The following is a 96725-nucleotide window of genomic DNA, read 5'->3' as shown; positions in this document are numbered from 1 at the left end:
GAGGCCAAGTTACAACGCCACCGCTTTCGGTACCACCGTCGCTGGCCGAAACAAAGGAGGTATTGGCCGGTAGCGTCATAGCTAATACCAAATCTTGAACAGCGCTACCGCCTCGATTGCCGTAGCTCAATTCGTAGTCGAACACCTCTTCTGCGGCAACCACCTGCTTACTCGCTGAGGTGTTCAAGTCCAGGCCAGTGGTGGTTTCATAAAGGACGGTGGGTTTTACTCCCAGCGTGTAGTCACCACTGCCTTCGGTCAATAAAGCGTGGGTCACCATCGGTTCACCATCGATGGGGCTCTCATCGAATAGCGAGTAAGAGATCACTCGGGTTTCACCGGCGTCCAGCTGACCAATGGTATAAACACCCCACTCCGCTTCGCTGCCATTACAAATCGAGGCAGAACAACCGGTGGGCACTGGCAAGGAGGCAGACGCTCTGAACGCTGCCCGGTTCGGGGCCACTACCCGCAACACCACATCTGCCAAACTGCTGTTGCCGGTATTCGAAACCACATAGCGGAAGTAACTGAATTGGTCACCGTGCATGCTGTCACCGGTTACCGTGACATCCAGGTTGAGATCAACTCCCTCGCGAATTACTACGCTCTCGCCAGCTCGAACCAGCGATGGGCCAGCGGTATTGAGTTCAGCTTTGCTGACCAGTACTTCACCATCACCTAATCCAGTATTGGCTTGCACAGTGACAAAACGCTTGCCGGCTACGCCGGTGTTCAACGTGGCGAGGTCCCAACTTACCACTCCGCCACTCTCAGCACCGCCATCAGTCGCTGAGACAAATGTGGTATTGGCTGGCAAGGTCATGGCTAAGACTAAATCTTGAACTGCGCTACCGCCTCGATTGCCATAGCTGAGTTCATACTCATACACCTCTTCCGCTGCTACCACTTGCTTACTTGCCGCAGTACTCAATACCAAGCTAGTAGTGGTTTCATAAAGTACGGTTGGCTTAGTGCCCAGGATGTAATCATTACTGCCATCCACTAACACAGCGTGGGTCACCATTGGCTCACCATCAATCGGGCTGGAATCGTACAGAGGATAAACAAATACTTTAGTTTCACCGGCATCTAACTGCCCGATCTCATACACAGCCCACTCTCCTGCATCACACACGGAAGAGGAGCAGCCAGTGGGGACCGGCACAGAGTCGGTAGCCCCAAAGGCTGAGTGTTGCGGCACCATCACACGCAAGGCCACGCCGGTCAGACTGCTGCTTCCGGTATTGGAAACCACATACCGGAAGTAACTGAATTGATCACCGTGCATACTGTCGCCGGTAACGGTGACATCCAGATCGAGATCGATACCCGAATCCACAGCCAGAATTTCGCCACCAGTTGCCAATGTGGAACCACCACTGCTAAACGCAACATCGGTACTCAACATCATCCCATCGTTTGCGCTGCCGCTAACCATCGCGGTAAATAAGCGTTTGCCGCTGGTACCGGAATTAACGACACCTAAATCCCAGGTGATGGTGGAGCCGGAGAGCGTACCGCCGTCACTGGCGTTCAAGAAGGTGGTACCCGATGGTAATAGTGCGGTTAAAGTACCGGGGTTGATGGCACTGGCACCGATATTACCGAAGCTCACCTCGAAAGTGACTTCATCACCCGCTTCTACAAGTTGTTTGGCTGAAGAGACCACCACCTGCGCAGTCGGCGCAGCATTTACGGTGGAGGAGATCGAACTGGAGCCCGCCGTGGCATCGCTGGCATGGGCGAGGTCGAAAGTAATATCAATGCTCGATCCATCCACCGCAGTGGATTGCACAAACAGAGGAATAATAATGACCTTCGATTCACCATTGGCCATGCTGCCAAGTGACCAAACCGCAGTCTCACCAGTATTACACTGTGATGATGAACAGGTGCCCGTGGATGCAGGAAAAACCGCTGCCTCATTAAAATAGGTTGTGGCGGGAATTGTTGTCGAAACCGTTACCGAATCTCGAGTTACGCCATCCGTATTAGCAACAACTACCTTGTAATAGAGATAACTATTTGGCTCTGCCGGATCGTTGGTAATTGCAGCGTCTATATTCAGAGCAACTGCCGCTTCAGAGATAAAAAAAGAAAATAGTAGTAGCAGAATAGGAACAAGCACTCCCTGCTGACCGAATCGACGTGGCACACCCATGGCCGTCATCCCCTAATAGTTAGTAATTGTAAAGGCACTCCTATAAGGGCTCTATTATTGAAGAGTGAACGGAAAATTCATTGGGCAGTTAAATCGAGTAAGTGCCAGTTAATGGCAGTTAAAAACTGTTAACTGGGATTTCAAAAGTTGACACCTGTCGCACAAATAGTCATTATATTTTTCAGAGATGCTGTAGATGACGATTTTATGACGCCAACAAAAATGCAGAAAGTGGTGAGCAAAAGTAGAGAAACGCTGTTCACCCACAGAGAAAAGTCACGACATTTACGATATCGCGTAGTTAAAAACAACTACTTAGTAACAGGCAAAACAGCACAAGGATAGTGAGTAGCATCTGCCAAGGATTTCCTTCACACTCCCTTCGTCGAAACACAACCAGTGGCGTAAATTGACACCGGGTGATTAGCTATTTCAGTGAAAATAAACGTCACAAAGAGCACGCTGGATTCTTTACACGACAACCCAGCACTGACCAGCTGGCGCCAAATGTAAGAAAAACGTAAAGGCTGTCAGCTAAGTTACTAATTCTTTATTAATGCAAAGCAATCAATCTGTACAGAAAGTAGGAAAGAACACTGAGTATTGAATATATTTAACTAGCTGAAATTTAATTGCGATGACCATTAAGAGCACAAATGGAGTTGTTAGAAAAAGAGGCATACGCGCCTCTAAAGTGAAGCTATACAAGGCTTTATCTAACGCTAACATTAAAACTCAAGGTGCCCTGGCCGACCGCATCGCTGACCTGGAAAACAGCGACACCAGCCCCACCAGCTTAGTTAGCCGAATTTTTCGAGAACAGGCGGTAGACCCAAAATCTTTGGAGCGCGTTGCACGAGCACTTGGAGTCGAGGCCCATACACTCTACTTAACCGCTGCCGACATACAGAATCCACTTATACCAGCACACCAACAATCTGAACTCAAAACTCAAACAGCGTCATTATCCAGCGATACAATAGATGCAGACTCCAGCAACTCGCTTGCAGAAGAGCCCCCCTTTGAAAGAGCCCCTTCAAAAACACAGAAGCAGGTAGAAAACATAAACCCTGCCACAAAGCTGTTACCAAGCCAGAATGAGAATGCGACACAACAGAGAGCACACCACAGACAATTAATAGTAAAATCCTTGTGGGTTATTGGTTTTAGCATTGTTCTTATCGCCATCGTGGTTCTGGCTCCCACTAAAAATCCACAGCCAGAAAAAAGCAGTGAAAACAGCCTCATCAAACAAGCCTCGCACTCAAAAAATATTTCAATAGCACTGCTAAACAACGACGACTTTCCAAGCGACACCTTCGCAAGCGAAATTATCGGAACTTCGAACAACCAAATTGCATTCACAGAGGTAGACATCTCTCTTGATTTAATCGACAAACCACCTTGGCAGCTGGCAAAAAGTTTAGCCGCCGACTATTTATTGCAAGCAGAGCTCTTTAAGAAAGGGCGCCATCATGGGCTATTGGTAAACCTTGTCAACCAGGAAAGTACAACTGCTATCTCATCCTTGGTGTGGTCTGGCGATTTGATTCCTACATCACAACAGAGGTTCATTAAAAGTCTTTCCAAAGAAATCAACAAGCAGCTCACAACCGATGTAGATCCAACACGCCCTGAAAATGTTTTATCCAAGGAGGCCATTCTAGCTTACCTCACCGGTAAGGCACTGCTTGATAAACCATGGACGGAAGAGAACGTCGCCAGTGCACAAACCTACTTCATGAGGGCCCTTCAAAAAAATGAACAATTTATTGAAGCACGAGCAGGCTTATGTAGCACCTGGTCAAAACTGAGCCTTGTTAGATTTGACAAAAAATACTTGGATAGCGCTGAAATAGAGTGCAATAAAATAAACAATACCACACAGAAAAATATAGAAGCGCTATCGGCCTTTGGCGAGTTACAACGCAGAAGAAACCATTTAAATGAGGCTATTACCGCCTACACCACAGCCCTCTCAATTAACGCCAACCACATAGATTCAAAAATAGGGTTAGCAGAGAGCTATGCCGCACAGGCCAACCAAACGCATGACCCAAACCTATATCAAGAAGCGCTTTCGGTTCTGAACCACAACTTGACCAAGCAGACGGTGTTTTGGCGAATTCCCTATACCACCGGTAGAATTTATTACCTGATGGGAGAAACTGATAAAGCCATTGCATCGTTTGAAGAGAGCTTGGCAATTGACTTGAATTTCAGTAACGCCAACAACTTGGCTGTTATGCACTTCTGCTATGGGGATTTGAACAAAGCCTGGGATGTTTTTTCTCTGGCAAAAACCATCAGCGGCTCAGACCCCAGAATCGACTACCAAATTGGTTCGATCTACCTATTTAACAGAGATTTTGACCACGCCATCGACTCAATGAAGAGCTATTTACAAACCACTTACTACCATGGTGGTGACGGCCAGACCGATGCGCTTATGGGTATAGCAGAGTCGTACCGCAATAAGGGTGAGGCAGAAACTGCTGTTGAGTTTTATCGTAAGGTTATTGTTCAAACCGAAAACGATAAATTACAGGGAGACTCTTCCAAGACCAATGCCGCAAAAAGCCTTTACGCGAAAATAGCAACAGCCACACTGACAGGCTCAATGTCAGCAGAGAGCAGCCAGCACTATAAAGCCAGCACCAAAACGCTTTTGCAGGAGAGCACCGACCCCTCTACCCTGACCTGGTTAATGCTCTCTTATAATCTGCTGAATGAGGAGCAACCCGCATTAGAGCTTTACCGACAACTTGCCAATACCTGCAGCGGTTACGTGGCTTATCCTGGGTTAGAAAAATATGCACATATGGATTAGTCTTTAGCGGGCAACAGCAATATTTCTCCGCACCCGAATTAATCCATCCGAATGCCAGTAACCACCCCCATCCAACCTGAGACAAACCGGTAGAAAGTCCAAATTTGCAACACCACAGCCATAAAAAAAGGTGGCCAAAGCCACCTTTTTTCCAACTGCTATTGCGTATCTCGCAATTACCAGCCGGTTATCTCTTTCAGGGTTTTGCCGATATCGGCCAAGCTGCGCACGGTGGCAACACCGGCGCCTTGCAGGGCTGCGAATTTCTCATCAGCAGTACCTTTACCACCAGAGATGATGGCACCGGCGTGGCCCATACGCTTGCCAGGAGGTGCAGTCACACCGGCAATGTAGGAAACCACAGGCTTGGTAACATTCTCTTTGATAAACGCTGCCGCTTCTTCCTCAGCAGAACCACCAATTTCACCAATCATTACGATGGCTTCGGTTGCTGGATCCTCTTGGAAGAGAGTCAGGATATCAATGAAGTTGGAGCCCGGAATTGGGTCACCACCGATACCAACACAGGTAGACTGACCAAAACCGAAGTCGGTGGTTTGTTTAACCGCTTCGTAGGTCAGGGTACCAGAGCGGGAGACGATACCCACTTTACCAGGCAGGTGAATGTGGCCAGGCATAATACCGATTTTGCACTCTCCCGGAGTGATAACACCAGGACAGTTAGGGCCAATCAGACGTACGCCCAACTCGTCACACTTCACTTTACACTCCAGCATATCCATAACTGGGATGTGCTCAGTGATACAAACAATCAGCTTGATACCACCAAACGCCGCTTCCAGGATGGAGTCCTTACAGAAGGGAGCCGGAACGTAGATAACTGAGGCATCGGCGCCTGTGGCCGCAACCGCTTCTTTCACGGTGTTGAACACAGGCAGACCCAGGTGAGTGGTGCCGCCTTTACCGGGGGTAACACCGCCAACCATTTTGGTACCGTAAGCGATGGCTTGCTCAGAGTGGAAGGTACCTTGACCGCCAGTAAAACCCTGACAGATCACTTTAGTTTCTTTGTTAATCAGAATACTCATTGTGCTATCCCCTATTAACCTTGAGCCGCTTTAACAACTTGCTCTGCAGCGTCGGTCAGGCTAGTTGCAGCAATGATGTTGAGTCCGCTGTCAGCCAGAACTTTGGCACCCAGGTCTGCGTTGTTACCTTCAAGGCGAACAACCACAGGCACCTTAACACCTACCTCTTCTACCGCACCGATTACACCCTCAGCAATCAGGTCGCAACGCACGATACCACCGAAGATGTTGATCAAAACGGCTTTAACAGCGTCATCGGCCAGGATAATTTTGAAGGCTTCGATAACACGCTCTTTGGTTGCACCACCGCCCACGTCGAGGAAGTTGGCAGGCTTACCGCCATGCAGGTTAACAATATCCATGGTTCCCATGGCCAGACCAGCACCGTTAACCATGCAACCGATGTTACCTTCCAGAGCCACGTAGTTCAGATCCCACTGGGCAGCGTGTGCTTCACGGGCATCTTCCTGGGAAGGATCGTGCATCTCTTTCAGTTCTGGATGACGGTAGATGGCGTTGCCATCGATCACAACTTTGGCATCCAGGCAGTGCAGGTTGCCTTCAGTGGTGATAACCAGAGGGTTGATCTCCAGCAGAGCCAGGTCTTTTTCCTGGAACATTTTTGCCAGGCCCAGGAAGATGTTGGTGAACTGCTTGATTTGCGCACCTTCCAGACCAAGCTGGAAAGCCAGCTCACGACCCTGGAATGGCTGAGCGCCAACCAGCGGATCAACCGTGGCTTTCAGGATTTTTTCAGGAGTCTCTTCCGCCACTTTTTCGATCTCTACCCCACCTTCAGTAGAGGCCATAAATACAATGCGACGGCTGGAGCGGTCTACCACGGCACCCAGATACAGCTCGTTGGCGATATCGGTGCAGGATTCAACCAGAATACGGCTGACCGGCTGACCTTTTTCATCTGTTTGATAGGTAACCAAACGGTTGCCTAACCACTTTTTAGAAAATTCTTCGATTTCAGCTTTAGAGCTAACCAGCTTAACGCCGCCAGCTTTACCTCGACCACCGGCGTGAACCTGGGCTTTTACCACCCATTTATCACCACCAATTACATCTGCAGCAGCAGCCGCTTCTGCGACGGTCTCAGCCGCAATACCTTGGGATACAGGCAGACCGTATTCGCGAAACAGCTGCTTGCCCTGATACTCATGCAAGTTCATGACGTTATTCCGTTTTGTTGACTCTGTTTGGCCTTCGACTGTTGCCAGCTTCCCGCCTAAACAAGTTTGACATCCGCAGGAGTTCGCCTCCTGCGCCCGAGCGTCTCTGCAATAACTGGGCAAACACCCGCAACAACTCTGGTGATTAACAACACCCAAAACTGCCTCGGTGGCTTGCGCAGATATCCTTTTTTTGACCAGTGCCTAATTCTAACCGGCCGACCCAGAACTCTCGTGGCCTGAGCAATTATCCCTATTATGTTTGCGCCGGTGCATCCATTACCGGCTGTTTTCGGTTACGAGCCGCAAAGGTAGCGGTCCGGTGCCATTATGTACAGCGATTACTATCGCTTTTTGCGATTGGGCATGTGAATAGCGTGGCCGTTGACCGCCAAGGCCGCCTCTTTCACCGCTTCGGAGAAGGTGGGGTGACCAAATACGGTCATACCAATGTCCTCGGCGCTGGCACCGAACTCCATGGTCATCGCCACGGATTGAACCAGGTCAGAGGCCGCTGGGCCAACAATGTGGCAACCCAATACGCGGTCGGTCTCGGCGTGGGCCAAAATCTTAACCATACCGTCCGCCTCGTTGGCGGCCACTGCACGACCAATGGCCATGAAGGGGAAGGTACCCTTGTTGTAGGGTACGCCGTCGGCTTTCAATTGCTCTTCGGTTTTACCGACAGCGGCCACTTCTGGGTGGGTGTAGATGACGCTGGGGATAATGTCGTAGTTGATCAGGGTTTTCTCGCCGGCGATACGCTCAGCCACCATGACCCCCTCTTCCGAACCTTTGTGCGCCAGCATCGGGCCACGCACCACATCACCAACCGCCCAGACACCTGGAGCATTGGTGGAGCAGAGGTCGTTGACATAGATGAAGCCACGCTCATCCAGGTTGACGCCGCTATCGGCGGCCAGCAGGCCCTCGGTGTAGGGACGACGGCCAACACAGACAATCAGCTTATCGAAGGTTTGCTTCGCTTCATTGCCGTCTTTATCACTGTAGGTCACCTCAACTTCGCCATTATTGACGGCAGTACCGGTAACACGGCAGCTCAGGCGGATATCCAGCCCCTGGCTTTTGTAGATCTTCTGGGCCATGCCAGCGATCTCCTGGTCCATGGTGGCCAGAAAATTGTCCATCGCCTCAAGCAGGACCACTTCCGAACCCAAGCGGCTCCACACGCTGCCCAGCTCCAGGCCAATCACACCGGCACCAATCACACCCAAGCGCTTCGGCACTTCAGAAAACTCCAGGGCACCGGTGGAGTCGACGATCACATCGTTATCGACCGGTGCGACCGGGATGGCGACTGGCTGGGAGCCGGAAGCCAAAATGACGTTCTCGGCTTCCAGTGTGCTGGTGTTACCTTCGAAATCGGTGTATTCAACCTTGCGACCGGCCAACAGCTTGCCAGAACCATACAGAGCGGTAACACCATTGGCTTTAAAGAGGCCGGCAATACCACCATTCATCTGCTTAACCACCTGATCTTTGCGCTTGACCATGGTGGGCACATCGATGGCGACTTCACCGGTGGAGATGCCGTGTGCCTTAAAGGCGGCGTGGGCATCGTGGAATTTGTGAGAGCTGTCGAGCAACGCCTTAGAAGGAATACAGCCAACGTTCAAGCAGGTGCCACCGTTGACTCCTTTGCCTTTGCTATCTTTCCATTTCTCAATACAAGCAGTTTTTAACCCCAGTTGAGCAGCTCGAATGGCTGCAACATAGCCCGCAGGACCAGACCCGATGACGATAACGTCGTATTTTTCCGACATATTGAATTCCTAGCGTTGCAAATGACTTTATAGATTTAATTGTGGGGCGAGCGCATAACAGGCTTGTTACCAGCGCTCGCCCGGCGACCCAAACTTAAATTTGCAGCAGCATTCTAGCGGGGTCTTCGATGATCTCTTTGATTGCGACCAAAAACTGAACGGCATCTTTACCATCCAGCAGACGGTGGTCGTAGGAGAGAGCCAGGTACATCATCGGCAGGATCTCTACTTTACCGTTGACGGCCATCGGCCGGTCCTGAATCTTGTGCATACCAAGAATGGCGGACTGGGGCGGATTAAGAATGGGCGTCGATAGCAGCGAACCAAACACGCCACCATTGGTAATGGTGAAGGTGCCACCGGTCATCTCTTCAATAGAGAGCTTACCGTCGCGCGCACGCAGGCCGAAATCGCGCACGCTGTTTTCGATGGTAGCGATGCTCATGTCATCGACATCACGCAAAATGGGCACCACCAGACCATTGGGGGTAGAGACCGCCACCCCGATATCCTGGTAGCCGTGGTAGACGATATCGTCGCCATCAATGGAAGCGTTAACCTGCGGGAAACGTTTCAGGGCTTCGCAGGAGGCTTTGGTAAACATACCCATAAAGCCGAGGCGAGTGCCGTTGTGGGTCTTTTCAAACAGATCTTTGTACTGGCTGCGCAGATCCATCAATGGCTTCATGTTGACCTCGTTGAAGGTGGTCAACATGGCGGTGCTGGAGGTGGCATTGAGCAGACGCTCTGCTACACGCTTACGCAGACGGGTCATCGGTACCCGTTTTTCAACGCGCTCACCACCCGACAACGCCGGTGCCGCCGGGGCGACTTTCGGAGCTGCAGCCGGGGCAGGTGTCGGTGCTGGAGCCGGTTTGGCCGCCGGCGCACTGGCTGCGGATTTAACATCTTCTTTGGTGATACGGCCATCTTTACCGGTACCGGCCACCTGATCCAGGTTAACGCCGGTTTCGCTGGCCAGCTTACGTGCCGAGGGGCTGGCGAGTGTTTCGCCGTCGGAGCTGGCAGCAGCCGGTGCCGAGGCCGCCGCCGCAACCGTGGCGCCAGCGCCAGTGGTGATCTGACCGATTACCTGATTGCTGGTTACCGTGGCACCTTGCTCGGCTAAAACTGCCGAGAGCACACCGTCGGCCGGAGCAACCACTTCCAGTACAACCTTGTCGGTTTCAATATCAACCAACAGCTCATCGCGGGTGACGGCCTCACCGACCGCTTTATGCCAGGTGGAGACTGCCCCATCCTGTACAGATTCCGGGAAGGTTGGTGCCTTCAGGTCAACAGTTTCACCAGTGGCAGCGGCAGGTGCAGCGGTGCTTGCTGCGCTGGTGGCCGGGGCGGCGGATGAGCCATCGGCAGGAACAATCTTGCCAATAACCTCGTTGCTGAGAATTACCTCACCAGCACCTTTAAGAACTTCGCCCAGGATACCATCGGCGGGGGCTACCACTTCGAGCACCACCTTATCGGTTTCAATATCCACCAGAAGTTCATCTCGACTAACAGCGTCGCCGGGTTGTTTGTGCCAATTTGCAATTACACCGTCTTGTACCGATTCGGGAAAGGTAGGCGCCTTTATTTCTGTAGTCATTGTCGTTGATCTTCCTCAAGATACTACTTTGTCAGTTCATGGATGCCGGGTGTAAAACCCGCGTTTGCCTATGGATTAGGTGGGCGGACAAGCCGCCCGGTATTGGATTAGTCCAATGTCAACGCCTGTTGTACCAGGCGGTTCTGCTCCTCGACGTGGGTGGACATATAACCCGCAGCCGGAGCGGCGGATGATTCCCGACCTGCAAATTTAAGGGGCAGCTGTTTGGTAAGCTTTGCCAAAGCCCGATGAATGCGGTGTTGAATACCGTACCAGGCTCCCTGGTTCATCGGCTCTTCCTGACACCAGACAATGTCCTGCAGGTTTTCGTAACGGGACAACTCGGCCAGGGCCTCCTCTTCCGGGAAGGGGTAGAGCTGTTCGGCACGTACCAGGGCGACATTGTCTATATTTTGCTCCTCGCGCGCCTCTAGCAAATGGTAGTAGACCTTACCACTGCACATCACCACACGCTTGACGTTAGCGGGATCGAGTATCTCCTCACCAATCACATTGCGGAAGGTGCCTTGGGCCAGCTCCTCCAGGGTGGATGTCGCACGTGGATGACGCAAAATCCATTTGGGGCTCATCACCACCAGCGGCCGACGCATGGGGCGAATCGCCTGGCGACGCAGCATGTGGAACACCTGTGCGGGCGTCGTAGGGATACAGATCTGGATATTGTGCTCGGCACACAGTTGAACAAAGCGCTCCAAACGCGCCGAGGAGTGCTCAGGCCCCTGCCCTTCATAACCGTGCGGCAACAACATAGTCAGGCCACACAAACGACCCCACTTGTGCTCACCGCTGGTGATGAACTGGTCAATCACCACCTGTGCGCCGTTGGCGAAGTCACCAAACTGCGCTTCCCAAATGACCAGGCCATAGGGTTGCGTGGTGGCATAACCGTATTCGAACGCTAGTACCGCCTCTTCCGACAGGTACGAGTCGTAAAGTTCAAAGCGGGGCTGGCTTTCCGATAAATTGGCCAGTGGCGTATAGCTGGTGCCGTCCTTCTGGTTGTGTACCACCGCGTGACGGTGAGAGAAGGTACCACGGCCGCAGTCCTGTCCGGTCATACGCACCATGTAGCCTTGCTCAAGAATGGTGGCGTAGGCGAGCAGTTCCGCCATACCCCAGTTGAGCGCCTGACTACCGGCCGCCATGCGGACGCGATCTTCGTAGATTTTGGCTACCTGCCGCTGGATCTGGATACCGTCGGGAATGGCACACAGGCGGTTGGCAACATCACGCAGTTTCTGCAAATCGTAGCTGGTGTCACCGGCAATAGTCCAATCGTGGCCCAGGAACGGGCTCCAATCGACAAACATGGAGCTGTCTGGCTCGGAGACCAGGCCATCAGCCACCGACTCGCCGCGGTCCAGCTTGGCGCGATATTCGTTTGCAATACTGGTTGCCTGCTCATCGGAGAGCACCCCTTCGGCTACCAACGCTTCCGCATAAAGTGTGCGAGTGCTTTTGTGGTTACGGATCTGCTTGTACATCACCGGTTGAGTGGATGACGGTTCATCGGTTTCATTGTGACCGCGACGGCGATAACAGACGAGGTCGATAACCACATCCTTTTTAAACTCGTAACGGTAATCCATCGCCAGCTGGGCAACAAAAATCACCGCTTCCGGATCATCACCGTTGACGTGGAAGACCGGTGCCTCAACGAACTTGGCAACGTCGGTACAGTACTCGGTGGAACGGGCGTCCTCTTTCAGGCTGGTGGTAAAACCTACCTGGTTATTGATTACCAGGTGTACAGTTCCACCGGTTTTATAGGCGCGGGTTTGCGACATCTGGAAGGTTTCAAAAACCACACCCTGGCCGGCGAAGGCGGCATCGCCATGCACGGAGATAGGTACCACCAGGTTGCCGCTTGGGTCGTTGCGGCGATCCTGACGGGCACGTACGGAGCCCTCAACCACCGGCGAAACGATCTCGAGATGCGATGGGTTAAAAGCCATCGCCAGATGCACTTCACCACCCTGGGTCATCACGTTGGAGGAGAAGCCCTGGTGGTACTTCACATCGCCCGAGGTATCAACCAACTTCTTGCCTTCGAACTCATCGAACAGTGCCGCCGGGTTTTTACCGAGGATATTAACCAGTGTATTGAGGCGGCCACGGTGGGCCATGCCCAACACGATCTCCTTAGCACCAAAGGCACCGGCTCGCTTGATCAGCGCATCCAGCAATGGGATGAAGCTCTCTCCGCCCTCCAGACCGAAGCGTTTGGTACCTGGGTATTTACTGTCGAGGTGGCGCTCCAGTCCTTCCGCCGCCGTCAGGCGATCGAGCAGGCGCAATTTCACATCCCGGCTGTAACGCGGGTTGGCGCGCACGGTTTCCAGTCGTTGCAGTAACCACTGGCGCTCGGCGGCATCATTGATGTGCGTTATTTCCGAGCCAATCGAGCCACTGTAGGTCTCTTTGAGGGCGCTGATAATATCTTTAAGAGGCGCCTCCTGGACGCCGATCATCAACTCTCCGGTCTGAAATACGGTGTCGAGATCGGCATTGGTAAGGCCGTGATAGTGCAGGTCGAGGTCGGGTACCGACCGCTCTTGTTGTAAATTGAGGGGGTCAATCTGTGCTGCCCGGTGACCGCGCGAGCGGTAGGCATTGATCAGTTGAACCACCTTGATCTGCTTGCGCTCGTGCTCAAGATTGATGGAGCCACTGCCCAAGGGGGCATGGGTTCTAATCCGCTCTTTGGCTAGCTGGGCAAATTGTTCACGAATAATAGAGTGGGGCGTATCGGCGTCTAACACGCCCTCCACGCGGGGGAGCTGATCGAAGTACAAACGCCACTCTTCGGCTACAGCGTTTGGATCATGGAGATAGGTATCGTATAACTGTTCAACATAAGCGGCGTTACCGCCGGAGATATGGGAAGTACGCCAAAGCGCTTCCATAATGCTATCTTGCATTCTGCCCACCATGGTTACGGGCTCTCTACCTGCAAGAGGCGCTAAAATGTCACGGACCAACGCCGGAAGTCTTTGCGAACTTCGGCGGGCAGACCTTGGCAATTAATCTATAGGCGTTCTAAACGGCTTCTCAGCCGAATTTTGATCTGGCTCTAGAAGGGAGAGATCAAAATCACTTTTAATGGGAATGAGTTTTAGAGCGCGTTTCGCCTTACAGTTACAGATAGGCCGGATTCCGGCTCACCCAGGTATCGATAAAGTATTTGTGCCCTTCGTAAAACCTCCACGAAAAGCACTCCTGTCTCTCGTCTTGCCCAACTTGTGTAAATCTTCAGTTCACCCAGAACAGATAAACCTGTGCACTACTACCAGCCAGTTTCGTCACTCACTCCACCCTAAAGGGTGCAACGAGCTTTTAGAGCTCAGGAGTGGGAGCCCAGGTTCAAACCCCCGGGCTCCCAAATCCACCTACTACCTTAGACGGATTTTATCTAAAGGGCCACTCGACCTTGGTACGAGATGGGCCAATTAGGTTGCTGAACTAAGCAGCATATTGCGGATATGGCCAATTGCGCGGGTTGGGTTCAAACCTTTCGGACAAACCTGTACGCAGTTTTGGATACCGTGGCAACGGAATACGCTGAACGGGTCATCCAAATTGGCCAGACGTTTGGCGGTTTCAGTATCGCGGCTGTCTGCCAGGAAGCGGTAAGCCTGCAATAAACCGGCCGGGCCGATGAATTTATCGGGGTTCCACCAGAATGAGGGGCAGCTGGTAGAGCAGCAGGCGCAGAGAATACACTCGTACAGGCCGTCCAGCTTGGCGCGCTCTTCAGGGGATTGCAGACGCTCAATGGCCGGTGCCGGGGAGTTGTTCTGCAGATAGGGCTCAATCTTCTTGTACTGATCGTAGAATTGAGTCATATCGATCACCAGATCGCGGATGACCGGCAGACCAGGCAGTGGACGCAGAATCAGTTTGTTGTTTTTAACGCACTCAGAAAGCGCTTTAACACAGGCCAAACCGTTAACACCGTTAATGTTCACACCGTCAGAGCCACACACACCTTCCCGACAGGAGCGTCGGAAAGCCAGGCTTGGATCCTGAGCCTTGATCAACTCGAGCACGTCAAGGACCATCAGATCCTTGCCACCGGTATCGACTTCGTACGCCTTCATGTAAGGCACTTCGTCCGTATCGGGGTTGTAACGATAAACCTCAACTTTCAACATATCTATTACTCCCAAAATTAGTAAGTACGGACTTTCGGCTCAAACCGTTCAACGGTTTTAGGCGCAAAGTTAACGGCACGCTTACCAACGCGTTTCTCGCCGGGGAAGAACATAGAGTGGCACAGCCAGTTTTCATCGTCGCGCTCTTGGAAATCTTCACGCGCGTGGGCACCACGGGACTCTGTGCGCACCTCTGCCGCAATGGCAGTGGCTTCAGCGGTCTCAAGCAGGTTTTGCAACTCAAGAGCTTCCAGACGGGCAGTGTTGAACGCGTTGCTCTTGTCGGCCAGATAGACGTTTTCGATACGCTCACGCAGTGACGCCAGCTTGTTAATACCTTCCTGCATGTAGTCGCCACGACGGAATACACCGAAGTGGTTCTGCATGATGGTTTGCAGCTCTTTGCGCAAGACTGCGGCGTTTTCGCCTTCGCTGGAACCGTTCACCTTGTTCAGACGAGCCATAGCCGCATCGATATCGGTGTCGCTGGCGTCGCGCATTTCGATGCCTTCACGCAGCGCTTTCTCAATAAAGAGACCAGAAGCACGACCGAAGACCACCAGGTCAAGCAGGGAGTTACCACCCAGACGGTTGGCACCGTGTACCGATACACAGGCGATCTCACCACAGGCGTAGAGGCCAGGAATGACAACATCGTTGCCGTTGGCATCTTGAGTTAGTGCCTGGCCATGGATGTTGGTTGGGATACCACCCATCATGTAGTGACAAGTAGGCACGACAGGGATTGGCACCTTAACCGGGTCGGCGTGAGCAAAGGTACGAGACAGCTCACAAATACCAGGCAGACGGCTCTCCAGAACCTCTTCACCCAGGTGGTCGAGCTTCAGGAATACATGGTCACCTTCCGGACCGCAACCGCGGCCTTCGATGATCTCCAACACCATGGAGCGAGCCACTACGTCGCGGCCAGCCAGGTCTTTGGCGTTAGGTGCGTAACGCTCCATGAAGCGCTCGCCGTCCTTATTGATCAGGTAGCCACCTTCACCGCGGCAACCCTCAGTGACCAGTACACCAGCACCGGCGATACCAGTCGGGTGGAACTGCCACATTTCGATATCCTGCACCGGTACACCAGCACGCAGAGCCATACCGACACCGTCACCAGTATTGATGTGGGCGTTAGTGGTAGAGGCGAAAATTCGGCCGGCACCACCGGTGGCGAATACGGTCGCTTTGGATTTTACGTAGACGGTCTCACCGGTTTCGATGCAGATAGCAATCACACCAGTCACTACGCCATCCTGGTTTTTCACCAGATCAACAGCGAACCACTCGTTCAGGAATACGGTGTTGTTTTTGATGTTGGTTTGATAGAGCGTGTGCAGCAACGCGTGACCGGTACGGTCGGCGGCGGCACAGGTACGGGCAGCCTGGCCACCCTTACCGAAATCTTTAGATTGACCACCGAACGGACGCTGATAGATACGGCCTTCTTCGGTACGGGAGAATGGCAAACCCATGTGCTCCAGTTCGAATACCGCTTCTGGGCCTACAGAACACATGTACTCGATAGCGTCCTGGTCACCGATGTAGTCGGAGCCTTTAACGGTATCGTACATGTGCCAGCGCCAATCGTCGTTCGGGTCAGCACTGGCGATCGCACAGGTGATACCACCCTGAGCAGAGACCGTGTGCGAGCGAGTAGGAAATACTTTGGTAATTACTGCCGTTTTAAAACCGGACTGAGCCATTTGCAGGGCAGCACGCATGCCGGCACCACCGCCGCCAATCACAATGCCATCAAATGAGATAGTTCGCATGTTTGCCATGATTTAGAGTCCCCACAAAATCTCTACACCCCAAACGGTGTAGGTTACAGCTACAGCACCCAGGATCACCTGCAAAAGCACGCGCGCCACCACAGCCTTGGCACCCATGGTGCGCGCTGTGAGGTAGTCAGTCAGCACCGACCACAGACCAATCCAGGCATGAACAATTATTGAAACCAGAGTTACCAGGCTAAAAACTCGCATCCACAGCTGTTCGTAGAGCGATTTCCACTGGCCGTAATCCAGCTCTGGATGAAGAAGAACGTATAACACCAAAAAGATGGTGTAGGCCGCGAGAACAACGGCACTAACCCGTTGAATCAACCAATCGTACAGGCCGCTGCGACCAAAACTAGTGACTGCTGTTACCATACCCAGACCCCCAATAAAACAATCAATACTGCGGCGAAAATCGCTACTAATTTGGCGCCCATCAGGCCACCTTCTTTGCTCTCACCGATGCCGATATCCATGATCAGGTGACGAACACCGGCAACCAGGTGATAGGCTAAAGCCGACAAACTGGCCCAAACGATGAATTTAACCAGAGGGCTTCCCAGAACGTCCGCCAGCTCTACAAAGCTCTCTTCTGAACTCAAGCTTGCATTGAGTGTCCATAACAGCAACGCAACAACGCCAAACAAAATGACGCCGGAAACACGGTGCAAAATAGAAACATAAGCGGTAATGGGAAGGCGAATCGTGGATATGTCGAGATTTACAGGTCTGTTTTTGTTCACGGTTAATGCTACCTTTTTATTTCGCTACCTAGTTGGCAGCCGATTCGGGAAAGGCTGTTCTGCCACGCCGGTGGGACGAGTCGCATTGCAGGGTTGACCGAAGAATAACGCTCATTATTCCACCAATTCCACAATGAAAAACTCAGAGAGAGCCGAGTGCACCCCCTCTAAAGACCGCGCGAAATTATAGATATATGACTTCGAAATTACAATTGGATCTGGAAGCCATATAGCAAATATAACCAACGCCATCCAGGCTTTAATAAGTATTTAACCGGTTATCCACAGGCTCAACGATTGTCCCGGTTACCCAAATCCCAGCCATGCTTTTCTCTTGCTTCTTTATATATACCAACCAACAGCAGACCAGCCATCCCAGCACAAGCACCCAACAACAACACCCCCCTCCCCTGCCGGGCAACCATCAATGCTTCAGGCAAATGCCAAGCCTGGCAATCCCTACGTGATCGCCTGAAAATCCTCGCTCTAGTTCTATATTGAGGGACTCCCTGGCCGCTAAACCAGCAGAACAATTGTGTATATTGAATAGCCCCAAACAGCTGGGTAATTTTTGTACCCATAGCAGCCGGGAGGAATAGTCAGAAAGACAGCATGTTTCGTGCGCCAATTGACATTCGCGCCGAGGACCGTATAGTGCTTTTGCCCCAGCGGGGCCACCCACCCTTATCCCCTTGTTGGGTTTTACTCACACCTAGTCAAGGTTATACCGGACCTATCCAAGCATGGCTTTACTAAAAAGGCTGTGGTATAGAATAGGTTTGAATGTTGTGCAGCCTACAGGCTTTATCTAATTGCTGAAACAGGAGTCCGTTATGACTGATAAGAAAGCTTACCTTACGGTCGAGGGTTTGGACGAAAAAATGGAACTGCCAGTCTATGCAGGCTCCACCGGCCCTGATGTTATTGATGTGCGCGGGCTGACCGCCAAAGGTTTCTTCACTTATGATCCAGGGTTTGTTTCAACAGCCGCCTGTGAATCTAAAATTACTTATATTGATGGTGACAACGGAATTTTGCTCCACCGGGGTTATCCCATTGAGCAGCTAGCCGAAAAATCCGACTACCTCGAAACCTGCTACCTCCTCCTTAATGGCGAATTGCCAACCCCCGAAGAAAAAGACGAATTTGTAGACATCATCACTCACCACACCATGGTGAAAGAGTCCATGTCCCGCTTTTTCCGCGGATTTACCCATGACGCTCACCCGATGTCGATGATGTGTGGTGCCGTCGGCGCCCTGGCCTCCTTCTACCACGACTCCTTAGACATCACCAACCCCGAACACCGCGCCATCTCTGCTCACCGCCTGATCGCCAAAATGCCTACTCTGGCAGCCATGTGTTACAAACATCATCTCGGCCAACCTTTCATGTACCCCAACAACAAAATGGGCTACGCCGAAAACTTCCTGCACATGATGTTTGGCACCCCTTGTGAAGATCCTGAAGTGAGCCCGGTTCTGGCCAAAGCAATGGACAAAATCTTCCTGCTGCACGCCGACCACGAGCAAAACGCCTCCACTTCCACCGTCCGACTGGCCGGCTCCTCCGGCGCCAACCCGTTTGCCTGTATCGCCTCTGGCATCACCGCCCTTTGGGGGCCATCACACGGCGGCGCTAACGAAGCGGTTCTCGACATGCTGGAAGAGATTGGCAGCGTAGAAAATATCGACAAGTTTGTCGCCAAAGCCAAAGACAAAGACGATCCTTTCCGACTGATGGGCTTTGGTCACCGTGTCTACAAAAACTTCGACCCACGCGCCAAAGTAATGAAAGCCACCTGTGACGACGTTCTGGCTGAACTCGGCATCAACGATCCACTACTGGCGGTTGCCAAACGCCTGGAAGAGATCGCTCTGGAAGACCCCTACTTCGTTGAGAAGAAACTCTACCCGAACGTCGACTTCTACTCCGGCATCATCATGAAGGCCATTGGTATCCCTACCGAAATGTTCACCGTGATCTTCGCCACCGGTCGTACTGTTGGTTGGATTGCCCACTGGAACGAGATGATCAGCGGCGCCTACAAAATTGGCCGCCCACGTCAGCTCTACACCGGTTACCCCAAACGCGACTACCCAGGTTAAGCCTTACACGCTCAACCGCAGAAAAGCTGGCTTTATGCCAGCTTTTTTGTTTTCGCACCCATCAGCGAATTTTCCCCACCAAACTTTTTTAGTCCTACCAGTAAACCAAAGCATTCCGCCCTGTCGTCAAAGTCAAAAAAGGATATCCGGAAACCCCATTGGACAGATTCGAACAGAAACTGGTAAAGGCAGCACAAAAGGGTGACAGCAAAGCCTTTGAGCAGCTCTACCGACTGCATCACGGCCGTGTCTACGCCCTCTCCTTGCGATTGTGCGGAGATCGCCACTGGGCAGAGGATCTCTGTCAGGATGCTTTTGTGCGCGCCTGGAACAAACTCTCCAGCTTCAAGGGTGAAAGCCAGTTCGGAACCTGGCTCTACCGGGTAACGGCCAACTTAGTGCTCTCCAGCTTACGGCGCAGCAAAGCCAAATTTGAGGATGATATCGAAACAGTAGCCGAACTTGGCGAAAGTGACCGTCCCCTGGACCTGGACGGCGATCTGGAGAAGGCCATGCACAAGCTACCCGATGGCGCACGAACAGTATTGGTGCTTTATAGCCTTGAGGGCTACACCCATGAGGAGATCGCCGACATGCTCAACATCGCCGTTGGCACCAGTAAGGCACAACTGCATAGAGCACGATCAGCGTTAAAAACCTGGTTGGCCTAAAGCAGCGGAAGCAAAATCCAGGCAACGACTTGTACTCACAATCAACCTATAGCAAAGCCTATGAAAGAGAGTAACAAACAGACCATCGGCGACCAGCAGCTCGACCAGCTGCTCGCCAAACTGCCGAGCCAATTAGCACCGCAGAACGACTTGTGGCCAGAAATCCAGGCACGCATTCCCAGTCACTCGGGCCCGGGTTGGTGGCGCAACACCAGCCTGGCGGCTTCATTATTGGTGGGCGTGCTTGGCCTGGCCAGCGCCCTATTCAGTCAACTGCAAAATCAGGAGTTACGCCAGCAGCTAGCCGGCGCCGAGTATCAACCGGCGCACACCGACACCGCCCTGGCAACTCAAACCGTGAGCTACCAAATGGCACAAAGTTGTGCCCAGGCACAACAGCAGATCGTTATTCGAGAGAATCTCGCCATCATCGAGGCCGCCTTGGCGCAAATACAAAATGCCCTGAAGACCGCCCCCAATGATCCGGTGCTTAACCGGCAGTTTTTAGACCTCTCCAAACAACAGATCAATCTTCTTAACCGAGCCAACACCACAGCGCTTTGAGGATAACGCAATGAACAAACTAGCCTACCTAATTGCTTTGGCGATACCCGCTATGGTGTACGCGGCAAACGACACATTGCCCAACCTGGATGTAGATGAAGTAAAAGAGACCAGCAGCAGCCCCACGGTCCACATCGACAATGTGCGCGGCTCAATCACCATAAAAAGCTGGGACAAAAACCAAGTGGGTGTACAAGGCAGACTGGACGACCAAACCGAGAAGTTTGTTTTTGAAGTCAAGGGCAACTCGGTAAAAATTGTGGTCGACTCCCCCTCCCACCCAGCCGAATGGGACGACCGCTGGGGCCGAAGCCGTGGCAGCAACCTCACCATCTATATGCCCATCAAAGCCAACATCGACGCAGAGGGGTTTTCCACCGACTTTAAAATTAGCGCGGTTACCGGCGAAATTGAAATTGAAACAGTGAGCGGCGATATCGAAATAACAGGTAATCGCTCGCGCCTGGATCTGGAAACCGTCAATGGCGACGTTGTCATTGAGGATCACGAAGGTATTGTTTTCGCCGAGTCGGTCAGCGGCGACATCGACTATAACGGCTTCGCCACCCGCATCGAACTGGAATCAGTACAAGGTGATATACAGGTTAACAATATGGGAGAGTTAGCCGAGGGCGAATTTAATTCTGTCTCCGGTGATATCGATACCAAAACTCACACCGACAAACGCCCACATTTAAAATATAACGCTGTCAGCGGCGATATCGACGTCTCATTTTTGAGTGTCCTTAGCGCCAAAATCGAAATTGAAACCATGAGCGGTGACATTACCAACGATTTAACCGAAGACAAACCAGACCGACAACGCTGGATGGGCAACTCACTGGAATTTTCTGTAGGCGACGCCGATGGCGATATCAGCATCTCCACCGTTAGCGGCAACGTTAATATCAAATAACCCTTCCCATAAATAAAAAATCCCCGCTATTGCGGGGATTTTTTTGCCTCACCATTAGGCAAGGCTTTGCTCTACTTTAACTGGCTGGCAATTAAAGTGAACCATCCAAAATCCAACCTTGGAACCACAGGTCAGAACCATCCGGGTTAACTGCACCAATGAAAGTAGTAGCATCAAAGAATGCATCATTGGCAACACTGCTGTAGTCAGACGCAGTCACCGCAGAAACACCAGTGGCTTCGGCAGCCGTGGAGGCATAGTTGCTGTCCAGAGATGCTGCAACTGAAGAGATGGCAGTGGCTTGGCCGCTATCAACCAAAGCGGTAGTGGCTACACCATCAGCTTCTTCGAAGGTGGTACAATCCGCAATAATTTGGTTGTAGATGATAGAACCGTTAGAAGCGTTGGCAATTGCATCCGCACCTTGCATATCGATACAGGTATCGATAGTACCGCTGGCACCAGTCATGATAGAGCTGTGAATGTAAGCACCAGTACCCTCTTTCAAACGGTGCAGGTAGGTTTGCGAACCATTACCGATGAAGGTGGCGTTCATGATGGTTGGCTCAGACAGGAAGTCAGCACTACCAAAGGTATCTGCTTCGATAGTATTACCATTAGTGGCAGCAGACTGAATAGCCAGAACATATTGCAGGTTACCAACGTAGCCTTCATCCCAGTCCAGAGTGTCATCCTGGTTGCCGGTCAATACCAAGTGCTTGGCACTAACCGCGCCACCGAAGAACTCGATACCGTCATCAGAGTTATTGTGTACTTGTATGTAATCCATTTCAGTACCGGAACCAACGGCAACCAGTGAGATACCGTTGATTTCGTCACCAGGAGCGAACTCATAACCACCCTCAGCCAGAACAACGTATTTCAACACACCGCTGCTGTCGGTATTGTCGTGGCCACCAGAGAATCCAGATTCACCTTCGGCGTCAATGTTACATGCGGTTGGAGTAGCAGGATAAGCACACTCGTTGTGCAGGCCGTAACCATGAATGATGAGTCCGCCCCACTCACTGGAACCGTCGAAGTCGGTATCATCAGAGGAGAAGATAATCGGAGCGTCGGCAGTACCTTCTGCCATGATTTTTGAACCGCGAGTAATCAACAGGTTGGCGAAGGTGCTTTTGGCAGCCAGTACGCGAGTACCTGCTTCGATGGTCATGGTTACGTTCAGCACGGCAGAGCTATCAGCCAGAGTACCATCGGTGTCAGACATAGACTCATTACCATTACCCACAGTAACGCGATCGGCCATGTAATAGAGAACGTCTGCGTCCAGAGTTACGTCAACAACAATTGAAGAAGGCAGCTGCACAGCAGTTACCGCAACCTCATCACCAGTCGCTGGGTTGATAATGGAAACGGTCTTCTCGAACGAGTTGGGGATAGCCGCAATAGAAGCAGCAATAGCAGCTTCATCATCGTAAAAGCCAGCGTTGGCGGTATCGGTACCAGTGTTCGTGGTAGTCGTAGTGGTGGTGGTGCTGTTATCGGTGGTAACGCTGTTATCATCGATAGTAATGATCGCTTTTTCGTCTCCAGAGCAGCCGTATAACCCGCCCAGAGCGCCAAATACTGCTGTTGCCAGCACTAGTTTCTTAAGTTCCATAACATCTCCTAGCATGTCACGTATTTTAAAGTAAGTTTTAGGTCTTGCTTTTTCCAACTGCTCTGTCGTTAGAAATTCCAGTCGATGCCGGCTTCAAACTCGACACCTTTTTTGTAGGATTGATAAATTTTGCCGTCTTGGGTCAATTCAACATCCGAATTCAAAATGTTTTTCAGCTTCATACTGAAGTTGAAATCTTCCGCGAAGCCTTTTTTGTAATTGATATTCAGGTCCGCAATAGGCTCTTTAACAATATCGGCCCGGCCACTCACACCGCGGTCTATTACCGTCTTACCGTTCTGGTTAAAGAGGACGGTCAGCTCCTGGTCATTGGCCAGATCGTCCCAACCCAGAATCAGGTTGAAGGTATATTCCGGAGCGCCTTGGAAATCGGCAGTTTTGCCATCCAGCGTGGTCACCTCGGAATCAATTAAACTGACGTTGCCAGCGACGAAAAGCGATTGAGAAAGTGATTCGTTCAACGCAAAATCGATACGTCCATCCACCTCAACACCAGACAACTGACCATCAACCGCGTTTTCAAACGTTCGCGTGTTGCCGGCGGTACCGGAAGCCGTTTGAACAATACGCTCAATCGGGTCACTGAAGTCTTTGTAGAAGAAGGCCACACTGACGTTTTCGGTATCGTTCCAGTAGTATTCCCAACGTAAATCGGCGTTGAGCACTTCAGAAATTGCCAGCTGTGGATTACCGCGTACCCGGGCGTCCAGCTCTTTATCGTAAAAGGTCGCATTAGAGCGCTCTTTAAAATCCGGACGGCTTACAGTTTTTGAGAAAGCCAATCGGATTTGCTGTTGCTCTGAGTAGAGCCAGTTAAAGTTGATCGACGGCAACCAGACATCATCTTCCAACGGACTATCTTTACCGGTGGGCTCGCCCGTAGTCAGGTTGAAGGTATTGGTCTCCATTTCAAAATCTTCCCAACGCACACCCAACACAAATTGGAATTGGCTGTTCAGCAGAAGATCGTATGAGAGGAAGGCGTTGGTCATGGTCATATCGGACTTGTAGCTGTCACTTGCCAGAGTACGATCAATAAAGGCCAGACCAGTTGCCGGGTCACCGGTTATGTTGTCCTGATTAACCACATCCGAGACCAGACGATTTTCGGCCAGATCAAAATCGGGGTCGCTGCCGGTGTAGGTCAAACCGTAGGTGGAAGACTTAGAATCTCGCTCGCGGTAGATGTACTGCCAACCAAACTTAGCCGTCTGATCAAAATCACCACCACTGGAAATAGTCCAATCGTAGTTGTTGGAGACGTCGTAGTTGTATTCGTACATGTCGTCGAAACGACGCAGTAAATTGGACAAGGTCAGAGAGTAGGGCTGGCCAACAACCTCCTCGGTAAACAGAACTTCACGGCGGTCAGGAGCATAACGGCGGGTCTGGCTGACAGTCGCCTGCCACTCAGTAGTGAAATCACCTGCGTCGTCCAGGAAGTGCTCACCGGTAACTTGCTCAGACAGATACTGCCGCTCTTCCCAATCGATGCTGTAACCATATACCGTTTTACCGGAATCGCCGTCGTCACCATCTTTAACTCGAACACTGTTCTCTGTTACACGAGAAACAATGCTGTTGGAGGTGTAGGAGTTATTACCAACATTCAAGCCAACCGAGAGTAGTGCACTCACATCAACCTGTAGGGCTGACTCTTCAAAGGCGAAGTCATCACGCACATCCCGGCCACTGGCTGAGTAGGTGCGCGAGACACCATCAGTTTTTTGTGCCCAGCCACTCTTATAGTTAACCGCACCGAAGTAACCCAGCTCGCTTTCACCGATGTAGAACAGATCGCCGAAGTTGCCGCCCAGCGAAACCTTGGGTGTAGCAGTGGTGGTGTCTAGATCCAAACCATCGGTCAAGCGCAAAGCAGCAACCTGGCGCAGCTGTGTTTTCACCTGATCGGACAACACATCAAAATCATTACCCAGCGCATGACCATCGTCGGTGGTTGGATCCAGACCCAGTTGCAATACGGGGTCGAGGACAATGGAGATAGCTTCAACATCGAGCGGCTCACGACGGGAACCATCGTCAACCCCTAGATAATCAAAATCACCAGAGCTAGGGTCAGAGTAGACAGTATCCCCAGTCAAGCCATCGGTGTAACCCAATTTAAATGAGAGCTTACCGGCGCCCTCATCGGGGAAGGTACGGGTGTTGATAACCAGATTACCCCCAGTACTCTCACCGGGCATCTCCGACAAAAAGGTCTTCTTAACATCCAGCTGGCTGACAATGTTGCTGGGAAAAAGATCGAGCGGTACCGAACGGCGGTTGGGGTTAGTACTTGGCATGGTGGCGCCATTGAGCGTGGTGGTCACATAGCGCCCACCCAAACCACGAATAAAGACAAAGCTGTCGTCCTGAATGGTAACCGAAGGCAAACGCACCACTGAGGCGGAAACTTCGCTGTCACCAAAGCGGGCCAACTGCTCAATACCCAGGGTATCCAGTACGTTGGCCGAGAAGCGCTCACTCTCGCCGAAGGCATTGGGGTTGTACTTGGCGAGTACCGTGACCTCTTCAATCTGCGGCATGGCGACACTGAGCGACGGCGAGCTTTCGCTCTTGGCACGCATGGTCAGCATCAACCCCTTGGTAACATTGGAAACCACCCGTACATCTTTGGCCTCGACCATACGCATATCGGGGTGAGTAATGGAGAGGTTGTACAGGCCACGCGGCAACTCCAACTCGTAGCGACCGTTTTCGTCGGAGATAGCTGAGTAGCTGGTGCCATCAACGGTAATCTCTGCACCGGCAACGGGGCTGCCAGCTGAGTTGATCTGTCCCTGTAGGAAACCGGCAGGCGCCTTGGCTTTTTCAGTCGCGGTTTCGGTTTTATAGAAAGACTCGATCGCTACCTTCGGCTTGCTGGCGGCCGACAGGGCCACATTGATATCGGTTAACTGGCCCAGGGCACTGTCAAAACGGAAGCTGTGAATGGTTTGGCCATTTTGGATCAACTGCACGCTATGGCCGCCTTCGCCTAAATCAAACGTGGCAACACCACCCTGCTTGAGCGGCTTTTGCGTTTGACCATCCAGCACTACCGAAACGTCAGCCGCCGCTTCGCCATCTTTGAACACGTAAATTACGAGCTCATCAGCCGCCTTGGCTGTGAGCGAACTAAGCACCAGTGCGCTCGCGGCTAAACCGTTGATTAGCGACCGTTTCATTGACACCTCATTGATGTTGTCTGTCTAAGGTAGTGATGCGCCTAAATGGCTGATTGGAATTGCGGAGTCCCTGTTAAGGCGGGCAGATCAATCCGTTACACCAAAATTTGGGTGTACTGTAAGGGCTGTTTATTACAGTAATGTTTCAGGTTGAAAACATTTTGGTGGGCTCAGAGGAAGTAGGAGGCGTCAGCTGAAAGGGAGTTAACAAGAAAATTGAGGCGACAGGCGCGGCAACACAGACAAAAGCGGCAAGGATGCACATTAGGAAACCGTTATATTTGGAGGTTCTACTCGCTTTGCGCCTGATTTCAACCGGTTAAACTGTTATAAGTTACAGGTATTGGGCTATCCTCTCCCCACCAAGCCAATAGCTTGCTAGAGTATTTTGACGCCACTGATAGATGACCATAGCTGTACCGTGACCACTAAACACCTCACCACTTTAAATCTCAGGCGCGGGATCGAATCCCCCAAAAATCGCAGCACTCTCTCGCTTAGCCTGCTCTTCCTGCCACTCCTATTCTGGGTTTCCGGCCTCCTTGCCCCTGCCCAGGCCAGTGAAATCGAATCGATTAACTATCTTATATATGAAGGTGCAGTCGAGCCGTATCAGATAGCACATGGCAGCGGTCCCGCCAAAGGGATTATCAGTGATATCGTGTTTGCCATCTTTGCCGACAGCGGCATCACAGTGGAAACGGTGATCAAACCCGCCCCCAGAATCAAACGCGACATCTATCAGGCCAGCAAAGGCTGTTGGATCTCCTACGGCTTTCGCAGCTGGCAGTCCGATCCCTCCTGGAGCCAGCAGGTGATGTCTGAGATAGACCTGTTCCCCTATCAGTACAGCCTCATGAGCGTCGACCCAGCCAATCAGATTCAGCAGTTAAAGGTCGATATCAAAAACAAGATACTGGTAACGATAAAGGGCTTTCAGTATGACCACCTGGTACAGCAACTGAAAACCCTGGGCATGAACGTACTGGAAGCAAAAAACCAGCGCCACGCGATGGAATTACTGCTGCGGCACCGGGGCGACTACTATCTGGGCAACTACCCCCGCATGGCTTATGTCAACAGCAAGTATCACCTGGGGGCGAATCACCTCTACAACTACCCTTTGGATCACGCACCACCGGTCACCCTGATCATGAGCAGAGAGGTGCCCATGGCCACCCAACAGTGGATCAATGAACGACTGCGGGCTTTAAAAGCTGACGGCACCATTAATGCCATTGTCGAGCGCTATCAAATGCCGCCCGCCGAGCCAACCGACTAGGCGCCAAACAACCACTTGATGTAAGGAAAGAGCCCCTGCAACTGAACCAGAGGCATAGCTTCGAGTTTGGCAATATTGCGCTCAGGGATGGCCTCGAGATCATCCACCTGCTCAGCCACCGCACTGATGCTCTGCTCACGCAACAGATGGAATATAGGATAGGGCGCACAGTTGGTTAGATTACTGCGTGCTTGGGGCGCCTCACCGGCGAATTGATAGTCGGGGTGAAAACTGGCCACCTGGAAAATGCCCTGCCAATGGTAGGCCTCAAGCAGTGCATCCACCACATCCAAAAACTGGTTGTAATCATCAAAATCGGCAAAACCGTTAGCCACTACCAGCAGGGTGGTCTCTAACTCAGCTGCAGGGGTTGCCTCCAGCCGCCGCAACTGCTGCACAACCTCGGTTAGAATGACATCGGGCTCCACGGCCTCGCTGACCACGATCTCAACCCGGCCTTCGCGCCAGGGCGATGCGGCAAATGGGCACAACCCCAAGCCAATCACCACCTGCTGCAACCAGACTTTGCTAGCCGCCAATACCTCATTTACATCCGTCACGTTACCCGCCCCAGCAGCCACCGATAGCCAACCTCACACTCACAGAAAAACCAAAGCCCACTAGGGCATCAAGCGCTCTATCTGCCACTCGCCCTTATCATCCAAACGGTATTGGAAACGGTCATGCATGCGACTCACCCCGCCCTGCCAAAATTCGATCTCATGGGGCACCACCCGAAAACCGCCCCAGAAATCCGGCAAGGGGATATGACCGTGGGCAAACTTTGCCTTCATACGCTCCAATTGACCGAGCAACAGTTGTTTGGAGGTGATCGCCTTACTTTGCCGCGATGCCCAGGCCGCCAACTGGCTCTCCACCGGGCGCGAGGCAAAGTATTGCAGCGACTCCAGAGCGCTCACCTTGGTGGCCGTGCCACACACCTTCACCTGCCGATCCATGAAATGCCATGGGAAAAGCAGCCCAACCTTGGGGTTGGCTGCAATCTCTTCTGCCTTACGGCTGGCATAGTTGGTAAAAAAGACAAACCCGGCCTGATCCACCTGCTTCAATAGAACCGTCCTCAGGGAGGGCTGACCATCGGCGGAGACCGTGGCCACGACCATTGCCGTGGGATCCTTGATCCCCGCATCAATCACCTGCTTTAACCAGAGATCAAATTGCTCGATAGGGTCAGCGCACAAATCTTCGCGTTTTAATTCTGCTAACTTGTAGTCGCGGCGAAGTGAGTGTAAATCTTCTGTCATGGGTACTCCTTGGGCAGACGAGCTGCTGCATAAACCTCGCGGCAGCCGGGCTCATATTACACCGCTTAACTTAAGGCGATAACAAGACATCACCGAATGGAGCTATAAATATCAAACGAGAGATCATCAATGCGGCAATATTGGCCGGAGGCGAAGGCCGCCGATTGGGCTACCAATGCAAGCCGCTGCTGACACTCAACGGCCGCACCCTGCTGGCCCGCACCATCGATAAATTAGAACAGCAAGGGGTCGAGCAGTGGGTGGTCTGCGCCAATCAACGGCCGGAGATCCTGCAACTGGGTTTGCCCACCATCGCCGACGCCAATAGCCATCACGGCGGGCCACTACCAGCTCTTCTGGCGGCGTTGGCGTGGAGCCACCAGCAACACCCCAACAGCCTGCTACTCACCTGCCCTTGCGACACCCCCTTCCTGCCCGATAACCTGCTGCCGCAGCTATTAACCACCTGGCAACTGCTAAAGCCCGAGTGTTTGGTGGTGACCAGCCACAACAAGATCCACCCCACCATTGGCCTCTGGTCCAGCCAACTGAGCGATCGCCTAGCGCAACACCTGCAAACCACCACCAAAGCCAGCCTGTTGGGCTGGCTGCAACAGTGCCGCCACGGCATCCTCGACTTCACCCAAAGTGACGCAGACCCCTTCTTTAATATCAACACCCCAGCAGAACTGCAGCTAGCGAAACAACCTCATTTCGCACCAAAATAACTCATTTTTCAGTATGATCTCACCCAACCCAATTTTTAATCTCACCAAAAAGCAAAATAAACAACCCAAATTAAATCGACAAGCATCCACTTATGCACCATTTGTAATCATTATTAATGATCATTAATTCACCATAATGATCCATATAAATATAAACAACACCATTTTAGTGCTTTTGTGAATTTACCATTCGCGCCGATTAGAGGCGACAGCGCCTCTACAACCCACTGATTTAACACACTATTTTTATTAAAAATGGCTTAATTTGCAGCTTGGCAAGAGTTTTGCCCCTATTTAGGTAACACGAATGAACACTAATAACTCTTACCAGTTACTCAAGGAGCGATTCGATGATCCACCAGATGCTTGGCCGGCAGCGGTTTAACTGCCTGAAAAATTTAATTTCCGCCTCAATAGCAACCCTCGGTTTGGCGGTTGCTCTGCCTGCACTCTCTGGCGAACTGGAGTTGGAGAAAGAAGACCTGAAATTCGGCTTTATCAAACTGACCGATATGGCGCCATTGGCCATCGCCTACGAGAAAGGTTATTTCGAAGATGAAGGTCTGTACGTCACCTTGGAGGCTCAGGCTAACTGGAAGGTATTACTCGACCGGGTTATCGATGGGCAGCTCGACGGCGCCCACATGTTGGCTGGCCAACCCCTGGGCGCAACCATTGGTTTCGGCACCCAGGCACACGTTATTACCGCCTTCAGCATGGACTTAAACGGCAACGGCATCACCGTCTCCAACGATATTTGGGAGCAGATGAAACCCTACGTACCCAAGGATGCCGATGGCAAGCCAATCCACCCCATCAAGGCCGACTACCTGAAACCGGTTGTGGAAAAATTCAAGGCTGAAGGTAAGCCATTCAAAATGGGCATGGTGTTCCCCGTTTCCACCCACAACTACGAGCTGCGTTATTGGTTGGCGGCAGGCGGTATTCACCCGGGTTTCTATGCCCCGCATAAAGACGACACCTCCGGCACCATCCAGGCCGACGCCCTGCTCTCCGTAACACCACCACCGCAAATGCCCGCCACACTCGAGGCCGGCACCATCTACGGTTATTGCGTCGGTGAGCCCTGGAACCAACAGGCGGTATTCAAAGGCATTGGCGTACCGGTTATTACCGACTACGAAGTCTGGAAAGACAATCCGGAGAAGGTATTTGGTGTTTCTGCCGAGTGGGCCGAAGCCAACCCCAACACCCACCTGGCGGTCGTTAAAGCATTGATTCGCGCTGCCAAATGGCTCGATGAAAACAACAACGCCAACCGTCCCGAAGCAGTAAAAATTCTTTCACTGCCCAACTATGTCGGTGCTGACTACGATGTGATTGCCAACTCCATGACCGGCACCTTCGAGTACGAGAAAGGCGATAAACGCGATGTACCAGACTTCAACGTCTTTTTCCGCTACTACGCTACCTACCCCTACTACTCCGATGCCATCTGGTACCTCACTCAGATGCGTCGCTGGGGCCAAATTGCCGAACCCAAACCAGACAGCTGGTACATGGACATAGCGAAAAAGGTCTATAAACCCGAGATCTACATGCAAGCAGCGGAGATGCTGATCGAAGAGGGCAAAATGAAACGTGAAGATTTCCCCTTCGGCAGCGACGGCTACCGCGCCCCGCAAACCCAGTTCATCGATGGTATTACTTACGACGGCCACAAGCCCAACGAATACCTGGAGAAGTTCCCAATCGGCCTCAAAGGCGACACCGTTTTATAAGCAAGCTTTTAGCAAAGACCCGGCCGGCAGGTTACCTGCCGGCCAACCCTAAACAGAGTGATCAAAAAGGCAACAGACCTTTCAAAATCGGCGGACACAATCACACAAGCGAGTGATAGGTCCCTTTACCAACACAGAGTTATGATGGGTGAGTCACTATGTTAAATCGCAGTATTCATTTTTTTGAATTAACAGGGTTAGTCTGGTTTATTCCTATTGCCAACTTAATTGCCGGTAAAAATCCCAGCGAACAGATCAAGCAACTGGTCACCGCCATCGGTGTACCGCTGATTGCCCTGATCGTCTTTTTGTTCGTTTGGAACGTGGCGGCAAAAAATATTGAAACCAGCCTCGGCAACCTGCCTGGTCCTGCGCAAACCTGGGAGCAATTTCAATCCCTGCGCGATGAACACCAAGCGGCGCGGCAACGAGAGGCCGATTTTTACCAACGCCAATACGAGCGCAATGAAAAACGTGTTGCCGAAGGTAAAGAGGCCAAAGAGATACGCCCCTATACCGGCGCGCCCACTTTCTTCGATCAGATCTTTACCAGTCTCTACACCGTTTTTGTCGGCTTTATTATCGCCACCTTAATCGCTATACCGATGGGGATTATCTGTGGCCTGAACAGCATGATCTACACCGGGCTTAATCCCCTCATTCAGATATTCAGACCGGTGTCACCCTTGGCCTGGCTGCCTATTGTCACCATGGTGGTGAGTGCGGTTTATGTCTCTGACGACCCGCTGTTCGCCAAATCATTTATTATTTCAGCGCTGACTGTCACCCTCTGTTCGCTGTGGCCAACGCTGATCAACACCACCGTCGGCGTCTCCACCATCGACCGGGATTTAATCAATGTCTGTCGTGTTTTACGCCTCAACTGGTTTACCAAAATTTTTAAAGTGGTCATTCCGGCGTCATTGCCAATGATATTCACCGGCCTGCGACTCTCCCTCGGAGTGGGCTGGATGGTATTAATTGCGGCAGAGATGCTGGCGCAAAACCCAGGCCTTGGTAAATTCGTTTGGGATGAGTTTCAAAACGGCAGTTCCAACTCATTGGGCCGAATTTTAGTAGCTGTCTTTGTGATCGGCATTATCGGCTTCATCCTCGATCGCATCATGCTTTCTCTACAGAAAGTGGTATCTCACGATAAAACGCAAGAAATCCGTTAATCACGTGCGCAATCAATTTCAAGGAGTTTGACATGTCAGCCCACTATTTGGACATCTCTGCAGTATCCATTGAATTTCCAACGCCGAACGGCTCTTTTAAAGCGTTGGATAATGTCAATTTGAAAATCGAACAAGGCGAATTTATCTCGTTGATCGGCCACTCCGGCTGTGGCAAATCAACGGTGCTCAATATTGTTGCCGGCCTGCACAATGCCACCCAAGGCGGCGTTATTCTGCAAGGCAAGGAAGTCCGCCAACCAGGGCCGGACCGCGCGGTGGTGTTTCAAAACCACTCGCTGTTTCCCTGGCTCTCCTGCTACGACAACGTCCGTCTGGCGGTCGATAAAGTAATGAAAGGCAAGAGCAAAGCCGAACGCCACGAATGGACCGAACACAATCTGAAATTAGTGCACATGGAACATGCCAAGCACAAAAAGCCCGACGAAATTTCCGGCGGCATGAAACAACGCATCGGTATTGCCCGGGCACTGGCAATGCAGCCCAAAGTGCTGCTGATGGACGAACCCTTCGGCGCCCTGGATGCACTCACCCGCGCGCACATGCAGGATTCGTTAATGGAGATTCAGGCAGAACTGAATAACACGGTCATTATGATTACCCATGATGTCGATGAGGCCGTTCTGCTCTCCGACCGTATTGTAATGATGACCAACGGTCCTGCCGCCACCATTGGTGAAATCTTAAAAGTCGATCTGGAACGCCCCCGCGAACGACTGGTACTGGCGGACGACCCCACCTATAACCATTACCGGGCGGAGGTGCTGAAATTCCTGCACGAGCGGCACGCGAAAAAAGACGTTCCCACAGCAAAAAAGAGTAGCGCGGTTGTCGAGGTAGAAATTCCCACTACAACAACAGCCGCAGAGAAACATGCTGCGGCCTAACTAAGCAACCCGTAAACAGCTGGCTTGAGTCAATTCCAGCCATTAACCCGACTCAAGCCAGCCGCCGTTTTCCAAAACGTTAACACTGGCAACTTGGGCGAGATATTTCTCTCCCAACAGAGCTTTTATTGCATATGGAAAGTGGTGTTGCTGGTGGCCCGCTTTACTGGCCAAGCCAGAACCAGCAGCGAAGAGGCAGTAAAAAGAGTAGTAAAAATTAAAAAAAGATGTTTCCGCTGGGTGCTGTAGCCAACGGGCCAACATCCAGCAAAACATTAAAACGATAAAAGTTGCACGAGAACAAACCTTCACAACTCTTAGGTTTCACTCTTTTGGAGATTAACAAAATGAAAAAAATGAGCCACACACTTCTGGCCGCTGCTATCACGGTTACCACTTGCGGGGTATCGAGCAGCCTATGGGCAGACCCATTGACCGATATGCTGGAAGCGGGCAAAGCCTACGGTGACCTGCGTCTGCGTTTTGAGTCAGTGGAAGAGGATAACGCCGTCGATGATGCCGAGGCACTAACCCTGCGTACCCGAATTGGCTTTAAATCCGGAGAGGCTTCAGGTTTCTCGCTACTGGCAGAGTTCGAAGACAGCCGTCCCGTGTTCGGTGTGGACGACTACACCGTTGGCCCAACCGGGTTCCACCTGGGCGAATATTCCGTAATCGCCGACCCACAAACCACAGAGTTGGACCAGGCGCTGGTGCAGTACAAAGCCGGTGGCGTTACCGCTAAAGTTGGTCGCCAGGTGATAACGCTGGATGGCCACCGATTTGTCGGCCACGTCGGCTGGCGTCAAGACCGCCAAACCTTCGATGCCGCCACCGTCACCTACAACCCCACGGAAGAACTGAGCCTCTTCGCCGGTTACATCGGCCAGCGCAACCGTATTTTTGCCGAAGCCGCGGATATCGATTCCGAAGACTTCCTGTTCAACGCCAGCTATAAAACACCGGTCGGTAAAGTGGTGGGTTACTACTACAGCCTGGGTACCGACGACTCTGACACCGATATCAATACCCTGGGCGCCAGCTTTAGCGGTACCGCCAAGGTGAGTGACAGCCTCTCGGTGCTCTATGCCCTGGAATTTGCCACTCAGGAGCTGGATGGTGGTGGTGCCGATGCCGACGCTGACTACCTGCTGGTGGAAGCTGGTGTTAAAGCCTCAATCGTTACCGCCAAGCTGGGTTATGAGGTATTGGGTTCCGACGATGGTGCCTATGGCTTCGCCACCCCGCTGGCCACCCTGCACAAATTTAATGGTTGGGCCGATAAATTCCTCAACACGCCGGCCGTAGGTATCGTCGACACCTACATCTCTGTGGATGTCAAAGCCGGCCCTGGCAGTGTTACAGCGGTGTACCACACCTTTGATGCCGATGAAGCTTCTGCCACTCTGGATGAGCTGGGCACCGAACTGGACCTGCAATACGCCTTCAAATTTGGCAAGGGCTACTCAGCCGGTGTGAAATACGCTCAGTACAGCGCGGATGATTTCAGTGTTGATACCGATAAGTTCTGGCTGTGGGCGAGTAAATCGTTTTAAGGTTACTTTTACCACACAAAAAAACCGGCCTCTGGCCGGTTTTTTTGTTAGAGCGCCCGCCACTCGATCTGGCGTGCATCGAGCTCGGCCTTAAAGCGCGTCAAGGCCTGCTCCACCTCGGCCTTGTGGCCTTTAAAACCAACCTCGACCTGGCGCTGGCCCTCAACCATCATCGGCAGACTGAACAGTTTGGTTTGGGGAAATTGCGCGAGCATGGCTTCCATCAGATCGGTGATATGACTTTCAAATACCTCCAACACCAGAATCGAATCTTCCTGGTAATCGGGATTGACCAGCCCGCCATAGTGGTTATCCAACACCCAGGCCATCATCGGCTCGGCCATTTCGGGAAAGCCCGGCATAAAGTAGTGATTGGCGATGCCAAAGCCAGGGACTTTGTGAATCGGATCGACGATCAGCTCCGCCCCTTTGGGAAAGGTGATTAGCTGCCAGTGCTCTTCGGCCAGCTCTATTTGGTGGGTGCTGGAGAAATCCTCCAGCAATTTACGACCCTCCGGGTGGATTTCAGTCGTCACCCCCAACGCCTGGGCAAAAGCATCGCGGGTAAGATCATCAGGCGTACTACCCAGGCCACCGGTACAAAATACCGTATCGCCCTGAGCCAGGGTGCGGCGAAAGGTGGCAACCAAAACGTCCATCTCATCCGGCAATATCTGCACCCAACCCAACTGCAAACCACGCTCGCTCAGCAGCTTGATCAAGATCGGGAGTTGTCTATCCTGACGGCGACCGGAAAGAATCTCATCGCCAATGATAATTAGGCCAAATGCCATGAACTGCTGCCTCCTCTTAAGTGAGTGGTCGCTTGGGCCCTGCAACAACAAATTCCGTCAGCGACTTGGCTAACGATTGAATACCACGGTCTTGGTGTCATTCAGCAGAACACGGTGCTGGGCATGCCACAACACCGCCCGGTAAAGGACGACACGCTCGACATCACGTCCAATCTCAACCAGCTCTTCCGCCGTATTGGCGTGGGTCACCCGCTCCACCGCCTGCTCAATGATCGGCCCTTCGTCCAGATCTTTGGTGACGTAGTGGGCCGTGGCACCAATCAATTTAACGCCGCGGGCATGGGCCTGATGGTAGGGGCGAGCCCCTTTAAAACCCGGTAAAAACGAGTGGTGAATGTTAATGGCGCGGCCAGTCAGGGCATCACATAAGGTGTCGGAGAGAATTTGCATGTAGCGCGCCAGCACCAGGAAGTCGGCGTTCAGCTCCTGCATCAAATCGAGTATCTGCTGTTCCTGCTGCTGTTTGGTTTCCGGCGTGACTGGCAGATAGTGGAATGGTGCCTGATACCAATCACAGAGCGACGCCATATCCTGGTGGTTGGAGACCACAGCAACGACATCAATCGGCAGTGCACCCCGACGCCAGGAGTTGAGTAGATGCTCCAGGCAGTGACCCCATTTTGATACCGCAATCACTACCCGTGGTAGCGCGGCATAGTCGTGCAGCTCCCAGGCCATATCGAAGCGTGCCGCCAGTGGTTGAAACACGGAACGGATCTGGCTCAACTCCTTAGCACCCTGGCAGGAGCCGAACACCGTGCGCATAAAAAATTTACCGGTGCCCGGATCTTCAAACTGAGAGGACTCGCGGATATTAAAACCTTGCAGAGCAAACAAGTTGGCAACGGCGGCGACAATCCCGGGTTGATCCTTACAGCTGAAACGTAACACGACCTCCTGCACAGAGGCTGGGGAAGGAGTCGAGGGGTTAGATGTCGCCATGCAAATTCCTAATTGCTGAACCGTTAAAGTGCGGCGCAATATACCACAGGGCCCAATTCGGTAGGAACTTCAATTCCAGGGCGGTTCGAGTCGCCAACAGTAAAACTGTTTTCTAATTTGGGAAAAATTGCTGATTACAAATTAATCTAAATTTCTTGTGCTGGTAGACGCCGGTTAAATGATCTGGTAACACTGTTGCTTTACGTCATAGCAGATAATGTTCAATTAAACCGCAATAATGCGCGCCAGCGCGGTGACAACAAAGGACAGGCATAAACTTTACCAGTTGCAAGTGCGCTCTTCCCGGGCGACCCGCCTCGCACACGGATGTGACGATATCTTCTATGTTAATGGCTTAAAGCAATAAGCAATTGCCGTGAAAAGTCTATAATTTTTTAAATAGGGGGTGAATTTGCGGCTGTGCCAAAGGACTAATCAAACGGTGCACAGAATTATTGGCTGCAAACGATGGCAAAAAGAGGCGCTGTGAAGATCCGCCCCGCACAAAGCAGCGCAATCATTGAGCCCGAATCACTATCCACACCGAGCCAGGGTACCGGCTCAGACTAAGGTTCTGCGAACATACGATAAGTAATATTAATAAAGTTGAAGGGTTCTAGAATCATGAATAAGTTCCCGCTACCAATCCAATTACCATCCACTAGATTCTTCCAATTCACCGGGCTATTGGCCCTACTCCTCTGCACCGGGCTGGGTTCTTCGACCGGCTATACGGCCAGCCTCTCGACCAATGATGATGTCTACGACGAGATCTCTCGCATTGAGTCTGAGCAGGGTGCCTATGGTGCCGAGCTGAGCGAACATTTAATGGCTTTGGCGACCAACTATCAGGAGCATGGCCGCCACGAAGATGCGGTTGAGGCCTATAAGCGCGCCATTCATGTGCAGCGAATCAATGAAGGACTCTATAACCTCAATCAGGTACCCATGATCGAGCACCTGATCGACAGCCAAATTGCCATGGGCGATTGGGAAGAGGCCACCAAACGCTACGCCCATCTTTTCTGGCTCCACCAGCGCAATTTTGGCGCCGATGATCCGCGCATGTTGCCCGTGCTCGATAAACTGAGTTATTGGCACCTCAATGCCTTCTCCCTCGGCCAAAGCGCCATGGCCAACCATCTGATGAGCGCCTACCAGATGTTCAGCATGTCGGTGGATATCATTCACGACAACTACGGCGAAAACGACCTGAAGATGATCAAGCCGCTCAAAGGACTGGCCATCTCCAACTACTACCTGGCAACACTCAAAGCCCAGGAGAGCCGTAACAGCGCCGCCATGACCATGCGCACTAATCAGGAGATGGAAGCAGAGCGCAAAGCCAGGCTCGACCACTACATATTGAACAGTTACTACAATGGCAAACAGGCCATTGTGCAGATGATCGATATCTACGAAGCCGCCCCCGAAGCCAATCCGGCCGACTTGGCCGCAGCCCGTGTACAGCTGGGTGACTGGTATATGTTGTTCGATCGCACCAACGCGGCCATGGACGAGTACCTGCAGGCCTACTCCCAGCTGCAGTCCAATGAAAAGCTGGTTGATATTGGCACCACCCTGTTTGCCACCCCCAAAGCACTTCCCGATCTACCCACCTTGGAAACCGAGGCCCACGACAACAATCGTCCGCACGACTATGTGGTGGTGAAGTTCGATGTCACCGCCAGGGGCACTACTCGCAACATTGATATTCTCGAAGCCGGCCCGAACGATAGTGTCGGCAACCGGGCAATGGTGCGCAGAAACCTGAAAATCGCCAAGTTCCGGCCCCGTCTCGAGAATGGCGAAGCCGTCGATACAGTCGGTATCGTGCATCGCTACATCATTCCCAAGTCTTAAAACATTCACGTTGTTTTGGGGTGATCGACGATAGACTCTGGTCGATTGAACAACCGGCTGGCAGCAGCCGGTGGCAGGTTTGGCTGGATTCATGCAAACTTTCCTCCACAACCTTGGTCAAAACCTGAACGCCCTACTGCCGGCCGGGCGTAGCTGACGCGGCATGGCAAGCGGCCGGCACACCTCTGAAAGAGATGATCGACGGCGGTTGCCACCGACAAAAATTGATTCAGCTTGTGTTCAACTTGGTTATGCTACTACCGAAAATCAGTCGCACTTTACTAAACCGAAGAGGTTACCCAAATGCGCTCTAACACCGCCTGGCACCTGGCCGGCACAGTCGCGATCACGGTTCTTCTCACAGCTTGTGGTGCACAAACCAGTCAGCAGCAGTCGTCCACCCCCACACCTCCCAGTTCCAGCTCTAGTAGCAGTTCAAGCAGCAGCTCCAGCAGTAGTTCAAGTAGCAGCCCGAGCAGTAGTCCCAGCACTGGCAGTACCGCCAGTAGCAGCTCATCAAGCAGTATGCCCAGTGGTGGTCCGAGCGGCGGGCCGACTGCCAGCTCCCCCGGCGGCAGCACCACGGTATCAAGCGGTGGCGCCTCTTCGCCAGGGGCTACCGCCTCAAGTACTGGCGAGCGCAAAACCGGTGATGGTGGCGACGCGGGTGACGAAAACCGCACCGCCAGCAGCGATAGCGCCTCCGGCAGCGGCGATCAACGCAGCGAGCAGGCTCCCAGCCTGGACGACAGCGAATCCCAATCCGATGATATCGATCTTTCCGAAACCACCGGCGGCGGCGCCACTGCAGCCGCTGAAGCCGACTCCGCTGCAGGTGGCGGCGGTGCGGCTACAGATTCCGGCAGTGCTGGTGGCGGCGGCCCGATCATGAGCGCCGAAGAGCGTGTCGCCCAAATGGAATCGGTATTACAAGGCTCGATCAGCGATTACGACGGCATGATCCTGAAGGAGCGAGAGTATATCGCCAACCGCGCCAACGCCCGCGGCAGTGAGGATGACCTGAAAGACGAGAGCTCCGGCCCCCTGTTCGATGAGATTGGCCAACCCTCAGATGAAGGCCCTGGCAGCGCTTACGAGACCTCCAGTGGCAGTGGTAATGGCGGGATCCCCGCAGGAGCCCCCTCCGGACGCCCCGGCGACTACCAACATGCCGGCACTGCGCCACCACCGGCGGATATTCCCAGTGGCAGTGATGACGACGTCGTCGCCCGCCAGATTCGCGAAGCGGCCATGCGCGAAACCGATCCGGCCCTGCGTGAAAAGTTGTGGGATGAGTATCGCAAATACAAAAACGAAAACCCGTAGAGTCTCCCTGGGAGAACGGAATAGGATCTCAATGCCAACTATGACCACTCTTCGAAAGCCCCGCGATGGTCGTCCGTTCGGTACCACCTTCGCATTGGTATCCGCCCTGTTCATCATGGCACTCGCAGCCGGCTGCTCACGGACTGTGGTCAAAACCACCCAACAGACGCCCCTGGCGGTGGTCAACCAAGCCATTCCCGAACAACAACTGATCGACGTCGGCATTGTCGTCTTCGACCCGGGCCTGGAGGATATGGACGACGACCCACTGATCCCCATATTCCCTGAAGTCCGCCGGGCCGAAAGCCACTACTTCGCCGTGCAACTGATGGATGCCATGCAGATGAGCGCCGGCTGGGGTGCGGTACGGGTGGTACCCGACGACACCGCCGCAGTCGATCTGGTGATCACCGGCAAAATTCTCTCCTCCGATGGCGAGCGCCTGGAGCTAAAAATCCACGCCGAAGATGCCTCTGGCGTCGAGTGGCTGGATAAGAAATATGAACAGGTGGCCAGCCACTACAGCTACGAACCCAGGTCGGGTATTGAGCACGACCCTTTTGTTGGCCTCTATAACCGCATCGCCAACGACCTGCTGACCTACCGCCAATCTCAAACCGCAGAGCAGCTCACCAAACTGCGCACCGTCAGCGAGCTGAAATTCGCCCGCGACTTCTCACCAGAGGCCTTCAACAGCCATATCCATGTCGATAAAAATGGCGTCTACCAGGTGCAGCGCCTACCCGCCGCCAACGACCCCATGCTCGAACGCATTCGCGATATTCGTGAACGCGACTATCTGTTCATCGATACCCTGCAAGAGTATTACGGCTCCTTTGTGCGTGAGATGGAGGCCCCCTATGAAGAGTGGCGCAGCCAAACTTACGACGAGGTAATCGCCGTGCGCGAGCTGCGTCAGCAATCGATCAACCGCACCATCGCAGGTGTTGCCTCTGTGGTGGGCGGTGTGATGGCTGCCGGCAGCGGCAGTGGCAGCACACGGGCCGCCGGGCAGATCGGTATTGCCGGTGGTGGTTACCTAATTAAAGAAGGCTTCGACAAGCGCGCCGACAGCAAAATGCATGTCGAGGCCCTGCAGGAGCTCGGTGACTCACTGGAGGCCGATGTCGAGCCCCACTTCTTCGAACTGGAGGATCGCACCGTCACACTCACCGGCAGTGTCGAAAACCAATATCAGCAGTGGCGCAAAATGCTGCGCGATATCTATCAGCTGGAAACCGGGGGGGTGACCACTGAATAGCGCGCTGTCGGCTTAACCAAAGCCCAGCCAGGCAAAACCAAGCAGTGAAAAATAGGGGTCGACGGGCGAAGCGTTTACCGCAACACTCTACACCCCACAAACCGTTTTAGTAGCCAGGCCAACCTATAATTAAAAGCACCGACCATAAACCAAGGATCGGTGATAGTGCCGCTTGTAAGACAAGTGCAATAGTCCATTAGGTAACGATGACTCAACCAAACTCAGACAGCAAAGCGACGGCCGCTCCCTGGGCGCAAGCAGAAAACCTGCAACCGGAAGTTAAACCCTGGTGGCTAGACCCGAAGGTGATGTTACCGTTGGGCGCGCTGCTGCTCTTATTGGCCGTGGTGGTTTTCTGGCTACCCCGGCAGATCAACCCAGCTGTGGTGCAACCGATTACCACCACCGCTGAGAATCCAGCCTCCAGCAAACCCTCCCCCACTGCCGCGGAATCCCCCTGGACGGAAGCCCAACTCAGCAAACAGCGGCGCGAAACCCAGGACATACTGGCCGAACTGCTCGATAAACAGCGCCGTTTGGAAAAGAGCAACGTCAAACAGTGGGCGGAGCAACCCTTTGCCGAGGCCATGGCCACCGCCAATAGTGGTGACGAGTACTATCGCCAGCAGCAATTTGAACAGGCCAAGCAACAGTATCTGGCCACCGACCAGCAGTTCGATGCTCTGCTCAGCCAGAGCCAACAGGTACTCAAAGAGAATCTTGCCCTCGGCCTGCAGGCACTGGCCGACCTCGACCCCACCACCTCGCAGACAGCGCTGGAGCTGGTGCTGGCTATCGACCCCAGTCACAGTCAAGCGCAGTCAGCACTGGCCAGAGCCCAGGTGCTCGCACAGGTTTTGCAATTGGCGAAGGAGTCCGATCAGGCCATTCAGTTAAACCAGCTCGACCAAGCCGCCGCCAAACTGAAGCAGGCCAAGGCGCTTGATCCCAGCTCTACCTTTCTGGCGGAGAAACAGGCTGAGCTTAACCAACGCCTCGCCCAGCGCAATTTCGCCGAGCAGATGTCCGCCGGCTACAGTGCCCTGCAAGCCAATCAGTTTGAGCAGGCAATCCACTCCTTCAAACAGGCGCTGGCCATCAAACCGGGGGCGGCCGACGCCAGCAGTGCCTTAACCCAGGCGCAAAACGGCCAGAGCCTAAGCCAGATTGCGCTGCACGTGCGCCGCGCCGAAAACCATATGGCAGCCGAACAGTGGCAACAGGCAGTGGCGGAGTATGACTTGGCTCTGGCCGTTGACGAGAGCGTGGTTGATACCAAAATTGCCCGGCTGAAGGCCAATGTCCGCCTGCAGCTCGACCAGACCATACAAACACTGCTGGCGCAACCGCTGCGCCTGGCCGACAGCCAGGTCTACGCCAAGGCCGGCCAAACCCTGGCCGACGCCCGCTCCATCGCCAACCCAGGTCCCAGACTGCAAAGCCAGATCAACTCGCTGGCGGCGGCCATGAAGGCCGCGCAAACGCCAGTGCAGGTGCAGTTGCAATCGGATAACGAAACCCAGGTGACCCTCTACCGGGTGGCAGCACTGGGCGCTTTCCAAGAGCACGCGCTCGACCTGAAGCCGGGCCAGTATGTGCTGGTCGGCTCACGCCCGGGCTACCGGGATGTACGCAAAGAGTTCACCATCGATGGCAGCCAGAACCCGCTGGTGATTCAGATTCAATGCGACGAAAAGATCGCCAGCCTCTAACCCGACCTCTACCAATCGCCAGGACTCCGCACAGCAACCATGAGTGACCAACCGAAAGCGCCGCAAAAACGGATTCAGGCGACCACCTTCACCCCCACCACCGCTGTCGCCAGCCGCCGTAAGTTACAGGTTAAGCCACTGCACCTGGTGATCGCTGCGCTCTTTCTGGTGGTATTGGTGATCGGCTGGTTTTTGGTGGCAGCCAAATCCATTATTGTCACCACCGCACCCATCGATGCCGAAGTGGCGGTCAGTGGTGGCCTTAGTTTCCGTATTGGCGATAACTTTCTGCTGCTGCCCGGCGACTACACTCTCACCGCCGTGCACGAGCTCTACTACCCCAAGCAGCAAGCCTTGGTGGTAAACCGGGAAGATCTGCAAACCGTCACCGTCAGCCTGACACCACTGCCTGGCAGCTTGGTGGTGGCCACCAACCCGGCGGCAGCGGCGAATGTCTACCTTGATGGCGAACTGCTGGGCGACAACCAATCCCCTCTGGCCGACATCGCCGCCGGGCCACACAGCTATCAGATAGTCACCGAGCGCTACCAGGATGTGACCGGTGAGCTTGAGATTATCGGCCTCAAACAGCAGCAGACCCTGGCCGTGGAACTGACCCCCGCCTGGGCCGAAATCACCCTGGCCAGTGAACCCAGTGGCGCCGAGATAGTGCTCGATGACGAAGTACTGGGGGTCACCCCGGCCACGGTTGAGATCCTCGCCGGCGATAAAGAGCTCACCCTGCAAATGGCGGGCTTCAAGCCCAAGCTCTACCCACTGACGATTGAGCCGCAGGTGGCCCAAGATCTCGGTGTCATTCAGCTCGACAAGATCGATGGCCTGCTGGCGATCAACTCCAAACCCAGCGGCGCCAGCGTCACCATCAACGGCCAGTACGTCGGCCAGACCCCAATTGAAGCGCCGGTGGAGCCTGGCCGTGGCCTGTCACTCTACCTCTTCAAAGATGGCTACCAATCCGCTGCGCGCAGTGTCGATGTCGCCTCCGGCAAAACCACGCAGGTGGCAGTGGATCTGCAGGTGCTGCTCGGCCAGGTGACCATCAAAGCCGCCCCCGAGGACGCCCTGCTCTACGTCGATGGGCGCCTGAGTGGCCGCGCCAACCAGACACTCAATCTACCGGCGCGCCAGCACCAGGTAAAAATCAGCCGCGACGGCTATGTCGATTTCACCACCACCATTCTGCCCCGCCCGGGGCTGGCCCAGTATCTGCGGCCCGACCTGAAAACCATCGAACAGGCGAAGTGGGAGAAGGTTAAGCCGGAGATAACCACCAGTCTCGGTCAAAAGCTGCGTCTGTTCCGCCCCAAAGGCGAGTTTGAGATGGGCTCCTCACGCCGGGAGCAGGGCCGCCGCTCAAACGAGGTACTGCGCAAGGTGGAGCTCAGCCGGGCGTTCTATATGGCTACCACCGAAACCACTAATGGCCAGTTTCATCAGTTTTTGGCCGCGCATACCTCCAGCCACGTGGGTGGCAACAGCCTCAATAACGATCCCAACCCGGTGGTTAACTTAAGCTGGCTACAGGCCGCCCAGTTCTGCAACTGGCTGTCTGCAAAAGAGGGCTTACCGCTCTTTTACGAGATCGATGGCGATGAGTTGAAAGGCTTCAACCCACAGGCCACCGGCTACCGCCTGCCCACCGAGGCGGAGTGGGCCTGGTCGGCCCGCTACGCCGACGGCGAGATGTTGAAATACAGCTGGGGCCCCACCCTGCCGCCACCGGCCGGTGCCGCCAATATCGGTGATCGCAATGCCGCGGCACTGCTCGGCACCATCCAGGCTGACTATGATGACGGCTATGTGGTGACCGCACCGGTCGCCTCTTTTAAAGCTAACCAGCATGGTCTGTACGATATGAACGGCAATGCGGCGGAGTGGATTCACGATTTCTACCTTATTAAAACCGGCTTATCACGCCAGGCGGAGCTGGATCCGCTCGGCCCTGCCGAAGGTGACTACCACGTAATCCGCGGCGCCAGTTGGGCCAGTGGCGGCATTACCGACCTGCGCCTCTCCTACCGCGACTATGGCAAAGATGCGAAAAACAGCGTCGGCTTCCGCATCGCCCGCTATGTGGAGTAACGCCCGATGCACAACGGCTATGAGGAGAACACTATGAGCACGAACAGAGTGGGCAATCAGCCAGGGAACCGCCGAGCACGGTTGGCCCAGGCCGCCCTGCTGCTGTGCCTGATGGGCTCACTATCGGCCTTGGCCCAAACAACAGAAGAGCCCGACAGCCAGGCGGCCGAAGCACCACCGGCCACCAGTAACAGTGGCACTGACAAGGCTAATGCCAACCCGGCCCCGACTGAACCCGGCGGCGACTACGAAGACTTTGTACCCTCGGAAGAGATTTCAGAAGACCTCTCGGTCTCTTTCCCCGTTGACATCTAAGGAGATGCAATGAAGCGCAACTCATCCACCGAGTTTCTCTATCAGCTCTTCGCCCTGCTCACGGCGGCGATACTAGTGCACGGTATCTACGTCACCTTAATCCGCCCCCAGGCCGACGCACTGGTGCTGCAGCAGCTGGAGCGCCAGGCCCAGGGTGAGCCCTATGTCGCCCAGCGCTCCATGTTTGTGGTGTTGAAAGATTACGAGCAGGAGGCCTGTTTTATTCTGCTGTTCTGGTCCCTGGCCATTATGGGTTACAAGGCGCGTGAGGTGGTGCTGGAGCGGCGCCTGCTGCAAGCCTCTCTGCTCAACCTACGCGAGGGCACCAGCGTGCTGCCCGAGGACGCCCGGGATCTCTCCCGGCCCCTGCAGGCGCTGCCGGACAAGCAGCAGCCCATGCTGCTGCCGCGGGCACTGATCAAAGCCCTGCAGCGCTTCGACTCCTCCAAAAGTGTCACCGACGCCGCCAACGCCGTGCGTGAGACCTGCGAAACCGAATCCGACCGGCTCGACAGCGAACTGGCCATGGTGCGCTACATCGCCTGGGCCATTCCCTCCATAGGGTTTATCGGCACCGTGCGCGGTATTGGCGAGGCCTTGGGCCAGGCCCACAAAGCGGTGGAGGGCGATATTGCCGGCGTAACCGTAAGCCTGGGCGTGGCCTTTAACTCAACCTTTATCGCCCTGGTGATCAGTATTGTGGTGATGTTCTTCTCCCACCAGTTGCAGCTGATGCAGGAGCGCTTGGTGCTCGACACCGAAAACTACTGCGATCGTAACCTGCTCCGTTTTCTGACGGTTCGCGACTAGGACACCGGCACCAATGGCAGACACAATCGCCACACTCGAAATTAACGACCAGGGTATCCGCCTCAACCACCCGGAGGAGACTCGGGTCAGCCCCGCTTACGCCCTGTTTGAAGGACAGTGGTTAACCCTGGGGGAAGATGCCCAGAGCCAGTTTCGGCTGCGCCCCCTGGCCAGTAACAATCAATTTTGGAATCAGTTAAGCCTGGAGCCCCTGGCCAACGCCAGCGCCCTGATCAAACACCCCGCCGACCTGGTCTACCATCAGCTGCGGGCACTGTTCGATGGCCTGGGCAGCAATAATCTGTTGATCGTTCTGCCCGGTTACTTCAGCGATGAACAACTCAGCCTGTTGCTGGGTATCTGCCAGAGCCTGCAGCAGCAGGTGTGTGGCCTGGTTGATGCCGCTCTGGTGGGTAGCTCCGCTATGGCCGATGGCCGCTACCTGCACCTCGATATGCACCTCCATCAAAGCGTGTTGAGCAGCATCGATATTCACGACCGCCAAGCGAGCAAGGTGCACAGCGCCCTGATTGCCGGCTGCGGCCGAGCCCAACTGAACGATGCCTGGGTCAGGGCCATCAGTGATGAATTCATTCGCCAAACCCGCTTCAACCCGCGCCATGTGGCCGAACACGAACAGACCCTCTACAACCAGTTGGATGAGTGGCAGCGGGCACTGTTGGCCGGAGAGACCAAACTGACCGTGGCGGACTACTCCATCACCACCGGTTTTGCCACCTTGCAGCAGGCCAGCCGCCGTTTTCTGGAACCTCTACTGGAGGCCATTAGCGAACAGAGCGGCCGCCGGCTATTGCTCAGCCACCAGGCGGCGGCCCTGCAGAGCCTGGATAAGCGCTTTGCCGGCGGCCAACTGCTCGGCGCCGACACAGTGAGCGAGCAGTGCCAACACCTGCTGCCACAACTGGTGGTGGACGACCCAGATGAAGGGGTAGCCTTTGCCGAACATCTTATTTTGCCGGCGCACCACGCAACACCGGCCGCCGAGAAGCACGCGCCGGCCACCCATGTATTGCTGGGCAACAGCGCCTACGCCATTACCGAGCTCTGGCTCGACGCCGAGCAGCCAGGCGCCAGCAGCCAGCCGCCCGCAGATAGCCTCTGCCGGCTCGAACGCCACCAGGACCGCACACTGCTCAGCCACAGCAGCCCCGACTGCACCCTTAACGGGGAGCCCGCTGTGGCCGGCACCGAGTTGCAGGCCGGCGACCGGCTGGCCAATGCGCAGCTTGAGTATCGCCTGATACAGGTGCACTGATATGGCCAAAAAGCGGAGGTTCAGCACATTCAGCCTCTCCTTCCTGGATATCATGTCCTGCGGCTTTGGCGCCGTGGCCCTTATCTTTTTAATCATCAAGCACGACGTCGACACCCGCGCTGAAAACCTCTACCCCAACCTCCAGGCCGAGGTTTCCATGCTGGAGGAGGAGATCAAAACCGGCCGGGAGAATATGGTGCGGGCGCGCAATACCGTCTCCGAGGTCGACCAACGCCTGGCCGAGGCCCAGGGTATGGCCCGCACAATCGACGAGGATCTCACCAAGGTGCGTGCCAACATCGCCAGCCTCACCCGTGACGACGCCACCGATGAGATCTCCCAGTTGCAGGAGCGGCTGAAAAAGCTCGAGGAGGAGAAAAAGAAACTTGAAGAGGAGAACCGCGACAAGGGCAACAACGTACGCCGTTTTGTCGGCGAGGGTAACCGCCAGTACCTCACCGGCCTGAAGTTGGGTGGCTCCCATGTACTGATCCTGATCGACAGCTCCGCCAGTATGCTCGATGAGACCATCGTCAATATTATTCGCCGCCGCAATATGGACGATGCCACCAAAATCAGCTCGAAAAAGTGGCAGCAGGCGCTGGGCATTGTCGAGTGGCTGGTGGCACAGCTGCCGGAACGGACCAACTATCAGATCTACAACTTCAATACCCGGGCGCACGCGCCCCTGGTCGACTCCGAAGGCAAGTGGCTGCGCACCGAAGACAAAGCGCAGTTGGAGCGGGTCATCGACAACCTGCGCAAGGTGGTGCCGGAAAATGGCACCAACCTCTATAAAACCTTTATCTCGCTGGCAGATCTGGAGCCGCTGCCCGACAACATCTTTATCATTACCGACGGCCTGCCCACCCTTGGCAAGGGCCCACCCAAAAAGAACACCATCACCGGGCCGGATCGCCGCAAGCTGTTTGAGCAGGCGGTTGAGCTGCTGCCCCGGGGGATTCCGGTAAACACCATCCTGCTGCCCATGGAGGGGGACCCATTTGCCGCCTCCGACTACTGGCGCCTGGCCATGGTGACCGAGGGCTCCTTTTTAACACCATCGGTGGACTGGCCATGACCAGCCCCCACCAAGCGAGGCGTTAACCTATGTCTATTCGAAGACAACGCCGCTCCAATGAGGAGTCGAGCATGGCGTTTTTGGATGTGGTCTGCTGCGGCTTTGGCGCCATCGTGCTGCTGTTGATGATCACCAAAAATGTGGAACCCACGGCTCTGGAGCAGTCAGAAGTGAAGCTGGACGGGATGATCGCCAACTTGCAGCAGCAGCTGTTCAGCCTGCGCGGCGAAACCCAGGTGTTCAATCGCGAAGCCACCGCCAAACACGAACAGCTCGATGAGGTGGAAAAACGCATCGCCATTCTCCGCTCCGAAATGCGCGCCGCCGAACTGCGCTATGCCCAACTGAGCACCCAGGCAGCGGACACCAGCGACGAGCGCGGCCAGCTCGAAGTGGCTCTGCAATCCCTCACTGCGGAGATGCAGCGCTTGCTGGGCGAGAATTACCAGAGTAAAAACAACCTTATTGGCGGTATTCCGGTCGACAGCGAATACATCATTTTTATCATCGATACCTCAGGCAGTATGTTCAACTACGCCTGGGGCAGAATGATCACTGAGATGGTCAACATTCTGGATATCTACCCCAACGTGAAGGGTATCCAGGTGATGAACGATATGGGCGACTATATGTTCACCAACTACCGAGGCAAGTGGATTCCCGACACCCCCGGCCGCCGCGATGTGATTATCCAGCGCCTGGCCACCTGGAACCCGTTCAGTAACTCAAGCCCGGTGGAGGGCATCGAAAAGGCGATCAGCACCTACTACGACCCGGACAAAAAGATCAGCCTGTATGTGATGGGCGATGAATTTACCGGCCGCTCCATTCGCGATGTGATCAATGCCGTGGAGCGTATCAATCGCAAGAACCGGGAGGGTGAGAGCTTGGTGCGGATTCACGCGGTGGGTTTCCCCGTGCAGTTCAGCCGGCCGATTAATATGCAAACCACCGGTATTCGCTACGCCACGTTGATGCGCGAGCTGACTAAACGCAATGGCGGTACCTTTGTGGGGCTCAATGATCACCGTTAACCTAAACCGATTCGCCAACCCGTGGAGCTTTCGCTTGATCACTATCTTCACCACCATAATGCAACCCCTTCTGCGCTGCCGGCGCTGGGCGTTATGGCCGGCACTGGCCGTGCTCACCGGCTGTACCAACGCCCTGGTGGTTGACGCCGACTTCCCGAAACCCATAACCGCACCCATTGATATCACCATGGCGGTGGTCTACGACGAGCAGATGACCAAATTCGTCTATGAGGAGCAGTCCAAATCCCGCGACCGCTGGCAGATTGGGGTCGGTGAAGCCCATGAACACCTCTTTAAAGAGGTGTTTGAGCCGCTCTTTCGCGACAGTATTTCACTCAAAACAGTGGAAGAAGCCAAGAACTACCCCCAAATAGACCTATTACTGATACCCAAAATCAACGAGTTTCAATACTCCTCGCCCCGTGAAACCCGCATCAATATTTACGAGGTATGGATCAAATACAACATGCAGGTCTATAACCCGGATGGCGAACTGGTCGCCGATTGGATCATGAGCGCCTACGGTAAAACCCCCAGCGCTTTCCTACAATCGAAAGAGGAGGCGATGCACCAGGCGGTGGTGGTCGCACTCCGCGATCTGGGTGCCAGTCTGACCACAGGCTTCGCCCGGGTACCTGAGATTCGCTCCTGGCTTGAGGAGCACCAAGCGTCGGCGTCAACCACAGCCGCCGATACGGGCCAATAGCGCCACCCAGGAGTTAACTATGAGCTTTCCACAGCCAGCCACCCAATCCAGACCCGCGCGCAGCCAACAGCACTGGCTGGGGCTGATGGTACTGCCACTGCTGATGTTGGCCGGTGGCTGCACCACCATCACCATCGATGAACACCGCATCGCCCCCAATTACATCGAGATTGACGACAATCAGTCGGTGGTGGTGCTCGGCCGGCGTCACTCCAGTGACTACGAAACTGAGCCCGACCTGGTCGACTGTGTGGGAGACGTCCTGGCCAGTGGCAGCAGCGGCCTGACGGTGGTTCCCGAGCAGAAGTTTGTCGACGCCCTCTACCCCTGGTTTGAACCGCGCACCGCCCCCATGCACGTGGGCGACTTAAAGCGCTATCTGCAAAGCCCGGAAATTGCCTCCGCCATGGACACCTACAAGGTGCGCTACATCATCTGGATTGACGGCAACACCGAAACCACCGACAGCAGCGGTTCGATTGGCTGCTCTATTACCGTTGGCGGTGCCGGCTGCTTTGGCTTTGGCACCTGGGAGAAGGAGTCCGACTACGAAGCCGAGGTGTGGGATTACCAGAAACTGGAGACCGAGGGCCAGATCAGTGCCGACGCCTCGGGCACCTCCTATATGCCGGCGGTGATCGTCCCCATTCCGATCATCGCCCGGGTACAAACCAGCGCCTGTAAAGGCCTCGGCGAGCAGCTCAAGGGCTTCTTTGCCAACCAACACTAACCACGTCATTAGGAGCTGATATGAAATTCACAGATCACCTGAGACTGGTCAACCTGGCCCAAAGCCTGGTGCTTACCGGTGGTTTGCTCACCCTCGCCAGCTGCGCCTTCAATCCGGCCACCGGCCATCTCGATACCGTCACCATGTCGGAAGCAAAAGAGATCAAAATCGGCCAGGAGATGCACGAAGAGTTCGCCAAAACCATGGCGTTCTATGAGGATGAAGATCTCAATGCCTATGTCACCGAAGTAGGCAAACGCGTTGCCGCCACCAGCGACCGACCCGATTTGGATTACCACTTCTTCATAATCGACAGCCCGGACATCAACGCCTTTGCCCTGCCCGGCGGTTACATCTACGTTAACCGTGGCTTGCTCACCTATCTGCAAAATGAGGCACAGCTGGCGGCGGTACTGGGCCACGAGATTGGCCACGTCACCGCCCGCCACCACGTGCGGCAACAGGCAGCCTCCGCCGGTCGCGATGTCGGCGCTGTATTCGCCGGCATTCTCACCGGCAGCTACAGTGTCGCTTCCGCCGCCGCCCAATGGAGTGACGCGGCTCTGGCCGGTTACGGCCGGGACATGGAGCTGGAGGCCGATGGCTTTGGCGCTGAATATTTAGAACGGGCCGGCTACTCGCCGGAGGCGATGATTGATGTGCTGGCGCTGCTCAAAAGCCAGGAGCGCTTTGCCAAGCAACAGGCGCGGGATGCCGGCCGCAAAGCGGCCTCCTACCATGGCGTTTTCTCCTCCCACCCGCGCAGCGACAAACGGCTGCAGGAGGCCATCGCCCAAGCGCGTGGCGACAGTACCGCCAGTGGCGTATTGAATGAAGAGGCATTCCGGGAACACACCGATGGTTTGATCTGGGGCGATAATCTGGATCGCAAAGCAAAACTGGCCGCCGAAGCAGCCGCCAATCAGGAGAACAAAGAGAATCGCTACACCCACAACCGTTTGGGCTTTACCCTCCTCTACCCAGAGGCTTGGACAGTAGCCAACCAGGGCTCGGCTATCATCGGCGCCCCCGCCGACAGCTCCGCCAGCCTCACCCTGACGGTGGCCAAGGTTAACCCCAGTGCCAGTTTTGAATCTCTGTTGCGCGACCGCTTTGATGTCAAACTGCTCAAGCAGTCTGAAGCCCTGAGCCAAAATGGCCTGCTTGGCCATACCGGCATCAAGGAGAACGGTGGCCAGGAGAGCCGTGTGGCGATACTGGTACAGGTGAATCGCGCCTACCTGTTTGAAGGCAAAGTCACCAACCCTCAACCCGAGGTCGACTACGACGCCCTGTTCCTGGCCAGTATTCGCAGCTTTCAACCGGTGCGACCCACCGCCCCGGTGAAGACCACCGCCAAACACTCGAAAACCATTAAATATGTGGTTGCCAACGAGAACACCACCTTTGCCCGCTTGGCCAATGATCTCAAGCTCGGCCAGTACGGCGAGGAGAACCTGCGCCTGATTAACGGTTACTATCCGCGCGGCGAACCCTACGCCGGCGAGGTGATAAAAATTATTCAGTAAGCGCTGGCGTCCGGCCTGATTGCACTGGCAATGTGGGCTGGGCGAAGTTTATCAACGGGTGGCCACCTGAATTTGGTTACCCGCGGTATTTTGGATTCTACTGCCCTCCGCATAATCCCGGTCCTCTCCCAAGCCCATCTGCCGCGCTCTGGTCAAGCTTAGGGTTCTATCGCCCGGGTTAAACACCCGCAGTGCACCGGTGTAGTCAGCCATGTAGAACGGCATTCCGACCCGCTCGACCAGGCGGGTGTCGATACCCGAGAAAAATCGATGGCTGTAGTGTTCCGCCCCGTGAGTGTGCCACAAGGCGACCATATCGCAGCCCGCCGGAGTGTTGAGAATTACGGAAACATTACCAGCCGCCACCTTACCCGCTCCGACACTGTAGACGAAGCCCTCGGAGCACTCATAAATCGCCCCCATATATTCCCTGTCTTCGGCAATTGAGAGCGGGTTAAACTGATTGGCTGCCGCCACCACGGCGGCCAGCTCAGTGGCATAGTTTTGCTGAATTACAACTGCCCTCGCCACCGGCGACTGGCTCACCATCGGCTTGCTTGCGCAGGCGGATAGCAAAACCACAATTGCCACCCATAGCGCGCAACTGGTTATTTTCCGGTATGCACCCTGTTTCATCGTCCCGTACCCCATCTGTTCATGAGGCACAGAGTGGCGCACAGCGGCTAACTAAACCTTTGCCTTTACTGATGCATCAAACGGGAGAGATAAAGAATGCTGAGAAATCCTTCGGAAAAGATTCGCACGGTAAATTTTTCATCAAAAATGCGATTAAACCGGTAACATCTGCTACTCGAATGGGTGATTGCGATGTTGGAGTCAGCCCCGTGCTGAATGCGGTTGGCTCTGGAAAAATAATTAAGGAGCGTGAGTGACTAACGCCAACGAAGAGTGGCTGGCAAGCGGATTTTGGTTGGAAAACTGGTTCGTAGATCCGCAGCACGGCTATTTTGAAACTAACGGCCATCGCCTCCATATCGAACCCAAAGTTATGGAAGTATTGGTTTGCCTGGCCCACCACCACGGCCAGGTGGTTAGCCGTGCAGAACTGCTCGACCAGGTTTGGAGCAACGTTGTGGTGAGCGAGGAGGTTCTCACCCGCTGTATTTCTGAACTGCGTTCAGCCCTCAACGATACCAGTCGCGAACGCCGCTTCATTCGTACCATTCCCAAGCGCGGCTACAGCCTGCTGATTACCCCCTATCCAGCGGGCGAACTCCTCCCCGAAAGCGACACAACTACCAGCGCCAGCAAGCCACTCCCACAAACCAAAAGTAAGAGACGCCGTTTCGCCTGGCTGCCGCAATCAGGGCTGGGTAGGGGACTCCTACTGGTGTTATTGGCGAGTCTGATTGGTGTTCTGGTGTGGCACATTAGAGGCGTAAAATTAGAGGCATTGTCCACCACCCTGACCCAGGTGACGCACTCCATTAATGCCCCAACCAACCACCGGACTGAGCAAGAGTTCCATCTGGCTGCACCACTGGATGTCGCCGTTCTACCCTTCGTCAGCCTCAGCACCACCGACAATAACGACTACATCAGCGTTGGCCTGGCCGAAGATATCCGCAACAAATTGATTCGCACCCGCGGCATTCGCGTGGCGGCCCGCACCTCGTCGGAGGTATTTATGGGTCAGTCGAAATCCATCCAGGAGATCGGCCGCGCGCTCAACACACGAGCGGTGCTGGAGGGCACGGTGCGCATGGATGAGTCCCGTATGCGGGTGACTATCCAGCTCTCCGATACCGACAGCGGTCACCCCATTTGGGCCGATACTTATGAACGCAGCCTGGGTGACGTATTTGCCCTGCAAGAGGAGATTGCCACTCAGGTTGCCGGCCAGTTGGTTCCGGCACTGGCCAAGGCCGATATCCAGGCCACCACCGATATGCTACCCGCCAGTGTGCAGGCCTATGACAACTACCTGCTCGGCCGCTTCCACTGGAATAAACGCACGCTGGCATCAATTGAACAGGCACAGCTCTACTTTCGGCAAGCCATCGAACTTGATCCCAACTATGGGCCCGCCTACGCCGGACTGGCCGACAGCATCCTGCTGGCAGAGGATTACGCTGGCCACAGTTACGACCAGGCCGTAGCCCAAGCTGAGCCGCTCATCAACAAAGCCTTAGAGCTCAACTCCAATGACGCCGAGGCCAACGCTTCGCGTGGTTTAATGGCTATTATGCAGGGCGATGACGAGGGTGCGGAGAGCTACTACCAACGGGCGGTGGAGCTGAACCCCAACTACTCAATGGCACGCATGTGGTTGGGCACAGCGTTGTTGAAGCGCGGCCTAATCAACCAGGCCTATGAACAGTATCAGGCCGCCTTAAACCTGGACCCACTGCACCCATCGATACAGTTTAATTATTTGATGGTACTGAACCATCTTGGCCGCTATGCCGATGCCCACGAGCTGGCGCCCCATTTCTACAGCACCTCGCACAACGAAGCTTTGATCAAGGCCGACCTGGAAGCCCTCGCCGCCACCGGACAATTCAGCGACCTTCTGCATCAGGCTACCAATCAGGTGTACGGCGATGACCTGCTCGATAAAGCCACTCAGACAGTGGTAACGGCATTGATTACCCTGCATCGCTATGAACCCGTGCAGCACTACATTAATGCCCGCGGCAAAGCCCTGAACACAGCTACCACGCTCGGTTTACGTGCGCAGATGGCGGTTGCCAAACGCGATGCCCAGGCACTGGCCACAGTGGTAGACGAAGCGGAACAGTGGGCGGCCGACAATGTTATTAAAGGGTGCGATAGCGCTGGCATCTGGTATTACAAGGGGATACTCGCCTGGTTACAGCGGGATGCGGTTGTCGCCGATGCCGCCTTTGCACAAGCGCAACAGAACTTCAGCCAGAACTGTCCGTTTGACATTCTCAAGCAGGCCCAGACACTGGCCTACCGGGCACAGATTGCCGGCTCACGCGAGCGTGGCCAGGAGCAGCTGGCGCACCTGCGCGCTGGTATGGAGTTAATCAACAAAGCAAGCGCAGGTGGCCGCGACGACACTGATATAAACATCGCCCGACTCAGTCTGTATGTTGGCGCGGGCCAGCTAAACGACGCCCAGGAAACGCTGCGTACCATTCACCAACGGGGTTGGAACAGCTACCCGCTGGTGCTTAATACCCCACTGTTCGATTCTATTCGGGAGAGCCTCTACACAAACGAAGCAGAGAACTTGGAGCAGAAGTCACCGCAGGAGCAGGCTTACCTCGACGCCCAAAAATTGAGTGAAGCGGTTGATCTACAGAGGTACGGCCTGTAACCGGGCTACAGAAAATTTTTTAATGGCCCTTAATAGTTATTAGCTGCCATTTTATCGTCTTAAGTAGCCAGCATGCCTTAAGGAAAAGCCATTTATTACATCTGGTTATCTTGCATTTCAATGGTGGTCTGTTACGATTTACCGATTAAGCGGGATAGACTTGTGACAAATTGTCAACTGTAAGAATTTTCAGTGACCATAAACACAGCCCAGTTACCCGGGGAGTTTCAGTGGCACTGCATGGACCAATGTGAGATGCAATTACCATGGTAGCCAGCACACGCCCCGACACACGCACCCACCTTGTAAACACCGCCACGCATCTGTTTCTGGATAAGAGCTACGGCACTATCAGCACCAGTAAGATCTGTGAAGAGGCGTCAGTTAACAAAGGCACCTTCTACCACTTCTTTCCATCCAAAGCATCGCTGTTGATCGCAGCCATGGATAAATACACCCAGGCGTTGATCGCGGAACTGATCACATTAAGTAATTCAGACCTCTCCCCCGAGGCCAAAATCACCGGCATATTTAAAATACCCGCCATGTGTAACGAAGCCTTTAAACAGGCAGAGGGAAAGGTGAAAGGGTGTTTGATTGGTAATATCGCGCTGGAATTAAGTACGGTGGATTCGGAAATCTGCCAGGCTACCCTACGCAACCTGGACGAGCTGCGGGCGGCCAGCCAGCCTATCGTACAGACGTTTATCGAGAGTGAAAATCTTGCCCTGAATGCAGTGACGGCAGCTGAACACCTGATGGCCCTGATTCAGGGCGGCCTGGTAATGGCCAAAGTACGCAATGATGCCAACGCCGTAGAAAACCTCGGTAAAACCGCCCCCGCCGCGTTAAGAGCCTTAGCCACAGTCGCCTGATGCAACCTTGGTAGACTCTACCTTTTGCACCCTCTCAAGTAGCACACGCCATTGCATGCCCCCGTGCAGGAATTACCGCCGGCCAAAGAAAATTAATGGGCCAGCACCGGCTCTTCGACTTTATGCCAGGGCAGCCAAGACAGATTGGCCTTGGTAACACGTTCCAGCACCTCTCGCGGTTGAGACGAATAGCCAACCACTCTCAAACTAAAGCAGGCCAACATCAGAGCCAGGGAGCGCTCAACAGCGAGTGCGTGATCGAAATGGGACTTTAAGCCCTGACAAAAAGTATTTTGGATATTGGCCAGTTGCTCTGCCACCACCGATGACAGACGTCTGTTGCCAATTGAACTGAGCTCTAACTGGCTTTTTATTAGAAAACAGCCAACAAAGAGCTCATCACCCGCATCGTCAATCATCTGCTTCATCACTAAGCAAATGCCATCCAGCTCGGACGTCGACTCGGCCATTGTCTGTTTAATCCACTCCACCCGTTTGCCGCCGTAGTAGCGTACCGACTCCTCGTAGAGCCCCTCTTTATTGCCAAAGGCATTGTAGAGGCTACCGGGCTGAAGCCCTGTGGCTTTAAACACCTCCTGCATAGAGGCAGCGTTGTAACCCTGCCGCCAGAAAAGCTCGGTAGCGGCTTGTACAACTTCAGTCCTATCAAATTTAGCCTTGGCCATGACCAACTTATCCTTATTGGCTGTTGTAACGAATTACTAGGAATATCAACGGTTAATCCTTCAAAAAGGATATATCAGTAATACAAACCGATCTACCGTAAAACTACCCCCAATTTCGTCAACACACTGAGAAATATCAAATGTCATTTAATACGCCAACTTGGCACTCAATTAAACATAGCAAACAACCACGACCAACGCCGCCAACCGGTTCACACAGAATGAGCATCCCAACCCACCCCTTCCTGTTTATTTAAATCATCCAGACCTGTCTATACTGTTCTAAATCCTCTCTTAGAACCCTTGCTCCACTTTTGAGGGCCACTATGTCAAAAATTGAAAGCCGGGTACTTGCGGTCGACGATTCCGCCTCCGATCTGCAGATTATTGTTGAGAATCTCAAAGCCCATTTCAGCCTCTCCGTTGCCAAATCCGGAATCAAAGCACTGGAGCTGGCCGCCGCCCCCAACCCGCCAGAAGTTATCTTGTTGGATGTCTCCATGCCGGGAATGGATGGCTATGAGGCCTGCCGCAAACTCAAAGAAAATCCGGTCACGCAAGAGATCGATGTCATTTTTATTAGCGCTAATGACACCACCGAAGAGAAGTTACGCGGTTATGAGGTGGGCGGCAGTGACTACCTGATCAAACCCGTGCAGCCGGAAGAGCTGCTGCAAAAAGTGCGCTTGACCATCAACAACCGCCAACAGCGAATTGCCGCCAGCGAAGAGAAACAGAGCGCCCTGAATGCCGCCATGACTGCGATCATGGAAGCCAGCGAGCAGTCCATCATTATTAACTTTTTACGACAGAGTTTTAGTGCGGTGGACGCTCTCGAGTTAGCGCAATTGATCATCGACACCACCGCCAGTTTTGGCCTCTCCAGCATCGCCCAAATTCGGCTGGCCGATGAGAATATCAATGTCTCCAGTGCTGCCGGTATGTCGGCGCTGGAGAGGGAACTGCTCTATCGCCTGAAAGATAGCGGCCGTATCCTGCAAAAAGGTAATCGGTTGATCCTCAATTTTGAAAACATCACGCAAATCATTAAAGATCTCCCCATCGACGACGAAGAGCGGGCTGGACGCCTGCGCGACCACCTGATGCTGGTGCTGGAGAGCGCCAACAACCAGTTCCGATCACTAAGCCTGGCGGCCGATGTGCGACTACTGATGCAGGAGTTCAAATCCTCCATGCAATCGCTCACCAACCAACAGAAACTGCAGAAGCTACGCAGTGTCGAGATCCTGGATTCCATGGTCGAAAACGTGAACGTTGAGTTTCTCTCCTGTGGCCTGACCGAAGGCCAGGAGAACAGTCTGCTCAACATTATCAGCCAGGCGGTTGAAGCCGGCTTGGAGAATTTCGAACGCGGCGTGGCGGTGGATGAGCAGTTGGCGGCATTGGCCGAGCAGATTAGCGAAAAGCTGCACCAATCCATCGATGTCAAAGAGAAGATCGAGAGCGTTGAGCTTTTTTAGCCTATAAAAAATTACCTGTCATTCTTTACCACTTGGGTAGTTGACGCCCCGCTCAATTAGTGACATCTTTATGACACCAATAATAAGGTGACTGTCATGAACACTACCCTCTCCGATCCGCTTTACTATGATCCCTACCTGCCCAGCATCGTAAAAAGTCCCTACCCGGTCTACCAACGCCTGCGCGAAGAGGCACCGGTGTATTACAACGAGCAGTATGACTTCTACGCCCTCAGCCGCTATGAAGATGTACGGCGGGGGTTGCTCGACAACAAGGTCTTCAGCTCTGCCCGCGGCGGAATTCTGGAGATCATTAAAGCCAACGCCAAACTGCCGCCAGGTACTTTCATTTTTGATGATCCCCCACGCCACACCATCTATCGCACCATCGTCCAGCGCATGTTTACCCCCAGGCGTATGCTCGGCATGGAGGAGAAGGTACGGGCGATCACCGTCGACTGCCTGAACAATCTGGCTGGGCGCGACGAATTCGATTTTATCGCCGACCTCGGCACCCAGGTGCCCATGCGGGTAATCGGCACCCTATTGGGTATCCCCGAAGAGGATTTTCAATCGGTACGCGAACAGGTGGATGCCAAGCTGGCAACCGTGGCCGGCCAACAGATGGATGTCGGCGATGCCCTGGTTATGAATGAGAGCTTCGAGGCCTATATCGATTGGCGGAAACAGAATCCGGCCGATGATGTGATCACTGAACTGCTCGGCGTCGAGTTTACCGACGATCTGGGCGAGAAACGCAAGCTGACCCGCGAAGAGCTGCTCAGCTTTGTGAACATGCTGGCCGGTGCCGGCAACGAGACCACCAATAAATTAATTGGCTGGACCGGAAAAATTCTGGCCGAACACCCCGATCAACGCCGTGCGCTGGTGGAAAACCCGGGCCTCATTCCCGATGCCCTGGAAGAGATTCTCCGTTATGAACCACCCGGCCCACACATTGCGCGCTACGTCACCGAAGATGTCGAATACCAGGGGCAGATCATCCCAGCCGGTAGCACAGTGCTGTTAATTGCCGCCTCTGCCAACCGCGATGCCTCGGTGTTCCCTGACCCGGACCGCTTCGATATTTATCGCGACCGCGCCGCCCACTGTACCTTTGGCTATGGTATTCACACCTGCATAGGCAACGTATTGGCCCGCACCGAAGGGCGCGTGGTTATGGAAGAGCTGTTAAAACGCTACCCCGAGTGGGATATCGATCTGAGCAACGCCCATCTCTTTTCCACCTCCACCGTGCGCGGCTGGGAGACCCTGCCCGCCTACATGAATGCCCGCGGCGCTGAACAGATTAGAGCCCGAGTCAACGCCAATGCCCAGGCCGAAGCGGCAGCGGCGGCCAGTGCCCCGGCCAGTGTCGACGGCGAGTGGAGTGTGGTGGTGAAAGGGCCAACCGGGCCGATGGAGAGCATGCTCTCGCTGCGCTCGGAAGGAGGTCAATTAATGGGTGAACAGACCGGTGATGGCACCACCACCGCACTCGACAGTATCGATTACACAGCGGCCAATGGTGAGATCCTCTGGACCAGTAAAATCAGTAAGCCCATGAAGTTGAAACTGCAATTTAAAGGCTCTGTAACCGGCGACAGCATGAGTGGCAAAGTGAAAGCCGGGTTTATGGGTTCCTTTGCATTTACTGCGAAAAAAGTCCCTGCTTAATTGGCCATACGCCAACCCCGATGTTACTCAGCGTTGGGGTTGGCTTTCTCCGCGCTTATCGGCTTTATGCGAGTTAGATCCTCCGGGTAATCAATATCAGTCACCACACCCGGGTCTGTAACCGCTACCTCGCGATAATTTTTTCGATGTTTTTTTATTACCGCCATGCCGCCTTGCTCCGCCGTCAGTGCGGCCAACTCCGGCCAATAACTTCGACCAAAAATAACGGGGTGGCCGGGTTCACCGCCCTCAACTTGATCCTTCGCAGCAGAACACAAGCCGACGGAAAAGCCTTTTTCCGGCACGCTATAAATTGGCCGTACTATTTTTTCTTTAGCGCAGACGCTGAGTAGTTGTACAAGGGTTTGCGATGTTATCCAGGGCATATCACCCAGAAAAACCGCGGCGGCACTAAAGGGATGAAATTTTTCCTGGGCAAGAATTTGTTGAAAGGCATCGGCAATCGAGGCAGACAGCCCCTGCGCGGCATGGTAACTCCACAAAATGGTAGTCGCTTCCGGTAAGCCCAATTCACGGGGATTATCTTCCGGGCGCAGCACCACACACAATTCGCAAAAGTGTGGGGTAAGCTTGGCGAGTGTTGCCGCCAGTAAGGCCTGCCCGTTGTGAAATTGGGCCAGTCGTTTATCCGCTGTGCCAAACCGCTCTGAAAAACCGGCGGCCATCACCACCGCCAACACGGAATCAGAGCGCGTCACGCCGAATACCGCGTCGCACACGAATAATATCGGCCATGACCGCCAGGGCTATCTCCGCCGGCGTTCGGCTGCCGAGGTTTAAACCAATTGGCATGGTAATGCGGGCAATCTGTTGATCATTTAAACCACCGGAACGGCGCAATCTTGCCGCGCGCGCTTTCGAGGTACGCAGTGAGCCCATTACGCCGATGTAAAAGGCCTCGGTACGGACCGCTTCAATCATGGCCAGGTCGTCAATGCGGGGGTCGTGAGTTAGTGCCACAATGGCGGTGTCGGCGTGGCAGTTATTGGGCTGGCTGATAAACAGCGACGGCATAACCGGCTGCCACTGCACGGCACTGGCGGTTACCTCCGCGCGCACCTCCGGTCGCGGGTCACAAACAATCACCTCAAAGCCCAAGCTTTGCGCGAAATCGGCACAGGCCACACTCACGGGCGAGACGCCGGCAATAATCAACCGGGTGACGGGGCCCACCCGAATAAACGCCAAACCCTGTGCTTCATCCACCATCGCCTTTGGCCCAGGCCCAGGTACCGGCTGCAATTGACACTCACCGTCGGCGAGTGACACCCGTCGGATAAGCGCCCGTTGCCCGACCATGGTGGCGTGCAGTTCGCGCAGCTGTTGAATATTGGCAGAGGTGGGTTGCAGCAGTTCGATCAACACACTGAGTTGGCCATCGCAGGGCAGCTGCACACGTTCACGAACATTATCGGCGCCGCCATAAAGCACCCGCGAACAGGCCTGATTAAATTCCCCAGCCGCTAACCGTTGTAGAAAATCATCCTCCACACAGCCACCGGAGAGCGAGCCGATATGTTCGCCATTGCACAAGGCCGCCATCATGGAACCCGGCTCCCGCGGCGCGGAACCAAAGGTGGACAACACCGTACACAGCCACACTTTTTCGCCCTCTTCCAACCAGGCGATAACACGTTCAACAACTAAAAGATCGAGTGGCTGCATAAGAAGTTTCTTTGAAAATTAAACGGGGCATTGACTGACAGCGGCTACAGACTAGCAACCACCCACTTCGACCACCACGCATTAATATCGTGGCGACACGCAGTAACCAAAAAAGTGAAAAACGGGGCGCTAGTTTAGCGAAAAATGCGATAGCCGTGAACCGGGCCGGTGAGGCGACGTTAATCGTCTCGACCTCTCCGTAGTAACCGTAGCCCTGCTTACTCCGCTAAAAAATTATCAACCGCAACCAGTAATTCATCGTATTCAAATTCGGCAAAACAGCTTACCACCCGCTCGGCCAGCGGGGCGTAACGACTATTCACGCACAATCTTTGCAAATCGGCGATGCGCTTTTCACAGGCAGTGTAATCGATGTTCAGCGACGCTTTAATGGCTGCGAGCAGGGCAGAAACCTGCTCCCGGCTGATTTCCGTTAGCGGTTCGACGCACTGACTATGAGTTGTTTGCGCGATGGCGTTGGCGGGCGACTGCAAAGCCTCGCGCAGTTGTGGCAGACAGCTGTTTACAGCAATAAAGTGTTGAATAAGCCTATCGATGTTCGCCAACTCACTCTGCTTTACAGCGCTCTCAATCGCAGCGGCCGCACTGGCAATCTGTTGCGCCCCCAGGTTTGCCCCCGAGCCTTTTATCTGGTGCGCCAGCTCGGCGAGTTCGTCAAAGGCGTGCTTGCTCTGCAGCTCGATAAAGCGCTCCCCAGACTGCTCATAGAGGTCACAGAAATTATTCACCAGCCGCAACAGCAGTTTTTGGTTGCCATTTAAGCGCAGCACGGCCTCTGCAAAATCAAAACCCGGCAAGTCGGGCAGTGGCAGCTCACCCTGAGCGCTGCATTGTTCAGACATAAACATCATCCTCAGCCAATTTTTACTACGCTTTGCTGGCCAAAAATCACCACTCCCATCGAATGGGCAGCCAAGCTATGCCCCACCCAGCGACGTTTAGTCGAGCCCCCAGATAAACCGGAATTGAGTTGCCGATCGAATAGTCAGTGGCAGGGCGTTACCCGCAGGCACGCCATGCCACTGCCGACAACAACGGCCGGAAAAAGAAACGACCTAAAAAGTATAGAAGAGAATCGTCGCCACCGGCCGCACCGGCGGCGATTGCTCAGGCCGGGCTGTAGCTGGCCGCGTAGTTCCGTAGGGCTTCGGAGAAGACCGCCAGGGCCAGAGCGACATCTTCGGGGATTACCCCTTCATCGGGATGGTGGCTGATCCCCCCCGGGCTGCGCAGGAATAACATTCCCACCGGGCAGATGGCAGCCATGGCCATGGCGTCGTGACCGGCGCCGGAGGGCAGAAACTTGGGCTTCAATTTACGTTGCGAGACCGACTCAATCGCCTCGCCAAAGAGTGACTGGTATTGGTTGTTGCACAGCACCGCTTCGGCACTGTGGGTGTGGTTCCAGGATATCTGCAGCTGGCGACGGGCGACGATGGCTTCGGCGGCGTCGTTGATCGCCTCCAGGGTGAGGTCGCGCACCTTGTCACTCTGACTGCGCACATCCAGGGATAAAATGGCATCACCGGCGATAACATTCACCGCCCCCGGGCGGGCAAACAGCTGCCCCACGGTGGCCACCACATCGCCCTCAATGCGGCGGGCAATCTGCTCCACCGCCACGGTAATCTCCGCCGCCCCGGCCAGCGCATCGCGGCGCAGGTGCATGGGCGTGGTACCTGAGTGGCCGGCCTGGCCGGTGAGGCGGATCTTGGCCCGGCGTGCACCGGCAATACCGGTCACCACGCCCACCGGGAACTCCTCCGCCTCCAGCACCGGCCCCTGTTCAATATGCATCTCCCAGTAGCCGATCACCCGCGTGGGGTCGAGGGCCGCCTGCGAGCACTGCTCGGGATCCAGGCCATAGGCTTTAAGGGCGGAATAGAGAGAGATCTCCTGTTTATCCTGGAGCGTTAACCACTCCGCTTGCCAGCCGCCGGCCAGGGCTTTGGAGCCGATCAGCGTGGTGCCGAAGCGGGTGCCCTCCTCATCGCCAAAGCCGACCACCTCAATGGCAAACGGCAGGCGCTGCCCCGCCTGAGAGAGTTCGCTGACCAGCTCAATGCCGGCCAGCACCCCCAAAATGCCATCGTAGCGCCCGGCGTAAGGGACGGTATCCAGATGCGAGCCGATAATCAGCGCCGGTGCATCCTCGCTAGTGCCCTCATAACGGCCCCACTGATTGCCCACCGGATCAGCCCAGGTGGTCATACCCGCCTCCTCCATCCAACTGGCAACCAGGGCGTTGGCCCGCGCCTGCTCGTTGGAGAGATAGGTGCGCAGGATGCCGTCCGGCAGTGCGGAGATGGCCGCCAGCTGCTCACAGCGCTCCAGTATGCGCCGGCTGGCTTCCAGGTAGTGCTCGCGAATCACCATTTACTAGCTACCGTAGTGATTCATGGCGGCATCGACACCAGCACCGGCCGGGAACCTGTGACCACCCCGGCGCAGCAGACACTCCAGCGCCGCCAGTGTCATCAGTACCGTATCTTTACGGGCGTTATAACCCATGGTGCCGATACGCCAGATCTTGCCATGCAGCGGGCCAAAGGAGGTGCCGATTTCAATGGCGAACTCGCTCAGCATCGCCTTGCGCAGGCCATCGCCATCGACCCCGGCGGGAATGTATACGCCTACAACGTTGGTCATCTTGTGCGCCTGGTCGCCAAACAGCTCCAGATTCATCGCTTTCAATCCGCGCGCCATGGCCTCACCGTGCAGGGTGTGGCGGGCGATAATGGCATCCAACCCCTCCTGCAACACAATGCGGGCACACTCGCGGGCACCGTAGAGCATGGTGGTGGCTTCGGTATGGTGGTTGAGCCGCTCTTCGCCCCAGTAGTCGAGGATCATCGGCAGATCGAAGTAGTTGGAACGGATGCGAGCCCCCTCCCCCTCGTTGTGGTCGTCGGTTTTAATACCCTGCTCGACGTGGTGACGCTTACGGATATGCTCAACAAATTTAGTGCTTAAGGTAATCGGGCCACTGCCAGAGGGGCCACCCAGGCACTTCTGCAAGCCGGCGGAAACGGCGTCCAAACCCCAGGCGTCGGTCTCCAGCGGGTTGCCCACAATCGAGGCAGTGGCATCGGTATAGAGCAGCACGCCATGCTTGGCACAGATCGCGCCCAGCTCTTCCAGAGGTTGCAGCATGGTGGTGGAGGTGTCGCCCTGCACAATCGCCAGCAGGGTCGGCTTCACTTTAATAATCGCCTCTTCGATACTGCTGGCGGTGGCGACCTCTCCCCAGGGTACCTCGATGGTGTGCACCTCGGCCCCACAGCGGGTGGCGATCTCCACCAACAGGTGGCCAAAGCGGCCAAACACGGGAATCAACACCCGTTCACCGGGTGACAGCGCCGATACCAGGCAGGCCTCGATGGCAGCGCGCGAGGTGCCGTCGATCAGTAGCGTCCACTGGTTTTGGGTTTTAAATACCTGGCGGTAGAGCGCCATGGTTTCGCCCATGTAGTCGGTCATGCTGGGGTCGTACTGGCCCACCAACTGCGCCGACATAGCCCGCAACACACGCGGATCGGCATTAATAGGCCCCGGCCCCATCAGCAAACGGGCTGGGGGATTGATCTGGTCGTAATCACTAATCGCAAAAGACATAAATACTCCAAACCACCGCTACAGATACTGGGTGGCTAACTGAAACAACATACGCACCCCGGTAAAACCGAGTACCACGGCAAAAACTTTCTTCAACATAACACCGTCCAGGCGCGCCCCCAGGCTGGTGCCGATCGGGGCAAAGAGCACGGTCAACGGCACAATGGCAATAAAGCCAGGCAGGTTCACCAGGCCGAAGGTGCCAAACGGGGCGGCGGCAGGCGTGGTGCCTTTAATCAGCATCATCAGCGCTCCCGGCAAAGCGATTAACAGGCCAAACGCGGCGGCGGTACCCACCGCCCGGTGGGCCGCCACATTGAGCGCGGTGAGCGTGGGCACCCCCAGGGTGCCACCACCGATACCCACCATTACCGAGAAAAAGCCGATCAAACTGGCGATCAAGCCCTGCCCAGGCAAGGGTGGCAAGCTTTCAGCCAGAGGTTTGGCCTTGGCCCGAAACAGCATATTGAGCGATACCAGCACGGCAATAATGCCAAACAGCAGGCTGAAGAAGTGGCCGTTAACCACCGTCACCAGATAACTGCCAATCACCACGCCCACAATCATGAACGGCGCCCAGCGCTTGAGCAGCAGCCAGTCGACATTGCCCTTCTTCTGGTGAGCACGAATGGAGGAGATAGAAGTGGGGATAATGGTTGCCAGCGAAGTGCCGGTGGCCACCACCATGGCAGAGGCGGCATCCACCCCCAGCCCTTGAAAGACAAAATAGAGCACGGGCACGATAACAATGCCCCCACCAACGCCCAGCAAGCCAGCTAGCACGCCGGCGAATATTCCGGTAAAAATCAGCGCTACCAACACCGGCAGCAGTTCCATCAGATCAGGCACATTGGCCTCCTATTACAGCGGCAAGTGACAACGCTACTCACCAAACGGTCGAAAAGGGTTAAACAGAAATCAGTAAAAGGCAGCGTGGCTGGTTAAACCACCGCGCTCAGTGCAGCACCGTCACTGCGCGGGTCGGTAGCCACCTGCAGCGAGCCATCCTCGGCGAGGATAATGCCGCCGGCGTGGCCCATGGTTTCGCTGCCACTAGGTACCGGCGCCACTTCGTGGCCCATGGCCGTCATCGATTCGGCCAGCTCATCAAAGAGCCCCTGCTCCATCTTAAGATTGGTGCTGGTCTCGCCCCAGGTGCGACCCAACAGCCAGCGGTCGCGGGCAATCGCTTCGTCCAATGGCAAGCCGTGGTAGATATGCCGGGCGAACAGCGCCGCCTGGGTTTGCGGCTGCCCTTCGCCGCCCATGGTGCCGTAGCTGAAACGGCGGCCATCGTTAAGCACGGCCAGGGCTGGGTTGAGGGTGTGCAGGGGTTTGATACCGGGCGCCAGGTGGTTGTGGTGATTGCCGTCGAGCTTGAAACTGACTCCGCGGTTGTTCCACACCAGGCCAGTGCCAGGCAGTACCAAACCACTGCCAAACTCCCAGTAGATACTTTGAATAAACGAGACCAGCGTGCCATCGGCATCCAGCGCGCCCATCCAGACGGTGTCACCCGGTTCAGCGGGTTTGGGCCAGGGGGCGGCGCGGTTGGGCGAGATGGCATCGGCCATCGCCTGCAAACGTGGCTCACCGAGCAGCTCCTGGGCCGCCACCGACATACGGCTGCGGTCGCAGACCAGCTGATCACGCACAATAAATGCCTGCTTGGTGCACTCCACCAGGTGATGCACCCGCTGCAGTTCGCTCCAGCTGGCATCATAGAGGCGATCGTAAAGCGCCAGAATCATCAGCGAGGCGACCCCCTGAGTGGGCGCCACCATGTTGTAGAGCTGCCCCTTGCCGGTGGTTACCATCAACGGGGTTACCAGCTCCGCCTGGTAGGCGGCGAGATCATCCGCCGTAATGGGGCTATCGGCGGCCGCCAGGCCACGGCTCAAGGTCTGGCCGATATCGCCGCGATAGAAATCTTCCAGCTGCAATTGCGAACGATAGAGGTGCTCGATCAGATCGGCCAGCTTGGCGTTACAGAGGGTGTTGCCGGCAGTGAGGGTTTTACCCTGGTCCAGGTAGGTTTCGGCAAAGCCCGTCACCCCATGCAGTGCCTCAAAGGTCTTGGTCGAAGCGGCCACCAGGCTCTCGGTAATTTTGATACCCCCGCGCGCCAACTGCTCGGCTGGCTCCAACAACCGCTGCAACGGCAGGCAACGGCGGCTACCCTGCCACTGCCGGGCCAGATGCCAACCGGCCACCGTACCCGCCAGGGTGATCGCCGCCCGGCCACCGCGGTCGGGGATACCCGACTCCTGGTAGGCTGCCAGGGTCGCTTGGCTACCGGCATAACCACAGGCGTCGATGGCAACAGGGGCCTTACCCGGCTTTTGAATCAGCCAGAAGCCATCGCCACCGAGGCTGTTCATGTGCGGGTATACCACCGCTACGGTGGCGGCGGCGGCGATCATCGCATCGACGGCACTGCCACCCTCTTTAAGAACGCTCAAGCCAACTTCGGCCGCCTGATGATGCGGCGCAGTAAACGCTACGTTGGTCATTTAGTTTGTTATTACCTCTGTCAGTAACGGTTGTAGTGCCTGGGCGGTGTTAATCAGGGCCTGATCAGCACCGGGTAGGGCCAGCAGCGACAATCCCCAGGGGGCGTTTTGATCGGTTAATAGCGGCAGGCTTAGCTGTGGGCTGCCCAGCAAGCCGGCGGGGGCAGTTAAGCCCATCAGTAAGTTGCGATAATTGGCGAGCGCTGCCGCCGGCATTGCCAGCAGCGGTGCTGCCCCCGGGCAGCTCGGCAGAATAACCAGTGAGTCCGGGTTGGGCAGAAAGCGGTCGCGCCAGTCGCGGCAGAATTGTGCCGCCTGTTGTTCGGCTTCAGCCTGCTGTTCGGCCGTGATGGTTTGGCACCAGGCAAATCGATCGGCGATATCATCGGCAAAATGGGGTTGGTGCTCACTCACCCAGGAGCCGTGAGTCTGCCATATCTGGTAGCCCTGCAGTGTTCTGAACAGGGCACTGCTGGTGGCCATCATTTCAGCCGAGAGTATCTCCACCCGCACCCGCTCAAACTGGCCAGCCAGTGCGCTGGCCAAGCACTCAGCGATGGGCTGCCAGAGGGCAAGCCCTTCGGGTAGCAGCAGGCAGAGCTCCGTCATCGGCTGGGCCGTTTGCGGTGGCAGTAACACAGACGCCACCTGGGCCAGGGTGGCCAAATCCCGCGTTAACCATCCGGCGGTATCAAAACGTGGCGCCAGGGGCATGCAGCCCTCTAGGCTGACCAGACCATGGCTCGGGCGCAGGCCATAAAGGCCGTTATAACTGGCCGGCACCCGGATGGAGCCGCCGGTATCAGTACCCAGGCCAATATCCACCACCCCCTTGGCCACCGCCACCGCCGAGCCGCTGCTGGAGCCACCCGGCAGGCGAGTGGGCGCCTTGGGGTTCAGCGGAGTGCCGTAGTGAATATTCACACCATTGAGGCTATAGGCCAGTTCATCGGTGAGGGTCTTACCAACCAGCTGTGCCCCTGCCGCAAGCAGTTGCTGTACGACAGGGGCGGTAGAGTTTGGTGTTGGGTGAGTCGCCAGCCAATCAGGATTCCCCGCCGCCGTGGGTAGGCCGGAGATATCAAACAGATCTTTGACGCCGAGGGTTAATCCCTGCAGTGGCCCGCCGGGAGTGGCAGTAGCCGAGAGCCGCTCGGACGTCTCACACAGATAGACGAATTCAGGAGCGGCGGGCAGCATGGGATGTCGTTCTCGCAGGCAGAAGCCATTGTTTAAAATTCGAGCGGCAGTTTGTCATAACCTGTCCACTTGGTCAAGTTTTAAGATGAACTGGTAGCAGTCGAACCACAGCGCCCTAGCTCAATGAAGCAGAGATGCGATCCACTTCGGCCAACCAGTGCTGCTGTTGCTCAGCAGGCAGAAAGCTTGCCAGAAAGCTGTTCTTCACCAACTGAATTAACTGCGCCGCCGTCGGCTGCAGGGCTTCGGCCACTGCGGCATAGTTGCGATTGAGGTAACCGCCAAAATAGGCCGGGTCGTCGGAGTTGATCATCACCCGCAGGCCTCTATCGAGCAGCGCCAACAGTGGGTGGTCGGCCATATTCGGGTAGACGCACAGGCGCACATTGGAGAGTGGGCAGACGGTGAGCGCCATGTTGTCATCCACCGCGCGGGTCATCAGCGCTTCGCTTTCAGTGATACGCACACCGTGATCGATGCGGTCCACGTGCAGCAGATCAAGCGCCTGTTCGATGTACTCGGCCGGCCCCTCTTCGCCGGCGTGGGCCACACACTTCAACCCCGCCGCCTTGGCTTTAGCGAACACCCGTTGGAACAGCTCCGGTGGGAAGCCGTGTTCAGAGGAGTCCAACCCAACTCCGGCAATCTGCGCCAGGTAGGGTTGTGCCATCGCCCAGGTGGCCAGGGCATCCTCTTCCGGCAGGTGGCGCAGGAAACACATAATCAACTGGTTGCTGATGCCAAGCTCACTCTCGCCTTTGGCCAAAGCGGCGGTGATGCCACCAATTACAGAGCCAAAACTGACGCCGCGGCTAGTGTGGCTTTGTGGGTCAAAGAAGATCTCGGTATGCACTACCCGGTCGGCGGCGCAGCGCTCCAGGTAGGCCCAGGTGAGATCGAAGAAGTCCTGCTCGGTTTGCAGAACATCGGTCGCCTGGTAGTAAAGATCCAAAAAGGATTGCAGGTTGTCGAAATCGTATAGTGCAGCCAACTCATCAGCGGATTGATACGGCAGAGTGACGCCGTTGCGCGCCGCCAGCGCCATCACCATCGCCGGTTCCAACGAACCTTCAATATGTATGTGCAGCTCGGTTTTGGGGAGCTGGGCAATCAAGTCGGAGAGATCAGCCATCACCGCCCCCTACTCTTCACTGCCAGGCACACGGGCTTTATAGGTGGCCCAGTTGTTGAGGATTTCACTCACCACGGTGTTGCCGACGATATAAGCAGATTCCAGTGCCATATCGAGCCCGGCGTAATCTTCACCATCGCCCGTCAAGCTCTCCACGGCGCTCTGCCCCGTCAGCACCGGCATACTGAAATTACTGGCGGTGCGCAGCACCATCAAGCGATCGTAATCGGCGAAACCGGCTCGGTCGAGGTAGAAGAGCGCCTGAGCAGTGCCGGTATCCTCCATACCCGAAGAGACAAATTCGCCCTTATCTTCCGTCCAGTATTTCACCCATTGGTTGGCCCACTCATTCAGTAACTCGCCGTGCCAGAAGGTCATGGCGGAGACGTTGTCGCCCAGCAGTACAAAGGGAGGCTTCTGGGCGTTGGGGAAATCGGTATAGGCGGCACGCAATTCAGCGATGGGCGCCTGGTCTGGCAGCTCAATGTCTTTGGTCAAGCCATAGGCCCAGTGCGCCAGGCCACCGTTGATGTGGAACATTTCACCCTGGTTGGGAGGATTGGGTTTTTGATAGGGACCTTTGGCAAACAGCGCCAGGTAACCCGTGGGCCAATCTTCTGGAATCTCGCGCGCGTCGATTTCGTGGCCCAGGTCACCATCCACCAGGTACTCGGCCCAGGCGGCGGAGCCGATGGAGGCGTCGGCCGGGTCGAAACCGGCGATGCCCGCCACTAACCAGTAGGCGTGGGTCAGATCGAAGCGTGGGTCCAGCCCTAGCGCCATGATGGCGGCGGTGGATTTGGCGGTACCCATGCCGGTCACCATACCCAGCACGCCGGTTTCTGTGTTCATATAGAGATCGTGGTGCGACTGCGGGAAAGCAAATTGGGTATCGAGGCCGGCGCGCTCCTTCCAACGCTGGAATTCACCGGCGGTATCACCGCTGTCGTCGCCAATTTCAAACATGGTAACCACCACCACTTTCACCTCGATGGGCTTGGTGGCCTCTGCCACAGGGGTGGTTGCCTCTGGTTCAGCTGGCTTACCACAGGCAGTCAACAGACCGACCAATAGCGCCACGGCCAGTACCCCATAGCGGTTAAAGAATGTCACCGTTTGTTCTCCTCTCATGTATTGGTTTCCCCCAATTTTTAATTTCATGGTTAAGCTTGGCCATATCGCAAGCAGGCTTGGTGCCAAAGCTGTCTAGTTGGTCAATTTTTTGAATGGTAACGCGGATAGCCCCCTGGCGGACAGACTAGCCGGCTAAGCACGCACCAAGCTAAGGCAAAACAGTCGCACTTTCCACCAGCGGGCACCAATATTATCCTCACGCCCTACAAGCGAATGATTGCCACAGAAGATCGGCCACGAGCCACCCACGGAGAACAGCAATGAGTTTTTACCCTCGCGACCTTATCGGCTACGGCGCCACCACCCCGGCACCCAACTGGCCCAACAATGCCCGCGTCGCCCTGCAGTTTGTTATCAACTACGAGGAGGGAGGGGAAAATTGCATTCTCGATGGCGACCCGGCTTCGGAGCGATTTCTGTCGGAGATTATTGGTGCGGAGGCCTTTGCCGGCCAGCGCCATATGAGCATGGAGTCAATCTACGAGTATGGCAGCCGGGCAGGCTTCTGGCGTCTGTACCGGCTATTCACTGAACGACAGCTGCCGGTGACGGTGTTTGGTGTGGGCCAGGCACTGGCCAAAAATCCGGCTGCGGTGGAGGCGATGCTCAAGGCCGATTGGGAGATCGCCTGTCACGGCTTGAAGTGGACCCACTATCAGGACATGGCAATAGAGCAAGAGCGGGAGATGATGGCCCAGGCCATTGAGCTGCACACCCAGGTCACCGGCAGCAGGCCGCTCGGCTGGTACACCGGTCGCGACAGCCCCAATACCCGTTTATTGGTCGCCGAGTACGGTGGCTTTGCCTACCACTCCGACTCCTACGGCGATGACCTACCCTACTGGTGTTACGATTTTGAAGAGCCGTTATTGACCGTGCCCTATACCCTCGACAGCAACGATATGCGTTTTGCCACGCCCCAGGGTTTTAATGCCGGCGATCAATTCTTTAATTATTTAAAAGACAGTTTTGACTTTTTGTACGAAGAGGGAAAAACCGCGCCGAAGATGTTAAATATCGGCCTGCACTGCCGACTGGTTGGCCGCCCTGGACGGGCGATGGCACTCAAGCGGTTTCTCGATTATGTGCAGCAGCACTCGCAAGTGTGGGTAGCCACCCGTTTGGATATCGCCCGTCACTGGCAAGCGGTACACCCGCCAATATCAGCGTGATTTTTAATAGCAGGCCAATGGATTACACCGTTTGCCACGCAACAGTTAATTAAACCGCCAGCCCCGGACCCTCACTCAGGCGGGGCTATCACCGAACAATATTTCAAGCCGACCATTATCCCCAAATAGCAACGGAAGCGTGTGAATGGTTTGTTACCACTATTTGCTTTTTATTAACGGCTCTTTCTACTATTAACGATTTCTATCTACACAACAGCGAAGTCGCCCGCTGGTATTTAAATCGGCCGGGCTTATCCATTTTCCGTACAGTAAAGAGCACTATCGACTCAGACCAGATTCAGACAACGGGCGAGATAGGAGTGGTCACTCGCTGACCAAACCCGGAACTCGATCAGCGGTAACACCTGGATTCGATTTTAACGACATTCATGTTAGGGATTGCGCACAGTTATTCACCCGCTTTCCCCAAATAGCCGTGCTAATTAGCGCTACACGCAAACAATACAAGTGTTCAAGTTTATGCGCTCATTTCCCGACGTACTCGGCTACCCGAAAATACCAATCAACCGCTTAACTATTTATGGGCAGGTGCGTCCGGTGGGTTTTTTCGCAACTCTTCACGAATATGACTGACCATAAATTTAGTTGCATAGATCACCACGGCGGCAGTGGCAACAACAACAATAATCCCAGACAAAACAACGGTATCAATATACATTTTTGAACCCTCAATTCGATTTGGCTTGCTACTCTTTTACCGGACGCAGCCGGCAATTTTGGAGAAGTCATTCGCCCTCTCCACAGTTTGCAAACTACGCCTTGGCGCCCCCAGGGGCTTGACACATGTCAACCTGTTGTGGTGGGGAGTAGTTACAGTAACTTGGCAATTGATTTAGAGCAGATGGACGCAGGATAGGCGCCCATAGCGTTTGCGAGGAGCCAAGGTTGCTCTGGATAATAACGATAACCGCCGATTGCGGCGCGCAAGTGAAAGCAGAGATTCACAAAAGCGTGACGCATAAGCAGGGGGGCCAGCCAAACAGTGACGGCCCAGAGAGCGTCTATTAGATAATTAGGATTAGTACTTCGATGGCCACATTCTCCCCGCCAGCAACAGACATATGGTCAAAACTGCACAATCTGCCAGGCATCCAAGCCATACAACCACTCGTTGACCGGCTCACGGATTTCAACCTGGATGCCGCTGCCCTGCGTGACATAAGCAGTGAGTGCCGGCAGCTTGCTGTGTGTGTCCACGTCCCCTTCTGCCGCGAAGTATGTAATTTCTGCAATTGCAATATCGTTGTCACCCGCCAATATGGTCTGGCTGCACAGTATGTGGATATGCTCCGGCGTGAAATCCAGTGGTATGGCGAGGCTCTGCATGACACCCCACTCACCCAATCACCGTTAAAACAGCTCTATATTGGTGGCGGCACCCCCACCTTTCTGTTGGCCGATGAGCTGCGCAGGCTGATGAGCGGTATACGTGACCAATTTGGTGTGTCGACTAGCCCCGACCGGGATTATTGTATCGAAATTGACCCGCGCTTCTTCGATTCTGAAATGGCACAACTCATCAAAAGTCTGGGCTTTAATCGTGTTCAATTTGGTCTGGAAGACTTCAACGTGGATGTCCAGCAGGCCACCAACCGTAAATATACCGGCCAAACGGTACAGGATGCGGTCGCAGCCGCCCGTCAGGCTGGTATCAAGCTGATTAGCATCGACCTGCTCTACGGCCTCCCCTACCAAACGCAAGCCAGCTTCGCTGCCACCTTAAAGCAGGTTGCCAGGCTTCAGCCGACACGTGTGTTTATGCGCCACTTTCAGTTCGAGCCGGCGACCTTTCAAACCCAGGCCCAACTCAATGAAGCTGAGATACCTGACTCCAATACACTGGTGAGCCTGCAAAATCTGGCGGCAGAGTTCTGGCTGACCCAAGGCTACGCACCACTCGGCGCTGTTGGGTTTATGCGCAACACCGACCCACTCTATAACGCTGCCGAGCACGGCATTCTGTATAGCTTTCACCGGGGCTACGGCAGCCAACCCTTTGATTTTCAACTGGGAATAGGCCAATCGGCGATCAGCCGTACACCGTCAGCCCTGTGGCAGAATCAGCGCCACCTGCGCGACTACACCAAACAGGTGGTTAAACAGAACCACTCGATTAGCCGGGGGTTGTATCTCAACGAGGATGACCGGGCTCGTCAGTTTGTAGCCGAAAAACTTCTTTGTAATCAAAGTATTAGCAAGAGAGATTTTGAACAGCGGTGGCAGCAGCCATTTGATGATTATTTTGCCGATGAGATGGCAGTGCTGAACTGCCTAAAAACCGATAACATACTGCAAAATGATGCCAACAGCTTTGGGCTGACCGGCTCAGGGCGCTGGTTCGCAGCCGAGCTGGCAGCACTGTTCGATAGCAACTTGGCGCACTAGTTAACCATTCATGCGATAGGGGCGCCATTTAGCCCGCATAACTTGCTTATTAGCTACTTACGATTTACCTTCTTTGAAGGCATGCACTCTCGCCATTTTTTTTGTACACTCTCCCTTTACCGCACCCGCCTAGGATTTTAAAACGCTATGGCCAACAGTAACTACGTTCGCTGCAGCAATTGCGCCGTCAGCAAGTTTTGTCTGCCCCACACCCTATCCGGGGAGGACATCAATCATCTTGAGGGGATTGTCCAGCAGAAACGGGTACTCCACGCCGGCGAAACGCTGTACCACTCAGGCGACCACTTTGATGGCCTGTACGCCATTAGCTCTGGCAGCTTCAAATCAGTTGTGATCGCCACCAACGGCGATAGTCAGATCACAGAATTTGCATTCCCTGGTGAAATTTTGGGTTTTGATGCTTATCACGGCAAAACTCACAACACCTTCGCAGAGGCATTAGAGACCAGCAGCGTCTGCTTTTTACCCCAGGCTCAGCTGGACACCTTGTCACAGAAAGTACCAGCCCTGCAGCAGCAGCTTTATAACCTCTTCTCGGCAGAGATCCAAAGCAACAATGAGTTCCTGTTAATGATGGGCAAACGCTCAGCCGAAGACCGATTGGCCGCTTTGCTCATCAACATCTCCAGCCGCTACTCTCAGCGCGGCTACTCAGCAACCCAGTTCCGCCTTTCCATGTCACGCACTGACATCGCCAATTACCTGGGTCTGACCATAGAAACCGTTAGCCGCCTGATTCGACGCTTCCAAAAAGAGGAGCTCATCGCGGTCAGCCAGCGGGACATCACCATCATCGATTTGGTGGGGTTAAGCGAACTGGCCGGTACTCACTGCACTTACGAACAGGAAGTCGGCTCCCGCTAGCCAGTCATAAGCGCTGCTGCTTACAACTCTTCTGCTCCAGCTCTACCACTACGCTGGGCTGAACCATCAGAGTTGGCCACAGCAGCGTCCATCACTATTTGATCTCAATTTTCTTTTGTGTGGGTGGCAACTCTTGTGCCTTCGGCGCCTGCAAGGTTAACACGCCATTTTCAAACTGAGCGCTGATATCACTCTCCTGCACACCTGGCCCCAAATTGAAGCTGCGCTGGTAGCTACCAAACCGGCGTTCACGTCGAATGATTTTATCGCCCTCTTCCTGCTTCTCGTCACTCTCCATTTTGGCATCCAAGGTTAGCAGGCCATTGTGCACGGTAACGTGAATGTCTTCCTTTTTAACGCCTGGCAGATCAGCACGAATTTCGTAGTGATCTTTTTTATCTTTGATATCTACCCGCGGTGCGAACACTCCGGCAGCGCCTTCCCCGGGGGCAAAGAAAGAGTCGAAGAAGTTATCGATATCCCAAAGTGAATTGCGTGGTACTAAACTCATGGTTACTCCCTCCTGAAATCACTATGCATTGCATTTAGAAAAAGGTTAGAGCGAACTACACACCAAACACTACACTGCCAAATCCCACCTTTTCTCGCTCACCAACCTTTGAGTACAACATGCCCGTTAAGGTACTACTGGGAGACATTATTTTTTTGAGATACGTCAACCATAGCCAATACCAAGTTGGCATATCTAGCCGCACAGTTAATTAAGGCGGGCAATAACTACTCTGCTATCGATTAGAGAGTTGCGGCAGCGGGTAAGCGGTGGTAGCTGGACTATGAAAAATTGGATCCAAACGGAAGCACTCAGCCAACCACTGACAACCAAAGTGCACCACCCAATAAGCAAAAACCACATCACTCAGAAAATGGCCTCCTTGCATAATGCGCGTCAGCCCAACCAAACAACCAAGTGCAAAGCCAAACACATACCAGCGTCTATCACCAAACACCCAGGCCAAGGCTATCGTAAAAAAAGCAATGGCGGCATGACCACTGACGAAGGAGCAGTTAGTATCGCAGGCGCCGGAATAGGTGAGTGGTGCAGTGAAGGGTAAATCACCGCCAAAAATAGTAATATCACCAGGACGTGCTCGCCCAGTGGTGTTGTTTTTTAACAGTGTATTAACAAGCAGGCCAGGCACCAGCAGCAGTGATACAAACAGATAACCAGAAGCCTGCCGAAGTTTATGCCAGTTACTGGCGCCCCGCTTAATAATTAGCTGCCATTGGCTGAGCAGAAGCAGGGCCAACAGAATAAGCAACCAAAGAAAGTGAATTTTAGCGAAAAAGCGGTAGATAAATACCACTTCCGGTTGAGCGGCCAGATTAAAGCCGTGGTGATAAAAGGTGCTACTGACGGACAGATCGATCTCAGGCCACAGAATAAAAACGATCGTTGTTACAAAAAACAAGACCACATCCAAACGCGGTATTAGAGTTCTACTGTTTAGGAACCATTTCTCCATAACCATGAAACCCTCTTAGCCAATAAATATATAAGAGCTTGCCAGATGTAACATGATAATCTTGAATTGTTTCCAATAGTTGAACGTCCATAAATCGTTCTATGAACGGTGCAGCTACTGGGCTGTTGGTCAGAAAAAGAAACTCCTGCCTATCGTTATTTTGCCAATAACTGAAATTATTTTTTAAATCGTAGTAATCCTGAATGTGGCCAGCGTCTTCGTTCCAATAGGCAAAATTATTGCTGCCAGGATAGAGGTAGTAACCGAAATAGGCCAGCAGCTTGCGCGAGTCACTCGCCAGCACGGCTGCGGGATAGTCTGCTTTATAGTGCTGCAAGCGATTGCCGAGCTCATCCCAACCCAGCACGCGTTCATATGGATTATTCTTGGTGGTCGACTCAACGCCAGCCTGCTTTAGTAGCACCGGGTAGTGATAAAAAATCGCCAATAGCAGCCAGTTACAGACAACCGCCACCATCAAAGACTTCGGCCTCTCCCGCAACACAGCGCCGAGCAGCAGCACCGCGCTAATCAGTGCCGGCGCAGCCCAGTTGGCAAAGGCTCGGCTAAACAGCGCCTGCACAGCGATGAGGGTCAACAGGCCAACACCAGGCCACAAAACAACTCTGGCCCACTCCTGCTGATGGATAAGGCTCGCTACCATTCGCCAGTTACGCCACAACAGATAGGCGCTCACCAGGCCCAACAGAAACAGCTGGCTCACCAGAAACTCAAGCAATTTCAGCGGATGAATCAAATTGCCCGACAACTGTGAGATCTCGGCGGTGTGCTGCCAAGAGACCCAATGATTTTGGTAATTCCAATAGACGTTGAGTGAAAACAGCGCAGCGGAGATAAGCACCGCCAGCCAAGGGCCCGCTTGCGACAGTATCGGCCGCCGCTCACGATTGAGTAACAGATAGATAAAAACCGTGAGAGGAAATACTGCGAAATTGTATTTACTCAGCATCCCGCAGCCAGCAAAGAGCCCCACTAAAGCCCAACGATAGAGCGCCCCGGTTTTAAAAGCCCACAACAGCTGCCAAAGGCTGAGCGACCAAAAAAGCAGTAGCACAGAATCCGTGGTAATAAACAGGCTGTAGAAACCCACCAAGGGCATACTGGAAAAGAGCAGGCCGGCGGCGGCACCGCTGTGCCTCCCACCAAAATCAGAACCTATCCGATAGACAACCCAGCTGGTTAGCGTCCAGGCACAGAGTGCAGAAAATTTAATCACCTCTTTGGAGTCACCGGCAATAGAGGTGAACGCCCCAATCAACCAGGCCAACATTGGCGGCTTGGAGTAGTAACCGAGATCCGGGCTTAATGACCAATGGTAGTAGTAGATCTCATCGTAAAATAGGCCAACATAGGGCTGCCAGATAAGGTAACAACGGTAGCAGAATGCCAACAAAAGTAGACTATAGAAGAGTACAACCGGGCTACGCCAGACTGCGCTTAAACCAACGCTCTGCCATACAGAGGCAGGGGTGTGTGGCGTGTTATCAAGCTCCGTCATCGCAAACCATGCCTGTTGAAACTAGAGTTGCCGATACTCCCGGAACCACTCAACAAAGCGCTCCAGGCCCACTTCAATCGGTGTCGCAGGCGTAAAGCCAACCAATGCATGGATACGGTCGATGTTGGCGCAGGTTCGGTAAACATCCCCCGCCTGCATGCCGACATAATTTTTAACGGCAGCACAACCAAGCAGTTGCTCCAACAGTTCGACAAAGTAAGAGAGTTTAACCGGCTTATTATTGCCGATATTAAGTATGCGGTGGGGTGCATTGCCGCCACTGGCCGCGGGGGGTTTTAGCGCAACTTTTACCAGGCCATCGACAATATCATCTATATAGGTAAAGTCGCGATAGAGGTCTCCCTCATTGTAAATATCAATGGGCTTCTTCTGGCGGATGGCCTCGGCAAATTTAAAGTACGCCATATCCGGTCGCCCCATAGGGCCATAGACCGTAAAAAAGCGCAGGCCAGTTGTCGGAATTTGGTAAAGATGGGCATAGCTGTAGGCCAGTGCCTCGTTAGCCTTTTTAGTAGCAGCATACAAACTCACTGGCCGATCAGTCGCCTGCTCCTCAGTGAACATACTTTCGCTACTATTGCCGTAGACTGAACTCGAGGAGGCATACACTAGGTGATCAACAGGGTTGTCTCTGCACGCCTCCAGTATGTTCATAAACCCAACCAGATTGGACTCAGTGTAGGCGTCAGGGTTATCGATTGAATAGCGAACACCCGCCTGGGCCGCTAAATGCACTACCAAATCGAAGTCAAACTCAGGAAACAGTGCTTTGAGGCTAGCACCGTCACTGAGATCCAACCGCCGAAACACGAAATGGCTGTGCTTTTCCAACAACGCCAGGCGGCTTAGCTTCAATTGGCTATCATAATATTCATTAAGGTTATCGATACCCACCACCTTGGCACCGCACCAAAGCAGATACTCGGCCACCCAGTAACCGATAAACCCGGCAACCCCAGTAACGAGTACCGATTTTCCCTTGAAAAATTTTTGTAGTTCGTGCTCAGACATCATGCCAATTATCTGACGATGTGGTTGGAAATAGGCGACCGGCTGGTATCGAAGAACAGCGTTGCTGTAAGAATACCTCATCCACCCTTAAGAAAACTTTAAGGCGAATAGAGAATACTACAGCCTAGTAACACTTTTTTGACAACGACTTTTCGTTACCGAAACAATTCTGTCAAAATAGCATAATAGTATCGCGAGCCAAACAAAGGATGCAGCTGTGAAGGGAGGCAACTTTTGGTCTGGCTCTGTCAAAAATCACGATTAACCCGATATACAATCGCTCGACAGAAGCGCCAGAGGAGTTGAAAGAGCGTCGATGCCCAGTTATGCAACCCTACCCTCTTAACAGCAGTGCTGGGCAAAACCGTTTTCAGTAAAGAATGACCACCAAAAATGCTCAAACAACTCGGCTTCGTTAGCGCTATGCCCGCACACAATTCAACCAAGCAAAGCTGGCCGGGCTTGAACCCATGGAAGTGGTTACTGGGAGCCCTCGTCCTCATCCTTCTACTCCAGGTAGTCGATCACTGGCTCGATTGGGCGACACTGGCAGAGGCGTGGCAGGAGCTGGATAAGCCCAAAGCGATGATCGGCGTGGCGTTGATCATTGCCAGCCATCTGTTGCGTGGCCTGCGCATTCACTGGCTATTGAAAGAGCGGATTAGCAGCCGTTTTCACGTAATGATCAAGCTATCAGCCTGGCACCAATTTACCAATAACCTGCTACCCATGCGCCTCGGCGAGGCGGCCTTCCCTATCTTAATGAAACGCTACTACGGTGTTACAGCGCTGGACTCGGTATCGCAGCTGGTATGGTTGCGCATGCTGGATCTGCTGTTTATGGCGGCGGTGACGACTAGCGTGCTATTGCTTATCAAGCCACTGTTGGGTGTTGCCGCACTGGTTGCAGTCGCTCTGATGCTGGCGCTTGGCGAATGGTTACTGGCCCTGAACCGTCAACACCGGAGTCTGCCGCCGTTGCTGTCGCGTTTTCGCTGGCTGAACACCGCCCTACAAGCACTCCTTCAGCAGGCGCCCCACTCCAACCGGCAACAGCTCCAACTAATCGCCATCACCGCAGCCTCCTGGCTCAGTAAACTGCTGGCGGTCTGTATCGCGATATCACTCTTTTCGTCACTGCCACTGATCCCCTCCCTTGCCGGCGCCATCGCCAGTGAACTGGCCGGCATACTGCCCATCCACGGCATTGCGGGTTCGGGCTCCTTCGAGGCGGCGTTTTATTCGGGTATCAGTTTGGTTGAGGGCTTCAGTGCAGACTGGCTGGCCGTGGCCATCAACGTTCATATCTTTCTTTTCGCAAGCACTACTCTGATGGCGCTCTTCTGCTCGCTTATCCCGGTAGTAACGGCTAAACAACCTGTAGGTGAACATGACTTGTAACAGTGATCCGACGATCGCAGCCTCCCTTCTGGCAGGGCACAGCCTCTCAGTCGTAATCCCCTTTTATAACGAGCAGGGCAACTGCCTGGCCCTACTGGAAGAGTTGCAACAGGCGCTAACAAACCTACCCTGCCCCTGGGAGGTGATCTGCGTCAACGATGGCAGCCGCGACGGTACCCAAGCAGAGTTGAACCAGGCTCGCCAGCAATTGGGCGGCCATGTGGTACTGATTCAGTTTTCCCGCAACTTCGGCCAGAGCGCGGCCATGCAGGCGGGAATCGACAACGCCCGTGGCGATATCATCGTCACCCTGGATGGAGACCGACAAAACGACCCTGCGGATATTCCCGCTATAATTACAGAGCTCATCGGCAAAGATCTGGATATGGTCGCCGGCTGGCGCAAGAACCGCCAAGACAGTGAACTTGATCGCAAGCTCCCATCGCGCATCGCCAATCTGCTAATTCGTAAGGTCACCGGTATCGACATCAAGGACAACGGCTGCAGCCTGAAGGCTTTTCGGGCGAGTGTGATCAAGCAGATCACCCTGATGGGAGAGATGCACCGCTTTATTCCCGCCTGGGTCTCCGGCGTTACCGATCCCTCCCGCATCGGCGAGCTGGCCGTCAACCACCGTGCCCGCACCACCGGCCAATCCAAGTACGGCTTGTCGCGCACCTACCGGGTGATTTTGGACTTGATCGTGGTGCGCTTTTTTATGCGTTTTGCCCGTCGTCCCGGCCACTTCTTCGGCGGTATTGGCATGCTCTCGGGCAGTATCGGTGCACTGATGCTCTTCTACCTGCTGGCCCTGAAGCTTTTCACCGGCGCCGATATCGGCGGTAGACCGTTACTGTTCACCGGCATTTTGTTGGTAATTACCAGTATTCAGTTGATTACCACCGGCATTCTGAGCGAGCTGCAGGCACGCAACAAACCCGTGCACTACCCCACCCGCTCGGCAACGGCCAATGGCGACCGAACCTGGAGCCAGCATGAGCAGTAAGGTAACTGCTCATCTCGACCATAGCCCCTACGCCTGGCTGCTGGCCCCCAGCACGCTAGTGGTAGTGGCATTAATCAGCCTGGTGGGGCTGGCCTTTTGGAGCCCTCTGTTTGATCTCGATGAGGGGGCTTTTTCCGAGGCAACCCGGGAGATGCTCGCCTCCGGTAACTGGGTCTCCACCTACTTGAATGGTGTGCCCCGCTACGACAAGCCAATCCTCATCTATTGGTTTCAAGCCGTCAGTGCGACTCTGTTTGGCATCAACAGCTTTGCCTTCCGGCTGCCCTCTCTGCTGGCTGCCGGCCTCTGGCTATTGGTGATCTACCGCTTTGTGAAGGAGTTTTTCAACACCCGGGCGGCGGCACTAACGGTGTGGATAATGGTCACCACCACCCTGGTGAGTGTGATGGCCAAAGCGGCCACGGCCGATGCTCTACTGAACCTGTTATTAACCACCACCTTTTTTCAGATCTATCGCTTTTGGTCGCAAACCTGCGCCGCACAGGAGGGTGGCCAAGCGCTGAATAGCTGGCCGGCATTGGCCATCATTGGTGGCTTGATGGGCCTTGGCTTCCTCACTAAAGGGCCAGTGGCCGTGGTGTTGCCCCTGGCGACCGCGTTAGCCGCCATGACTTGGCGCAGGGATATTAAAATATGGTTACTGGCCTGCCTGCACCCGGCCAGCTGGCTCACCTTCCTGGTGGTGATTATCCCCTGGCACATCGCGGTCTACCTCGATCAGGGCTGGGACTTCTTCCGGGGCTTCTACCTGGGTCACAACCTGGAGCGATTCAGTAGCACCATGGAGAGCCATGGTGGCAACCCAGCCTACTACCTGCTGCTATTGCCGTTTTTACTGCTGCCCTACACCCGCCAGGCGGTGAAGCTGTTACCGCAGCTGCGCACGCTGAGCTGGCGTGCGCCCGAGCCAATTACCCTCTATTTTGGCTTTTGGTTTTTAATCACCTTTACCATTTTCTCCTTTTCACAAACCCAGCTGCCCCACTACCTGCTGTACGGGCTGGTACCGGTGTTTATCGCCATGGCCGTGCAGTGGAGCAAGAGTGCGGAGTCTGTTAACCGCTGGGATTTGGTCATTGCCTTTATCAGTGCCGTCCTAATCTGTGCCCTGCCGCTGGCGCTAAAGCCGCTTGCCGACAAAGCCGAGGGCTACGACTCCGCCACTGCCGCGCTTGGCTGGGCTGCTTTCGCCAGCCACTACTGGCTGGTAGCGCTAGCCCTGTTGTTGGCTGCGGTTATCGTCCTCAGCCGCAATGCGCACTCATCTGCCCGCCTGCTTATTCTGGCGGGACTGGTAGTGGCGGCCAGCAACTTTGTACTCATGCCCACCATCGTTGCCGGCCAACAGCAGCCAGTGTATGAGCTGGCCAGCATCGCCCGTACCCTGGCGCCGGAGCAGCGCCTGGTGGCCTACAAAGTCAATATGCCGAGCTTCAGTGTCTACAGCCGACGGGTGGTACCCAGAGACGACCCGCAACCGGGGGATACCATCTTCCTGCGCATTGATAAATTGGCGGGATTGCAGCAGGCGTTTCCACAAGCACAACTGCAATTGATTGCTCAGTCCGGCGGTATCGCCCTCTATCGATGGGAATATTAATGTCCAACACCACACACCAGCTCTCTACAGTAGACAGCTACTTTCTAGCCCGAACTGCAGTATGGCGCCAGACCAGTCGCGATGATCCCTGGTTGCTCTGGCTGGCCCTGCTGTTCGCCAGTGTCGGCACCGCCATTGTTACCACAACCAATCAACACACGCTGTTCCTGGCAGGGAATCATTGGGCTCACCAACTACTGCCCGATGCGGCATGGGCAAACATCACCCTGTTCGGCGATGCCATGGTGGCCTTTACCTTGGGACTACTATTCTGCTTCCGCTTTCCCAATTTGGCCTTGGCTGTGTTGGTCGCCGGCCTCTTCGGTGGCCTGGTACTGCAAATCGCCAAGCATTTGCTGGAAATACCGCGACCGCCCAATGTCTTGGACCGCGAACTGTTCCATATTATTGGGCCGGCCTTCCGCAGAAACAGCATGCCCTCTGGCCATACCACCACAATCTTTATGTTGGCGGCACTGCTGTGGCGCTGTGTTCCAGCCACCTGGGTGCGCCTGCTGCTCATTGCCCTGGCCGCGCTGGTTGCCTTCTCGCGCGTTGCCGTCGGTGTACACTGGCCTGCAGATCTCTGCTTTGGCGCGGCGATGGGCCTCTCTGCGGCCTGGCTTGGCCTTAAAGTCACCGACCGTGTCGCTCTTAACAAGCTAACCTACTGGGTCGTTTGTGCCATTCAATTTGCCGTCGCCGTCAATTTATTTAACTTTACCGGTGGCTTCGAACAGACCGCATTGACTGCGAAAACCTTATCGTTGATGGCGATTCTCTATTGGCTGCTCAGTTGGGGGCTGTTTCTATTAGCACCGCGCTGGGTAACCAGAGTCGAAAGCGCTAAAGGGAATACTTAACCCACCCCACCGGCTTTATCCAGCAAAGGGTTATGGGCGTATACTTCACACCAACTCTGCAACTGCTCCCAAACTTCATGCGCCGGCTCTGTTTCGCCGGCCATAAACAGATACGCGGCCAGGCGTAGCAGGGCACTCGCCTCCACCGAGTTATCCAACGCCTGCCAGAGCTCCAGAGCGCTGTATGGGATTACCTGTTTGGAGAATTGAGCCGGCGCCAGCTGGTGCAAGCGCGCGTAATAGTAGGCGAGATATATCTTGTCGATTAACCCGGCCTCCACCTTGAGCGTCGCTCGTTCCAGAACCAGCGCCGCCTGTTTATAGGCATTAACGGCCAACTCCGTTTCACCGGCGAACAGGTAGCTGTCTCCCAGCGCCCCCCAGTTGTCGTGGGTTCCCAAGCTGGCCCCTTGATCGAAGCTCTCCACACTCGCCTTCAAATACCTGGCAGACTTTTTATAGTCACCCAGATAAAAGTAGAGATTGCCGAGGCGTGAATGCGCCAAGTAAGAGCTCGGTTCAATGGCAAGCACCGTTTCGTAGTAATGTTTGGCCTGCTCCAGGTGGTTGCGGCACAGGTACAGAGTGCCGAGGTTGGTTAATGCCAACTCATTGGGTGACAGCTCCACCGCCACCGACATGGCGCTCATCGAGAGATCGACATTGCCAAACAGATAGGCAAACAGACCCAGGTAGTTAAAGGCCTGCCACCAGTCCGGGGCCAAATCCGCCGCCTGCTGTAGCTTGGCGATGGCACTTTCAGCGTATTGGCTGCCGTCGCCCCGGCGAAATCGCTCAAATTCACTGCGCGCCAGATAAGTAAGCGCCATCGGATCCTTGGGCCAGGCGGAACGCAGCCCTTCCAAGGTGGCTACCGCATCAGCGTAACTCCCCTGCAGGCGCTGTAACTCTCCGTTGGCGACCTGCACCCAAAAACCATTGGCATCCATTTGGCTCGCGGAGGCACAGGCCTTATCGGCGCTAGCCAACAACTGCTTTTCATTGCCGTAAATAACACCGTTCACATAGGCAAGGCAGAGTCCAGCCTGAGCCGGCGCATAACCAGGCGCCTCCGCCAAAACCGATTTGAAGTGGTCCTCGGCTCGTTTGAGGTTGATCTCGCTGGCCCGCTTGTCCAATAACACAATGCCGCTTAAGAGATGCTCCTGGGCTCGGAGGGAGAGTAGCCGGGGGAAGCTCTGGCCACGCAGCGCAACCAACAAATTACCGGCAATCTGCTCGGCCGACTTAGCGCTATTCAGGCGCGCCTGATAAACGGAGAGAACATTTGCACCGACAGCCTGCTCCTGGCTCTCAACAAAAAAGAGGGTCTGCACTAACCAAAAGTGGCCCAATCGGCGACCAGAGAGCGTCACCACCGCATCGGTCTGGTAGCGGCTGGCAATATTGAATGATGTGAGGGGGGCACTGACCATGGCCGGGGTGACCACACTGGTGGTGTACTCTGTTGAGAGGATTCCCGCCAGGGCCTGGGCGATACCGAGCAGTTCTGGCTCTGGCACGAACAACACCAGGCTCTTAATGGTTGACCCTCTGGCAATTGAGAGGGTATCCCCGGCCTGCGGTTGTGGCATATAAAGCCAATAGACCAACGAGCCGGCCAGCAGGCTCATTAAAAAAATCAGAGAGAAGACTGTAAGTTGCAGATTGTGGCGGTTTCGTGTGGCCTCAAGCACTGGCTCTCGACCTGTACGCGGCAGCTCCTCTGGTTGCGTTGCGGATCGGCCAATCTCCGCGGGCACCTCAGCCGCTGGCAATTGATCGGCGGTCAGGTAAAGCGTATGTGACTCCACCCCCAGCGCTCGGGCAACCCGCTCCAGAGATTGGATATCAACAGCTTTTTCACGAAAGATGCGGTTAACCAAATCCTTCGGAACCGAGCTACTACCTTCCAGATCGGCAATTTTGGTGGCGAGAGCGGTTTGAGTTTTAAAGCCGGCGTCAGCCAGTGCCTTATCCAGCTTTCTACGAGACGCCCGTATCCCGCGTTGACGCGATCCCTCGACCATTAGGACAACACTCCCTGTTGTGTAGAAAACAGACAAAAAAATCAGCCAGTTATGGCTATTTTTGTGCAATTTTGTCTATTATAACGCTTAAGTCTCGATAACTCTCTACTTATGTCGTTTTCAATACTACGTAATCACCTTAATTTTCCCTAGAGGATAAGATTGCAGGAAATAGCAGTGATGACCGTAGATCAGTTTATTTTGGACAGCCAGACGATCAGCTCCCAAGGGGAACTCTTTAATCGGTTGATGATGGAGCTGGAGGCTCTGGGCTATGATCAAGCCAGTTTCAATCTTTTAACCAACCACGCCGCCCTCGGTAGGCCGGCAATGCGCGCCTGTATTACCAACATCGCCAACCCCTGGTTATCCGACTATGTTCGGGGAGAGTTCGATCATATCGACCCGTTCCACCAACACTGTTTCTATGGTCAAGGGGTACTGACCCTGAACGATTTGAAACGGGCAGAACACCTCACCGCTAATCAGGCCAAGTTTTTGAAACAGACGGAAGTGGCGGGTCTCTACGACCGGATGACCATCGCCCTGCGCGGCGGCAGTGGCACAGTCGCCAGTTTGGATCTCTTCAGCAGCAGCAAGCTGGAACCGATTGCCACGGCCGTAGCGCAGACGATCAATCTGCTGGCGCAGCATTTCTACACCCGCATCTGGCGGCTTTATAGCCGCGTGCTCAATTGGCAAAACCTGGCTCTAACCGACAAAGAGCGTCTGGTATTGGAGTGGTCCGCCCAGGGCCTAACCAAAGCTGAAATCGGGGTACAGATGAATATCTCCTCTCACACCGTCGACTATCACTCCAGAAAGCTGGCAAAGAAACTGGGAGCGCGCAATATAACCGCTGCGGCGGTATCAGCATTGAAGCGAGGGCTTATTCACGTTTGAGCTGTTTAGACTGGGCCAAGGAGGGCCCGGCCGGAACCAGACACCAGGGAGGGTTGCTTGGGATACTGCCCAAAAGACGGAATCACCCCGGTGGCAATCTGACTTATGTTCAGCTCAATGCCAAAACGAAAAAGCCCGGCGCTAATGCCGGGCTTTTTTATAGTGGCGGTGAGGGAGGGGTAAACAGCGGTCGCCCTGCGAGCCAAAGCACTGCTTTGGCAGCTGTTTACGCCGGGCCAAGGAGGGCCCGGCCGGAACCAGACACCAGGGAGGGCTGCTTGGGATACTGCCCAAAAGACGGAATCACCCACGGCAATCTGACTTATGTTCAGCTCGATGCCAAAACGAAAAAGCCCGGCGCTAAGCCGGGCTTTTTTATAGTGGCGGTGAGGGAGGGGTAAACAGCGGTCGCCCTGCGAGCCAAAGCACTGCTTTGGCAGCTGTTTACGCCGGGCCAAGGAGGGCCCGGCCGGAACCAGGCACCAGGGAGGGTTGCTTGGGATACCGCCCAAAAGACGGAATCACCCCGGTGGCAATCTGACTTATGTTCAGCTCGATGCCAAAACGAAAAAGCCCGGCGCTAAGCCGGGCTTTTTTATAGTGGCGGTGAGGGAGGAGTAAACAGCGGTCGCCCTGCGAGCCAAAGCACTGCTTTGGCAGCTGTTTACGCCGGGCCAAGGAGGGCCCGGCCGGAACCAGGCACCAGGGAAGGTTGCTTGGGATACCGCCCAAAAGACGGGATCACCCCGGTGGCAATCTGACTTATGTTCAGCTCGATGCCAAAACGAAAAAGCCCGGCGCTAAGCCGGGCTTTTTTATAGTGGCGGTGAGGGAGGGAGTCGAACCCTCGATGCCTTTCGACATACACACTTTCCAGGCGTGCTCCTTCGGCCACTCGGACACCTCACCAAAATCTGCTTCTGCGCAAGTAACTTCCCTGTCGCTCACCCAGCTCGGCGTCCTGCCTCGCGCTTTACGGCGGAAAGCTGTGCTTTCCCAATTCCCGTAAAGCCCACTCGGACACCTCACCAAAATCTGCTTCTGCGCAAGTAACTTCCCTGTCGCTCACCCAGCTCGGCGTCCTGCCTCGCGCTTTACGGCGGAAAGCTGTGCTTCCCTAATTCCCGTAAAGCCCACTCGGACACCTCACCAAAATCTGTCTGCTCGGGGCAATCTGCTACAGGCCACCTCAGCGAGGGCGCAACTATACGCAAAGAGGACCTTGGAATCAACGTTTGTCGGCAGAAGGGATGGGATAATCCTAAGACTCGGATATCCAAGCAAAAAATCCTCTTATGTCGCATTCTGTTGCTAATATGTATCAGTACTGGCTCGGTTTTTGGGTCTCAGGGATATCCGGCAAGCCGGGCCACGTCACAAGGCCCAGGGTCGAATGCAAATCAACATTTCACGATCCCCGCCGATAGCGTTGAGAGAAGTTCAATTAACCAAAACCGCGAGCAGCTAAGCGGTAACAACATAATCAAAACAGTACTGCGGCACGAGATCGGCTGATAGCGTGCAGGAACGAATGTAACCGAATGCAGATATCACAATGGTTAATTGCAGGAGCGGTAGAACTCTACATTTTACTGCTGCTGCTTTGTCTATTCCTGGTGTTTAACATCCGGAGTCTGCGTAACCTTGTGCGCAAACTGCGGGCGAAGATCAAATCCCTGGTAGAGGAGCTCAACCAGGCACGCCAGGACAACACCCAACTGGTGGCCGAAAATGCCGCCGCCGCATGCGCACCGCAGGCCAAATATCGCGAGCAGTTACAGCAGCAACTAGACCTCACCCAGGCCTTTCACGAAGAGCTGCCCGGCAGCGCCAACATCGAGACCTACCTCGATTCCAAACACCCCATTCAACGCCAGAGTCTTGCCCTTCGCCATGCTCTGCTTTCAGTCGAGCTGGAAGCGCAAGATGATGACGAAAGCATCTACCCCAACTGGGCCACACTGCAAGGCAAGTTGGGTGGCTTGATCAACTACTATAAAGAGATGTTCTCCCGGCTCGCCAAGCGCGATGCCTCACAAGCCCTCGCCCCCAATATCGAACAGTGTTTGGAAGAGCTCATAGTCGAGGCCGCCGGCGGCCGCCGACCAGATAACATGGAGGTGATGCTGGAGCGCTTCCGCAATTTTTCTGGAAAGCGAGACGACGGCACACGTGTCTCCGAGGCTGCCGAATTCGACAAAGCCCAGGACTTAGCCAACCTGCGCACTCTGGCGGCAAAGCAGCAGCGCACCATTAAAGAGTTGCAGACACGCCTGTTATCCATTGGCAGTCCGGAGGAGATGCAGGAGATGGTGACCGAACTATCCTCGCAACTGCAGCGACAGGGGCAGTATCTGAAAGAGTCGGAGAGCTGTATCCGGTTACTGGAAGAAGAACTGGAGTTAGCCAACTCTAAAATAGAACAGCTCAAACACCAGCGACGTGCCGCGGCCCTGGAGCCAGGCAGTTTAACCAAATCAGAACGGCAACAGCTGGTCAACCAAAATGAGCAACTGCGCAAACTGGTCCGCCAGCAGGAAGCAGAAATTGAGCAACTGCTGGCCCAGTTACACCTGGGCGAAAATTAGCGGTTGTCACAGCCGGTGAGCCACTGTGAAAAAGCGTGGGAAATAGACATATTTGTGGCGAACGGGGTATAGTTACCCGCCTGATTTGACCCGGAACCCAAGGTACTCCAGCCCTGCTGTTTATGCCGGCTTGAACCACTGTTCTCAGATCAGTCCAGCGTTTCGCCCACCGTCCATTGAGCGCAGATTAATCGAGCCCCAATAGTTATTTCGGAATCTCCCCACCCTATGGATAAACCTGCAAAATCGGACTACTGGGCCCTCCCCCAACGCCAGTTTTATTTTCGAACGCTGATTATCTTTTCTGTTGTCGGCACGCTGATCTCCTATCGCTCCTGGCCGGAGTTCGATCTGTTATCGGTGTCGCTCTCGGTCATCATGCTTATCTATCTGGCCCTCTCCGGCCTCTTTGCCAAACGGCTGCTGGCCGGCAAAGAGCTCCTGCTGGAGCGCGGACTGGGTTGGACCGACTCCACCCTAATCGGCGCCAGTTTGTGTCTGGTCGATTTTCAGATTCTACCCACGGTGCTGTTTGCCACTATTATTCAGTTCAATGCCGCCATGCACGGCGGTAGCCGGAAGTGGCTGGAAGATAACCTGGCATTTATCTTCGGTGCTGGACTGGGGGCCTTCGTCTATACCCCGGTGTGGGTACTAACCAGCAGCGTGAATGTCTCCGCCACCAGCCTGATTGGCGTGTGCGTTTATATTGTGCTGAGCGGCCTCTATATGAATATGCGCAACCGCTCGCTCAGCCAACAGGTGGAGCTGCAAAAAGAGCAGTTGGAACGCAGTAAAACCCGCGCCTTTCGCCTCTCCCGCTACCTTTCTCCCACCGTCTGGCAAGCCGTCAGCTCCGAAAACGACAAGATGCTACAAACTGATCGTAAGCGATTGACGATCTTTTTCTCCGATATCCAGGGCTTTACCGCCCTCTCTGAAGAGCTGGAAGCGGAAACGCTGGCGGCGCTGCTCAACACTTACCTGACGGAGATGACCAAAATCATCGCTCACTATGGCGGCACCGTGGATAAGTTTATGGGTGACGGCATCATGGTGATCTTTGGCGATAACGAAACCCGGGGTGCCAAAGCAGACTGCCTGCGTTGCGTCACCATGGCGCTGGCCATGCGCAAGCGCATGAAGGTGCTACAGAACCATTGGCTGGCCCAGGGTATCAAGCGCAAGCTGGAGATCCGCATGGGTATCAACACCGGCTTCTGTACCGTCGGTACCTTCGGCGCCAAGGCCTACTACCAGGACTACACCGTGCTCGGCACCCACGTTAACCTCGCCAGCCGCCTGGAATCGGCCGCCTCACCCGGTGAGATTCTGCTCTCCCACGAATCCTGGGCGCTGGTGAAAGACACCATCCTCTGCACCAACAAAGGTATGGTCAAAGCCAAGGGTTTCAGCTACCCCATTGAGGTTTATCAGGTAATCGATCTGCGCAAAAACCTGGGCGGAGAGCAGAGCTATCTGGAGACCAGCCTGGAGGGCTTCTCCATGCAGCTCGACCTCGACAAGGTCCGCAACTACGATCGCGATCGGGTGATGGACGATCTGGAAAAGGCGCTCGAATCCCTGCGCGACCGCATGTACTAAACGGGTTTCGGCACGACTACCGGTGCGCCTATTGGCGCACTAGACGGAGCGGGGCTGGGCGGGTGTTGTCACTGCTGCGATAGGGGTTGATATCCAGGCCCCCGCGGCGGGTATAGCGGGCATAAACTGAGAGTTCAGTAGGCCGCAGGCGATCGCGAATCTCCAGAAAGAAGCGCTCCACACACTGCTCGTGAAAATCCTGATGCTCTCGGAAAGAGACGATAAACGCCAGCAGCGACTCCCGATCAATAGCCGGCCCAGTGTAACTGAGCCACAGGCTGGCCCAATCCGGCTGGCCGGTGACCGGGCAGTTGGTCTTCAACAGGTGGCTCACCAGCGACTCACTCACCACCTCGGCCCGCGCCGAATCGAGCCGCAAAAGTGCCGGCTCAGGATGATAGTGCTCGATAGTGACCGGTAGCTCATCCAGGCAGAAGGCCCCCTCAAAGCGCCCCTTTTGGTAATACTCCTCGGCCTCCGTTAAGGTCATCAGCCGCACAGCAACCGGCGCGCCTGTCGCTTGCGTCAGGTCTTTTTCCATCGTGGCCGCCACCGAGGACCAATCAGCGAACTGGGTCTGGTTAAAGGAGTTGCAATAGAGCTTGAGCGATTTCGACTCCACAATGTTGGCGGAGTCGATGGGCACAGCCAGTTCCGCCACCGCCACCTGCGGCAGCCCCTGGCTATTGAGCCAGGAGAGCTCCCAGGCGGTCCACAGGTCGACCCCATAAAAAGGCAATGGCTCACCAATCCCCAGCGACTGCCGGGCTGTCGCCCGGGGGATGGGATAGAGCAGCCTGGCGTCGTAGAGAGAGGCGTACTCGGTCTCTTTGCCCAAGCCGCTGCCCGCCGGAGTGTGATGATCAACAGCCATATCAGCCCCGCAACCGAGTGCCACTGTTCAGCAGGTAGAGGGCATAGCTGAACAACAGCACGATAAACACCCCAATGCCCGCAAAGGCCAAACCAATATTGATATCCGAGATGCCCAAAAAGCCGTAGCGAAAGGCGTTCACCATATAGAGCACCGGGTTGAGCATCGACACCTTCTGCCAAAACCCGGGCAAAAGGCTAATCGAGTAGAAGACACCACCCAGATAGGTTAATGGTGTTAACACAAAGGTCGGCACAATACTGATGTCATCAAACGAATTGGCAAATACCGCGTTAATAAAGCCCGCCGTGGAAAACAGCACTGAGGTTAAAAAGACAATGGCGAAAGTGACGAAATAGCTGTGAATATGCAGATCGGTAAAAAACATCGATACCAGCGAGACAATCAGCCCAATCATTAAGCCGCGCACCACACCACCCAGAATGTAGCCCAGCAAAATCAGGATATTGGGCGTCGGAGAGACCAGCAACTCTTCGACAAAACTCTGAAATTTGGCGCTGTAGAAAGAGCTGACCACATTGGCGTAGGAGTTGGTGATAACTGCCATCATAATCAGCCCGGGCACCACAAACGACATGTAATCAAAGCCATCCATCTGGCCGATGCGGGAACCGATTAAAGCACCGAAAATAACAAAGTAGAGACTCATGGTGATCACCGGCGGCAACAGGGTCTGCACCCAGATACGCATAAAGCGCCGCACCTCTTTGCGCAGTATCGTCCAGAAGGCGATTAACTGTTCTTGCCAGCTCATGCGGCACCTCCCTGCTGACGCGCTTTGTTGTCATTCACCAGGTGGACAAACAACTCCTCAAGCCGATTCGCTTTATTGCGCATACTCAACACTTCAATCTGTTGCTCAGAGAGACAGGCAAACACCTCATTCAGCGACTGCCCCTTTTCGATATCGATTTCAAAACTGTGGTTGTCGATACGCTTGGCGGTAAAGCCATTCAACTGTATGGACTCCGCCAGACCGGTACGCGTATCAAACACAAAGGTCTCCCGGTTGAGCTGCTTCAACAGCGCCTTAATGCTGGTGTTCTCCACCAGGTGGCCATGGTCAATAATCGCCACGTTACGGCACAGGCTTTCGGCCTCTTCCAGGTAGTGGGTGGTGAGAATAATAGTGGTGCCGCGGGCGTTGATCTCCTGCAAAAAGGACCACATGGTGCGCCGCAGCTCAATATCGACCCCCGCCGTCGGCTCATCCAGAATCAGCAGCTTGGGCTCGTGCACCAGAGCCCGCGCAATCATCAGACGCCGCTTCATACCACCGGAGAGCAAGCGCGCCTGGTTGAAGCGCTTGTCCCACAAGCCTAACTGCACCAGGTACTTTTCAGCCGACTTCTTGGCTTCGTGGCGCGGTATGCCGTAGTAACCCGCCTGGTTGACGACTATGTCAAACACCCGCTCAAACTGGCTAAAATTGAACTCCTGCGGTACCACCCCCAGCATCTTCTTGGCCAGGGCTGGCTGCTGATCAATATCGTGGCCAAAAACACTGACTGACCCCGCCGTCTTTTTTACCAGCGAGCAGATAATGCCAATAGTGGTCGATTTACCGGCGCCGTTAGGACCCAACAGGGCAAAGAAGTCGCCCTGGGCCACCTCCAGGGTAATACCCTTGAGTGCGGTAAAGCCATTGGCGTAGGTTTTGTGCAGGTCAGACAGTTTTAGAGCAGAGGCCATAACATTGATAAGAGGTTGTGAAGTCATAGATGAACCGCACGCCCGATGGCCACACAAACCAAAAAAGTACCACTGAAGCGGCAGACGATTAGTTTAGGTGGCTGGGATCTATCTTCGGATGGAATCACCGCAAGCAGGCTCAAGCCCGAACAGCAGGACAGACGTGCAATGAACGCCATGATAACAAATATGCCGCGCGCTATGGGTAAATTTACTGGAAACGATCGCTCAAAATATTTCAACCAATTAGGTGATCTGCTTCACAGTGCCGGCGACAAGTGGTCACAGAATGGCGATCATCTCCCAAAGTCATGAGATGCGCCTGCTTTCCGGCCAGGAATTGCACTAAGCTCGGCCCCTACCCGATTTCGTATGAATTGCAGTAATAGAGGAACACGCTGAGCGCCATGGCATTGGACTCCTTCGATGTAAAACAGATGAAGCTGCTATTGGCCCTGCTCGAGGAAGGCAACCTTACCCGCGTTGCCAATAAGCTCGATGTCAGCCAGCAAGCTGTTAGCGAACAGCTAAAGAAACTGCGTATCACCTTTAACGACAAACTCTTTGTGCGCGCCAAAAATGGCGTTTTACCCACCCCTTTCGCCGAACAGTTGGGCTTGGTTCTACGGGAAGTGCTCGGCCAACTGGAACATGTGGGAACTCCCCAGGCCTTTGATCCAGCCACCGCCAGCAATAGTTTCACCATTGCCGCCAGTGATTACGCACAACAGGTGCTGCTGGTGGACCTGGTGAAAATTCTAAAGAGCGAAGCGCCGCACCTGCGCCTGACGATCAAATCCCTGGCGACCAACGATCTCGAAAGAGCCCTGGCTCAAGGTCAATTTGACCTCTGCCTGTGTGATGCAGCCCTTGCCCCAACCGGCCTAGCATCCGTAAGCCTTTTGCACGAGCAATACGTGTGTGTCACCAGCAAACGCAACCCCGCTACCCGCCCAGGCACCGACAACTCCCCCCTGTTAAATCGCCCGCCGGTGATCGTGAGCGAGCCCCAGGATCGCTTTGCCCGGGTCTGCGAGCAGTGGTTCCAGGGCATTAACAACGGCCATCAACCGCCACTGCTGGTGCCATCGGTCAGCCTAGCCCCAGCCTACATCGCTGCCAACGACGGCGTCGCCCTGCTCCCCTCGCGCCTACTACCTGATGATCGACTCCAGAAACTTCCCGCCGACAACCTGCCCGACGGATTCGAACTGGTCGCCGTATGGCACGACCGGGCATCACATGCCCCACTTCATCAGTGGCTGTTAGCTCATCTGCAGGGCATAGCCGCCCACAAAACACACCAACCTCTGTCCGCCTCAGCCTAGTTTCCTGGCCGCCAACCCGGCAGTACTCCACCCGGCCGCTAGTGTGGTTGGGTGAACCCTCAAAGTTCCTGAGCCGAAACCAAAATCACGAAGCGGACATTGTCTGGCGACAACTGGGCAGAGGCACTTTAGCACGGCGCAGCCGCCCGCAGGGTGAGCGCCAGGGAGGGCGCGAATGCAACGAGACGGTCGACGTTTTCCGCTGTCCGAGCTGGCAAGACCGCCAAACAGCGCGCCGAAAGTTCAAAAAGTGGAGTTTTACAATAAGAAGTTGGAGCGGGACTGACGGGCAGGAAGCCCGTAAGCACGGCACAGCCGCCTGCAGGGTGAGCGCCAGGGAGGGCGCGAATGCAACGAGACGGTCGACGTTTTCCGCTGTCCGAGCTGGCAAGACCGCC

At 54.6% G+C, this 96725-nt stretch carries 78 protein-coding genes and 1 tRNA gene; 40 read left to right on the top strand and 39 right to left on the bottom strand.

Annotated features, from left to right (window positions below):
* Positions 1 to 1840, bottom strand: a 1840-nt coding sequence (locus SBL51_RS22655) for a hypothetical protein (RefSeq protein ID WP_317933477.1), incomplete at its 3' end; no start/stop codon positions are given.
* Positions 1841 to 2801: 961 nt separating this feature from the next.
* Between SBL51_RS22655 and SBL51_RS22650 the strand changes: the two genes are divergently transcribed.
* Positions 2802 to 4994 carry a tetratricopeptide repeat protein gene (locus SBL51_RS22650; RefSeq protein ID WP_317933476.1) on the top strand — a complete coding sequence of 731 codons (2193 nt, stop codon included), beginning with the start codon at positions 2802 to 2804 and terminating at the stop codon, positions 4992 to 4994.
* 176 nt (positions 4995 to 5170) lie between these two features.
* Here SBL51_RS22650 and sucD read toward each other — a convergent pair whose 3' ends face one another.
* The 9 genes from sucD to sdhC form a co-directional block, all read right to left on the bottom strand.
* Positions 5171 to 6043: a succinate--CoA ligase subunit alpha gene (sucD, locus tag SBL51_RS22645; RefSeq protein WP_317933475.1), complete on the bottom strand. Its 873-nt coding sequence runs from the start codon at positions 6041 to 6043 to the stop codon at positions 5171 to 5173.
* Positions 6044 to 6057: 14 nt separating this feature from the next.
* On the bottom strand, positions 6058 to 7221 hold the full coding sequence (gene sucC / locus SBL51_RS22640) for an ADP-forming succinate--CoA ligase subunit beta (protein WP_317933474.1): 1164 nt from the start codon (positions 7219 to 7221) through the stop codon (positions 6058 to 6060).
* 344 nt (positions 7222 to 7565) lie between these two features.
* Positions 7566 to 9005, bottom strand: coding sequence for a dihydrolipoyl dehydrogenase (lpdA, locus tag SBL51_RS22635; protein WP_317933473.1), 1440 nt, complete (start codon positions 9003 to 9005; stop codon positions 7566 to 7568).
* A gap of 94 nt (positions 9006 to 9099) precedes the next feature.
* Positions 9100 to 10614 carry a 2-oxoglutarate dehydrogenase complex dihydrolipoyllysine-residue succinyltransferase gene (odhB, locus tag SBL51_RS22630; protein ID WP_317933472.1) on the bottom strand — a complete coding sequence of 505 codons (1515 nt, stop codon included), beginning with the start codon at positions 10612 to 10614 and terminating at the stop codon, positions 9100 to 9102.
* 107 nt (positions 10615 to 10721) lie between these two features.
* Entirely contained in the window at positions 10722 to 13556 is a 2835-nt protein-coding gene (locus SBL51_RS22625) for a 2-oxoglutarate dehydrogenase E1 component (RefSeq protein WP_317933471.1), read from the bottom strand.
* A gap of 528 nt (positions 13557 to 14084) precedes the next feature.
* Positions 14085 to 14789: a succinate dehydrogenase iron-sulfur subunit gene (locus SBL51_RS22620; protein ID WP_317933470.1), complete on the bottom strand. Its 705-nt coding sequence runs from the start codon at positions 14787 to 14789 to the stop codon at positions 14085 to 14087.
* Between the two features lie 17 nt (positions 14790 to 14806).
* Positions 14807 to 16570 (bottom strand): succinate dehydrogenase flavoprotein subunit, encoded by a 1764-nt coding sequence (sdhA, locus tag SBL51_RS22615; RefSeq protein WP_317933480.1) that lies wholly within the window; start codon positions 16568 to 16570, stop codon positions 14807 to 14809.
* Positions 16571 to 16582: 12 nt separating this feature from the next.
* The gene (gene sdhD, locus SBL51_RS22610; RefSeq protein ID WP_317933469.1) at positions 16583 to 16951 is read right to left on the bottom strand and encodes a succinate dehydrogenase, hydrophobic membrane anchor protein; all 369 of its coding nucleotides are present in this window, start codon (positions 16949 to 16951) and stop codon (positions 16583 to 16585) included.
* Positions 16945 to 17319: a succinate dehydrogenase, cytochrome b556 subunit gene (gene sdhC, locus SBL51_RS22605; protein WP_317933468.1), complete on the bottom strand. Its 375-nt coding sequence runs from the start codon at positions 17317 to 17319 to the stop codon at positions 16945 to 16947. The genes sdhD and sdhC overlap by 7 nt, the downstream gene beginning before the upstream one ends.
* Positions 17320 to 18152: 833 nt before the next feature.
* On the opposite strand from sdhC, the gene gltA reads away from it, so the two are divergent.
* The 4 genes from gltA to SBL51_RS22585 all read left to right on the top strand — a co-directional run bounded on the left by gltA (position 18153) and on the right by SBL51_RS22585 (position 21578).
* Entirely contained in the window at positions 18153 to 19427 is a 1275-nt protein-coding gene (gltA, locus tag SBL51_RS22600) for a citrate synthase (protein ID WP_317933467.1), read from the top strand.
* 158 nt (positions 19428 to 19585) lie between these two features.
* Positions 19586 to 20098, top strand: coding sequence for an RNA polymerase sigma factor (locus tag SBL51_RS22595; protein ID WP_317933466.1), 513 nt, complete (start codon positions 19586 to 19588; stop codon positions 20096 to 20098).
* A gap of 60 nt (positions 20099 to 20158) precedes the next feature.
* Entirely contained in the window at positions 20159 to 20662 is a 504-nt protein-coding gene (locus SBL51_RS22590; RefSeq protein WP_317933465.1) for a hypothetical protein, read from the top strand.
* Between the two features lie 10 nt (positions 20663 to 20672).
* On the top strand, positions 20673 to 21578 hold the full coding sequence (locus SBL51_RS22585; RefSeq protein ID WP_317933464.1) for a DUF4097 family beta strand repeat-containing protein: 906 nt from the start codon (positions 20673 to 20675) through the stop codon (positions 21576 to 21578).
* A gap of 91 nt (positions 21579 to 21669) precedes the next feature.
* On the opposite strand, the gene SBL51_RS22580 is transcribed toward SBL51_RS22585, so the two are convergent.
* Together SBL51_RS22580 and SBL51_RS22575 are read right to left on the bottom strand one after the other, a co-directional pair.
* Positions 21670 to 23202, bottom strand: coding sequence for a hypothetical protein (locus tag SBL51_RS22580; protein ID WP_317933463.1), 1533 nt, complete (start codon positions 23200 to 23202; stop codon positions 21670 to 21672).
* A gap of 68 nt (positions 23203 to 23270) precedes the next feature.
* Positions 23271 to 26411 carry a TonB-dependent receptor gene (locus SBL51_RS22575; protein WP_317933462.1) on the bottom strand — a complete coding sequence of 1047 codons (3141 nt, stop codon included), beginning with the start codon at positions 26409 to 26411 and terminating at the stop codon, positions 23271 to 23273.
* Positions 26412 to 26832: 421 nt separating this feature from the next.
* Here SBL51_RS22575 and SBL51_RS22570 point away from each other — a divergent pair, with 421 nt between their 5' ends.
* A complete protein-coding gene (locus SBL51_RS22570) occupies positions 26833 to 27693 on the top strand; it encodes a transporter substrate-binding domain-containing protein (RefSeq protein ID WP_317933461.1) in 861 nt (286 codons plus the stop codon).
* Here the strand turns inward: SBL51_RS22570 and SBL51_RS22565 are convergent.
* Positions 27690 to 28253, bottom strand: coding sequence for a DUF1415 domain-containing protein (locus SBL51_RS22565; RefSeq protein ID WP_317933460.1), 564 nt, complete (start codon positions 28251 to 28253; stop codon positions 27690 to 27692). The two genes, SBL51_RS22570 and SBL51_RS22565, sit on opposite strands and share 4 nt — an antisense overlap.
* A gap of 60 nt (positions 28254 to 28313) precedes the next feature.
* Complete coding sequence (gene pdxH, locus SBL51_RS22560) at positions 28314 to 28958, bottom strand: pyridoxamine 5'-phosphate oxidase (protein ID WP_317933459.1); 645 nt, start codon at positions 28956 to 28958, stop codon at positions 28314 to 28316.
* A gap of 140 nt (positions 28959 to 29098) precedes the next feature.
* Between pdxH and SBL51_RS22555 the strand changes: the two genes are divergently transcribed.
* The 5 genes from SBL51_RS22555 (at position 29099) to SBL51_RS22535 (ending at position 35067) form a co-directional block, all read left to right on the top strand.
* Positions 29099 to 29686 carry a molybdenum cofactor guanylyltransferase gene (locus tag SBL51_RS22555; protein WP_317933458.1) on the top strand — a complete coding sequence of 196 codons (588 nt, stop codon included), beginning with the start codon at positions 29099 to 29101 and terminating at the stop codon, positions 29684 to 29686.
* A gap of 350 nt (positions 29687 to 30036) precedes the next feature.
* Positions 30037 to 31428 (top strand): CmpA/NrtA family ABC transporter substrate-binding protein, encoded by a 1392-nt coding sequence (locus tag SBL51_RS22550; RefSeq protein WP_317933457.1) that lies wholly within the window; start codon positions 30037 to 30039, stop codon positions 31426 to 31428.
* 158 nt (positions 31429 to 31586) lie between these two features.
* Complete coding sequence (locus SBL51_RS22545; RefSeq protein WP_317933456.1) at positions 31587 to 32606, top strand: ABC transporter permease; 1020 nt, start codon at positions 31587 to 31589, stop codon at positions 32604 to 32606.
* A 32-nt stretch (positions 32607 to 32638) separates the two neighbouring features.
* On the top strand, positions 32639 to 33511 hold the full coding sequence (locus tag SBL51_RS22540; protein WP_317933455.1) for an ABC transporter ATP-binding protein: 873 nt from the start codon (positions 32639 to 32641) through the stop codon (positions 33509 to 33511).
* Between the two features lie 347 nt (positions 33512 to 33858).
* The gene (locus SBL51_RS22535; RefSeq protein ID WP_317933454.1) at positions 33859 to 35067 is read left to right on the top strand and encodes an alginate export family protein; all 1209 of its coding nucleotides are present in this window, start codon (positions 33859 to 33861) and stop codon (positions 35065 to 35067) included.
* A 47-nt stretch (positions 35068 to 35114) separates the two neighbouring features.
* On the opposite strand, the gene SBL51_RS22530 is transcribed toward SBL51_RS22535, so the two are convergent.
* Together SBL51_RS22530 and purU are read right to left on the bottom strand one after the other, a co-directional pair.
* The gene (locus SBL51_RS22530; protein WP_317933453.1) at positions 35115 to 35861 is read right to left on the bottom strand and encodes a competence/damage-inducible protein A; all 747 of its coding nucleotides are present in this window, start codon (positions 35859 to 35861) and stop codon (positions 35115 to 35117) included.
* A 69-nt stretch (positions 35862 to 35930) separates the two neighbouring features.
* The gene (gene purU / locus SBL51_RS22525) at positions 35931 to 36824 is read right to left on the bottom strand and encodes a formyltetrahydrofolate deformylase (protein WP_317933451.1); all 894 of its coding nucleotides are present in this window, start codon (positions 36822 to 36824) and stop codon (positions 35931 to 35933) included.
* A 624-nt stretch (positions 36825 to 37448) separates the two neighbouring features.
* Between purU and SBL51_RS22520 the strand changes: the two genes are divergently transcribed.
* The 13 genes from SBL51_RS22520 to SBL51_RS22460 all read left to right on the top strand — a co-directional run bounded on the left by SBL51_RS22520 (position 37449) and on the right by SBL51_RS22460 (position 52570).
* Positions 37449 to 38687 carry a hypothetical protein gene (locus SBL51_RS22520; RefSeq protein ID WP_317933450.1) on the top strand — a complete coding sequence of 413 codons (1239 nt, stop codon included), beginning with the start codon at positions 37449 to 37451 and terminating at the stop codon, positions 38685 to 38687.
* Positions 38688 to 39212: 525 nt separating this feature from the next.
* Entirely contained in the window at positions 39213 to 40013 is an 801-nt protein-coding gene (locus SBL51_RS22515) for a hypothetical protein (RefSeq protein WP_317933449.1), read from the top strand.
* Between the two features lie 40 nt (positions 40014 to 40053).
* Complete coding sequence (locus SBL51_RS22510) at positions 40054 to 41274, top strand: hypothetical protein (RefSeq protein ID WP_317933448.1); 1221 nt, start codon at positions 40054 to 40056, stop codon at positions 41272 to 41274.
* 206 nt (positions 41275 to 41480) lie between these two features.
* The gene (locus SBL51_RS22505) at positions 41481 to 42986 is read left to right on the top strand and encodes a hypothetical protein (protein ID WP_317933447.1); all 1506 of its coding nucleotides are present in this window, start codon (positions 41481 to 41483) and stop codon (positions 42984 to 42986) included.
* 39 nt (positions 42987 to 43025) lie between these two features.
* Entirely contained in the window at positions 43026 to 45089 is a 2064-nt protein-coding gene (locus SBL51_RS22500) for a PEGA domain-containing protein (RefSeq protein WP_317933446.1), read from the top strand.
* Positions 45090 to 45122: 33 nt separating this feature from the next.
* Positions 45123 to 45404: a hypothetical protein gene (locus tag SBL51_RS22495; protein ID WP_317933445.1), complete on the top strand. Its 282-nt coding sequence runs from the start codon at positions 45123 to 45125 to the stop codon at positions 45402 to 45404.
* 9 nt (positions 45405 to 45413) lie between these two features.
* Positions 45414 to 46214, top strand: a complete 801-nt coding sequence (locus SBL51_RS22490) for a MotA/TolQ/ExbB proton channel family protein (protein WP_317933444.1) — start codon at positions 45414 to 45416, stop codon at positions 46212 to 46214.
* Positions 46215 to 46227: 13 nt separating this feature from the next.
* Complete coding sequence (locus SBL51_RS22485) at positions 46228 to 47490, top strand: hypothetical protein (RefSeq protein ID WP_317933443.1); 1263 nt, start codon at positions 46228 to 46230, stop codon at positions 47488 to 47490.
* A gap of 1 nt (position 47491) precedes the next feature.
* Positions 47492 to 48571: a hypothetical protein gene (locus tag SBL51_RS22480; protein WP_317933441.1), complete on the top strand. Its 1080-nt coding sequence runs from the start codon at positions 47492 to 47494 to the stop codon at positions 48569 to 48571.
* A 29-nt stretch (positions 48572 to 48600) separates the two neighbouring features.
* Entirely contained in the window at positions 48601 to 49605 is a 1005-nt protein-coding gene (locus SBL51_RS22475) for a hypothetical protein (protein ID WP_317933440.1), read from the top strand.
* A 34-nt stretch (positions 49606 to 49639) separates the two neighbouring features.
* The gene (locus tag SBL51_RS22470) at positions 49640 to 50311 is read left to right on the top strand and encodes a hypothetical protein (protein WP_317933438.1); all 672 of its coding nucleotides are present in this window, start codon (positions 49640 to 49642) and stop codon (positions 50309 to 50311) included.
* Between the two features lie 19 nt (positions 50312 to 50330).
* Positions 50331 to 51041, top strand: coding sequence for a hypothetical protein (locus tag SBL51_RS22465; protein WP_317933437.1), 711 nt, complete (start codon positions 50331 to 50333; stop codon positions 51039 to 51041).
* Between the two features lie 20 nt (positions 51042 to 51061).
* Positions 51062 to 52570, top strand: a complete 1509-nt coding sequence (locus SBL51_RS22460; protein WP_317933436.1) for a M48 family metalloprotease — start codon at positions 51062 to 51064, stop codon at positions 52568 to 52570.
* Positions 52571 to 52621: 51 nt separating this feature from the next.
* On the opposite strand, the gene SBL51_RS22455 is transcribed toward SBL51_RS22460, so the two are convergent.
* Positions 52622 to 53152, bottom strand: coding sequence for a DUF4329 domain-containing protein (locus SBL51_RS22455; RefSeq protein ID WP_317933435.1), 531 nt, complete (start codon positions 53150 to 53152; stop codon positions 52622 to 52624).
* Between the two features lie 307 nt (positions 53153 to 53459).
* Here SBL51_RS22455 and SBL51_RS22450 point away from each other — a divergent pair, with 307 nt between their 5' ends.
* On the top strand, positions 53460 to 55877 hold the full coding sequence (locus SBL51_RS22450) for a winged helix-turn-helix domain-containing tetratricopeptide repeat protein (protein ID WP_317933434.1): 2418 nt from the start codon (positions 53460 to 53462) through the stop codon (positions 55875 to 55877).
* A 266-nt stretch (positions 55878 to 56143) separates the two neighbouring features.
* A complete protein-coding gene (locus tag SBL51_RS22445) occupies positions 56144 to 56752 on the top strand; it encodes a TetR/AcrR family transcriptional regulator (RefSeq protein ID WP_317933433.1) in 609 nt (202 codons plus the stop codon).
* Positions 56753 to 56844: 92 nt separating this feature from the next.
* On the opposite strand, the gene SBL51_RS22440 is transcribed toward SBL51_RS22445, so the two are convergent.
* Positions 56845 to 57438 carry a TetR/AcrR family transcriptional regulator gene (locus SBL51_RS22440; RefSeq protein WP_317933432.1) on the bottom strand — a complete coding sequence of 198 codons (594 nt, stop codon included), beginning with the start codon at positions 57436 to 57438 and terminating at the stop codon, positions 56845 to 56847.
* A 326-nt stretch (positions 57439 to 57764) separates the two neighbouring features.
* On the opposite strand from SBL51_RS22440, the gene SBL51_RS22435 reads away from it, so the two are divergent.
* Entirely contained in the window at positions 57765 to 58919 is a 1155-nt protein-coding gene (locus SBL51_RS22435) for a PleD family two-component system response regulator (RefSeq protein ID WP_317933431.1), read from the top strand.
* Positions 58920 to 59015: 96 nt separating this feature from the next.
* Positions 59016 to 60596, top strand: coding sequence for a cytochrome P450 (locus tag SBL51_RS22430; RefSeq protein WP_317933430.1), 1581 nt, complete (start codon positions 59016 to 59018; stop codon positions 60594 to 60596).
* Between the two features lie 23 nt (positions 60597 to 60619).
* On the opposite strand, the gene SBL51_RS22425 is transcribed toward SBL51_RS22430, so the two are convergent.
* From SBL51_RS22425 to SBL51_RS22380, 10 genes are all read right to left on the bottom strand, one after another.
* Positions 60620 to 61315, bottom strand: a complete 696-nt coding sequence (locus SBL51_RS22425; protein ID WP_317933429.1) for a nucleotidyltransferase family protein — start codon at positions 61313 to 61315, stop codon at positions 60620 to 60622.
* Complete coding sequence (locus SBL51_RS22420) at positions 61302 to 62282, bottom strand: XdhC family protein (RefSeq protein ID WP_317933428.1); 981 nt, start codon at positions 62280 to 62282, stop codon at positions 61302 to 61304. The genes SBL51_RS22425 and SBL51_RS22420 overlap by 14 nt, the downstream gene beginning before the upstream one ends.
* A 218-nt stretch (positions 62283 to 62500) precedes the next feature.
* Complete coding sequence (locus SBL51_RS22415) at positions 62501 to 63145, bottom strand: Hpt domain-containing protein (protein WP_317933427.1); 645 nt, start codon at positions 63143 to 63145, stop codon at positions 62501 to 62503.
* A 265-nt stretch (positions 63146 to 63410) separates the two neighbouring features.
* On the bottom strand, positions 63411 to 64679 hold the full coding sequence (locus SBL51_RS22410; RefSeq protein ID WP_317933426.1) for an allantoate amidohydrolase: 1269 nt from the start codon (positions 64677 to 64679) through the stop codon (positions 63411 to 63413).
* A gap of 3 nt (positions 64680 to 64682) precedes the next feature.
* A complete protein-coding gene (locus SBL51_RS22405) occupies positions 64683 to 65918 on the bottom strand; it encodes an alanine--glyoxylate aminotransferase family protein (RefSeq protein WP_317933425.1) in 1236 nt (411 codons plus the stop codon).
* Between the two features lie 18 nt (positions 65919 to 65936).
* Positions 65937 to 66767 (bottom strand): sulfite exporter TauE/SafE family protein, encoded by an 831-nt coding sequence (locus SBL51_RS22400; RefSeq protein WP_317933424.1) that lies wholly within the window; start codon positions 66765 to 66767, stop codon positions 65937 to 65939.
* Between the two features lie 92 nt (positions 66768 to 66859).
* On the bottom strand, positions 66860 to 68431 hold the full coding sequence (locus SBL51_RS22395) for a gamma-glutamyltransferase family protein (RefSeq protein ID WP_317933423.1): 1572 nt from the start codon (positions 68429 to 68431) through the stop codon (positions 66860 to 66862).
* The gene (locus SBL51_RS22390) at positions 68432 to 69631 is read right to left on the bottom strand and encodes an amidase (RefSeq protein WP_317933422.1); all 1200 of its coding nucleotides are present in this window, start codon (positions 69629 to 69631) and stop codon (positions 68432 to 68434) included.
* A gap of 115 nt (positions 69632 to 69746) precedes the next feature.
* The gene (locus SBL51_RS22385; protein ID WP_317933421.1) at positions 69747 to 70763 is read right to left on the bottom strand and encodes an adenosine deaminase; all 1017 of its coding nucleotides are present in this window, start codon (positions 70761 to 70763) and stop codon (positions 69747 to 69749) included.
* 9 nt (positions 70764 to 70772) lie between these two features.
* The gene (locus tag SBL51_RS22380; RefSeq protein ID WP_317933420.1) at positions 70773 to 71894 is read right to left on the bottom strand and encodes a purine nucleoside permease; all 1122 of its coding nucleotides are present in this window, start codon (positions 71892 to 71894) and stop codon (positions 70773 to 70775) included.
* A gap of 263 nt (positions 71895 to 72157) precedes the next feature.
* On the opposite strand from SBL51_RS22380, the gene puuE reads away from it, so the two are divergent.
* Positions 72158 to 73069, top strand: a complete 912-nt coding sequence (puuE, locus tag SBL51_RS22375) for an allantoinase PuuE (protein ID WP_317933419.1) — start codon at positions 72158 to 72160, stop codon at positions 73067 to 73069.
* A gap of 535 nt (positions 73070 to 73604) precedes the next feature.
* Here puuE and SBL51_RS22370 read toward each other — a convergent pair.
* Positions 73605 to 73748 carry a hypothetical protein gene (locus SBL51_RS22370; protein ID WP_317933418.1) on the bottom strand — a complete coding sequence of 48 codons (144 nt, stop codon included), beginning with the start codon at positions 73746 to 73748 and terminating at the stop codon, positions 73605 to 73607.
* Positions 73749 to 74155: 407 nt separating this feature from the next.
* Positions 74156 to 74287 carry a hypothetical protein gene (locus SBL51_RS22365; protein WP_317933417.1) on the bottom strand — a complete coding sequence of 44 codons (132 nt, stop codon included), beginning with the start codon at positions 74285 to 74287 and terminating at the stop codon, positions 74156 to 74158.
* On the opposite strand from SBL51_RS22365, the gene SBL51_RS22360 reads away from it, so the two are divergent.
* Together SBL51_RS22360 and fnr are read left to right on the top strand one after the other, a co-directional pair.
* The gene (locus SBL51_RS22360; protein ID WP_317933416.1) at positions 74276 to 75475 is read left to right on the top strand and encodes a coproporphyrinogen-III oxidase family protein; all 1200 of its coding nucleotides are present in this window, start codon (positions 74276 to 74278) and stop codon (positions 75473 to 75475) included. The two genes, SBL51_RS22365 and SBL51_RS22360, sit on opposite strands and share 12 nt — an antisense overlap.
* Before the next feature lie 147 nt (positions 75476 to 75622).
* A complete protein-coding gene (gene fnr / locus SBL51_RS22355; RefSeq protein ID WP_317933414.1) occupies positions 75623 to 76360 on the top strand; it encodes a fumarate/nitrate reduction transcriptional regulator Fnr in 738 nt (245 codons plus the stop codon).
* Between the two features lie 94 nt (positions 76361 to 76454).
* Here fnr and SBL51_RS22350 read toward each other — a convergent pair whose 3' ends face one another.
* From SBL51_RS22350 to SBL51_RS22335, 4 genes are all read right to left on the bottom strand, one after another.
* The gene (locus tag SBL51_RS22350) at positions 76455 to 76871 is read right to left on the bottom strand and encodes an Hsp20/alpha crystallin family protein (protein ID WP_317933413.1); all 417 of its coding nucleotides are present in this window, start codon (positions 76869 to 76871) and stop codon (positions 76455 to 76457) included.
* Positions 76872 to 77106: 235 nt separating this feature from the next.
* Positions 77107 to 77790: a phosphatase PAP2 family protein gene (locus tag SBL51_RS22345; protein ID WP_317933412.1), complete on the bottom strand. Its 684-nt coding sequence runs from the start codon at positions 77788 to 77790 to the stop codon at positions 77107 to 77109.
* Between the two features lie 28 nt (positions 77791 to 77818).
* Positions 77819 to 79363 (bottom strand): ArnT family glycosyltransferase, encoded by a 1545-nt coding sequence (locus SBL51_RS22340; RefSeq protein WP_317933411.1) that lies wholly within the window; start codon positions 79361 to 79363, stop codon positions 77819 to 77821.
* 21 nt (positions 79364 to 79384) lie between these two features.
* Positions 79385 to 80398 carry an NAD-dependent epimerase/dehydratase family protein gene (locus SBL51_RS22335; RefSeq protein ID WP_317933410.1) on the bottom strand — a complete coding sequence of 338 codons (1014 nt, stop codon included), beginning with the start codon at positions 80396 to 80398 and terminating at the stop codon, positions 79385 to 79387.
* Between the two features lie 390 nt (positions 80399 to 80788).
* On the opposite strand from SBL51_RS22335, the gene SBL51_RS22330 reads away from it, so the two are divergent.
* The 4 genes from SBL51_RS22330 to SBL51_RS22315 are packed head-to-tail and all read left to right on the top strand — an operon-like array spanning position 80789 to position 85286.
* Positions 80789 to 81796 (top strand): lysylphosphatidylglycerol synthase transmembrane domain-containing protein, encoded by a 1008-nt coding sequence (locus SBL51_RS22330; RefSeq protein ID WP_317933409.1) that lies wholly within the window; start codon positions 80789 to 80791, stop codon positions 81794 to 81796.
* Positions 81786 to 82802 carry a glycosyltransferase family 2 protein gene (locus tag SBL51_RS22325; RefSeq protein ID WP_317933408.1) on the top strand — a complete coding sequence of 339 codons (1017 nt, stop codon included), beginning with the start codon at positions 81786 to 81788 and terminating at the stop codon, positions 82800 to 82802. The genes SBL51_RS22330 and SBL51_RS22325 overlap by 11 nt, the downstream gene beginning before the upstream one ends.
* On the top strand, positions 82792 to 84423 hold the full coding sequence (locus SBL51_RS22320) for an ArnT family glycosyltransferase (protein ID WP_317933406.1): 1632 nt from the start codon (positions 82792 to 82794) through the stop codon (positions 84421 to 84423). Before SBL51_RS22325 ends, SBL51_RS22320 begins: the two co-directional genes overlap by 11 nt.
* The gene (locus SBL51_RS22315; RefSeq protein WP_317933405.1) at positions 84423 to 85286 is read left to right on the top strand and encodes a phosphatase PAP2 family protein; all 864 of its coding nucleotides are present in this window, start codon (positions 84423 to 84425) and stop codon (positions 85284 to 85286) included. The genes SBL51_RS22320 and SBL51_RS22315 overlap by 1 nt, the downstream gene beginning before the upstream one ends.
* Here the strand turns inward: SBL51_RS22315 and SBL51_RS22310 are convergent.
* Positions 85283 to 87316 carry a tetratricopeptide repeat protein gene (locus SBL51_RS22310; protein ID WP_317933404.1) on the bottom strand — a complete coding sequence of 678 codons (2034 nt, stop codon included), beginning with the start codon at positions 87314 to 87316 and terminating at the stop codon, positions 85283 to 85285. The two genes, SBL51_RS22315 and SBL51_RS22310, sit on opposite strands and share 4 nt — an antisense overlap.
* A 180-nt stretch (positions 87317 to 87496) precedes the next feature.
* On the opposite strand from SBL51_RS22310, the gene SBL51_RS22305 reads away from it, so the two are divergent.
* A complete protein-coding gene (locus tag SBL51_RS22305; protein ID WP_317933479.1) occupies positions 87497 to 88219 on the top strand; it encodes a helix-turn-helix transcriptional regulator in 723 nt (240 codons plus the stop codon).
* A gap of 821 nt (positions 88220 to 89040) precedes the next feature.
* Here SBL51_RS22305 and SBL51_RS22300 read toward each other — a convergent pair.
* Positions 89041 to 89128 (bottom strand) — tRNA-Ser (locus SBL51_RS22300).
* Positions 89129 to 89760: 632 nt separating this feature from the next.
* On the opposite strand from SBL51_RS22300, the gene SBL51_RS22295 reads away from it, so the two are divergent.
* Together SBL51_RS22295 and SBL51_RS22290 are read left to right on the top strand one after the other, a co-directional pair.
* A complete protein-coding gene (locus SBL51_RS22295; RefSeq protein WP_317933403.1) occupies positions 89761 to 90807 on the top strand; it encodes a hypothetical protein in 1047 nt (348 codons plus the stop codon).
* A 228-nt stretch (positions 90808 to 91035) separates the two neighbouring features.
* The gene (locus SBL51_RS22290) at positions 91036 to 92412 is read left to right on the top strand and encodes an adenylate/guanylate cyclase domain-containing protein (protein ID WP_317933401.1); all 1377 of its coding nucleotides are present in this window, start codon (positions 91036 to 91038) and stop codon (positions 92410 to 92412) included.
* A 28-nt stretch (positions 92413 to 92440) separates the two neighbouring features.
* Here the strand turns inward: SBL51_RS22290 and queF are convergent, their stop codons facing one another.
* From queF to SBL51_RS22275, 3 genes are read right to left on the bottom strand one after another with little or no spacing between them, the layout of a single operon-like run.
* Positions 92441 to 93286, bottom strand: coding sequence for an NADPH-dependent 7-cyano-7-deazaguanine reductase QueF (queF, locus tag SBL51_RS22285; RefSeq protein WP_317933400.1), 846 nt, complete (start codon positions 93284 to 93286; stop codon positions 92441 to 92443).
* A gap of 1 nt (position 93287) precedes the next feature.
* The gene (locus SBL51_RS22280) at positions 93288 to 94061 is read right to left on the bottom strand and encodes an ABC transporter permease (protein ID WP_317933399.1); all 774 of its coding nucleotides are present in this window, start codon (positions 94059 to 94061) and stop codon (positions 93288 to 93290) included.
* A complete protein-coding gene (locus tag SBL51_RS22275) occupies positions 94058 to 94999 on the bottom strand; it encodes an ABC transporter ATP-binding protein (protein WP_317933478.1) in 942 nt (313 codons plus the stop codon). Before SBL51_RS22275 ends, SBL51_RS22280 begins: the two co-directional genes overlap by 4 nt.
* Positions 95000 to 95044: 45 nt before the next feature.
* Between SBL51_RS22275 and SBL51_RS22270 the strand changes: the two genes are divergently transcribed.
* Together SBL51_RS22270 and SBL51_RS22265 are read left to right on the top strand one after the other, a co-directional pair.
* A complete protein-coding gene (locus SBL51_RS22270; protein WP_317933398.1) occupies positions 95045 to 95314 on the top strand; it encodes a hypothetical protein in 270 nt (89 codons plus the stop codon).
* A gap of 92 nt (positions 95315 to 95406) precedes the next feature.
* Positions 95407 to 96327, top strand: coding sequence for a LysR family transcriptional regulator (locus SBL51_RS22265; RefSeq protein ID WP_317933396.1), 921 nt, complete (start codon positions 95407 to 95409; stop codon positions 96325 to 96327).
* The last annotated feature ends 398 nt before the right edge of the window (positions 96328 to 96725 follow it).

Source organism: Halioxenophilus sp. WMMB6 (assembly GCF_033283405.1).
Classification (GTDB): domain Bacteria; phylum Pseudomonadota; class Gammaproteobacteria; order Pseudomonadales; family Cellvibrionaceae; genus Halioxenophilus.
The sequence above is the reverse complement of the archived record's forward strand: the minus strand, read 5'-3'. Positions and strand labels throughout refer to the sequence as shown.

Bases quoted from the DNA above. Each gene is read 5' to 3' on its own strand.
- SBL51_RS22580 (WP_317933463.1), bottom strand. From the start codon at position 23,202: ATGGAACTTAAGAAACTAGTGCTGGCAACAGCAGTATTTGGCGCTCTG.
- SBL51_RS22415 (WP_317933427.1), bottom strand. From the start codon at position 63,145: ATGTCTGAACAATGCAGCGCTCAGGGTGAGCTGCCACTGCCCGACTTG.
- sdhA (WP_317933480.1), bottom strand. From the start codon at position 16,570: ATGCGAACTATCTCATTTGATGGCATTGTGATTGGCGGCGGTGGTGCC.
- SBL51_RS22395 (WP_317933423.1), bottom strand. From the start codon at position 68,431: ATGACCAACGTAGCGTTTACTGCGCCGCATCATCAGGCGGCCGAAGTT.
- SBL51_RS22540 (WP_317933455.1), top strand. From the start codon at position 32,639: ATGTCAGCCCACTATTTGGACATCTCTGCAGTATCCATTGAATTTCCA.
- SBL51_RS22550 (WP_317933457.1), top strand. From the start codon at position 30,037: ATGATCCACCAGATGCTTGGCCGGCAGCGGTTTAACTGCCTGAAAAAT.
- SBL51_RS22435 (WP_317933431.1), top strand. From the start codon at position 57,765: ATGTCAAAAATTGAAAGCCGGGTACTTGCGGTCGACGATTCCGCCTCC.
- SBL51_RS22325 (WP_317933408.1), top strand. From the start codon at position 81,786: ATGACTTGTAACAGTGATCCGACGATCGCAGCCTCCCTTCTGGCAGGG.
- SBL51_RS22530 (WP_317933453.1), bottom strand. From the start codon at position 35,861: ATGGCATTTGGCCTAATTATCATTGGCGATGAGATTCTTTCCGGTCGC.
- queF (WP_317933400.1), bottom strand. From the start codon at position 93,286: ATGGCTGTTGATCATCACACTCCGGCGGGCAGCGGCTTGGGCAAAGAG.
- SBL51_RS22445 (WP_317933433.1), top strand. From the start codon at position 56,144: ATGGTAGCCAGCACACGCCCCGACACACGCACCCACCTTGTAAACACC.
- SBL51_RS22590 (WP_317933465.1), top strand. From the start codon at position 20,159: ATGAAAGAGAGTAACAAACAGACCATCGGCGACCAGCAGCTCGACCAG.
- SBL51_RS22495 (WP_317933445.1), top strand. From the start codon at position 45,123: ATGAGCACGAACAGAGTGGGCAATCAGCCAGGGAACCGCCGAGCACGG.
- purU (WP_317933451.1), bottom strand. From the start codon at position 36,824: ATGGCGACATCTAACCCCTCGACTCCTTCCCCAGCCTCTGTGCAGGAG.
- SBL51_RS22480 (WP_317933441.1), top strand. From the start codon at position 47,492: ATGGCCAAAAAGCGGAGGTTCAGCACATTCAGCCTCTCCTTCCTGGAT.
- SBL51_RS22315 (WP_317933405.1), top strand. From the start codon at position 84,423: ATGTCCAACACCACACACCAGCTCTCTACAGTAGACAGCTACTTTCTA.
- SBL51_RS22485 (WP_317933443.1), top strand. From the start codon at position 46,228: ATGGCAGACACAATCGCCACACTCGAAATTAACGACCAGGGTATCCGC.
- SBL51_RS22460 (WP_317933436.1), top strand. From the start codon at position 51,062: ATGAAATTCACAGATCACCTGAGACTGGTCAACCTGGCCCAAAGCCTG.
- SBL51_RS22620 (WP_317933470.1), bottom strand. From the start codon at position 14,789: ATGTTGAAAGTTGAGGTTTATCGTTACAACCCCGATACGGACGAAGTG.
- SBL51_RS22275 (WP_317933478.1), bottom strand. From the start codon at position 94,999: ATGGCCTCTGCTCTAAAACTGTCTGACCTGCACAAAACCTACGCCAAT.
- SBL51_RS22440 (WP_317933432.1), bottom strand. From the start codon at position 57,438: ATGGCCAAGGCTAAATTTGATAGGACTGAAGTTGTACAAGCCGCTACC.
- SBL51_RS22305 (WP_317933479.1), top strand. From the start codon at position 87,497: ATGACCGTAGATCAGTTTATTTTGGACAGCCAGACGATCAGCTCCCAA.
- SBL51_RS22290 (WP_317933401.1), top strand. From the start codon at position 91,036: ATGGATAAACCTGCAAAATCGGACTACTGGGCCCTCCCCCAACGCCAG.
- SBL51_RS22390 (WP_317933422.1), bottom strand. From the start codon at position 69,631: ATGCTGCCCGCCGCTCCTGAATTCGTCTATCTGTGTGAGACGTCCGAG.
- sdhD (WP_317933469.1), bottom strand. From the start codon at position 16,951: ATGGTAACAGCAGTCACTAGTTTTGGTCGCAGCGGCCTGTACGATTGG.
- gltA (WP_317933467.1), top strand. From the start codon at position 18,153: ATGACTGATAAGAAAGCTTACCTTACGGTCGAGGGTTTGGACGAAAAA.
- SBL51_RS22330 (WP_317933409.1), top strand. From the start codon at position 80,789: ATGCTCAAACAACTCGGCTTCGTTAGCGCTATGCCCGCACACAATTCA.
- SBL51_RS22625 (WP_317933471.1), bottom strand. From the start codon at position 13,556: ATGCAAGATAGCATTATGGAAGCGCTTTGGCGTACTTCCCATATCTCC.
- SBL51_RS22410 (WP_317933426.1), bottom strand. From the start codon at position 64,679: ATGGTGATTCGCGAGCACTACCTGGAAGCCAGCCGGCGCATACTGGAG.
- SBL51_RS22340 (WP_317933411.1), bottom strand. From the start codon at position 79,363: ATGACGGAGCTTGATAACACGCCACACACCCCTGCCTCTGTATGGCAG.
- pdxH (WP_317933459.1), bottom strand. From the start codon at position 28,958: ATGACAGAAGATTTACACTCACTTCGCCGCGACTACAAGTTAGCAGAA.
- SBL51_RS22405 (WP_317933425.1), bottom strand. From the start codon at position 65,918: ATGTCTTTTGCGATTAGTGATTACGACCAGATCAATCCCCCAGCCCGT.
- SBL51_RS22465 (WP_317933437.1), top strand. From the start codon at position 50,331: ATGAGCTTTCCACAGCCAGCCACCCAATCCAGACCCGCGCGCAGCCAA.
- SBL51_RS22430 (WP_317933430.1), top strand. From the start codon at position 59,016: ATGAACACTACCCTCTCCGATCCGCTTTACTATGATCCCTACCTGCCC.
- SBL51_RS22505 (WP_317933447.1), top strand. From the start codon at position 41,481: ATGACTCAACCAAACTCAGACAGCAAAGCGACGGCCGCTCCCTGGGCG.
- odhB (WP_317933472.1), bottom strand. From the start codon at position 10,614: ATGACTACAGAAATAAAGGCGCCTACCTTTCCCGAATCGGTACAAGAC.
- SBL51_RS22370 (WP_317933418.1), bottom strand. From the start codon at position 73,748: ATGTATATTGATACCGTTGTTTTGTCTGGGATTATTGTTGTTGTTGCC.
- SBL51_RS22500 (WP_317933446.1), top strand. From the start codon at position 43,026: ATGAGTGACCAACCGAAAGCGCCGCAAAAACGGATTCAGGCGACCACC.
- SBL51_RS22265 (WP_317933396.1), top strand. From the start codon at position 95,407: ATGGCATTGGACTCCTTCGATGTAAAACAGATGAAGCTGCTATTGGCC.
- SBL51_RS22310 (WP_317933404.1), bottom strand. From the start codon at position 87,316: ATGGTCGAGGGATCGCGTCAACGCGGGATACGGGCGTCTCGTAGAAAG.
- SBL51_RS22385 (WP_317933421.1), bottom strand. From the start codon at position 70,763: ATGGCTGATCTCTCCGACTTGATTGCCCAGCTCCCCAAAACCGAGCTG.
- lpdA (WP_317933473.1), bottom strand. From the start codon at position 9,005: ATGTCGGAAAAATACGACGTTATCGTCATCGGGTCTGGTCCTGCGGGC.
- SBL51_RS22475 (WP_317933440.1), top strand. From the start codon at position 48,601: ATGTCTATTCGAAGACAACGCCGCTCCAATGAGGAGTCGAGCATGGCG.
- SBL51_RS22295 (WP_317933403.1), top strand. From the start codon at position 89,761: ATGCAGATATCACAATGGTTAATTGCAGGAGCGGTAGAACTCTACATT.
- sucC (WP_317933474.1), bottom strand. From the start codon at position 7,221: ATGAACTTGCATGAGTATCAGGGCAAGCAGCTGTTTCGCGAATACGGT.
- SBL51_RS22280 (WP_317933399.1), bottom strand. From the start codon at position 94,061: ATGAGCTGGCAAGAACAGTTAATCGCCTTCTGGACGATACTGCGCAAA.
- SBL51_RS22350 (WP_317933413.1), bottom strand. From the start codon at position 76,871: ATGAGTTTAGTACCACGCAATTCACTTTGGGATATCGATAACTTCTTC.
- sucD (WP_317933475.1), bottom strand. From the start codon at position 6,043: ATGAGTATTCTGATTAACAAAGAAACTAAAGTGATCTGTCAGGGTTTT.
- SBL51_RS22650 (WP_317933476.1), top strand. From the start codon at position 2,802: ATGACCATTAAGAGCACAAATGGAGTTGTTAGAAAAAGAGGCATACGC.
- SBL51_RS22520 (WP_317933450.1), top strand. From the start codon at position 37,449: ATGAATAAGTTCCCGCTACCAATCCAATTACCATCCACTAGATTCTTC.
- SBL51_RS22335 (WP_317933410.1), bottom strand. From the start codon at position 80,398: ATGATGTCTGAGCACGAACTACAAAAATTTTTCAAGGGAAAATCGGTA.
- puuE (WP_317933419.1), top strand. From the start codon at position 72,158: ATGAGTTTTTACCCTCGCGACCTTATCGGCTACGGCGCCACCACCCCG.
- SBL51_RS22320 (WP_317933406.1), top strand. From the start codon at position 82,792: ATGAGCAGTAAGGTAACTGCTCATCTCGACCATAGCCCCTACGCCTGG.
- SBL51_RS22535 (WP_317933454.1), top strand. From the start codon at position 33,859: ATGAAAAAAATGAGCCACACACTTCTGGCCGCTGCTATCACGGTTACC.
- SBL51_RS22270 (WP_317933398.1), top strand. From the start codon at position 95,045: ATGGCCACACAAACCAAAAAAGTACCACTGAAGCGGCAGACGATTAGT.
- SBL51_RS22420 (WP_317933428.1), bottom strand. From the start codon at position 62,282: ATGCAGCCACTCGATCTTTTAGTTGTTGAACGTGTTATCGCCTGGTTG.
- SBL51_RS22585 (WP_317933464.1), top strand. From the start codon at position 20,673: ATGAACAAACTAGCCTACCTAATTGCTTTGGCGATACCCGCTATGGTG.
- SBL51_RS22515 (WP_317933449.1), top strand. From the start codon at position 39,213: ATGCCCAGTGGTGGTCCGAGCGGCGGGCCGACTGCCAGCTCCCCCGGC.
- SBL51_RS22510 (WP_317933448.1), top strand. From the start codon at position 40,054: ATGACCACTCTTCGAAAGCCCCGCGATGGTCGTCCGTTCGGTACCACC.
- SBL51_RS22380 (WP_317933420.1), bottom strand. From the start codon at position 71,894: ATGAGAGGAGAACAAACGGTGACATTCTTTAACCGCTATGGGGTACTG.
- SBL51_RS22490 (WP_317933444.1), top strand. From the start codon at position 45,414: ATGAAGCGCAACTCATCCACCGAGTTTCTCTATCAGCTCTTCGCCCTG.
- SBL51_RS22545 (WP_317933456.1), top strand. From the start codon at position 31,587: ATGTTAAATCGCAGTATTCATTTTTTTGAATTAACAGGGTTAGTCTGG.
- SBL51_RS22575 (WP_317933462.1), bottom strand. From the start codon at position 26,411: ATGAAACGGTCGCTAATCAACGGTTTAGCCGCGAGCGCACTGGTGCTT.
- fnr (WP_317933414.1), top strand. From the start codon at position 75,623: ATGGCCAACAGTAACTACGTTCGCTGCAGCAATTGCGCCGTCAGCAAG.